Raw genomic sequence first — 115,343 nt, 5'->3', positions numbered from 1 at the left:
ACTTTCTTTTTGTATATAATGAAACAAAATAGACTATTTTATTTTGAAAAAGAATACAAATTTACTATATACAAGCATACGTTAAAGGAGGCTACTTTATGTTATCTACACCAATCGGACGATTAAGAGCAATTGGACTAGTTGAGGGTATTTCTTTCCTATTACTATTATTTGTAGCAATGCCATTGAAATATTTTGCAGGATTTGCAACAGCTGTTAAAATTACAGGCATGGCTCATGGTGTTCTATTTATTCTATTCATCTTTGCAGTAATTCAAGTAACAATCGTACACCGTAAATCAATTTTATGGGCACTTGGAGCATTCGTTTCATCAGTTATCCCATTTGGTACTTTTGTACTAGATGCAAAATTAAAGAACGAGCAACAATGATAATAAAAAGGTAGTTAACGACTGTTAACTACCTTTTCTATTTATAAATTTGGAATTTCCCAATCAATTTCTCTTTCGCCCATATTAGCTAAAATCGTATTTATTTTAGAATATGGCTTACTACCAAAGAAACCACGTCTTGCCGATAATGGGCTTGGATGTACAGATTCGATAATATGATGATTCGGATTCGTAATTAATTTCTTCTTCGCCTGCGCATGGCGCCCCCACAATATGAAAATAACTGGCTTTTCACGTTCGTTCAACAGTTCAATTACACGATCTGTGAAGTGCTCCCATCCTTTTCCCTTATGAGAATTTGCTTCGCCTTGACGAACTGTTAATACGGTATTTAGTAATAATACTCCTTGTTCCGCCCATTTTACTAAATAACCGTTATTCGGGATTTCATAACCATATTCATCTCGAAGTTCTTTATACATATTTAACAATGACGGTGGTGTTTTAACACCAGGTTGCACAGAAAAGCTTAAACCATGCGCTTGATTCGGTCCATGATATGGATCTTGCCCTAAAATGACAACCTTTGTATTTTCATAACTTGTATACTGAAGAGCGTTAAAAATATCTTCTACCTTCGGATAAACAACATGCGTGCTGTATTCTTCTGTCAAAAAACTGGATAGAGTAAGATAATACTCTTTCTCGAATTCTAGTGCCAATAGTGGCTCCCAATCATTCTTTAAAACATTTTCCATACTGTCACTTCCTGTCTAATTAATTCACCATATCCTGTCTTGTAAATACTACGAACGAAATAACAAGAGAAATAACTGCCCAAACAGTTAAATTCATCAAAGAAAATCCCATCGATAAACCTTGTAATGCAGGTAATTTTCCTGATAAATAATCCGTTAATGATAAATTCACACTAAAAATATATTTGGCGCCTTCCCAAGATGTTGCGAACGAGCTTAAAATACCGCCTGCAATTAATGCAGCTAGCATAACGCCCATACCAGCTGGTGTATTACGAATTAAAACAGAGATCATAAATGATATAGTTCCGACAACGATAGCAACAAACCAGGCTAGTCCATACGCCATTAAGATGTATTGCCACTGCGGAATAAGATGTACAAAGTTCGTATTTAACGTTTCCTTATCAATGACGAATCCTGTTAAAACAGGTAAATTCCATCCCGAGTACCCAAATACAAGCCCTGATAATATGTAAGCAAACAAACCTACAAGAAACAGTATGAGCGAAATGAAAAATAACATCGTCACGTATTTACTAAGGAGTATTTTCCAGCGCCGAATCGGCCGCGTAAGTAACATCTTCATCGTCCCATCACTTCGTTCTCCTGAAACGATATCAATGGCGACAATCATTACGAGAAGCGGAATAAATAATGTAATTCCTTGTTCAATAAATGCTCTGACAAAAGTCGGTGCACCCGGTGCCATCGGATTAATATTATGATCTAAATAATATTGTTGTTGCTCAACTCTTACCTTTAACCAATCACGCCATTCTTCTGGCAACCTAGAATTGTTCAACCGGTTCTGAGAATCAACAATTTGCTGTTGCAATGAAACCTTCCAATCAGTTGTACCGAGTCTTTTTTGTGTCGTTTCTATTTCACGATACTGCGCATACACAAAAAGCGGGATCAAGATTGCTAAAATAAGCATGACAACAAAAATACGTTTCTTGCGGTAAATCTTTTCTGATTCATTTAAAACTAGATTCGCAAATTCACGCATGCTGCTCACCCCTTGTGAGTTCAATAAATAAATCTTCTAGCGTAAATACAAGCTCCTTAACGCTATGTACATCTATTTCATTTGCGACAAAGTGTTTATTCCAACTACTTATAGATGCAATATCCATGCGGCATAGTAATCGATCGCCTTCTACACTCACTTCCCTTACTTCTTCGGCCGCTTCTAGCATATCTTTCGCCTTAGAAATCGGTGTAACAATCCATTCTACACGATCACTTGCTGTTTTAATTAATGCTTCAACCTTGGCAACTGTTATCATCTTTCCTTTATGAATAATAGCAACGCGATCGCATATCATTTGCACTTCACTTAGCAAGTGGCTTGAAATAAACACGCTCATATTTTCTTCTTTTACAAGCTTATGTATAAATTCCCTAAGTTCTCTAATCCCTGCTGGATCTAAACCATTCGTTGGCTCATCTAATATGAGCAATTTCGGATTCCCAAGGAGCGCCTGTGCAATTCCAAGGCGTTGTTTCATACCAAGTGAGTACGTTTTTACCTTGTCATGAATTCTTTCATCTAAATGAACCATTTCAGCAATTTCAATAATACGTTCATCTGATATATCACCTAACATACGAGCAAATTGCTTTAAATTTTCCCATCCCGTTAAATATGTATACAACTCTGGGTTTTCAACGATACTCCCAATTTGACGCATCGCTTCTCTGAAATTTTCCTTAATCGAATAACCACCGATAGAAATCGTACCTTCTGTCGCCTTAATCAATCCGACTAACATTCGAATGGTAGTCGTCTTTCCAGCACCATTTGGTCCTAAGAACCCGAACACTTCTCCTTGCTTTACATCAAAGGAAATATTCTCTACAAGAGTCTTCTTTCCAATTACCTTCTTCAAGTCTCGTACGGAAAGTATCGTCGTCATTTTACCCCTCCTTGTTCTAGTTTTAATTTACTTACAACATTTTGAACTAAACGTTCTGCCATATACGTATAACCTACTTCGTTCGGATGAAAATGATCAGAGTATAATAAATCTTTCCCGCGGTTTTGGAATAAATCAAATGTCGGTGTAATATACACATTTTTATCGTTTAGCGCTAATTTCTCTAAAGATGCATTCCAGTCCACAACAATGTTTGAAGACCCTTTTAAATCTTCTACATCTTCAAAAGGATTGTATAAACCAAGCCAAAAAATCGGACTATCTGTATTTAATTTACGAATTTCTTCTATAATTTTCTTTGCTTCATTTTGAAACGTCTCTGTGTCAGGACGATACGTCTCTAAATCTATTTTCCCAAGTGATTCCCAGCCTGGGAACAAATCATTTCCACCAATCGTTAACACAATTACATCTGCTTGCTTAATTGAATATTGAGCGCCATTACTTTCAATTTGTTTTAATAAATCGGGCATTTTTGCACCACTAACTGCTAAATTTGTTAATGCAATTTTTTGTTTATAATCTTTTTGTAAATCCTCTTTCATTCGCCCAACATAGCCAATTCCTTCTTTATCACCAACGCCACGCGTTAATGAATCACCTAAACTAACGATTTGTAACGTTCCCATTTTCTTTTTCTCTTTTGCCACTACATCGGTCTTTTTAATTAAATTTGAAGCTTTCGGATTTAATACATCATTTACACCTGAAACAAAGCCATATGCAAATAAACAGAAAGATGCAATTGTAATGAGTAGAATTACTTTTACTACTTTTGATCTCATATCAAAACCCCTTTTAGCCCTCATAGATTGTCCATAATTATACCAAACGAAATTTTGAAAAGCGATTTTCACACCTTCTCAATTATGTCGTTTCTCTATCTACTAACTCTGGTAATAACTCTATATGCTTCACATCTAATTTCTCTTCATTAATCTTTTCATATAATAATTCAAACGCTTTCACTCCAACGTTTTTACTAGAATGCGAAATCGTCGTTATACCCAATATATCTGCCACCTCTTGATCATCACACCCGATAATCGTAATATCCTCTGGAATACGAACTCCTTGTTTTTTTGCTTCTGTAACCATCCCCGCTGCAATATGGTTACAAGATACAAGGAACGCCGTCGGTTTTACTGACATATGAGCCCATTCTCTAATTACATTGCGTCCATCTTCCACTGTAAAACATCCCTCAAATTTCCAGGTCTCTAACGATGTTACGATACTCTGTTGAAGCGAATCTTCGTACGCCTTCTTTCGTCTTTGGCTATTAACGCTATTACTTCTTCCAATACAATATCCAATACGTGTATGACCGGCATCTATTAAGCTTTTCATCCCACGTGAAAATACTTTGTAGTAATCGATATGGACACTTGAAATATACTTCGAATCTATTTCTTCACACATAACAATCGGGCCGAATTTCGTATATTCTTCAAGCTTCTCCTTACTATTTGTCCGAGAACAAATAATAACCCCATCAAGCTTTTTCATTTTTAACATATTTAAAATTTCTAGTTCTCTTTCTTCACTATAATTCGTCTGGCAAAGCATCATATTATAATTATTCTTTGCTGTCTCTTTTGATATCCCCTCGATAATAGCGCTATAATATTGATCATTTACGTGTGGCAATAAAACGCCAATTACATTCGTTTTTCCTTTCACTAAATGAATTGCATTCACGTTTTGCGTGTAATTTAATTCTTCTATAATCGCTAAAATTTCTTTTCGTTTCTGTTCATTTACGTACGGATGATTATTTAGTACACGTGAAACAGTTGAAACAGATACTCCAGCAAGTTCAGCAATCTTTCTTATATTTGTCATCTCATTTTCCCCTTCTCACAAAAATTCTTCCTTGACCTGGTAAGCTTTCCACAATATATCCTTTCCTAGCAAATACATTTAGAAAGGATATACAACTATGCTTCGATTCAAATTAGAATATATATTTTTCATTGGCGGTTTACTCATTCTTGCCATCGGTATTAATATGATGACGACAATTACTTCCTTTGGACTTAGCCCTTATGATTCCTTCTTTATTGCACTATATCAAAATTTTGGGATAAGTATTGGTTTTTGGATTTTCATGATTAACTTTGCCTTTACACTTATCGTACTCTTTTGGAATAGAAAACAAATTACAATCGGTACAATTGTAACGATGGTTCTTATTTCTCTTTTTGTTGATTGGATTGGTTCCATTACAACTATTATGGACGCTATCCGCTCTCTTCCAAAATATATAACACTTATTTGCGGAAATCTATTCGTTGGAGCTGGAATTGGTCTTTACGTCTCTACAAACCTTTGTGCAGCGCCTCAAGAAGCTTTCGTTTTAACGGTTGCCGAGAAGAAAAAATGGACGTTTAGAAGAACAGAGATTTCATTAGCCTTTTTATTTTTAACGTTAAGCTTTTTATTAGATGGACCTATCTATTTTGGAACAATCATCTTATCCTTTACAACAGGCTGGATTATCCAAGCATTTATTCAAGTTGGTACGCAGATTTTAAATAGAAAAGAGCCTATTAAGCAAACTGCTTAATAGGCTCTTTCTGTTTTATGGTAAGAGATACTACTTAGCATCCCCTTCAATTCGATAGTTCGCTTTCAAACAATCTATTTCTTCATACCCTTGCAACGTATGTAGAATATAATCATAATCAGCAAGAGACGCACGATGCGTTACAATTACAATTTCAGCCTTTCCTTTCTCTTCAAGTGGCATTTGAATAATTTTCTCAAAGCTAACTCCGCGCTCAGAGAACAATGAAGTAATTTTTGCAAATACACCAATTTCGTCTTTTACATGCAGTCTTAAAAACTTTTTCACGACAATTTCGTCTGGCTCTTTTAATACTTTTTGATATTGTGGGACTACAGCACTATTTCCTGTTACCCCTAATCTAATATTTTGCATTACAGCAACTAAATCCGAAACAACAGCTGTCGCTGTCGGTAAACTTCCTGCGCCTGGTCCATAAAACATCGTTTCTCCAACTGCTTCACCGTACACATACACAGCGTTATATTCATTTTGTACTGCCGCAAGAGGATGTGTATTTGGAAGTAAAGTTGGTTCAACTGTAACCTCCAATTTTTCACCATCTCGTTTTGCAAGACCGATTAATTTAATTGTATAACCTAAGCTCTTACTGTATTCAATATCTTCCTCTGTAATAGAGGTAATCCCTTTTACTTTCACATCTCCAAGCTCTACATTTGTAGAGAAACCGAGGGTAGCTAAAATCGTCATTTTTCTTGCTGCATCTAAACCTTCTACATCTGATGTTGGATCTGCTTCTGCAAATCCAAGTTGTTGGGCTTCTTTTAACACGTCGTTATATGCTCTCCCTTCGTCTGACATTTTCGTCAAAATAAAATTTGTTGTTCCATTTACAATTCCCATTACTTTCGTAATAAGATCTGAAGAAAGTCCTTCTACGATACTGCGTAAAATTGGAATTCCCCCTGCCACACTCGCCTCATAGAATAAATCAGCCTTATTATCTTTTGCTGTCGCTAATAATTCAGCTCCATGTAATGCCATTAAGTCTTTATTTGCAGTTACAACATGCTTTCCGCTTTTTAAAGCTTGTAAAATATATGATTTTGCATCATCAATGCCACCCATCACTTCAATGACAACATCAATATTTGGATTATCTAAAATTTCATTTGCATCTTGTGTTAATAGAGTAGAAGGTACCTCTACCTCTCTCTCTTTCTCAATGTTTTGCACTAATACTTTCGTTACCTTCACTGGACAACCTACTTGGTGTATGAGTCGTTCTTGATGATCCGTAATAATACGAACCACACCACTGCCAACTGTCCCAAGACCTAATAACCCAACTTGAATTTCTTTCATAGTACTGTCCACCCCTCAAAAATTGTATTTAGATGAAATTATATGAGTAAAAAATCTGAAAAACAATGTATTTTGAACATTCGGAAAAATAAAGGTTAATCTTTACAAGGAAAACGTTACCACGTGTTACACAATCTTTCTTTACAATATATAAGGGGTTTCTTGATACACGTAATAATTCAACCAATTAGAAAACAATAAATTACCATGACTCCTCCACCTAACAAGCGGCTTTTCATCTGGATTATTATGTTTAAAATAGTTTTTTGGCACATCAATATTTAATCCCTTGTCACGATCTCGTTCGTATTCTTGTTTTAACGTCTCACAACTATATTCGCTATGTCCAAGGGCAAACACTTGCCTTCCTTCTGGCCCAATAACAAGGTGAACACCTGCTTCTTCAGAGTTTGCTAACAATGTTAATTCTTTCACTTCTCTAATATCATTCTCTCGTACTTCTGTATGACGAGAATGCGGAGCAAAAAACAATTCATCAAATCCTTGTAATAATTTCACATGTTGCTCGCAAACTTCATGTTCAAATACACCAAACATTTTTTCCTTAAGGGGATACTTTGGAACACCATAATGATAGTACAAGCCAGCCTGTGCCCCCCAGCAAATATGGAGCGTAGATGTTACATTCGTTTTTGAATACTCCATAATATGTTTAAGCTCTTCCCAATAATCTACCTCTTCAAAAGCAAGGGTCTCCACTGGCGCTCCTGTAATAATGAGCCCATCAAACTTTTCATTTTCAATATCACGAAACGTTTTATAAAAGCTTGTTAAATGTTCTTGCGTTACATTACGCGATAGATGTGATTCCATATGAAGCAAATGAACATCTAATTGTAACGGTGTGTTTCCAATTAAGCGAAGTAATTGCGCCTCTGTGTCTTGCTTCGTTGGCATTAAATTTAATATAGCAATTTTTAAAGCACGTATATCTTGTGTTTCTGCCCGCTCCTTCGTCATTACAAAAATATTTTCTTTTTGCAACACTTTGCGAGCCGGTAAATCTTTATCAATTATGATCGGCATGTGTTTTGCCTCCAACTAGAGCTGCTTCCAAATCTGCAATAATATCAGAAACATCTTCTATACCAACCGATAAACGAATTAAATCAGATGTAACACCCGCTAAACGCTGATCTTCAGCATTTAATTGTCTATGCGTCGTACTAGCAGGATGTATAACGCAAGTTCGTGCATCAGCTACGTGCGTTACAAGAGTTGCTAGTTTTACATTTGCGATAAATTCTTTTGCTGCTTCTAATCCGCCTTTAATACCGAAAGTTAAAACACCACTAGCACCTTTTTTCAAGTACTGTTGTGCTAATGAGTAATTTTCATTACTATCTAAGCCTGGATAATTCACCCATTCAATACGTTCATGATTAGCAAGCCACTTAGCAACTGCAAGAGCATTTTCACTATGACGTTCCATTCGTAAATGCAATGTTTCTAAGCCAATATTGCTAATATATGCATTGAATGGGCTCATACAATTTCCATAATCTCTTAATAGCTGAACACGTGCTTTCAAGATATACGCTGCTGCACCAAAGTTTTGAACGTAACTTACACCGTGATAACTTGGATCTGGTTCAACAAGCTCAGGATACTTTCCATTTGTCCAATCAAAGTTTCCACCGTCAATTACAATACCGCCTAAAGAGCTCGCATGCCCATCGATATACTTCGTCGTAGAATGAACAATAATATTTGCCCCATGTTCAAATGCCTGGCATAAATAAGGAGTTGCTAATGTATTATCAACGATAAAAGGTACCTCTAATTCTTTAGCGGCAGCTGAAAATTCTTTAAAATTTAAAACATTCATCGCTGGATTTCCTAATGATTCTGCATAGATAAGTTTCGTCTTGTCATTAGCAAGCGCCGTGATTTCATCTGCCGTTAAATTTGGATTAAAGAACGTAACATCAATGCCAAGCTTACGTAAACTCACCCCAAATAAATTAAACGTTCCCCCGTAAACAGTTGAAGAGCAAAGTAAATGGTCTCCACTACTACAAATATTTAAAACTGCGAGCATAATAGCTGCTTGCCCAGAAGCCGTTGCAACAGCTCCTACACCGCCTTCTAAATCTGATAATTTCTGCTCAAATGCTGCTAGAGTAGGGTTTCCAATACGTGTATAAATATATCCTTCTGCCTCTAAGTTAAATAGAGCTGCTAAATCATCTGAAGTATCGTATTTATACGTTGTGCTTTGATAAAGTGGTAAAACACGTGGTTCACCATTCTTTGGCGTATAGCCACCTTGCACACAAATTGTTCCTTTTCCCCATGATTCTCCCATCTCTCATTCTCCTTTCTTTTATACAAAATAAAAAACTGCCCCTTTCCTGAAAACAAGAAAGGAGCAGTTTGAAAACACGCTCTAAAGGCTCTTTCTTATCTCTCAGGATTACTACCTGCAGGATTTGGCACAATTCCGTTATACGGCTGTTGCCAAGGTTTCATCGGGCCTGTCCCTCCACCTTTTCTTGATAAGACTATGCAATTACCGTTGATTTTATAGCAATAATTTCCTAATGTCAAACAGTTTTTCTGAATGTTCTAAAATAAATGTTAACCGTTTCATATAAAGCAACAAAAGAAATATATTCTAGTCTATTTCAAAAAAGACCTTTAAAAACCTCAAATCAGTCTATAAAATTAAATAAGTAATTTAACCTATAAATTCAAATTCCCCAAAAGTTAGCCTATATGTTGAATAGGCCATCTTCTCAAAAAGATACTATATATATTCAATCCATTTTTCACTAGTATATTTCACTTTTTTCCCTACTAAGATTTACATAACGGAGGTATAACATGACAAATAAAAAAGATATGCATTACATACTTGCTCTATATGGCATTCTTCTAGGATCTATAGTAGGAGCTACAGTCTGGTTATTTTTAGTCACAATAAATATTGGAATCCACTTTATTTGGGGATACTTGCCTGAAGTTCTCTCTTTTCCCTCTTATTACACCCTTTGCGTAACAATAATTGGCGGGGTCCTTGTTGGTCTATCACAAAAACATTTCGGTACATACCCACGCCTTATGCCTGAAGTAATGGCTGAATATAAAAAAACTGGTCGAATCGAATATCGCTTTGTCCATCGGGCTACTTTAACAGCGATTATTGTTTTAATTTTCGGTGCTAGTCTTGGTCCAGAAGCCGCACTAGTTGGAATTATAGGCGGACTGTGCACATGGGTAGGGGATCGCTTTAAATTTGCCTTAAAGGGTATGAATGAGCTAACCGAGATCGGAATTGGCGCTACTTTAAGTGTCATTTTTAACGCACCATTATTCGGTTATTTAGCACCAAATGAAAATGAGGGGGAAGAAATTGCTGCTTTTTCTAAAGGAAAAAAAGCGATTGTATACTTAGCTACTACTTTCGCAGGTTTTTCTGTTTATTTACTACTGAGTAAACTTGATAATCGTGGATCCTTTATTGTTGATTTCGGGGAAGGTAGACTTTCTTTCAATGAATGGATTGCATTTCTTCCACTTGCTAGTATCGGTGCTATAGTTGGTTTCTTTTATTTCAAGTTAGAATTCACATTAGAAAAGTTAATTCACCCTTTTAGAGAATACAAGCTGACACTCGGAATTATCGGTGGTATTTTATTAGGAATTGCGGGAACCTTTCTTCCGTACACATTATTTTCAGGGGAACATCAATTAAAAGAATTAGTTGTTGAATGGAGCCATTTATCTTTTTGGATACTACTTCTTTCAGGGATTTTAAAGTTGTGCATTACTGCCGTTTGTTTGAACACAGGGTGGCGAGGTGGACATATCTTCCCAATTATATTTTCTGGGTCAAGTATCGGATACGCTGTAGCATCTATTCTTCCTATAGATCCAGTAGCATCTGTTGCCATCGTAACAACAGCAATTTCAAGCTATGCGTTACGAAAGCCAATAGCTATAACATTACTATTACTTATGTTTTTCCCGCTTAATTTACTATTGCCCATGCTTGGTGCAGCTGCTATCGGGAATGCCTTTCCACTCCCAAAACATAACGAAAATAAAAATTAATAAAAATAGGCAGTGGGGACGAAAGCTCCACTGCCTATTTTTTTATTACACATGCTGCTTCAATAACGCTTCTAACTCCTCAAAATTATGCACTTCATATGTCGGTATAATCCCACTATCATTTAATTTCCTTTCTGGATTAAACCAACAAGTATCAATTCCCGCTACATATCCACCTTTAATATCCGCGCTTAATGAATCCCCAATAATCAGCCCTTCTTCAGGTGCAAAGTTAGGAATCCGTTCAAAAACATAATCAAAATACTCTTTCATCGGCTTTTGAAAACCTGCATCTTCCGAAACAAAAACATCTTTAAACAATGAATGTAACCCTGCATTACGCAAACGTTTATCTTGCGTCTTAGAAACACCATTTGTCACTATATACAACTCATACTCCCCTTGAATTTGATTTATAAATTCAAACGCACCTTGCATGAGTTGATTTCCTTCTTCTAAGTAGTTACGGTAATTATTTTCGAATAATATTCCATCTACTTCTTCTCCATACTCTTTAAACAACAGAGAGAATCGTGTATTTACAACTTCATTGCGTGATAGTTCACCTTTTTCAAAAGCATCCCAAAGACCTTTATTTATTTTTTTATAACGAGCCTCTATCTCGTCTGTTAAAGGGATTCCCTTCTCTTCAAAAAGTACCCGTAAAGCCACTTTTTCAGCCTTTTGGAAGTCTAGTAATGTATCATCTACATCAAATAACAATGTTTTATATTTTTTCATAAATTCATCACACTCTCTTTTCTACAAAAACAAATTTACATAAATCGTATCATTCCTTCTTGTAAAGATAATAGGAGATATCTCATACTATACATAGGGGTGAAAATATGAAAATCAGCAAAAATGAGGAAGAAATTTATCAATACATGCGAATCCATCAATTCCATACCCTATTTTCATTTCATGTCTTGCCATATGTAGAGCTGCATTCTTTTCAAACGAAAGAGATGATATGTAGTGAAGGAAATGCTCTCCCTTATCTCTATTACTTAATTTCTGGGAAGGCAAAAATATATATGAGTCATAAAAACGGGAAGGTTTCATTAATTAATTTTATTCAAGCACCATCTTTTATCGGGGAATTAGGATTAATAGGGGTAGAAAATATTACTAAGTCCGTTGAAGTACTAGAAGATTGTGTGTGTTTGGCACTTCCTCTTAAAGATTGTCAGCAACTTTTATTACAAGATGCAACATTTTTACAGCACTTATGTAAATTTATTGGAGAAAAGACAATTACTCGCACTGAAAATTACGCAAAAAACTATAGTTATCCTTTTGAAAATCGATTAGCTGCTTTTATTTTATTAACAGAGCAAAATAATTGTTATATAGAAAAGCATACCGAGGCCTCGGAATATTTAAATGTCAGCTACCGTCATCTTTTATATGTATTAAATCAGTTTTGCCAACAAAATTATTTAAGAAAAGAAGGCCGAACATATTATATACAAGATCGAAATACATTAGAAAAGCTTGCTGATGAACTAAAAATATAAAAAAACAGCATTAACATATAAACGTTAATGCTGTTTTTTCGAGTGACGAGTATCATTTTAATTAAAATTTACTTGCTACTTTAGCTGCTTCTTCAAGACCTGCAGCGATGATTTCTTCTGCTTTATCTGGGAATTGGTTATGTCCTTCAATAACTACTGTTTCCATGTTTGTTGCGCCGAAGAAGCCCATCATACTTGCTACATATTTAACAGCCATTTCTACCTCAGCTGCTGGAGCTTCTGAATATACGCCGCCTCTTGCATTTAATAATGCAATCTTCTTATCTCCAATTAGGCCAACTGGACCCTCTGGCGTATATTTGAACGTTTTACCAGCACGGTTTAAATAATCAATATATGTGTGCAATACTGCTGGAATCGTTAAGTTCCATAATGGGAAGCCGAAAACAACTTTATCAGCTTCTAGGAATTGATTTAAATACTTATCAGCAACTGCTACTGCTTTTGCTTCTTCTTCTGTTAAATCAAATCCTTTACCTACCTTGAATGTACCATTGATCATGTCTACGCCTACGTATGGTAATTCTTCTTTATATAAATCAAGTTCTACTACTGTATCATTTGGGTTTGCTTCTTTATAGTTTGCTAAAAATGCCTCATATAATTTTACACTAACTGCTTGTTCCGCTGGACGGTTATTTGCTTTAACGAATAAAACTGTTGCCATTATTTATTCCTCCTAGTACTCACTCTTATGTTGTTATATGCTTTCAAAAAAGGTATCCCTTGTAATTGTTGTTTTGTTGCTTACAAACATATTTTATCTTTATATAAAGACAATTTCGTCCTCACATAGACGTATTTTTCCATAAAAAAAGTCCACCTTCTAAAGGCGAACTTGGTCTTACGACTTTCGTCTTATACAATTCCATTTTTAACTGCATATAATGCCGCTTGCGTACGATCAGATAAATTCAACTTACTCAAAATACTACTTACATGCGCCTTAACCGTCTTTTCTGTAATAACTAAAACAGATGCAATTTCCTTATTGCTCATCCCTTTCGCTAATAGCTGCAATACTTCATTTTCTCTCGCTGTTAGCACATCCACTTGAATAGAAGATTCTTCTTCCTTTTCTTCTACAGGTAATGTTTGAGAGAGAAGAGCATTTGCTATATCCGGATGTAATTGAATATTACCTTTATATGCGCTTCGAATAGCCTCAACAAGCTGATCTGGTTCTACATCTTTTAAAATATACCCACTTGCTCCAGCCCTTAATGCAGGTAACACATGCGCCTGATCAGAAAAGCTAGTTAATACAATTACTTTCACATTTGGATACTCTTTTTTTATATATGCCGTCGCCTCAACACCATCCATTTCAGGCATATATAAATCCATTAATATAACATCGGGATTTGTTTCTCCTACTTTCACTAACGCTTCTTTCCCATTATTCGCTTCTCCAACTAACTCTAAATCTTCCTGTGTACTTAAGAAAAATGCTAATCCTTTTAAAACGACTGTATGATCATCAACTAACAATACTTTTATTTTCACAAACTTCCCTCATTTTCACATCATAATGGTACATTTACTTTTACGCTCGTTCGTTTATTACTACTTACAATTTTAATTGTTCCACCAACTAATTCTACTCTTTCACGCATCGTAGTCATACCTAGTGATTTCTTTTCTTTTATATTCTTTTCCACAAAGCCCTTTCCTTGATCAACTATTTCTAATGATACATTTTTCTCATTCACTGTAAAATAAATCGTCGCTTCTTTTACACCTGCATGCTTACTTACATTGTTCAGTGCTTCTTGGCCTATGCGCCACAAAGCTTCTTCTACTACACGAGGTAAATCACGAACACCCGTAACTTGCTCCCTAATTTTCAGTCCCAAATTTTCACCGTACTGCTTTAGAGCTGGCAATAATCCTTTTTCTAATCCTGCCGGACGAAGCTGCCAAATTAATGTCCTCATTTCTTTCAAAGCTCCTTGCGCAAGTTCACGCATCTCATGCAAAGATTGATCTACCTTTTCATTTTTACCTTTTAAAACTGCCTCGGCGCCTTTTGTCATGAAGGTTAATGAAAATAATTTTTGCGAAACAGAATCATGTAAATCTCTTGCTAACCGATTTCTTTCTTCCATTCGTACAAGTTCACGGCGCTGCTCGTTTAACCTCAAATTCTCTATTATTAACGAAACATGGTTCGATAATGCTTGAATTACATCTATTGTATTAGCATCAAACTCTCCATTATTCAAACTAACACATAAAACACCAAATATATGGTTTTGAATATGTATTGGTGTAGCAATAACAGCTCGATTTAGATGTACGTTATGTCCTATTTGATGTTTTATTAGAACTGGTTCATCTTGTTCTAACGCCTTCTTGGCCGCCTCTTTTACATCCTCTTGTAACTCTTCCTGAACGTAAGACGCTCGCAGAGATAATTCTTTTTCCTCCCTAATAAAAAGCGCTACTTGATTCCATTGAAATACTTCACCTACGTGATTTACCACCTTTTCAGGTAGTACATTAAACTTATGAATCATTTTTAAATCTTGAATGAAACGCTCTAATTTCACATAATAATGTGCTCTTCTCTTTTCATTTTCATATAATTTTGTTCGCTTTAAAGCCGTACCAATTTGGAAGGCAACCGATTGGAGTAATACTAATTCTTCTTCTGAAAAATGTGTTTTACCCGGACTTGCAACATTTAACACCCCAAATTTTTCTCCCCCAGCTTTTAAAGGAACCGTAGCATGATGAAGAATGCCCTCCGTATCCCCCCAATTATATTCAATTGCATTATTAATTCTTTTACATTCAATAATATTAACGGCTCTCTCTAATTTTCCATCTACAAAACCTCGTAAACACCAACATTCACCTTCGCACATCGGGCGTTTATTTTCATATGTAAGTGCCTCTGGTAATTGATAATCAATTAACTTCGTATACTTCCCATTTTCATCCGCAAGAAAAATCCATCCTGTCGTTAAACCTGTTACACTTAGCAATTTCTCGAGGACAGCTTGCAATACATGATATGTATCATTTGATGTATTTAATGTTTCTGCAATTTCCTTTAATATAACTAATTCATTCGTACGATTATCTCGAAACATACTCATTCTCCTGCATACAAGATTTTAAATAGCTCTTAAAATAAATCATCTACTTTTCACTTTGTACTTATTCGTAACATTGATATAATGGTGAAAACATAGTTTTCATTATATCACTCGAGGGGGCTTTCATAATGACATTAAATAAAGCACTTACTATCGCTGGTTCTGACACAAGTGGCGGTGCTGGTATACAAGCAGATTTAAAAACATTCCAAGAACTGGGCGTATACGGAATGACATCTCTTACAACAATCGTAACGATGGATCCACATAACGGTTGGGCACATAACGTATTTCCAATCCCAGCTTCTACATTAAAACCACAATTAGAAACAACAATTGAAGGTGTTGGCGTAGACGCTTTAAAAACAGGTATGCTTGGATCAGTAGAAATTATTGAAATGGTTGCAGAAACAATCGAAAAGCACAATTTCAAAAATGTAGTAGTTGACCCTGTTATGGTATGTAAAGGTGCAGATGAAGCATTACACCCTGAAACGAACGATTGCTTACGTGACGTTCTTGTGCCAAAGGCATTAGTTGTAACGCCAAACTTATTTGAAGCTTACCAATTAAGCGGTGTGAAAATTAATTCTCTTGAGGACATGAAAGAAGCAGCGAAGAAAATCCACGCTTTAGGTGCCAAATACGTACTAATTAAAGGCGGAAGCAAACTTGGTACGGAAACTGCAATCGACGTCCTATATGATGGAGAAACATTCGATCTTTTAGAATCAGAAAAAATTGATACTACAAATACACACGGCGCAGGTTGCACATATTCTGCTGCAATTACAGCAGAACTTGCAAAAGGAAAACCTGTGAAAGAAGCAGTAAAAACTGCTAAAGAATTCATCACAGCTGCTATTCGTTACTCATTCAAAATTAACGAATACGTAGGTCCAACTCACCATGGTGCATATCGTAAATTCGTTGTATCAAAAGAACTTGTCTAATATATAAATAAAAACACTCACAAGGTTCATACATTGCCTCTGTGAGTGTTTTTTATAAGTTTTATGTCTTCCGGTCATCTTATCTTTAAGATGCAGAGCTGACCTTATTTCTACCATTTCGTTTCGAGTAGTATAACGCATCATCCGCCGCTTGAATAAATTGCTCTGATGCCCCTTCATACTCTGAAACCCCTACCGAAACTGTAATTTTTATTTTTGTTCCATCTAACAATTCAAATGAATGTTTTTCAACAGCTATACGAGTTTGTTCCCCAACATGAATTCCATAAGCCATTTCTTTCCTTGGTATCAAAAGCGCAAACTCCTCTCCACCCTTTCGAAAAACCAAATCCGGAAATGCTGACATTTCTCGCAAAATATGCCCTACTTGTTTTAACACTTCGTCTCCCGCTGGGTGCCCATACGTATCATTTACATGCTTAAAATGGTCAATATCTATAAGTAGTAAACAAAGTGAATCGTTTTTCAAGTGTTTATTACTAATATGACGATTCATCTCTAAATCAAACTGCCTTACGTTTCCTAGACCTGTCAATGCATCTATCGTTGCGTATTGCTTCATCGTTTGAAATAGCTCATTGGATTGTAAAACATAATTTGCACTTATGAATGTTATGTAACCTGTAATAATACTAGAAATTAAATATAATCCCACTATGTGGATCTCTTTAATTAACCATATATATAACGCTGGGATTAGAATAGATAAAATATATGCGTGTAACCATACCCACTTTTCCCCTAAAGAAAGCTTCATACGCGAAATAAAGATACTCCCTATTCCTATCGCAATGATTGTATAAAAGGCCACTTGAGAAGCTAATGAATAATCCATAAACAACAGTCTAGTTACTAAAATCATAATAATTGTTATGGTACTCGCTATCGGCCCTCCAATAATAACAGCTAGAATAACAGCTAAGTAGCGTAAATCCAATAGGATGGTACCAACACGAACACCGAAATACATTAGTAATATACCTAGTATCCCAGTAAAAATGCCTACTACACATTTCTGCCCAAAAGAGAATCCTTCTTTTAACGGCTTATCTCTTAAAAGCTGACCTCCAACAAAAATAAAGGAAAGAATAATTGTTGTATTTACAAATAAGTCCCTTAACATAAAATGATCTCCTTACTTTTCTATCTATCCCTTTCCTTACTTTATTGTATACGAAATCCCTATAATTCCCAAAGTTTTTATTTATTTTTTGCTGTTCCACGTGAAACAGCAAAAAATAAAAAGGGCGAAAACTCGCCCTTTTTCATTAACAACAGCGTGATATTTTTCCGCCCTTTGCGTTAAATCTTGCTTCTTGTGCCTCAGCAAAAAATTGCTTTTGACATAAAACCTCTTCTTCAGGATGATGCTTTTTCATATGCTCCACATATACTTCATAACTTGGTACCCCAACGAGCAAACTAATAAAGCGCTTCCTTTCCCCCCATACTTGCCACAGCTTTTTAAGCATAGTTCCTCGACTCACTTTCATCTCTAGGAATATATGGTGCCTCTTTTAACGGCATTGGCTTATTTCTTAATACTTGTATCCAAATTCGAAGTGCTGAAATTAACACAGCGATTACAACTATCATAAAAATCCCACAAAGCGCTGCATCAATATAATCATTGAAAATAATTTGCTTCATTTGAGCGACATTTTTAGCTGGCGCTAACACTTTTCCCTCATCTAATACTCTCTGAAATACCTTTGCATGCGATAGAAATCCAATTTTAGGATTTTCATGAAATAGCTTTTGATACCCCGCCGTCATTGTTACAATCAGCAACCCGACAGTTGGAATAAGTGTTACCCAAACGTACGCCTTTTTTCCCATTTTGAACAAAATTGTCGTTCCAAGTAATAATGCAATACCTGCTAGCATTTGATTTGCAATACCGAAAAGTGGCCATAATGTATTAATTCCACCGAGCGGATCTATTACCCCTTGGTATAAGAAATATCCCCACCCTAATACACATAATGTTGTAGCGATTACATTTGCTAATGTAGAATCCGTTTTCCCAAATGGCTTATATACATGCCCTAAAATATCTTGAATCATAAATCGGCCGACACGCGTTCCGGCATCAATCGTTGTTAAAATAAATAGAGCTTCAAAGAGAATCGCAAAATGATACCAAAATGCCATCATGGCCGTTCCACCTATTACTTGTGAGAAAATATATGCCATACCTATCGCTAATGTTGGCGCACCACCTGTACGTGATAAAATCGTTTGCTCTCCAACATTTACAGCAAGATCTTTTAGTTCATTTGGTGTAATAGCAAATCCCCATGAGGAAATAACTTGAGCTGCCTGCGAGACATCTGTACCGATAAGTGCTGCGGGACTATTAATTGCAAAATACGTTCCCGGTGTTAATACACAAGCTGCAATCATCGCCATTGCTGCTACAAACGACTCCATTAACATTGCTCCATAACCGATTGGCTGTGCGTGTCCCTCTTGCTCAATCATCTTCGGCGTCGTACCTGATGAAACAAGAGCATGGAATCCAGACACTGCACCACAAGCAATAGTAATAAATAAGAAAGGGAATAGGTTTCCAGAGAACACAGGACCAGTTCCATCAATAAATTTCGAAACTGCTGGCATTTGTAAATCTGGTGCTACAATTAAGATACCGATTGCTAACCCTACAATTGTTCCGACTTTTAAAAATGTACTTAAATAATCACGTGGTGCTAAAAGCATCCAAACTGGTAATGCAGATGCAATAAATCCATATACAATAAGCATAATAGCAATTGTTTCACCACTAAATGTGAACATACTTGCAAGTGTTGGATTTTCTGCTACATACTGTCCTCCAACAAGAGATAAAATAAGTAGGATAATACCAATTACTGATCCTTCTCCAACACGACCAGGCCTAATATAGCGCATATAAACTCCCATTAAAATAGCGATAGGAATCGTTGCTGCTATCGTAAACATTCCCCAAGGACTTCCGATTAGTGCCTTTACTACGACCAACGCTAATACTGCTAATAAAATAATCATAATTCCTAAAATACCTATCATTGCAATTAGTCCTGTAACAGGTCCAATCTCATCTTTAATCATTTCTCCTAACGATTTACCATTACGTCTCATTGAAGCAAATAAAATAACAAAATCTTGGACAGCCCCCGCAACAACTACCCCAACAATAATCCAAATGGTCCCTGGTAAATACCCCATTTGTGCCGCTAAAATCGGTCCTACTAAAGGTCCCGCTCCAGCAATCGCTGCAAAGTGATGTCCAAACAATACCCACTTATTTGTTGGAACATAGTCTTTCCCATCATTTAATGTATGGGCTGGTGTTTGCCGATTATCATCTAAATTAAAAACCTTTCTCGCTATAAATCTACTATAAAAGCGATAAGCAACTGCATATACACATACGGCAGCTACTAAGAGCCATACAGCATTAATGGTTTCACCTTGTGATAAAGCTATTACCCCAAAAGCACCTGCTCCTACTGCTGTAATAACGCCCCAAAGTAAGATCGATTTCAATGTCTTCACATACAATTCCCCCAATACTATTTCTTAGTGGAGATTGTACTAAATTTTCTGAATATTTAACTTGAATCCTCCCTATCATGAAGGATTTTCAGTTTATCATGTTAAAATACTCTCATTATCTACTATAATTCAATGTTATTTCGAAGGCGTTTTACATAATTACGACTGACTGGAATCGGTTGCTCATCATACCTATCTAAATACAAATTATACGTGCCATTATAATAAGGTTTCAGTTCTTTTACATATGACATATTAATTAAATAGCTTTTATGTACACGTAAAAAATCATATGCATTTAGCTTATTTTCTAATTCCTGAAGTGTATATGTTGAAATATACTGATTATTCGTTGTGTAAATTGAAACAGTTTTATTTTCTTTATTTTTACTTACATATACGATATCTTCTGGAAGAATATATCGTATGCCCTCTTGACTTTCTATCGGTAGTTTTCGCAAATAACTCTTTGCTTTCTCACCTTGTTCTTTACCTATTTTATATAAAAGAAATTGTAAATCTTCTTCACGAAATGGTCGCAATAAATAATAAAATGCTTGAAAACGAAAAGCTGTAATAGATTCTTCTATGTTTTCACCTACAAAAATAAATTTTGTATAGCAATTTATTTCTCGTAATAAACTTGCATATTCAAAACCAGTACCATCTAGTAATTTGGAACTTAAAAAAACAAAGTCTGGTATATGTTTTTTCATCATAAATAAAGATTCTGTTCCTGTCTTTGCTTCAAAACATTCTACATTTCTCATATTTTCAGTGAAATTTTCAGCTAACTCTCTTCTCTCTTCTGCCTCTTCCATAATCAGTAAAATTTTCATTTCTTCAACCACCTAATTCTTTGTCCATATGTCCTGTTGTATACATTCGCTTTTATAAGAAATAATCCCTTTTTCTTACTATACCATTATTTATCTAAAAAAACAGAAAAAAGGAAACCACTTCGGTTTCCTCTCCCCCTTTATCCCGTACTAACTGCCTATAAAGAGACAAGTAGTGTAGGATGATAAACGATCCAGGATACGTTTAAATTTTCACTTTATACTAATTCTCGTTGCTTCGTTTCCTGTCCAAGTATTATTACAGCGAATACACCAATTAAAATTGATCCACAGAAAATCGTAAATATTAATGATAGTGAAGCTTCTGAGGCAACTAAATATCCCACTAATAGTGGCCCAAGGATACCACCGATACGACCAAATGCTGCTGCCATCCCTGCACCTGTACCACGAATAACCGTTGGATACTGCTCAGGTGTATAGGCGTATAATGCTCCCCAAGCACCTAAGTTAAAGAAGGATAGTAGCATACCTGCCACAATTAATACTGTTAATGAATCCGCAACCCCAAACAAATAAGCACTGCAAGCTGTCCCAATTAAATACGTAACCAAAACAAATTTACGACCGAGACGTTCAATAAACCAAGCAGCGGTGAAATATCCTGGAAGTTGAGCTAATGTCATAATAAGTACGTATTGGAAACTTTTTATTAAACTAAATCCTTTTAGCACCATTACACTCGGTAACCAAAGGAACATTCCATAATAGGAAAAGACAACACAAAACCATAGAATCCATAGCATAATTGTTGCTTTACGATATTCCCCAGACCAAACTGATTTTATATTTTCAATAACAGATGGCCTTTTTTCAACTTTTTGGAACCTTGGGGAATCCGGTAAATTCCATCTTAAATATAAAGCATATAGTGCTGGAATTGCACTCAATACCATCGCAACTTCCCAACCATATTTCGGAATAACAAAATACGAGATAAGAGCTGCAATTAGCCATCCACCTGCCCAAAAACTTTCTAATAACACAACAATTTTCCCACGCTCATGCGCTTCAACACTCTCTGATACTAGTGTAGAGGCAACTGGAAGCTCTCCGCCAAGCCCCATACCAATTAAAAAGCGTAAAACGAGAAACATTGCAAGTGTTGTTGTTAATGCAGTTAAACCACTACCGATAGAAAATAACAATAATGTAATAATAAAAACTGATTTCCGCCCTATTTTATCTGATAGTATCCCAAAAATAAGCGCTCCTACTGCCATACCGATTGAGTTAATACTGCCTATCCAGCCCATTTCTTGCGTACTTAATCCCCAATCCTTTTGCAAGGCTACCATTACAAATGAAAGCATTCCAACATCCATTGCATCAAATAGCCATCCAAGCCCAGCTATACCAAGTAGTTTGCGCTTCGAAATTTCTTTTACCTTGCCCACTAGAAGTCCTCCTCACACAGGTGTCTTTACACATCATTTTACATGTGTGAATTGTATAAGTAAAATACTTTTGTGTAAAAAATTCTCCTTCATCATTCCCAAAAAGTAAAACGTCTATCCCGATTGGTGAGAGCTAATAATCAGTGGGGATGCCTCACTAATTAAAGTTTCAATTTATTAAAAATGAACAAATAAAAAAAGCAGCGATATTTCGCTACTTTTTCGAACGCATTACTTCTTTTAAAAATTCCGCTAATACTAACTGACGACGCCAGCGTGTTGGATTACTGCATAATCTATAAAACCACTCTAAATGAATCGCTTGAATCCATTTTGGTGCACGTTTTACCTCTCCAGCCCATACGTCTAAACTTCCACCCACTCCAACAGCCATTTTCGTTTCTAAACGATGCTTATTGTTTTGGATAAAGTTCTCTTGTCTCGGGAAACCAAGTGCAACAAGTAATAAATCTGGTTTTGCTTCTTGAATGCGAGAAATAATATTCTCTTCGTCTTCTTGTTTAAAATAACCATCTTGTATACCGGCGATGGATACAGCTGAATATGTCTTTGTTAAATGATCTGCTGCAGCTTGTACAACATGCGGCTTTGCACCTAATAAGAAAACAGATACCGGCTTACTATCTTCTGATAACTTCGCAAGTAAATTACACATTAAATCAAAACCTGCTACACGTTCTTTTAAAGGTGTACCAAGCATCCCGCTTGCCTTTACAACCCCAATACCATCAGGTGTAATTAAATCTGTATTCAATAATGTTTGATAGAACTTTTCATCCTTTTTTGCGCACATAACAATTTCAGGGTTTGCTGTTACTACCTGAAACGTATGAGTTCGCTCCGCTTCTAGTTGTTCTTTTAAATATTGGACCGTTTCATCCATTGTCATTGTAGAAAAAGGAACGCCTAGAATATCAACTGTTTGTACTGCCATAGTTAACTATCCTCTCTATCATTACAAGTTTTTCGCTATTAATTGCTTATATGTTTCCTTTGTATCTTCATATAGTTTTTGAAGTGAGAAGTTCATAGTAGCATGCTCATAAATATGTTTACCCATTGCTGCTAACTCTCCAGTTTTCCACTTATCATACGCTTCTTCTAAAGCTAATGCCAATGCCTTTCCATCACCTGTTGGCACAATCCATCCGTAAGTTTCATCTACGATTAATGGTTCAATTTCTCCAGCCCTAGTCACAATTGATGGTACGCGTTGATTTGCCGCTTCTAATAAAACTAGTGGGAACCCTTCACTATGAGAAGTTAATAAATTTACATGTGACGACGCAAATAATTGTTTTACATCTTGACGATGTCCTAAAAACTCTACTTTATCGTTTATCCCTTTTTCAGTAGCTAATGACTTTAGATTTTCTTCTAATGGGCCATCGCCAACTAATAATACTTTAATTTTCTCTAATTTTGTTTGTTGTAACGCATCGAATAAAACTTCATGTCCTTTGACAGGATGTAATCGTGCTACTTGGATTGCCGTAAATACATCTTCATCAATATTGAACATTTCTTTTTTATTATAGCCTTCTGCTTGTTCCTTATCGTATTCAATTCCATTATAAATAACATGCATTTTTTCATTTGAAATACCTAATGCTGCCAGGCTTTTTTTCAATCTATTTGTTACAACGAAAAATAAGTCTATATTTTTTAAGGCTTTCAAATTTAATTTCGTAAAAACCCAACCTTTTAAGCCCTGTTTAGTAAAGTCTTGAAATGGATCACTATGAATAGTCGTTACCCATTTTGCCTTTATTCTCTTTTTCATTAAAGAAACATAGAAATTAGCCCTAGGACCATGCGTATGAACTACATCAAATTTTTCTTTATTAATAAATTCACTTATATTCTTTAAAATGGATAAATCATAGCGCGATTTTTGTGAAAACACATGGACTTTTATCCCTAACTCCCTTGCTTCCTTCGCAACAATTCCATCTTCAAATACTGCTAATTCTACTTCACCAGTTGGAAACTGATCGAGAAGTGAAATAATATGTGTTTTCCCTCCCCCATCTTCTGCTCCTGCATTCATATGCAATATTCTCATATTTTTTCCTCCTTTAAATCCTCGCTACGTTTCCATCTATTTTTATTTTACTGTACTAAAAAATAAAAGCTAACAAAAGTTAGCTTTTATTTTTATCATTCAATTTCTAGGTCTACTATTAGATAAGCTAACACCACTACAAAGTAAATCCCAACTCCTGGTGCTGTTAAAATGTGCCCTGCAATATAAGCAATACCTAACGCTAACAATAAGCTTGCTGAAATCATTCCATATTTTATATTAAATATATCCTTAAATCTCGTAGCAAATGCTAGTAGAATTCTTAGCCCGTAATAAATAAATGGAATCATTAGTAATACAAAGCCAATAATCCCGAAATCATAAAACCAATCATGGAAGTCCATTTCGATTAGTTTTGGATCTGGCTGCTTTTGTTCATTGTATTTAAAGTTACCTGCATAACCCATTCCTAATAACTTTTGTGACATTGGCGCTTCTTTAAAGAACTGCTTATGTCTTTCTTCATATACTTGACGTCCACTGAAAATAAGGTTTTCTTGATTTTCTTTCTTTTGCTCTTTCTCAAGCTCTTTCTTAACTTCAACTTCTATCTTCGCTTTTTCTTCTGGTTTTTCAACCTTATGGTGCTTTTCTTCTTTTTCTTTAAGTTCTTGTTCTTTTTTCAGCTTCTCTTTAATTTCTTGTTCTTTTTGATCTTGTTGTGCTACATTTTGCTCTGTTAAATAGTTATTGTGAATACCCATATTTTGCGCTAATGGTGTTTGTTTAAACGTCCCAACTACACCGGCTAATAGGATAATAGCAATTACTGCGTTAAGTGCAAGAGATTTTTTGTTCGGATTTTTTCTATCAAATAATAATTGTAGTACAATGATCCCGATTGCTGCCGCTAACGTAACACCAATTGAGCCCATTCCTACTTTCGTACCAACTTGAATTAAAGAGTAAATCATTAAAAGTGATGGAATCCAATATAAAACGTGCTTCACGCTTTTTGTTTTTTGAATAGAATATAGTACCACAATAGGGAAAATAATAGCTAAGATTGAACCTAGTTCATTCCCTGCATAGAACCAACCTCGAGAACCAACCTTCATCCATTCATAACTACCAAAGTCAGTAGATGTTGAAATAGAAATAACCATAATTGCATTAATGATTAATGTAGAATATACAATACTATTTCGAACCTTATCGCTAATATTAACTGTCTTTTTCAATGATTTTAAAGCTAAAATGTATGACCCCAGCATAATATATATATATAATGCTTTCGCAACGAATTTAACTTCTTCACTAAGTACAATAGGATCCTTAACTAGTTTGTTATTAATAAATCCTACCCCTAAAACTCCGGCTAATAATATAAGATAAATTAAAAACTTTCTATTTTCCTTCTCTTTTGCCTGAATTAAAATGTAAATACCACCAACAGCCATAATAAGGAATCTTACTAAAATTCCAACAGTAGCATTTGACTTTAATAAAGTGATGCTAAGAGACGTTAATAAATCTAAAACAGGCTGTAAAATAATAAAAAAGAGCAAAAAATGCTCAAATCTAACCCTAGCTTGATTTGCTAACATTCCAAGACCTCCATACAAAATCTTAACATTATCTTTTAATCATAATTTATTATCGTTAAAACACACCTAGCAATTATAACATAACTCATATTTAAATTGAGAACTATTTTTATACCGAAACTAGCCAATCCACCTTAAGTAGTACTAGAAAATATTATCCTTTAGCTATCCTTCCCTATCTCTATAAAAACTATCTAACACTCTTTCACTTATTATCAGCATTATAGTAACATTCATTAATCCTTGTATTAGTATATAAAATTTAATAATTACAAAATGACATCTACTCTGCTATCCTACAACTAAAGATTAACCTTGCTTCATTTTCCCCTAAACATTTTCAAACGCTTTCTTTATGTATTTTATCCATTTTTCTACATGTAACGAAAAGTAATTGTTATTTCCAATACTTTAGTGTATATTTTTTCTCTGGAACATCTTTAAGAGAAAGGGATTAAGGCCATGTTATTAATCGATATATTTACGTTTCTTGGCATTATCGCCGCTGCCATTTCTGGTACATTAGTTGGTTTAAAAAAAGATTTAGATTTATTTGGTGTCCTTTGTTTAGCTGTAGCTACTGCGCTCGGCGGCGGTATTATTCGTGATATCATGATTGGTAACCTGCCCCCTGTCGCATTTGTAAAACCCATTTACTTTTTCGTAAGTGTATTATCAGCATTATTTACTTGTATGTTTTTTGAGCGCATCAATAAACTTCAAGTCGTTATTATGCTTTCTGATGCTGTTGGCTTAGGCGTTTTTACAGCTATTGGTGCAAATGCGGCAATGTCACATCATGTTGACGCCTCATTTCTAGTTGTTTCAATGGGAGTCATTACAGGTATTGGAGGCGGTATTTTACGTGACATTTGTGCTCAAGATATCCCTTACGTATTCCGAAAAGAAATTTACGCAATTGCTTCTATCTTAGGAGCAATTAGCTTCCTAATCACACACGCTATGGGCGCACACGTATTAGCTTTCTATGTTTGTTTATTAGTAACATTCGTTATTCGTGTCGTCACTGTAATATATAATGTGCATTTCCCTGTTTTCTTTAAAACACATGCTAAAATTAATAAAGGCCATTAAGAGAATTCTAAATAGAATTCTCTTAATTTATATACTATTCAACGAACTAATATAGAGTAATTATATATAAGCATATATAATTACTCTATATTAGTTTTAAAATTGAAAAGGTTTTATATACAGGGGGAAGAATGATGCTTGGGGTTTTCAAAAAAAATATTAATAAAACAAATGTCAGTATAATCGAATTAAGTAAGGACCAACAAATAACTTTTAATGTACCTACTAATTCTGAATTGAAAATTCAAATGGATATGCTACATATTTCAAAAGAAGATCTACAAGTCGTAAAAGTACTACAGCCTTTTATTTATGCAGAAATTGATTGGATTACTGAAAAATTCTATGCCAACATTACAAAACAACCTAATTTAATTACTATTATTGAACGTTACAGCTCTATTCCAAAACTAAAACAAACTTTAAAAACGCATATTAAAGAATTATTCAGCGGCAATATGCATGAAGATTTTATTGAACAGCGTGTTAGGATTGCCAAAAGGCATGTACAAATTGGTTTACATCGAAAATGGTATACTGCTGCTTATCAAGAATTATTCCGCTCTATCATAAAGATTTTGCAAACAAAAATAACAACAATCGATGATTTTTCCTATTCTATAAATGTTATAAATAAATTATTCACTCTTGAACAAGAACTTGTTCTTGCATCTTATGAATCTGAATATGAAAGAATACAAAAAGAGCATGAGAAAGAAAAAGAATTAACTGCTATGACAATTACGCATATCGCAACAGAACTAGCTGCTGTATCTGAAAAGACAAGCTCTTCTATTCAAAAACTAACCGCTAAGTCTGAAACTATTGTAGAGATTGCTAAAACAGGTACATCATTAGCTACAACATCTGAAGAAAAAGCGAATAAAGGGAAAGAACAATTAAACCAGCAAAACAAACGAATGGGATCTATTCAAATGAATATGGAAACAATTATTACAGATACTCATGAACTTCTTGATATTTCTAACAAAATTAACGAAATCATAGATATCGTTAAATCAATCGCGGAGCAAACAAATTTACTCGCACTAAATGCTGCTATCGAGTCTGCACGTGCTGGAGAATTTGGGAAGGGGTTTTCTGTTGTTGCTGGTGAAATACGAAAATTATCAGAGCAAACGAAAGAATCTATCTTTAACGTTACAAAGCTCGTCGAAAAAACAAATGAACAAATTATCCGTGTCTCGTCTTCCGTGAAACAAATTAGCTCTCTCGTATCAGAAGGAACGGATAGTATGTCGGCAACAGATCGATACTTCGAAGAAATTGTAAAAGATATGTCTAACTCAAAAGAACAGAATAAGAAAATTGAACATGAGCTACAAGCTATTTCACAAGTAATGAAAGGAATTCAAGATGATTCCTCACAAATGGCTCTAACAGCCGATAATTTACAACTAGAACTAAATCGATAAGATCAAGTGAAACTTTAATCAGCCCTCAACAATCGGGCTTTTACAGGCGGTCCGCCCCCACCTAACTTCTTTGCTTTCGCTGATTTTGAGGTGGGGGGCTTACTACCTGGAAAATAACGGGATAAAATTCAGGTCCGGCATACTTTCCATTTTGCACTGACTACTAAATTTCATCTTCCATCAAAAAAAAGAATCCAGAATGGATTCTTTTTATTTTCTGAAAAATATTTTTTGACAATACACATAACTCATATAAACACCAAAGCTCTGCAAAATAAACAATGCCGGCATAATTACATTGTAATATACCATATCTACTTGGAATAACTTTAACAATACGTAGCCACTAATTAAAAATAAGAACAACATATATCCCTCATTTTGTTGTTTCTTAATAAGGAAGTGTAATAGAGCTATAGTCATAAACAATGTTACGGCTATATATATCAGTTTTTCACATTTGAAAAGAATAGAATTTATCCCCTCATCTGAAAACTGATTTATCATCGGTTCTAAAAGTTTAAATCTTTCTCCCTCAATCTCTTTTAACTTTTGATCAATATGCTCTGTTATACTTTGATTTTTCGATATGTTTTCCTCATGTTTCGTTTTCCCAATTAAAACAGATTGAACATATGTCTCATTCTCAATCGTATATTGTGACAGTCCCATTGCCTTAATTCCATAATTCACACCAAAATGAGTACTATAAAATAGAATAAGTATCCCTACCATCTTTAGTAACACCTTTTGTTTCGTTGCTGATTGAGACACTTCAATTAATAATACATATACCGTGATAAAAATAGGAAGAAATAATCCCATTGGAAAAATCATATTACTAAATGCAAATAAAACCGCTGAAAACACCCACATATAAGGATGATCTAACCCTTTATATAAAAGTATGTAACAAGCAAAATAAAATAAAAATATTGCAAGTGACTCAGGAGTTAATACGGAACTCAGCAATATATTTGGAATATACAGAGCATAAAATATAGAAGCAATACGACCGCATTCTTCTCCAAAAACCATTGCCGCAATACGATAAATAAAAAATGCGGTTCCTGCGCAAAATAACACATTAAATAGTTGTAAAGCGAATAATGTATCACCAAATATACGAATAATTACTGACTCATATATAATAAAAGGCAAATGAGTGACAGTCCCTATATTATTACCAAGTGCAATCTGCTTTGCAGACTCATACATCACTTTCATATCACCAATTATTGGAGCATCTACAAATAACAGCATACTAAGCCTCACAACTATAGATATACTTATAAGAAAAATAAGAAATTGTTTATCTGTAAAACGATATTGTAGAATTGATGCCACTAACAAAATAAGTATGACGAAAATTGCCAATATGATTGTTACACTTGTTGTACTTCCTCCAAAGAATTGCTTACTTGTCTCAAATGCTGCCCAACAACTATAAACAAAAAATGCGAACATCGCACCGATCGTAATTTTATTGAAGAAAGATGAAAAATTTGTTTGTATATGATTCATATGTCCATTGCACCTCTATTTCCATTCATAACAAAACGATTCTATCATGAATGGGTACACGGCTGATAGAGAATTTCTATGACAAATACATAGTCATTACTTTTTACTTGCAATGTAAGCGAATCCTCTTTTACACTACATTTTAGATAAAATAAATTTTCTTTCAGTTACATGAATACAAATACAGAAGTTTAAATAATACTCTTTTGGACTACACTTTACTTCATTAAATATCTAATATGAGTACTAAGCTTACACATATTATTCTGATTGAAAACAGACTATAGGGGCTGAATATATGGAAAAGAAATTCATGCGAGAATCTAAAGCAATTAAGACAACACGTGTTTTTCCTAACGATTTAAATAATCACCAAACACTTTTTGGGGGGAAATTATTAGCAGAAATTGATAGTATTGCTTCAATTGCGGCTGCAAGACATAGTCGTAAACATTGCGTAACAGCATCTATTGATTCAGTTGATTTTTTAACTCCAATTCACCAAGCTGATTCTGTTTGTTATGAAGCATTCGTATGTTATACAGGGAAATCTTCAATGGAAGTTTTCGTAAAAGTAATTGCAGAAAATTTATTAGCAGGCGAGCGTAGAATTGCTGCTACTTGCTTTATTACATTTGTAGCAATAAAAGATGGAAAACCTTCGTCTGTACCACAAGTACTCCCTGAAACTCAGGAAGAACATTGGTTACACAAAACCGGTTTAGAACGCGCGGAAAACCGAAAAAAAGGACGTTTAAAAAGTAAAGAGATGGCTGAAGTTTTAACTTTAAGTAAGCCTTGGAATATTTAACATAATCTTCTCATCATACATGCATAGGCTCTTCCTTGCATGTATTTTTTATTATAAAAAATACTATCGCTTGCCTTTGTGTTCAGTGGCCTCCCCCTAAAATAACCCATCAGTTTTTCCTTTATTTTCTTATACTTTTAATGGTATATTAAGTAAAGTTGTTTATAAATAACCATAATATAGTTAAATATGTAAGGGGTGGTGCGGTAATGTCTATCGAGGTACCAATTTCAATACCAAAAACTTTGATTATTATTCCAGCCTATAATGAGGAAGAAGCAATTGCGGATACATTAACAAGATTACTAGAACTAAAACAACATTTTACAGCGTTAAGCATTTGCGTTATTAATGATGGTTCACAAGATAAAACAGCTCAAATCGTAAAAAATTTCCCAGTTCATCTTATTAATCTACCATATAATCTGGGCATCGGTTCAGCTGTACAAACTGGTTATAAATACGCATATGAGAATGGATATGATATTGCAATTCAGTTCGATGCTGATGGACAACATAATCCGGATGATTTATACAAAATTATACAGCCTATCGCTGAAGGCCAATGTGATATGGTGCTGGGTTCACGCTTTACAGAAAAAACAGCTTACAAAGGTAGTATTTCAAGAAGAATTGGTATTTTTTATTTTACTGCTCTACTGAAAGTGTTAACGAAACAAACATTTATGGATCCAACTTCTGGATATCGTGCTATCAATCGAGAAGTAATTACGATTTTTGCACACAATTATCCAAAAGATTATCCAGAGCCAGAAGTTCTTATTCATTTAAAAAAGAAAAAACTTCGCATTAATGAGATATCTGTAAATATGCAAGAGCGACAAGGTGGACAATCTTCCATCACACCTCTTAAATCTGCATATTACATGATTAAAGTAAGTCTTGCTATATTGATGCAAAAAATCGTGAAAGGTTGATAGTGAATGCATATAATTACCTTTTCATTCATCTTTATTTTGTTATTATTCTTCTTAATTATTAATTCTATTCGTCGCGGGGCTTTAGAAACAAAATATGCTATTTTGTGGATTTTTGTTTGTTTTGCAATGGCTATTTTAAGTTCTACTGATAAAATTATAAATTGGATTGGAAAACTATTAAAAGTAGAATATCCACCATCCATCTTATTCTTATTTGGATTATTATTCTGTTTCATTTTAATTTTTGACTTAACAAGAAAAATTTCTAAGCTACACCATCAACTTGTAACATTAACGCAAGATTATGCGTTATTAAAGCAAAAATTAAACGTAACACAAACAAAAAATGAAACTGATAACGAATAGTTTTTCATTTAAATATGAATATATATAAAAAAACATCTTAATTTCCTTGAAAAATTAAGATGTTTTTTATTTCAAACTATTTTTTGCTAATTAATAATTTACTAATTTTCATAACCGTTGCCACGGTTCCTACTCCAATTATAATAAATAAAAATGGGATTAACGGTAATGCATATCTTTCATATGCGGCATAAAAACAAGTTAAGGCTGTTTGCAGTAAAAGAATCGACCATAAAAATGTAGTCTCTCTCCACCTTTTTAAAAGGAAGATAAATGAAAGTATCGTACATATTAAAAACATCGTCTTAATAAAATTATGTATTTCATTCATATCCTTTGCAGAAACATTAAATACTTCAATATTATGCTCTATAGAATAATACGGTTTTTTCCACATAATTTCTGGCTTCAAGATTAAATAACTCTCTATCATGGAATTCCTATCTGTTTTCCACCATTCTTTCATTCTATCTTTCGCTATTTTTTCTTCTAATTCCATAAATTCATGTGCTTCCAGATTAGGGTACTTTGCGTGTAATTCTACTTCAAGTTCTGCCATATTCTTACCTTCTGGGTAACCTTTACCTTGATACGTTCCAAGTAATAACGGATTCCCTGCCCCAGCAGTTAGTGGAATAAATTTATCAAATTGAATGTAATTGCGGGCCCACCATGGTCCAAGTACAATAAGTCCTATTCCTATACTTATAATCGCTTGCTTCATCATAATGCGGAATGGATAGCGCTTCATTAAGAGATATATAAATAATGGTATTGGATATAAAGCAACTTGTACGCGTAAGTACAATGCTAAAAAGTAGAAAATTAATACAATTAGGAAATGTTTCGTTTTATGAGTATCAGCTAATTTTAAACTCCAATATAATAATCCCAATGAAAAGAATAGAAACGGCCCTTCTGTTAAAGTTAAATTTTCCACAACAATCTCTGGAGGATACACAGCTAATAAGAAAGCACCTATTAACCCTGCAGCGGGATTCAATAAATAAGTACCAATCTTATAAGTTAGTAAAATACTAAGTACCCCTAATAGGATAATAATTAATTTAGCTACAAAAAGGCCTTCATTGCCATTTCCAAAAAAGTAAAATACAGTAGCTAAAAATGCTGGAAAACCTGGCATAATATGAATAGTTGGTTTATCCGGCTCATGATATGTTAACATTCCTGTTTCCAATAAAATAGTTGCCGTTTTTTGATACCCTAGATCATCACTAGCTAGGGTCAAATCTGCACCATGTGTTTGTAAAGTTGCAAAACGAAGCGCAAAACCGACTATCATAATAATCCCTAAAAGGATTACATTAGATTTGCGAGTAAATCGCCTTAACATCTCATCTTCTCCCTTCAAATACATAATTTTCAAATTATATTTCTATATTTTTACAAGACAATATATTCTATAATAAATACTTTTTATACAAAGTACAATAATAGAAAGTTGATTTACAAAGTTTATATGCGTTAAACTGATACAGATGTTCTTGTAATCTTCTTCCTTTCAAAAGGCTTGTATATATGGTGCAAGACATAAAAAATTTGAGGAGATAAAAATTCTATGATGGAACAAAAACAACTTGTTTCTGTTGTCATACCCCTGTATAACACAGAAAGATATATTGAAGAAACGATGCAGTCAATACTGGATCAAACATATAAAAACATTGAAATTGTAATTGTAGATGATGGAAGTAAAGATCAATCACCTTCTATCGTAAAAAATCTTGCGGAAAAATATCCGGGTCAAGTAAAATACGTTCACCAAAAAAACCAAGGTGTTTCAGTAGCTCGTAATACAGGGATTGAAAATGCTAGCGGAGAATACGTGGCTTTCCTTGATAGTGACGACTTATGGCATCCAACTAAAATTGAGAAACAAATCGAGAGTATGCATAAAAACAACATGGACGCGTGCTATTGTGGTTATATGAATTTCTACGAAGAAACAGGCGAAAAGGTTGAGCATACAACAAACTTTATTAAAGGTGATATGGCAAAAGCATTCTTAACACACCAAGTTGTTGCTCAAACAAGTACTTGGATTTTCAAACGCTCTATCGCAATGAATCATAATATCCGTTTTACACCAGGATGTAGCTGGGGAGAAGATTTGGAGTTTTTATTTAAACTAATGAGTGTGACAAATGTATGCTATGTCGATGAATACTTAACATATTATAGAATCTTATCAGAAGGAAATCTTTCTTCTAAGTATAAAGATTATGAATTAAAAACGACAAAAGAGTTGGAAGTATTCAATCGTATGAAAGATTGGGTACATAACAAATCTCAAGACTTCATTACGAAAGACCCTCAGTCACTTATTGAGATTCTTGAGACTTATTTATTCCCTTATACTGTTATCAATAATGCTTGTATATACATTAAAGAAAACTCTCAATTAAATAATGCCCAAGTTCAATTAATCAAAAAAGATATAAAGAAATATTGCCATAAAATCTATTCAAAAAACGGAAAGCGTAGTAAAAAACTATATGCAATGCTTTGGTTTGTACGAATTAAATTTCTGTTTTCTTAAACTGAAAATATAGTACTCACCTCTCTTTCCGTAAACAAATCAAATTTACAAATAGGACAAACGAAAAAGGTCCTAAAGAATAGAAAGGTTTTTTCTCATGAAAACAAATAAGATTCTTAAAAATGCCTCCTACCTATTTGTAGGAAATATTACTGTTCGATTTGTACTTGCTATCGCGACGATTCTCTTCGCAAGATACGTTTCTCCCGGTGAGTATGGGATGTTCACAACTGCATTAGCAGTTTCCGCTGTTATTTGTTATTTCACAGATGCTGGTTTGACACATACGTTTATGCGTGAAGGAACGAGAAAGGATGCAAATATTAGCGTACTAATCAGTAGTTATTTACGTATTCGTTTCGTATTAGCTGTCGTAATTTCTGTACTCTTCGCTATTTTTGCTCAGTTCTTCTATACTGATGCCTACCTACGCGCCATGGTATATTGGGTTGTACTACCAACAATGTTTGGAGCAACTTTACAAGGCGTTGGAATGGCTTATTTCCAAGTAACAGAACGTATGCAATTTACAGCGATTATTTCTGTACTACAAGGTGTAACAGCCGCAGCTGCGCTTCTACTCGGAATGTCGTTGAAATGGTCACTTATGACGGTCGCTGCTATGTATGGGATATCTAGTCTTGTAACAGGAGTCATCGCCTTCATAATGGTACTCCGCCATACGACAGTTCATAAGGGCTGGGACAAAGGGATTTTAGATCAACTGCTGATTTTCACAATCAATGGCATTATCATTATGCTTTTACCGCAGTTAGGCCCTATTATATTAGAAAAAGTTTCGACGTACGAGCAAGTTGGATTCTTTGGAGCTGCATCAAAAATACCTGCAGTCCTTTATCAAATACCTGGTGTAATTGCAGCAGCCTTTTATCCAAAATTATTTGCGTTTGGAAATGAAAAGAATATTGATGAACATAGAAAACTATCTCAGTTTGAATTAAAACTGATGTCTTTTTTAGGAATGGGAATCTCCATTCCATTTATCGCTGATCCAAGCTTTTGGATTGTTACTTTATTAGGCAAAGAATATGCGCCAGCTGGTGATGCTCTTGCCATTTTAGCCTTTATGGTCATTTTACAATCTATTAACTATCCACTTGCTGATAATTTAACGACAATTGGTCAACAATGGAAACGCGCAACAACAATGGGAATCGGACTAGCTGTTGCCGTTATAAGTTACATCGTCTTAGGTAGTCAGTTCGGAATGATGGGAGCAGCTATTGCCGCTATCCTTACCGAGATTACGTTATTAATCGGATTCACTCTATTTGTTCGTAAAGGCTTCTCGTTACTATTTAAAGGGATTATATTCAATACCTTAGCCTTTATCATCAGCTATATTCTATACCGTACAATATTAATTACCTTACCGCCATTAGTTGCTTTAACAATTACTGGTATATTATACGGTATTATCGGTCTTGCAATCGATCCACAAATACGCGGATTGATTTTAGGATTTATAAATAAAAAGCTGGCTCGAAAATAAATAAAAATAAAAACTTCAAATCAAATTTGAAGTTTTTATTTTTATCTTCTTCACTTAGAAAATGAGCCCTTTTTCAATCTATATCTTAAATTGACTTGCCTTTCTGGAATGATTATACTTGGAAACGAACAGCACTAGATGTACAACGCCTATTATTAAGGTAATTCATAGTTAATTCTTCATGTAAATATTAACTATTTACACCCTAAATTTACCACACATTGCACCAATAAACACTTTATTAATACTATTAAAAATCGCCGATTCATACACAGTTTTTCTTCATCCTAAAACGATATCCAGAGATGAAGAATGTGGCAATTGCATTTAAGGAGGCTTATTTATTTAATGACTTCAGAAGTAAATAAAAGAACATTTTTCACTAAAAGCACACTTATTATTATTCCATTATTAATAATATGTGCATTTGCTTTTCATTACTTTTTCCTAAAATCAGACAATGTATTTTCTAGTACAGGAGATGCATTATCACAATTTAGTTTCTTTACATTCCTTTTACAACACGCATTTAAAGATGGAAATTTATTTTGGTCTTGGGATTATGGCTTAGGTGGAGATTTATTCGGAGAATTTAGTTATTACTATAGTACAGCACCATTTTTCTGGCTTACGCTTCTACTTCCTAAACTAAATTTTGACCAAATCTTTGAGATGAAACTATATATGAGTATTTTAAAGAGTACATTAGCTATGTTATTCATGTATGGTTCTTTACGTTATCACAATAAAACTATTTTTTCTTCTTTCATTTCTGCCATTATATATGGAGGATGTGTAACTTTCATTCGCCATTCTTTATTATGGGATTTCATGGCAGATGCTATAGTGTTTTTACCTTTAGTAATATGGGGATTAGATAAATATATTTTAGAGCGAAAAAAAGGGTTATTCCTGTTTGCAACAGCACTTATGCTTGCATCAAATTTCTATTTCGCTTTCATTACTAGTATTTTTATCTATATTTATGCCTTTTTCCAATATTTCGCTACACAGCAGAACAAAACAATTAAAACATTTATAATTTATTATATTAGAATTGCTTTTCTATATGCTTTATCACTAGGTTTATCTGCTGTTTGCTTTATACCATCTGTAAATGGTGTATTTAGTTCCGATCGACTCGCTACAAAATTTACTATACCGTTATTGTTTGAAGGTACGTTTTATAAAAACTTAATGGAAAGTATCTTTTTCATTAATAATACAGAGGATTATCAGCTTGCATTCCCTGTTTTCATCCTCTTCCTTATTACTAGCGCGCTTCTAATACGCAATAAACTTGTCACAAATAAATTAATCTTTACTGGGTTTATGTTAGTGCTATATATGCTTCCATATACGTATTCCGTATTTAATGGCTTTTCTGCCATGCAATACAGATGGTTTTACTTATTTGCATTTGTGGTTGCACAAACTGTCGCCTACATTTTAGATTGGATGCTACTCAACAAACAAAAGGTCAATTCTTTAATAGGTCCTTTGCTAGCAACAACATTATTTATTTACGCATTCTATAGAAAAGTAAATATAAATGCACAGCCGCTACAAACAATTGATAAAATTTTAATTTGCACTACTGTATTATCTATTATTACAATATTACTATGGCGCTATTTATCAAAAGTAGCCTTACAATGTTTCATAGTATTAAATGTACTCGTCAATGTAATATTTATTAATTACTTCTATTCAGATTTTGCTCTTAGTAAACACTTTAATCAAGCAGGCGTGACAAAAGAATCATTACACGGGCCAGGTCTTGATAATAAGGATGAAATTGACGCAATTCGTTATATACAAAATCAAGATAAAGATTTTTATCGAATTATCAATCCAAACAATAATTATAAAAATACGCCGATGTTGCAAGGTTATCATGGTACAAGTACTTATCAAAGCTTAGTTAATTATCATGTTCATGACTTTATGAAAAATAAGTACAATGTTTTCCAAGGATACGATAGTCCATCTATGTTCTTCCAGTTAGATAAACGATTATTCCTTGAGAACATGCTAGGGGTAAAATATTATGTACTAAGTGAAGGTGCTAATAAAACCGAAATTCCTTATGGTTATAAGCATTTACAACAAGTAGGTCCTTACAACATTTATAAAAATGAATTTGCACTACCATTAGGCTATGTATACGAAGCTGGAATAAGTGATGAAGAATTTTCAAAACTTAATTTTGCCGAGAAAGATCAACTTTTATTAGATGCTGTAGTTGTAAATGATGTTGGAAGTCTCCCACTAAAACAATTTAATACAAAACAGCTAGATTCAAAACAAATTAAGATTAATCCAAATAAAATGAAGTGGGAAAATATAGAGAAAGAGAAAGATATACTCACTGTTCATGAAAATGGGCGTATAATAGTACCTATTGATAATAACGATATGTTAGGTGATCTTCTTGTTGAAATTAAAATTAGAAATATAAACAAGGAATCATTTGGGGTTACCGTGAATGACAAATCTATGATAAAAGGTAATGAAGATGGAGCTTATGCTTATCCGCTAGAAAGATTTGTTTACAACTTAGGAAAAGATGCAAAGCCAACCGAGCTAATCATTTCTATTCCTACTCCTGGTCAATATGAGTTGAAAGATTTACAAATCAACAGTACTAACTATCAGACTGTCCCGAAAAAAGTAAATACTTTAAAAGAAAATAGCCTACAAAACATTTACTATGAAGGTAACTCCTTAAAAGGTGATATTAATTCCACTAAAGATGGATTACTATATTTATCGGTACCATATAGTAAAGGATGGTCAATAAAAGTTGACGGTAAAGAAACGGAATTTACGAAGGCTAATTCCGCCTTTATTGGCGTTCCTATTTCCAAAGGGCAACATGTAGTTGAAATGAAATACGTCACACCTTATTTCAAAATGGGTCTCGTTATTTCTATCATTTCATTTATCATTTGCATCTCGCTTCTAGTTCTTGGAGATACGAAAAGATATTCAAAATTAAAAAATCGTTTTAAAAAAAGGTATTAAAATGAAGTGAAGTAAAAGTTGAAGATGATTGCTTCACTTTTACTTCATGCCCACTTTAAAATTACACCTAAGGAGGTCCTAACATGACCCTTTCAATAGTAGTACCATGCTACAATGAAGAAAAGGTGCTTCGTGCCTTTTATTCAGAGACTTCTCTTGAAATTCATAAATTAACTACCGATTATGAATTTGTTTTTGTTAATGATGGTAGTAAAGATGATACATTAAATATTTTACGTGATTTAGCTAGTGCAGATTCATCGGTACACTATATATCATTTAGTCGAAACTTCGGAAAAGAAGCTGCAATGTTAGCTGGTTTAAAATATGCTACAGGCGATGCAATTGTTATTATGGATGCTGACTTACAACACCCTCCTACGTTAATAAAAGAATTGTTAGAAGGATATAACGAAGGCTACGACCAAGTCATTGCAAAAAGAACAAGAACTGGTGATTCACCTGTTCGCTCTTTCGTCTCTCGTCTTTACTATAAGGTGATGAATAAGTTTGTAGATATTGAATTAGTAGATGGTATTGGTGACTTTAGACTTTTAAGTCGAAGAGCAGTGGATTCTTTAGTGTCTTTAAGTGAATACAACCGATTTTCAAAGGGTTTATTCTCTTGGATTGGTTATAACGAATTAATCATTGAATATGAAAATGTATTACGTTCTGATGGAGAAAGTAAATGGACCTTCTCGAAATTATTAAATTACGGAATTGATGGTGTAATTTCATTCAATAATAAACCGTTACGTCTATCTATATATCTCGGATTACTAACAACCATTTTAGGACTTTTATACGTAATCACTACGTTCGTTCAAATCATCCTTGGTGGTGTGGAAGTTCCTGGTTACTTTACTCTCATTTCCGCTATACTATTTATTGGCGGTATTCAACTCATATTCCTAGGTGTGATTGGTGAATATATCGGTCGTATTTATTATGAAACAAAACGTAGACCGCATTTTATTGTAGCTGAAAAGAAAGTTAGTGAAGTTAAACAAAAGGCATAACCAAAAAGTTACTTCTGTAGGTAGAAGTAACTTTTTTATATACTAACATTTACAAACACTTCTTTTGAAAAAATATACATTTTGAAATGATGGCATTATATGAAAGAATTTAGTATCATGATTCAAGGTACTATTTCAAGTTGGACGGAGGATACTATGAGCTTATTAACAGTTGAAAAATTAGGACATACATTTGGCGATCGTACATTATTTAAAGATGTATCTATGCGATTATTAGCAGGTGAACACGTTGGATTAGTTGGTGCAAACGGTGTTGGTAAATCAACATTCATGAATATCATTACTGGTCAGCTTATTCATGACCAAGGTCGCGTAGAATGGACACCGGGCACACATTATGGCTACTTAGATCAGCATACTGTTTTAACGCCTGGGCGTACAATCCGTGACGTACTAGCGGATGCATTTTTACCGTTATTCGAAAAGGAAAAAGCTTTAAATGAAGTTACAGAAAAAATGGGAACTGCTACACCAGAAGAACTAGAAGAACTTCTTGAGCAAATGGCAGAAATACAAGATGCACTTGAAGCAGGTGGTTTCTATTTACTAGATATGAAAATTGAAGAGGCTGCACGTGGTCTTGGAATTGATGCAATTGGTTTAGATCGTGATGTTTCAGCACTAAGTGGTGGACAACGTACAAAAGTATTGCTTGCAAAGCTATTACTTGAACAGCCAGAAGTGTTATTGCTTGATGAACCTACTAACTATTTAGACGTTGAACATATTCATTGGTTAACAAATTATTTGAAAGAATACCCACATGCATTCTTATTGATTTCTCATGATACGGAATTTATGAATAAATGTGTTGATGTTATTTTCCATCTAGAATTCACAAAAATGACACGCTATACAGCGACATATGAAAAATTCCTAGAACTAGCAGAAATCAATAAAAATCAACATATAAACGCTTATGAAAAGCAGCGCGAGTTTATCAAAAAGCAAGAAGACTTCATTGCAAAGAACAAGGCTCGTTATTCAACGACAGGTCGTGCAAAGAGTCGTCAAAAACAACTTGATCGCATGGAACTTATTGATCGCCCAGAAACAGCGATTAAACCTGAATTCTCATTTAAAGAAAGTCGCGCAAGTAGTCGCTTCGTCTTTGAAGGTGAAAATGTAGAAATCGGATATACGCATCCTCTACTACCAAAGCTATCAATGACGATTGAACGTGGTGAAAAAATTGCTATTGTTGGATGTAACGGTGTTGGTAAATCAACGTTGCTAAAAACAATCTTAGGTAAAATTAAACCTTTAAGCGGTAAAACAAGTCTTGGTGACTTCTTAGAGCCTGCATACTTTGAACAAGAAGTTAAAGCTGATAATATAACACCAATTGATGATGTATGGAATACATTCCCTGGCCTAGACCAGCATCAAATTCGTGCGATGTTAGCAAAATGCGGATTAAAAAATGAACATATTTCTCGCCCATTAAGTCAATTAAGTGGTGGAGAACAAGCAAAAGTTCGTTTATGTAAGCTAATGGGTGAGGAAAGTAACTGGCTATTATTTGATGAGCCGACAAACCATCTTGATGTTACAGCAAAAGCGGAACTTAAGAAGGCTATGAAAGCATATAAAGGAACAATTCTCCTTGTATGTCACGAACCGGACTTCTATGAAGATTGGATCACAAAAGTTTGGGATGTTGAAGAATGGTCTCAAAATAGTAAGTAGTCTTTAAGAAAAAACTCCTTGTGTAGACAAGGAGTTTTTTACTTATTTTTATTAAGAATTTTTTATATTGTAGTATCCTATAAGGCGTAATCGAAATTCTTTTAATTCCGGATACGCCTCTAAATTTGCTAACATACCTCTAATTACCGGAATTCTTGGATTAAGCAATCGTATTTCCGCCTCTAAAACATCTAATGTAACCAACAGCTCATCATCCTCTAATTGATCAGCTAAAGTGCGCTTAAATACAATAATCTCTTTTAAAAAATGTTCTTTAACTTGTTCCTTAATAAGCTCTGATTTACAAAGGAATTCTCCAAGCTTTTCTTCATGTAAAATAGGTTCTTCCGAAGATTCTACTAAGCCATCTACTAAATTATCTACTCTTTTTAAAATAAAAGCAGCTACATACGATAAATCAATTTCTGGTGCTTGTAAAATAATTAATTCTAAATACCCACGGCATATGCCTTCTACCATAATTACTAAATCCAATAAATATGGCATAACCTTTTCACCATAAATGGACAATAAACTATTCCGATAAAATGCATGAGACTCTAACTTCATCCGCATCATAAATTCTTCTACTTCTTTATTAAACGGAATCGCATTTTCTCTCGCATGCATAATAATAAATTCTTTATGCTTTTGTATATCATTAAACTGACAATGTAATTGTTTTGCAAATTTTTCACGTGGTAATAAAGACTCTTGTTCAATATCCAGCATTTTCTTTTGGATTTTGTCATAATAATATCGAAGTGTCGCTAATAAAAGCTCATCTTTCGATTTAAAATATAAGTAAAAAGCTCCCTTAGATATACCACTAGCTGTCACAATTTCCTGCACTGATGTCGCATTTACACCCTTAGTAGCAAATAACTTCATAGCCGATTCTATAATTAAACGCTCTTTTTCTTTCATATCTTCTCTCCTAAATTTAATCTCGCATCTTATTATAAATGTATTATACCATCTCTTTTTATTGACGATTGACCGAACGGTCAGTTATATTATGTATTAGACTGACCAGTTGGTCAATATAATAAAAAGGGAGCGCAAACATGAACAAAATCATCAATTTCTCGTTAAAAAATAAGTTCGCAGTTTGGCTACTAACCATTATTGTTACTATTGCGGGGATCTACTCTGGACTCAATATGAAGCTGGAAACAATCCCTGATATTACAACACCGATTGTGACAGTAACTACGGTCTATCCTGGTGCTACACCAGAAGAAGTAGCTGATAAAGTTTCAAAGCCGATGGAAGAACAACTACAAAATTTAAGCGGTGTTAACGTTGTGAGTTCATCATCTTTTCAAAACGCATCTTCTATTCAAGTAGAATACGATTTTGATAAAAATATGGAAAAAGCAGAAACAGAAATTAAAGAAGCTCTCACAAATGTAAAACTCCCAGAAGGTGTTAAAGATCCTAAAGTTTCACGAGTAAACTTCAATGCCTTTCCAGTTATTTCGTTAAGCGTGGCAAGTAAGAATGAATCTTTAGCTACCTTAACTGAAAATGTAGAAAAAAATGTTGTACCAGGATTAAAAGGACTTGATGGTGTTGCATCTGTTCAAATTGCTGGCCAACAAGTAGATGAAGTACAGCTTGTCTTCAAGAAAGATAAAATGAAAGAACTAGGACTAAGTGAAGATACCGTAAAAAATGTGATTAAGGGATCGGATGTATCTTTACCACTTGGCTTATACACATTTAAAGACACGGAAAAATCAGTTGTTGTAGATGGCAATATTACAACGATTAAAGCGTTAAAAGAACTTAAAATCCCAGCTATACCTTCCTCACCTAACGGTCAAGGTAGTCAAAATGCTGGCGCTGGTGCACAAACGCCGCAAATGAATCCAGCTGCTATGAACGGGATTCCAACAGTTACATTAGACGAAATTGCTGACATTAAAGAAGTTGGGAAAGCAGAATCTATTTCTCGAACAAATGGAAAAGAAGCAATTGGAATTCAAATTGTGAAGGCCTCTGATGCAAATACAGTTGATGTTGTAAATGCAGTAAAAGATAAAGTAAAAGATCTTGAGAAAAAATATAAAGATTTAGAGATCATTTCAACATTCGACCAAGGTGCACCTATTGAAAAATCAGTTGAAACAATGCTGAGCAAAGCAATTTTCGGTGCTATCTTTGCGATTGTTATTATTATGCTGTTCCTACGAAATATTCGAACAACGTTAATTTCTGTCGTTTCAATACCACTTTCTTTATTAATTGCTGTTTTAGTCATAAAGCAAATGGATATTACGCTTAACATTATGACACTTGGAGCAATGACCGTTGCTATAGGCCGTGTTGTCGATGACTCAATTGTTGTTATTGAAAATATTTACCGACGTATGTCGTTATCAGAAGAGAAATTACGTGGAAAAGATTTAATTCGTGAAGCTACGAAAGAAATGTTTATCCCAATTATGTCTTCCACCATTGTAACAATTGCTGTATTTTTACCGCTTGGACTAGTAAAAGGTATGATTGGTGAAATGTTCTTACCATTCGCCTTAACTATCGTCTTCGCTTTATTAGCATCATTACTAGTAGCAGTTACAATCGTACCGATGCTAGCTCATTCCTTATTTAAGAAAGAGAGCATGAGGGAAAAAGAAGTACATCATGAAGAAAAACCAAGTAAATTAGCAAATGGGTATAAACGCATACTTGCATGGGCTTTAAATCACAAAATTATTACATCAAGTATCGCTGTCCTTCTATTAGTTGGTAGTCTTGCACTTGTACCAGTTATCGGTGTAAGTTTCTTACCTTCTGAAGAAGAAAAAATGATTATTGCAACATATAATCCTGAACCAGGTCAAACGTTAGAAGACGTTGAAAAAATTGCAACAAAAGCTGAGAAGCACTTCCAAGATAATAAAGACGTCAAAACAATTCAGTTCTCATTAGGTGGAGAGAATCCAATGAGTCCTGGTCAATCAAACCAAGCAATGTTCTTCGTGCAATATGATAACGACACGAAAAACTTTGAAAAAGAGAAAGAACAAGTCGTTAAAGATTTACAGAAGATGTCTGGCAAAGGCGAATGGAAAAACCAAGACTTCGGAGCAAGTGGCGGTAGTAACGAAATTAAACTATACGTTTATGGAGATAGCTCAGAAGACATTAAGCCTGTCGTAAAAGATATTCAAAATATCATGAAGAAAAATAAAGACTTAAAAGATATAGATTCTAGTATTGCAAAAACATATGCAGAGTACACTTTAGTCGCAGATCAAGAAAAGCTGAGTAAAATTGGCTTAACGGCTGCTCAAATTGGAATGGGACTTTCTAATCAACATGATCGCCCTGTTCTGACAACAATTAAAAAAGACGGTAAAGATATCAATGTATATGTAGAAGCTGAAAAACAAAATTATGAAACAATCGATGACTTAACAAATCGCAAAATTACAACACCACTTGGTAATGAAGTAGCTGTGAAAGATGTTATGACTGTAAAAGAAGGTGAAACATCGAATACAGTAACACACCGAGATGGACGTGTTTATGCAGAGGTTAGTGCCAAATTAACATCTGATGACGTTTCAAAAGCATCTGCTGCAGTACAAAAAGAAGTAGATAAAATGGATCTTCCTTCTGGTGTAGATGTTTCTATGGGCGGTGTTACTAAAGATATTGAAGAATCATTCAAGCAACTTGGCTTAGCGATGTTAGCTGCGATTGCCATTGTATACTTCGTTCTTGTCGTTACATTTGGTGGTGCCCTAGCACCATTCGCAATTTTATTCTCGCTACCATTTACAATTATTGGGGCTCTTGTTGCCTTATTAATCTCTGGTGAAACATTAAGTGTATCTGCAATGATTGGTGCGCTTATGTTAATCGGTATCGTTGTAACAAACGCAATCGTGCTTATCGACCGCGTTATTCATAAAGAAAATGAAGGACTATCAACACGTGAAGCTTTATTAGAAGCTGGTGCAACACGCCTTCGTCCAATTTTAATGACTGCAATTGCAACAATCGGTGCTCTTATCCCGCTTGCATTAGGATTTGAAGGTAGTGGCTTAATTTCTAAAGGACTTGGCGTAACGGTAATTGGTGGATTAACAAGTTCAACGTTATTAACACTTCTTATTGTTCCAATCGTTTATGAAGTATTAAGCAAATTTAAAAAGAAAAAAACAAAATAACAAAAAAATAACCTCGCTAACTGCGAGGTTATTTTTTATTTCCAAACAAGATTAGGAAATCGCCATAGCCTTCTTTCTCTAATTCCTCTTTTGGAATAAATCGAAGAGCTGCGGAATTAATACAGTAACGAAGGCCATTTGGTCCTGGACCATCTGGAAATACGTGCCCAAGATGTGAATCTCCTTCTTTACTTCTCACTTCTGTACGTGTCATATTATGACTCACATCCATCTTTTCTTTCACACTTGCTGACATCACTGGTTTTGTAAAACTAGGCCATCCACATCCACTATCAAATTTATCTAGAGAAGTAAACAACGGCTCACCTGAAACGATGTCTACATAAAGACCTTCCTCTTTATGGTTCCAATACTCATTTCGAAATGGTGGTTCTGTACCATTTTCCTGTGTTACATAATACTGCATCTCATTGAGTTTTTCTTTTAAATGAGCATTATCCTTTGGCCAATGTTGCTTAATAAAAGCATCTCGTCCTGAGCCTTTACGATATAACTCATAGCGGAATGTGTTTTTCTTATGGTATCCTTGGTGATATTCTTCAGCTGGATAAAATGTAGCTGCTGGTAGTATTTTTGTCGCAATTGGTTTTGAAAAGCGTCCACTCTGCTCAAGCTCTTCTTTTGAGGCCTCTGCTTTTTTATGTTGTTCTTCATTATGATAAAAAATCACCGTTTCATAAGACTGTCCGCGGTCGTGGAATTGTCCACCAATATCGGTCGGATCAATTTGTCTCCAATATATATTTAACAATTCCTCATACGGCATTTTATTTGCATCAAATGTAATTTGTACTGCCTCATAATGTCCCGTCGTTTCTGAACATACTTCTTTATACGTTGGATTCTCTTTATGACCACCTGTATAGCCAGAAACAACCTTTATAATCCCTTCCATTTCTTCAAATGGCGAAACCATACACCAGAAGCACCCTCCAGCAAATGTAGCCAATTCTACCTTTTCATTTACAGCCATTACTTCACCCCTATTCTATGTTCTGCTTACAGTATGGCATAAGAAACATCATATTATAAAAGAAAAAGCACCGAACATCGATGCTTTTTCTTTACTTCACTTTATTTTTTCCAACATCCTTCTCCATTTCATCACTTGTCACGTCTAAAACATCTAATAAGAAGATGAAGATTGGAATACCGATAATTAATCCCCATACACCTAAGAAGTGTTCTGAGAAGATTAATACCATAAATGTATAGAAAATCGGTAAATTTGTTTTTTGCGACATAAACTTCGGGTTTAATACGTAACTTTCAAGCGCATGAATCACTGTTACGATAACCAAAATATAAACAACGTACATGATACCGCCAATATTGTAAGCAATCATACAAAGTGGGAATAACGAAATGATAACCCCCGCTACTGGAATTAAGCCAAGCAAGAAAATCATTAACGCTAAACCTAATAATTGCGGGAATCCTAATATCCATAATGCGATAACTGAAAGAACACAGTTAACAACAGCAATTAAAAATTGCGCTTCGATTACCTTTCCAAATGAACGTGCAAATTTCTTTCCGAAGTACTCAATTTCAGTATAGAAAATTGCAAGCCTGCTTTCTTTAAACTTTGCAGTAAAACCGACAATACGAGATTTTTCTAATAAGAAAAACAAACTCAAAATTAAAGAAAGTAAAACTTGAAGGCCAAATTTACCAACATTCGTAATCGATTTATACAAAATGTCTACGCCTTGTCCTACATATTTAGAAAGCTCCATATGATTGACAGCATTAACTGCATACTTAATTAGTTCACTATCTGGTGGGTTTCTTAAAAATACATTGAATTGGTAAATCAGTTGTGAAATTTGTATCGTCAATACTGGTAAATATTTAAATAGCGTAATAGCAATTCCACCAATTAACATTACATATAGAAATGCTATAATAATTTTTCGATTAATAGGCATGAAATGATCTAATTTGCGTGAAATAAACTTTTGGAATCGATCCATTAAATACGTGAGAATAAACGTAATTAATATTAAATTCAACATACTTTGCAGCCCGTATAACACGAGAGCAAGTATTACTAATACGAGTAACCTCTGAAATCCTTTGCTTTGAAACAGGTTTTTTATTTGCATAATCGACGAATACTCTCTCCTGTCCTATAAACTAAAACGTTAATAAGTAGATTTCTCTCTCTTTTCTACTTTTAATTATTCATTCATATTAAGATTTTTATAAACTCATTATATGCCTACCTTACCAGGTATATAGTAGCCTACTTCTTATTTTACAATACAATGACCTAATTCAAAACGTATTCTACATAGTATTAATGAAGATTTAAGGAAACTTACATTTTTTAATAGGTCTTACCACTACTGTAACATAAAAAGCAAGCTATCAGTAGAAATCTGTTCTACAAATAGCTTGCTTTTCTTATTTTTTAAGTAAGTTTTACTATCCAATGAATGGCATGAACATTGGGATGACAACTACTGTTACAACCCCAACTACCGTTACAGCAATACTTGCCATCGCTGCCTCTACCTCACCCATTTCAATTCCTACTGCAACTCCTAATGCATGACCCGCTGTTCCAAGTGCTAAACCTTTTGCAATCGGATGTTTCACTCTAAATGTTTTTAAGAATAATGCTCCTAATGCGTATACGATAACTGCGTTGAAAATAACTGCAAACGATGTAATTGCTGGAATACCACCAATACTTTCTGAAATTGGTAACGCAATTGCTGTTGTTGCTGCTTGTGGTAGCATTGAATTCATTACTGCTGTATCTAAACCGATTGCTTTTGCAACAATGAACACGACAATTACTGAGCAAATAGATCCAACCACGATAGCCGATAAAATTTGCCACCAATATTTTTTCAACTTATCAACTTGTTTATATAGTGGGATAGCGAATGCAATTGTTGCTGGCTCTAAGAAGAAACTAATCATTTTTCCGCCAGTATTATATTCTTCAAAAGTAAAGTTACCTACCTTTAGAAATACAATCCCTAATACCATCGCTACGAATAATGGTGTAAATAGGAAGAACCCTTTTGAATGCTTGAATAATAATGTTCCGATTCCGTATGCGATTAATGAAACGACGATTCCGAAATATGGAGTCATTGTGCTTGCCATTTTCATTACCTCCCAACAATATATAAATACAATGGTTACGCAACCTTTCCGTGCTTGCGTCCTTTATTTACTACTTTCAATTCTTTTGTATCTTCTGTTTCTTTTTCATCTTTTCCTAAAATAAATTGTGCAAATAATCCTGTTACAGCGAGTAAAATAACTGTCGCTACAACAATTACAGTTAAAATTTGTACAAAGTATTGCCCCATTACACCAAGAGAATTAATAACTGAAATACCTGATGGGACGAATAAGAATCCAATAATACCTGTTAAAGCTGTTCCGAGTGATTCAACTTGCTCCAATTTAATAACTTTTAAACATAATAGACTAAATAAAATAACTAACCCGATTACCGATGAAGGCATTGGAATTGGTAAATGTGTTGCAATAATATTAGAAATTAACATAATAGCTGAAAATATGAATGCTTGTGATAAGAAACTATATACTTTTTTCGTACTCATTTTGGCCACCTCTTTCGATTTGGTACCTTTATTGTATAGAATATAACCGCCTAAGTAAGCGTTTACATAACGGAACGTCAAATATACAGAATCAGTTACAAATATAAAAGGATGAAATACAAAAGCTGCTCCTTAAATACGAAGCAGCTTCTTGAGTTCTTTTGCATATGTACGACTAACAGGTACTTTTGATCCTTCTTTCATAATTAAATTATAAGTAGAGTTAAACCATGGCTGAATTTCAGTAATATGATTAATATTTGCAATAAAGCTACGATGAACACGCATGAAACTTACTTGCGGCAACTTCTTTTCCAAAATCACAAGTGTATCGTGTGTTACATATGTTTCCCTCATTGTTTTTACTGTCACTTTTCCGTCCACAAGTCCTACATATACAATATCTTCAATATTAACAAGTACGATTGATTCTTCAATTGGTAATGCTAATTTATGCATCTCTACTGTTACATCTGTCCCCTTTATTTCGTGCTTCGTTTCTATTTGCGATTGTTTTTGTTTTTTATACTTCTTTAATGTCTGCACAATACGCTCTTCATCAAATGGTTTTAAAATGTAGTCTAACGCATCTACTTCAAATGCTTGCAGTGCATATTGATCATAGGCAGTAGCAAATACAATTGCAGGTGGATTTTTCATCTTCTTTAATATATTGGCGATTTCAAATCCGTTATCATCGGATAATTGAATATCTAAAAACACAATATCTGGTCTACTTTGCATTAGTTCTTCTAATGCGTCTTCCACACAATCAGCCTCACCAATTATCTCAACTTCTTTCGTTCTCTCTAATAAATACTTTAGTTCATCACGTGCTAACATTTCATCGTCAACTACTAATACTTTTAACAATCTGTTCTTCCTCCCCTACTTTTTTTGGAATAACAAAAGTAATCTCTGTCCCCTCATTTAATTCACTTTCGATATGAAGCATCGTTTCTTTTCCAAATAATCCAATAAGACGTTCATTAATATTATATAAAGCTGTTCCAGTCCCTTTCTTTGACGAAACTACCATCTTTCCTAATTGTTCTAAACGTTCTTCCTCAATTCCCTGTCCATTATCTTTTACTTCAAAATGAACCATACCTTCTTTTTCAAAAACATGCACTTCTACTTCACATACTGGTTGCTTCTTCGGAAAAGCGTGTCGCAATGCATTTTCAACCAATAGTTGAAGAACAAATGGTGGTACTAAAGTTGTCTTTAGCTCGTCCTCAATATACATCTTTACCTCATACTTATTTGGGAACCTTGCTTGTTCTAAGGATAGATATGCCTGTACATGGTTTAATTCTTGTTCTAGTGGAATCAATAACTGACGTGCCCCTTGCAAATTACATCGGAAATATACGCTAAGCTGTAATAATAACTTCCTTGCTTTTTCTACATCTGTTCGGCATAAAGCTGATACTGTATTAATCGCATTAAATAAAAAGTGCGGGTTAATTTGCGCTTGTAATGCTTTTATCTCTGCATCTTGCAATAATTTACTTTGCAACTCAGCTTCTCCTAACTCTAACTGCGTGGAGAATATTTTTGCTAACCCTTCTGCTAATTCTTCTTCAACGCGACTTAACTGGTTAGGATTTTTAAAATACAGTTTTAATGTCCCTATCGTATTTCCATGCGAAGTTAGTGGAATAACAATCGCCGCTTGCAAAGGGCATCCTTCATGTTGACAATTAATGACCTCACGTGATTTTGCTTTCATTATTTGCCCTGTATGTAAAACTTCTTTCGACAAACCAGTTATTAAACTATGTGAAGGAATATGGTGATCTGATGCTAATCCAACATGAGCTAATATTTTCTCTGTATCTGTTAAGGATACCGCATCTGTTCCTGTAAAACGGTGAATAATTTGTGCCACATGCTTACATGATTCTTCTGTTAAGCCTTGGCGAAAATATGGTAACGTTTTATCTGCAATACGTAATACCTTATGAGTCTGAAGTGCCTTTGCGTTCTCTTCCTGACGCAAAATAGCTTGTATCATAGAAAGTAAAATAAAACTTCCAAAACTATTTACAAGGATCATTGGTATCGCAATTGTTTTCACAATGCTCATTCCATCCTCTACAATTAATAGGATCATAATCATTTCTAAAGAAACGATAAAAACACTTAAAATCGCTGAAAACTTAGGAGTAATTGTACGATTATACTTTTTGAAAATGTATCCAATATACCCCGTTATAACACCTGCTAAAATTGACGAGATTGCACAACTTAGAGCTGTCGTCCCTCCAAGCATATAACGGTGAATACCAGCAATTGATCCTACCCCAATTCCGACGATAGGACCACCAAGCAATCCACTAATTCCAACACCCATAATACGTGTATTCGCAATGGTACTCGATGATGAAACACCTTGTAACCAATTTTCATTCATAATCGTATTTCCTGCTATTTCAATCCCAGTGTAATTGCTTACAATTGTAAATACCGAAAAAATACAAATAAGCTTAAGCTTATCTACATAGCCATCCTGTTTATGAAGGAGGCGTCTGAAAGTTTTAATATGAGAGAGTAAAAATCCTAAAATAACTATAAGTCCGACTCGTTCAATCATCATGAGTACTAAATTTAGCATCTTTGATTCATTCCTTTTTATTTAGTTAGTTTTATTATGGGAAAATAATGAAGTCGGCGTCAAGAAGAACGAAATGTTTTTTGAAATATTTTACACATAATAACTTCCTCTTTATTTGACAATACATATAGAAGAGTGCTAAAAATAAAGTAATATAATACAGTCCTTTAACCCAACCCCGTGAGGTTGAGAAGGAAGTCGGAATACAATATACGTATGTTCTTTTCTTGGGGATACGTATGCTTTTTTGGCCTTCTCATCATATCAGGTGAGAAGGCCTTTTGTTATTCTTCCATAGCGACTGTAGAAAATAAGGAGGAGTAATAATGAACGTCACTACTGATGTACAACAAACAACAGAGGAGACAAAAGCGAAAAGATATAAAACATTATTTGGTTCTGCGCTAGGATATGCAGCAGAAGGTTTAGATATGTTGCTATTATCGTTCGTACTTGTCTATATTTTAAAAGAGTTTCACTTAAGTCCTGTTGAAGGCGGAAACTTAACTTTAGCTACCACAATAGGAATGTTAATTGGTTCTTATTTATTTGGATTTATTGCTGATTTATTTGGCCGTATTCGTACAATGGCCTTCACAATCTTACTGTTTTCACTAGCAACCGCACTCATTTATTTCGCAACAGACTACTGGCAATTATTAATTCTGCGCTTTTTAGTTGGAATGGGAGTTGGTGGTGAATTCGGAATCGGAATGGCCATCGTAACAGAAACATGGTCTAAAGAAATGCGCGCTAAAGCGACATCTGTTGTTGCACTTGGATGGCAATTTGGTGTACTGATTGCTTCACTCCTTCCAGCATTTATTGTCCCACACTTTGGATGGAGAGCCGTTTTCTTATTTGGATTAATTCCAGCTTTACTAGCTGTCTATGTCCGTAAAAGTTTAAGTGAACCGAAAATATGGGAGCAAAAACAACGCTACAAAAAGGAGCTATTGCAAAAAGAAGCTGCAGGTAAATTAACAACTACTGAAGCAGAACAACTAAAACATATAAAAAAATTTCCACTTCGAAAGTTATTTGCCAATAAAAAAGTAACAATTACAACAATTGGTCTTATTATTATGTCGTTCATCCAAAACTTCGGATATTACGGAATCTTCACATGGATGCCCACTATTTTAGCAAATAAATATAACTATACATTAGCAAAAGCAAGTGGCTGGATGTTCATTTCTACCATCGGTATGCTAATTGGAATTGCAATCTTTGGTATTCTAGCTGATAAAATTGGTCGACGTAAAACCTTTGCAATCTATTATATTGGCGGTACAGTATACTGTCTCATTTACTTCTTCTTATTCACAGATTCAACATTATTATTATGGGGAAGTGCATTGCTTGGATTCTTTGCAAATGGAATGATGGGAGGATTTGGAGCAATTTTAGCTGAAAACTATCCTGCTGAAGCTCGCTCTACCGCCGAAAACTTTATTTTCGGTACAGGACGTGGACTAGCTGGATTTGGGCCTGTTATTATTGGCTTACTTGCTACAGGTGGCAACCTACTTGGAGCATTGTCCTTGATTTTTATCATCTACCCAATCGGGTTAATTACAATGCTACTATGTGTACCAGAAACAAAGGGAAAAGTATTAGATTAAACGTAAAAGAGGAAGCATCTCATTTAAGATGCTTCCTCTTTTACGTTTTTATTTATTTTGATTTACTAGCCTTCTGAAATAAGAATGCAGTTTTATCTTCTTCTTTTACAATACCTTGTTTTAATGCTAATTCTCCCGCAACTTTAGGCGCTAACCATAGCATTGGGAATAACAAAATTGATACCGGAACTGCCGTCACCACGATAAACGATTGTAGCGCATTAATACTTCCTTCACCCATATATAAAAGAATTGCTGCAACTGCGCCCATAATAAGCGACCAAAAAATTCGCAAACTAATTCTAGGATCTCCGTCTCCAGTCACTGCCATTGAAATGGAATACGCCATTGAATCTCCTGTTGTCACTACAAATAAAATTGTTAATAAAAGAAATGCTGGTCCAATAATATTAGAAAGTGGCAATTGCCCTGTAATTGCAATCATAGCTGCCGGCATACCAGATTCACTTAATGCGTCCGAGATAGACCCAGGATTCATCAACTCATAAAACACGCCTGATCCACCTAATATAGTAAACCAAAATGTTGTAATAATAGGTGCGATAATTCCAATTGCAACGATGATTTCTCGAATCGTTCTCCCTCTTGAAATTCGACTCACTAAAATTGCCATCATTGGTCCGTATCCAATAAACCATCCCCAGAAAAAGATTGTCCAAGATCCTAACCAACTTGTATCACCACGGTATGTGCTCATCGGTATAAACTCATTTACATAAAATCCAAACGAAGAAACAAACGAATCAATAATAAATCCACCTGGCCCAAATAGTAATATGAATGCCATTAACACAATTGCTAATCTAACATTTAAATTACTTATAATTTGAATCCCTTTATCAATACCTGTTACTGCCGATATGGTAGACACGGCCACCACACAAACAATAATTGCTAATTGAGTAGTAAACACATCAGAAATTCCAAATAATTCTTGTAATCCATAACTTGCTTGTAAACCTAAAAATCCAATTGGGCCAATTGTACCTGCAGCTACTGCAATAATTGCAGCTGCATCAATTATCGTTCCAAGCAGGCTCTTTCTTAATTTTTCCCCAAAAATAGGATATAAAAGTGTTCGAGGTTTTAGCGGCATATCTTTATGATAATGTCCATACATCATAACTACCGCACTAATTGTACCTAAAATCGTCCATGCTAAAAATCCCCAATGCATATAACTTTGTGCTAAAGCAGGCATGACTGCTTCTTTCGTTCCAGCAGATATACCATCATGTATTGGTGGCACCGTCATCAAATGATACATTGGCTCTGCTGCTGCCCAAAAAACGCCACCTCCAGCAAGTAATGTAGACATAATAATAGCAAGCCATTTTGCCGTACTAATCTCAGGTTTTTCTAATCCCCCAAGCTTAACTCTCCCATATTTGGAGAAAGCCATACACATCGCAACAATAAATGTACCTAATAATAAAACTTGCCAGAAGGCACCGAAATATTTAATTGAAAAAGCGAAACTTTTATTAATCGCACTCTCTACATAATCCTTGTTCAAAAAAACTGCAATTACAAATAATAAAAGTGAACCACCACTAATAATAAATACAGGCCAATCAGTTTTTCGACTCTTCATCCTCATTTATACTTCCTCCTTCCTCAGCAATCTAAAAAAACAACTTTATTATGTTTTATTGTTTAAACCTAAAACATAATAATTATATATGCATAACATTTTATCGACTTCCCACATACTTATGTTGTCCCTAAAAATATGCCAAATCCCTTATTAAAAAGAAAAATTCTCTTCCTCTTACATAAAAAAGCAAAACAAAAGACCTTATATTTCTATAAGGTCTTCGAAACAGAAATTTGATTATAACATAAGGTACTCCTTGGTTCAAAAAGCCTCTTCCAAAAATAACCGAGAGTAAAGGCTTCCATTTGCTACATAACAGTAATTAAAAAAAATATATTTTGCAGAAAAAAACTGCACTAAATATTATTTATGAAAGAAATTTGGCTTCAAAATTTCATTCGGATACGGTTTATGATAAATGTGAGTGGTAGCTGGAGATAATGGCGGAATAAGCCATACCCAATTACCTGTTACAACACGACCACAAGCAGCTTCTTGCTTCTCAAATTGCTGAAATTGTTGTGCAGCAGTATGGTGATCAACAATACTAACTCCTTGTTTTTTAAAGGAGTGTAGTACGGCAATATTCAACTCAATTAGCGCCTTATCTTTCCATAAGGTACCGTTTCTCGATGTATCTAAATCCATCATCTCCGCAACAGCCGGAAGTAAATTATAACGATCATGATCTGCTAAGTTGCGCGCCCCAATTTCTGTTCCCATATACCATCCATTGAACGGAGCGGCTGTATAAGAAATACCGCCAATTTCTAAACGCATATCTGAAATCATTGGAACACCATACCATTTTACTCCAAGTGATGAAATAGGGTATTCTGGGTGTTCAATTGGCACTTCTTTTACTTCTTCTCTCGGAATTTCTTTATATGTAGGCGCCTTCCCGTTTATAGAGAACACAAGTGGCAATACATCGAAATTCGTACCTTCTCCTTGCCAACCAAGCCCCTGACAAAAGTCCGTAAATGTAGCGGAATGAGAATCACCAATCACTCCCGTTTCTGTTTTATATCCTGCATATCGAATCAATTGGTGATTATAAATTCTTATATTATTTTCTTCACCTTGATATTGCTTAAAAATCGTAATGGTTGGTTTAACTTTCCCGTCGTTCGTTGCATATTTAATATGATGAATTAATGCATTATATACACCCTCTTCATCATTTACTTCGCGCGCATCTAATATGTGCATCTTACTCCAAAATAGTCTTCCAATACATCTATTACTGTTACGCCATGCCATTCGTGAACCATGAACAAGTTCTTCAAATGTATGCTCATATGTCCCTGTCTTCTCTATCTCAATTTGAATTTCTTTTATACGTTCTTCTATCAATTGTTCTTTATGAAGCTCCTTATAACAAATCGTAATAAAATTACTTGCTTCTTCTATTAATTGTTTCGTTTTACTCATAAACAATCTCCTTCTATTTCAACAAAACCCTGCTACTTTACAGTATAAGCAAAAAGGATAGGAGTCACAAATGAAAGTGAGAGTGTTACTTTTATTGTAATATTTTTCAGAAAATTAATGGACTTACTATTGACTTATATGGAAAATGGGTGTATTTTTGACTCAGGTAAAGTATTTTTACCTAGACCAACTTTTTAAATAGAAAGGAGGTAATGTTATGTCTTCATTTCAATTGCCAAAGCTTTCATATGACTATGATGAACTAGAGCCACATATTGATAGCAATACACTTTCCATTCATCATGGAAAGCACCATGCGACATACGTAAACAATTTAAATGCTACTTTAGAAAATTATACTGAATTACATAATAAATCTTTAGAAGAATTGCTATGTAATTTAGATACTTTACCGAAGGAAATTGTTACAGCTGTACGAAATAACGGTGGTGGTCACTATTGTCATAGTCTTTTTTGGGAAGTGATGAGCCCACGAGGTGACGGTGAGCCTAATGGAGACGTTGCAAAAGTAATTGATTATTATTTCAATACCTTTGACAACTTAAAAGATCAACTTTCCAAAGCAGCTATTAGTCGTTTTGGAAGTGGCTATGGATGGCTTGTTCTTGACGGTGAGGAACTCTCTGTTATGAGTACACCAAATCAAGATACGCCTTTGCAAGAAGGGAAAATCCCCTTACTCGTAATTGATGTATGGGAACATGCTTATTATTTAAAGTATCAAAATAGGCGCCCAGAGTTTGTTACCAACTGGTGGCATACAGTAAACTGGGACCAAGTAAACGAGAAGTATTTACAAGCAATTCAATCACAAAAACATTAGTCGTACGTATAAGGTAAATTTGGTAATGTAAAATCAGTATTGTCGAAATCCTCCAGAATCCCCCGGATTGCCACCGGGGGATTTATGATTACTTCATTGTATTTATATAATGTTTTAAAACATTTTTCATTTCTAGTTTCAGCTCTCGGAACAAAAATCCGAATTCACGAGCCTTTCCATTATGTAATGTACAGTTAGTTACCTCATTATAAGGAGCTATATTTTCCCCAGCTTTCTGAATGAGTGCTTTTATTCCTGTCTTCTCTTCTATGAAATGAATAATTTCTTCCGTAGAAACTACCCCGTTACTACAGGCGTTAATTGGCCCTTTCACATTTTCCATTCCGCACCAAGCTAGAAACTCTCCTGCCTCTTTTTCATGTATAAATGACAAAGTTCCATCTACATGATCCACAACGATAGGTTTTTGGTTCACAATACATTCAACGTAAAATTGTAACCTTTTCGTATAATCGTTTTCTCCAATAACAACTGGAAAACGAACTGCAACAACTGGGAATGTTGCTTGTTGAAATACAACGGCTTCAGCTAATCTCTTTCCTTCACCATAATTGAAGTCATTCCTATCTCCATACGCGATTGCATAATCGTACGGATTAAATTCTTCTTCTGATAAGCTTAGGGCAGGTTCATAGACGGCCATTGAAGATGTCATAACATATTTCTTCGTTTTCCCTCGTAACACTTCACATATTATCTTCGCTGCATTCGAGCTATAGCATAAATTATCGTATACAATATCATAACTTTTTCCTTCTAGACGCTTTTCTAGTAGCTTTCCATCTTCTCTATCAATAATTATTCTTTTTACTGCGCTACCAAAAGAATCTTCAGTAACTCCCCTCGTCGCAATCGTTACATCGTGCTCCTCTTGCAAAAGTGCTTCTACTAAATGTTTACCAAAAAATCTTGTTCCCCCTAGCACCAATACTTTTTTCAACTTCATCATCCCCATTTTAGCAAATTGTAAAATACTACCTCTCTATTATAAGTGCCAACATATAAAAAGCATGGAATTCGTTTAACGATTCCATGCTTTTCTACAGAAAATATATTAACGTACTCGATATTTATAAATACAATAACAGAAGTACAAAATAGAAATTACTGATACATAAACCCATAGTTCATATACAAATCCCTCTCCCCACACTCCCATAAAATAAAAGAGTGAAGGTAAAGTCAATGTTACCCATGATTGTACGAAGGCAATCCTTCCAAGATATTGATTAATGTTCTTCTTTTGTGTATTTAATACAAAGAATAAATACCAAAGTAATGCCCACATAAACCACGTTAACGCATTAACAACATCATGGAATTGAACAAATGAAACAACCATATAGAATAAGGCTATAATTGCTACCCAAATACAAAACCATCCTAGACCACTACTATCCATTCCTTTTATAAAAGTAACACCTACATATAAATAAGTTAATCCAAATAAGAAAGTAGCCGCATATGAATACACTGTCCAATTGCTTTGGTCAGAAATCATGATCAAATAAAACGGAATAATAATTTGTAGTGCACCCACAAATAAATTAAAAACACCCGTACTTTTCATCTCTGCTTTCCCTAATATAACAAGACTATTTAAAAATAAAGCTGCCCCTGAAAGTAATAATCCTACATAACCCATATATATTCGTGTGAAAATCTTTACCTTTCACACTTTTAACCTCCCCACACTATAAAGTGATACTTATATTATTTTTCTTCCCATTTAAAACTACATACATAATTTTTCATTCAAATAAGTCAGACCTCCTACCTCAAAAAGGAGCGAACTTAAAACGCTTTCAATAATAAATAATCCTATTAAAACATGAACTAGGATTCCTTGATTATAAACGGACTCTATCAATGATACAAGTGTTGGAATACTTTTCAATAATACGCTTTCAATTTCTATAAAAAATTAATAAAATAATACATTCCTCTATCTCATTCTACTACCTTCTAGCATAAGATATTGTAAAATCACATCATTTAAAACAGCGAACGTTCTTTTCTAGGTTCGCTAATAAAATTAATAAAAAATGACCTCTTGCTTTTATGCAAAGGTCATTTTTTTATATTCATCATTAAACTTTTAAATAGCCATTTTTATTATTTGATTGCCATTTCCAAGAATCTGCACACATTTCTTCTAATCCGCGTGTTGCCTCCCAGCCTAATTCACGCTTTGCTTTCGATGCATCAGCAAAACATACTGCCACATCACCTGGGCGACGCTCTGTAATTTTATAAGGAACTTTCTTACCCGAAACTTTTTCAAACGCTTCAACCATCTCTAGTACACTATAGCCCATACCTGTTCCCAGGTTATAAGCATCTACTCCCGTTGTACTCAGTACTTTTTCAAGCGCCTTTACGTGACCATTTGCTAAGTCCACAACATGGATGTAATCACGGACTCCTGTTCCATCTTTCGTTGGATAGTCATTTCCGAATACGCTTAATTCTTTTAACTTACCTACCGCTACTTGCGTTACATATGGCATTAAGTTATTTGGGATTCCATTTGGATCTTCTCCGATACGCCCACTTTCGTGTGCACCAAATGGATTGAAATAGCGAAGTAATGCGATACTCCATTCTGCATCTGCAAATGCTACATCACGCATAATTTGCTCAATCATTAATTTCGTTTGACCATATGGATTTGTTGCACTTAATGGAAACTCCTCCGTAATCGGTGACGTTTCCGGGATACCATATACAGTTGCAGATGAACTAAAGATTATCTTCTTTACATTATGTTTCTGCATTACTTCACATAGCACTAACGTGCTTGTAATGTTGTTATGATAATATGTTAATGGAATCGCTACTGACTCCCCTACAGCTTTAAATCCTGCAAAGTGAATAACTGCTTCAATTGCATTTTCTTCAAAAATTGCGTCAAGCGCTTCGCGATTTAAAACATCTTCTTTATAAAACTTAAATTGTTTTCCTGTTATTTCTTTCACTCGATTTATAGATTCTACCGAGCTATTCGAAAGATTATCCACTACTATAACTTCGTAACCGCTATTTAGTAATTCTACACATGTATGACTACCAATATATCCTGCTCCACCTGTTACAAGTATTGCCATAATTATAGTCCTCCATATTTCATTCATTATAAACTTCTCAAAGTATATCACATATTTCTTATCCTATGTTTAACATGCGAACACAGAAACTTACATTTTATCCCATAATAAATTTATAACATATACGATTCTAATCAGGTAATAAAAAAACGCCACATAATTTTTATTATGTGGCGTTTTTTTATTAAATTACATAACAATATACACTTAGAAAATGCGCAAGACTACCTAATAATACAAAAACATGAAAAATTTCATGATGCCCCATATATTTAAACTCTAACCATTTTGGCTTTGTTCCATAAATAAATCCACCAATTGTATAAAAAATGCCCCCAAGTACTAAGAAAATAATGCCTCCTGTACTTAAATTCTCAGCTAACGGTGCAAAGAATAACACAATTAACCAACCCATCGTAATATAAATTGCTGTCGATAACCATCTTGGACAATTAAACCAAAACATTTTAAATACAATGCCACAAATCGCAGTTGCATAGACTAAACAAAATAATAGTAAACCACTTGCTGAATTTAATGTAATTAAGCAAAAGGGTGCATATGTACCTGCAATTAATATAAAAATCATAGAATGATCTAGCTTCCTAAAGAAGTAAATAACACGTTCATTGGCCACAACACTATGATACACAGCTGACGCCGTATAAAGGACCATCATTCCAATACCAAACAAAATAACAGCTGTAATTGCAGCAAATGATGGCATCTTGATAGAAACTTTCACAAGCATAGCTAATAAGGCAATAAATGATAATATTGCTCCACCTAAGTGAGTAAATGCATTAACCGGTTCCCTTACATAAGCATTCATAATAACACCCCTCATATAATTACATGTAGTTTTGATAACTACATGTAATTATATACACATTTCTTTTTAAGGTCAACATTTACAATTCATTTGTTTCGTAATACCATATTTAAAGATATATTAAACATTAAGTTCCACTAAGTTATAAAAGTGAGGGATTCTACGTGGAAAATATAAATGAATTACTTGAGACATTGCATTTAGAAAAAAACATTAAACTTGAGGATATTCCAAATGTTGACTTATATGTAGATCAAGTTGTTCAACTATTTGAGAATACTTATGCAGATACAACGAGAACTGATGATGAAAAAGTATTAACCAAAACCATGATTAATAATTACGCAAAAGGAAAACTATTCATCCCCATCAAAAATAAAAAGTATTCAAAAGAGCATATGATTTTAATTAGCCTAATTTATCAATTAAAGGGAGCTCTCTCCATTAACGACATAAAAAGTTCATTAGAAACTATAAATGACTCCTTATTAAATGATGATTCATTCGAATTAAATACGTTATACAAAAATTATCTTGCTCTTACTGAAAGCAATGTCGAAAGCTTTAAACAAGACGTAAATAACCGTGTTACAGAAGTAAATGAGATTTCTTCCTTAGAAGATACACAGCTAGAAAAATTTCTACTACTAACATCCTTCGTGACTATGAGTAATATGTATAGACGTTTAGCGGAGCAACTAGTGGATGATTTAAAAGAATCATAAATAAAAAACTATCCACCTATTAAAGTGGATAGTTTTTTATTTACTTAATTGCTTCATGAACTTTTAGTTGTTTCCCTTTAATCGTTGTAGTCTTCATGACTTTCAAGACGAGTAGGCCTTTTCCATTTAATATTTCAACATAAGAAACATTATCTTGTATCGTAATAATACCTATATCTTCTGCTGTAACACCTTTAATTTTAGCAATTGTACCGACGAAATCTACCGCCCTAATTTTCTTTTTCTTCCCGCCATTAAAGTACAGCTTCATAATGCCTTTGTTGATGTCTGCATTTTTATCTTTCTTTATAATTGGTTTAGCATGTATCTTTTCTTCAAATGCAGCTTTCTCTTTCATAACTTCTTCTTTTGAAGGTCCAATTGCCTTTGGAATTTCAAATCCAATATACTCCTCAATCTCTTCTAAAAATCTATTTTCATATGGTGTTATAAATGTAATAGCTTTTCCACTATTTCCAGCTCGTCCCGTTCTTCCAGTACGATGTACATAGCTTTCTTTTTCAAGTGGAATATCATAATTAATAACATGTGTAATATTATCAATATCAATTCCTCTCGCAGCTACATCTGTTGCTACTAAATAACGGAATTTTCCTTTTCTAAAATCATCCATGACTTCAAAACGATCTTCTTGTACCATACCACCATGTATTTTGTCACAGGGATAGTTAGCTCGTTTTAATTGTCTATATACATGATCTACATTTTCTTGTGTACGGCAGAAAATAATACAGCTATCAGGATTCTCAATCGTTGTTACATCTTTAAGTAGTGAAAGCTTCTCGTCTTCTATCACCTCAAAAAGAGTATGTTCAATTTTATCCGTCGTAATCCCAGCCGCTTTAATTTCAATATGAGTTGGTGAATTCATATATGTACGAGACAATTTCTCAACATCTTCTGGAAGTGTTGCTGAAAATAACATCGTCATTCTTTTTGTAGGTAATTCATCAATAATTGCCTCTACTTGATCGATAAAGCCCATATTTAGCATCTCATCTGCTTCATCAATAACTAAATACTTCAAACACTCTAAAGAAAGGGTACCCTTCTCAATATGATCCAACACACGACCAGGAGTCCCAACTACAATATGTGTCTTTTGCTTTAATTCTAATTTTTGACGTGCAAATGGAGATTTCCCATAAACTGCCGCAGCCTTAATCCTTTTGAATCGACCTATATTTGTAATATCTTCTTTTACCTGTACCGCAAGCTCTCTCGTTGGTGTTAAAACTAATGCTTGTGGTTTATTCTCTTCCCACTCCACCATTTCACAAAGTGGAATACCAAATGAAGCTGTTTTTCCACTTCCAGTCTGGGACTTCACAACAAGATCCTTCTTTTGTAATGCAACTGGAATAACCTCACCTTGTACTTCTGTTGGATGATCATACCCTAACCCAGTAAGTGCCCTTACAATTTCCTTACTTAATTTATAATCAGAAAAACTTTTTTTACTCATATATTAACCTCATTTTATTCTGTATTATTTTCTTTTTTATCTTTTGTATACGTTACTATCACCCTACTTATTATACTTGAAACCTCACATAAAAGGTGAATCATGCCAGATTCATCTTTTTATATAGAAATAAACCTTTTCATTTCATATATTGTTCAACTACTTGATAACATCTTTTGCTCGTATTGTTAGCATTAACCTTTTTATAGTATCCTACATCCAATCAAAAAAATAAAAAGAATACATACAACCTTGTATAATTATCTTAATTTTTCAACCCTTCCCATAAACGAACAATAAAAACAAAAAAATGTTTTAAATTCGTTTTTAACGTTTTTTTTCAGATGTAAAATCTACTTTTTTAAAAAATGTTAAGAAATCCTTTGACTTCTTAATAAAAATAATGTAAATTATCCTATGGACGAACATTTTTGATTAATAAAAATAAAATATTCGTATTTTAGGGGTGTAAATGATGGAAAACGTATTTGACTATGAAGATATTCAATTAATTCCTGCAAAATGTATTGTAAATAGCCGCTCTGAATGTGATACAACTGTCACTTTAGGAAAACATAAATTTAAATTACCTGTCGTGCCTGCAAATATGCAAACGATTATTGATGAAAGAATTGCAACTTATTTAGCTGAGAACAACTACTTTTATATCATGCATCGTTTCCAACCAGAGAAACGAATCTCATTCATTAGAGATATGCAATCACGTGGATTAATCGCTTCTATCAGCGTTGGTGTAAAAGAGGACGAATATGAATTCGTACAACAATTAGCTGCTGAGCAACTTACACCTGAATATATCACGATTGATATCGCACACGGTCATTCTAATGCTGTGATCAACATGATTCAACATATTAAAAAACATTTACCAGAGAGCTTCGTTATCGCTGGAAACGTTGGAACTCCAGAAGCGGTAAGAGAATTAGAAAATGCTGGTGCCGATGCAACAAAAGTTGGTATTGGACCTGGTAAAGTTTGTATTACTAAAATTAAAACGGGCTTCGGAACTGGTGGTTGGCAGCTAGCTGCACTTCGCTGGTGTGCAAAAGCTGCAAGTAAGCCAATTATCGCTGATGGTGGTATTCGTACACACGGCGACGTAGCTAAATCTATTCGCTTTGGGGCAACTATGGTCATGATCGGTTCTCTATTCGCTGGTCACGAAGAGTCTCCAGGGGAAACAATTGAAAGAGATGGAAAACTTTATAAAGAATACTTCGGTTCTGCTTCTGAATTCCAAAAGGGTGAGAAGAAAAACGTTGAAGGTAAGAAAATGTTCGTTGAGCATAAAGGTTCTTTAGAAGATACGTTAATCGAAATGGAACAAGATCTTCAATCTTCTATCTCTTACGCTGGCGGAACAAAATTAGACGCTATTCGTACTGTAGATTATGTTGTCGTGAAAAACTCGATTTTCAATGGTGACAAAGTATATTAATTCTTAAATTAACTCGAAGGACAAGCATTTTCATGCTTGTCCTTCTTTTTTGTATATGAAAATGTAAAATATTTTAATTTAACTGAATTTTCTAGTATTATGTGTTTAGATAGTCTTAATAAGGGGGAGATACGACTTGAAAAATGTAATAGAAAATCGCCTTAATCGCGCAGAGGTACCCGCTGAACTAACATGGGATTTATCCGATTTGTATAATTCTGATGCCGAATGGCATACTGCATTAAACGCATTGGAAAATGATATACAGAAACTTGATTCATTTAAAGGGCATTTACATACTAGCTCCCACACTTTATTAAATTGCCTACTTTTAGAAGAAGAGCTTTTAATGACGTTAACAAAACTGTACTCATATGCAAATTTAAAAGAAGCTACTGATCGTACAAATCCAAGTATTCAAGCAAACTCTTCCAAAATTTCTGCTTTATGGACGAAAGTACATACTGCACTATCCTTTATTCATAATGAAATCCTCTCATTCGACGAAGGAACAATTGAAAGATGTTTAACTGAAGAAACAAAACTCGAACCTTTCCGTCAATCTTTACTAGAAATACTACAAAAAAGACAGCATACACTCTCTCCTGAAACAGAAGAAGCACTTGCTGCACTTGGCGAAGTTCATAGTTCTCCATACAAAATTTACGGCATGACTAAATTGGCCGATATGGATTTCACTTCTATACAAGACGAACAAGGAAACGAACTTCCTGTTTCATTCTCATTATTTGAAAGCAAATATGAATTTTCTCCAAGCACATATATACGTCGAAAAGCATATTCATCATTTGTTTCCACACTGAAACGATATAAAAATACAATTGCCACAACATATGCTACTGAAGTAAAAAAACAAGTAACACTTTCTCGTTTACGTAAATATGAATCCGTTACTCATATGCTATTAGAACCACAAAAGGTTCCACTTGAAATGTATAACAACCAACTTGATATTATTTATAAAGAACTAGCACCTCATATGCGCCGTTTTGCAGATTTAAAAAAGAGAGTATTAGGACTCGATCAAATGCTTTTCTGTGACTTACATGCACCTTTAGATCCCGAATTTAATCCGGCGATTACTTATGAAGAAGCAGGCACGCTCATTCAAGATTCTTTAAAAGTATTAGGCGATGAATATAGTTCCATAATCCAAAAAGGATTCAAAGAAAGATGGGTAGATCTTGCAGATAACGTAGGCAAATCAACAGGGGCATTTTGCTCAAGTCCATACGGCTCTCATCCCTATATTTTAATTACATGGCAAAATACGATGCGTGGATGCTTTACATTAGCACATGAATTTGGACATGCTGGTCATTTCTATTTAGCAAATAAAAACCAACGTATCATGAACGTACGCCCATCTATGTACTTTGTTGAAGCACCATCAACCATGAATGAATTACTATTAGCTCAGCATTTACTAGCGACTACTGACGATAAGAGAATGCGCAGATGGGTCATTCTACAACTACTTGGCACATATTATCACAACTTTGTTACTCATTTACTTGAGGGTGAATATCAACGTAGAGTATATGCTCTAGCAGAAAAAGGACAGGCCCTTACAGCTACAACTTTAACTGAAATTAAAACAAATGTCCTTTCGACATTCTGGGGAGATTCTGTAGAAATCGATGAAAGTGCGGGCTTAACTTGGATGCGTCAGCCTCATTATTATATGGGTCTATATGCTTATACATATTCCGCAGGCCTCACTGCATCCACTGCAGTAGCTCAAATGATTAAAGAGGAAGGACAACCTGCTATTGATCGCTGGTTAGATGTGCTTCGTGCTGGTGGTACAATGAAACCACTTGAACTAATGAAACATGCCGGAGTAGATATGTCAAAACCAGATGCAATCCGTAAAGCTGTTTCTTACGTTGGTTCATTAATTGATGAATTAGAGCATTCTTATCAAGAATAAAAAAATAAGCCCTCGCTTTAATGAGGGCTTATTTCATATTTACTTCCCAAAACGTTTGCGATATCCACATTTCCTGCAAAGTTCTTCAACCGCAACTCTTTTCGAAAATCCATCGACAATGTTTGTTGCCCTTTCACCTTCAATAATGTTAGAAAATGAATCATTATTAATATTCCCAAGGTTAATAATCCCTTCACCATCTAAACAACAAGGAATAACTGTTCCATTCGCTAAAATACCCGCTTGATTACGAAGTCCATGACAGAATCCTTTCCCATCATCCTCTTCCTCATGTAATGCTGGCCACTGGAATTCATAGTCTTGATTAATAAAGACACGTTCTGCAATTTTTATACCTTTTCCTGGTGTAAGCTTCTCTTCAATTTGATAAGCTAGATCAAATTCATTTTCAATTATAGATAATAACTCTCTATTTTTCTGGATTTCAGCATTTGTTTTATTATCCTGAGTTAAATTCCATAACCTTAACGATACAATTAAATCTGATTGACTTGTCGCTTCCCTAATGAAGGAAAGTATACTCCTTACATAGCCCTCTTTATCTTGCGAACCTGGATGTCCATCAAAACTATGCAGTGAAAAATTCATTTGTCTTAAAGCAGGCTTATTTAACAATCTATGCCTTCTCTTATTAATTAACGTTCCGTTCGTTGTAATATTAACTTTAAACCCTTTTTCATGGCTTAAATCTAACAATTGATCTATTTTTGGATGCAGCAACGGCTCACCCTTCACGTGCAAATAAATGTAGTCTGTGTGTGGTTTAATTTGGTCTAATCTTTTAGCAAAATCCTCCACAGAAATGAATTGCTTCTGTCTTTCCGTCGGCGGACAAAAGCTGCACGCAAGATTACATACACTCGTAATCTCCAAGTAAAATTTCTTAAACTTCTTCACCTTTAACTCCTCACTTCTATGACTACTTGTACTTTTTTCCTCTTCATATTACATCACACTTTTTTAGAAATAGAAACATACTTATTTTAGGAAATCTATATAACCCCTATTAATGTGAAAAAGACCATCGGTAATTTTTGTCCAATGGTCTTTTTATCCTTTTATATACGAAGAATAAATTTATTTATGATACGGCTCACCAGATAAAAATAAGAAAATTGTACATTTAAACATAGTTCGGGCATATTTTGAAACGTATACTGTATGTTAAGGCTATAAATTTATGTTATTTTAAATACTATATGCTCGAGTTTATCGGGTTAATAATTTTATACATTTTGATAGTATTTACAATAAAATGTATTTACTTTTAAAACAGCTTGTAATACTTCTTCTGGATCATCTTTTTCAAGCATCTGTGTAATTGATAAGTAATATTGCTTATCATTCAATTGGTTTGATTTTATGGTCATTCTTAATCCTTTAAGTTCGTCTAACATTAAGTGATACCTTTTAACATCATCAGGATTACTAGGAATATTTTGTGTTATAATACGCTCACAATCTAGAGCAAGATTTATAAATTCATGATTATGTATCATGTCTTCCTCCTAATAATTTTTTTATTGTAACCAACTGTTATCTATCTTATTAATCCAGTATTGTATAGCCCCACCTTCTCTATATTCTTGTACTATACTTGTCCCTTTAAGATATTGGGTTTGAGAAGCTGTCAATCCTTTAAGTATTCTTGTTCCTTTAGGTACCTTGATTTTATACTGTGTATTGAGCGGATTCCCCCAAGCTTCTAATACAGCTAACTCATTTCTAGTTTCTTCAATATTTCTTTCTTTATCTCCCCACCAATAACCGAGACCATATTTAGATTCCAGTTCACCGGACTTGCTTCTTCTGTATAAAATAAGTGGCTTCTCAGTCTCTATAATTTCTATTTTTAATTCCTTAAATGCTAATACATCTGAACTTGTGCCTTTAAAATCAAAATTAGAGAATCCTGAAGAACGTATTACCTCTCTCTTTAAGCCCGCTCGTTCCATTATACTTAGATTTAAATCATCTATTTTATCTAGGGTTTGATTTATTTCTTCAACTGACCAATTATCCCAATTACCATTTCTAATGGCACTGATTTTCCCTCCTAAATTAGTATCATTATTAAAGACATTAGTCATTTTCTCAATGTTACTTAAAGTAATGTTTTTTTCCTTTGCATATGTAACGGAGAAAGGAAAAAATCCCAATAATAAAATCAACGTGATTATAATAGAAATATACTTTTTCATACTTAATTCTGTCCCTTTATATTAATTTGTTTTTTACTATTTTAATTAGAAATAAAATCTAATTTTCTTAAAATAAATTTCCATACCGTTTCTTCTCCTGTAACGACAGAAGCTCTACCAATCATCCCTGTATGTAGTTCTTGTAAATCTTTTGTATCAATTGTCGCTTCTAGCTCATACATATACCCTTTCGTTTCTTTATCAAAAGTAGGATATACTGATACATATGTTACTTTCCCCATTTGTTTATCCATTCTCTGCAGATTAAATGAATATTGTACTTTATCTCCTTTTTTTATGCCTTTTATCTCTTGGGCTGGTAATAAGATTCTTACTTTTTTTTGTTCTTCTTTTGGGATAATTGAAACAATTTCTTGACCAGGATTTAATAAATCCCCTTGTTGCAAGATGGAGGTAAATTGTACAATCCCATCTTTTTGTGCCTTTATGATTGTTGTGTCATTTTGATGATGCAATCCATCTAACTCTTGCTTTTTAATAAATAGTTCTTGTTCTAGAGAGTGAATACGTTGATTCACTGAAATTATAGTCTCTTCTTTATATTGCTTTAAAGCATCCTTCTTTTGTTCTTGCTTTCCTTCTTTAGTAATATCAACTTTTTCTCTTTCATGCTCTAACGTTTCTTTTCGTTGTTGAATACGCTTTTCCACATTATTTTTTTGAGATTCTAAATTTCCTATTTTATCATCCATTACTTGTTTTTGTTCTTCTAATATATTTTCTTTTATTTTTTGTTTTTCAATTATGTCTATTTCTCTTTGGATGTTTTCTTTTTCTGCAATTAGCCCCTGTAAAACTTCATCTTGTTCGTTTGAAGTTTTACTATTTGCTATCGCTTTTATTTCATTTTCTTTTTCATTTTGTATAGATTGATACCTTTGATCATAAGCTTGATATTCTTCTCTTATTTTCTTATCCACATCATTAGGAAAAGACGGTTTATGCGACTCTATACTCCTTTTCAGCTGCTCTAACATCCCTATTTGTTTCTCTAAATGTTGCACAATTTTATCACCCTGATTTTGTTTATCTGTTAATTCCCAATTCTTTAATTGAAGTAAAATATCTCCTTTTTTCACTTCACTACCAGATTTCACATTAACTGTATCCACCACACCTGGAATTTGATTACGAGACACACTTACGTCTGATTTTCCTTGTATCATTGCCGTTCCTTTACTTACGATATCTATCTTACTGATATAAGCCCAAATTAAAAAAGTAAATATACTTATTAAAAGAAAAACAATTACCCCAGCAATAAAACGCGGTGGTTTTCTTTCTAATAATTCCTTACTATCTGTTAACTGATCAAACGAATATATCTTACTCATCCTGAACACCTCGCATTGCATAAGATTGAGATTCTGTATGTTCTACATGAATGGTTTGATTTTTCCACAAACGATAATATTCTTCTTTATTTGATAATAACTCCATATGAGAGCCCCGCTCTATGATATCTCCTTGTCCCATCACGAAAATTTGATTTGCATGTTGAACTGTACTTAAACGATGGGCAATCATGATTACTGTAACTCCTTGTGAACTTAAATCTTTTAGCATATTGGTAATATACTTTTCAGTTGTGGAATCTAAATTACTAGTTGCTTCATCCAACATTAAAATATCTGGTTTTTTTAATAACGCTCGTGCAATTGCTAAACGCTGCCTTTGCCCACCAGATAAATTTGAAGCATTTTCTTCTAAAAGCGTTCCATAACGTAATGGTAATTCACTAATAAAGTCATGTACATAAGCTTGTTTACATACTTGTATAACTTCCTCTAAAGTGACTGGACGTTCTAAACCAAAGCACAAATTCTCATAAATTGTAGCACTAAAAAAGAAGGATTCTTGTGAAACAAATGCAATCCTATCACGTAATGCTGTACGATTTATTTCTTTGATATGATAATCATCATAATATATATCACCTTGTTGGGATTCATAATAATGCATCAATAGTTTTGAAATTGTTGTTTTACCTGATCCACTCTCTCCTACAAATGCTACTTGACTACCTGGTTCAATCGAAAAGCTGATGTTATTTAATACATTCTTACGTGTTCCATAACGGAATGTAACATTGAAACATTGGATCTTACCTGATAATTGTTTAGGACATACTTTATTCTCCTCTTCTCCACTTTTCTCTTGATCTAAATCAAAAATTTCATTTAATCGTTCTCCAGCGACAAGTGCTGATTGCATGGTGGGCTGTATACCAATCAAATTTTCAATTGGATTTAAGAAATATGCTAACAAAGCATTATAAGTAATTAATTCTCCTATCGTCATATTTCCTTTTAATACCTGTACAGCCCCAATCCAAAGAATTAAAGTACCACCAATTAACTCGAGTCCTACTTTAATGGAACCTTGGAGATTAGATAACATCCCTCTTTTAAACACATGCTTTAATAAATTGATAAATCGATTTTCTGTTTGAAAAAACACTTCTTTTTCCGCATTATATGATTTTACTGTCGAAATACCATTTAATGACTCTACTAAGTAGGAATTTAATTTTGCATTACTCTCCATTTCTTTATGATTAATAGATTGGTAAGGCTTATGAAAAGCAAAAATAATACCAATATAAAAGGGTACTAGTAATAAAGTCACACCAAATAATAGTGGACTATGTATATATAATAAAATGGCTCCTAATGTGACCATTAATGTATCTATCATTAAGGTCACCGTTACAGTTGATAAAGCATCTCGAATCTTACTTGCATCCATAAATCGCGAAATAATTTCTCCTACTTTTCTTGTTTCGAAAAAATTCATTGGTAAACCTACAACGTGTCGATAATATCCCAGCATTAATTGAATATCTATTCGTCTACTTAAATATAAAATTAAATGCGTACGAAAATAAGAAAGTATCACTTTGAAAATATATAATATAATAATTCCAATTGATACTATATGAAGTGTCTGTAATAATTGGTTCGTCACAATATCATCGATTAAGAATTTAAAATAAAACGCACCTAATAATCCAAACAAATTAAAGAAAATTGAGGCGAAAAATAAGGGCACTAGTAAATTTGTTTGCTGCTTTAATAACAAGGCAAAACGAGAAAATGTTCCTTGAGATTCTTTACCCTTTTGAAATTTTTCCGTAGGATTCATTAATACAAGAATACCTGTCCACATTGGACAAAATTCCTCAATTAGATACGTAACTAATCCCTTCTCTGGATCAGCAATATAAATCTTATTATCCTTAACCTTATGAATAACTACATAATGTAGTAAGCCACCATTGACTATTACATGAGCAATTGCAGGTAATGGTATTTCTTTTAAATCATCTGGTTTTGTTGCCTTTGCAGCTTTAACTTCAAATCCCAATTTTTCTCCTGCTTCTATTAGCCCCTTTATATTAGTTCCCTCTAAATCTGTGCCAGCAATTTCCCTAATTTTAGAAATAGACATCTTAAATCCATGATAACGAGAAATCATTGCTAGACATGCCGGACCACAATCCTTTAAATCTTGTTGCTTAATATAAGAAAACTTTTTTTTAAACAAAATCACAGCCTCATTTCTTAATATTAAAATATTACACTTAAATATTATATCTAAATATTCCCTTAAAAGGGGGTATATGCAATTTTGCATATTGCTTAATTTTTACTTATTTTCATGATATTGTATATATATCGATTGATATATTAGATTTTATTGAATTTACAATCGTAAAAAATTTATTTTAAAGGAGAATTTTATTATGAAACTTGAAACACTTACAGAAAAAGAACTTTTAGAAATCTCAGCTGGTGGTGGAAACGTTTGTGATTGGGGCGTTTTAGGTGTAGGTACTGCTGCATCTGCAGGCTATGGTGCTGCTTTCGGAACAGCATTCGGACCTGGTGTAGGTACTGCGGTAGGTGCTGCAGTAGGTGCTGGTATTGGTGCTTTAGGCGTAATTTACTGCTAATAGTAAATTAAAATAGATTAAACATATAGAGGGTCCTAATTATTTAGGGCTCTTTTGTTTATTTAGATAATAAACAACAAAATTAATAGTAATTATTTTGTTGTTTTACCCTTCGATACAGATTTCTCCCCTTCTTCCATTCCCCTTGGTATTACTTTCGACTAAATTCACACCAGATATTTGTTTTGTAGAGACCAACAACATGAATCTATGATCATTAAAATATACTGCTAAGCACGCTGAGCTACGCTCTTTCAAATCTTTCTATTTAATAAAATTAGACCTTTTTCAAAAAACATATTTGCTTTTTTTAAATATTATATCTAATTTCTGAAAAAATGGATATAATATGCAATTTTACATATTCCTTAAATTTTACTTATTTTCATGATATTGTATATATATCGATTGATATATTATATTTTATTGAATTTGCAATCGTAAAAAATTTATTTTAAAGGAGAATTTTATTATGAAACTTGAAACACTTACAGAAAAAGAACTTTTAGAAATCTCAGCTGGTGCTAACAATGTTTGTAGTTGGGGCATTTTAGGTGTAGGTACTGCTGCATCTGCAGGCTATGGTGCTGCTTTCGGAACAGCATTCGGACCTGGTGTAGGTACTGCGGTAGGTGCTGCGGTAGGTGCTGGTATTGGTGCTTTAGGCGTAGTTTACTGCTAATAGCAAATTAAAATATTCTTATGCAAATCAATTATTTCATAAAAGCCTCTCCAGTTTGTGGAGAGGCTTTTCTATAGCTAATTGACATGTTAATTTTTATATACCTTAGCCATCTTGATCCTTTACATGGATAGAATAATCATATATACAATGTAAAAATCAATGTGTTTAACTGGTAGATACTCTATAAAACAAAATTAAAAATCAGTACGTTTATAAATTTTTACAGTTAAAAAGTACGAAGCAATGAATAGAAGAATAACAACTATTGAAACAAGTGTAACCATTTGATTAACAGTAAGTTGTGTAGTCGCCTTTTGCATAGCATCAATAATATTTACATATTCCCCTATGCTTTTCCATAAAATAATAAGAACAGGAGACACCGCGCTAACTGCAATTAATAAATATTTATTGGCAAAACGATAGCAAAATGGGAAGTAAATAGATGTCAGCAACATGACAGTCAGAATACTAATTATAATTTCTTGTAGACTTGCTACTTTCCCACCATGAATTGGAGAAATAAATTGAATTATTTCTTGAATTAATAAAGAAAATAGGACTACTGTTAGCGTAAATATTATTACACCTATATATTTTGACATAATAATTGTATTTCTACTATAAGGAAGACTGTTAATAAATTTGTGACTATTATTCTTATCATCGTAATAATGTAAATTCATCATATAAGAACAAGCAATTAAAACAACTGTTAATCCAAAACTCCCAAAGGTTCCAATAAAAAGGCATGCAACCACAAGATAGAGTAACATAATTACTTTTTGTAACCGAAAGTCCTTTAATATTAAATTAAGCATTTTAAACATTCCCCTTTTTTGTATAGTACATTATGTCTTCTAGCGTTGCTGCTTCAATTAATACTTCATCACCTAACTGCGTGCGTACTTGTTTTACGTTATTTGTAAGTGCTTCAAACCCTACATTTGTTTCACGAATCCCAATTAAGTTTTGTTTCATATCTAATGTAAGTAAGTCTGTATCCCCCTTTATAATTGCATATTCTTCAGAAATACTATGTATATCCTTCTCGAACTCAATTTCACCATTATGGATAAATACAATATAATCTGCAATACGATCTAAATCTGTTGTAATATGTGTAGAGAAGAAAATTGTCTTATCTTGATCAACCATTAAGTCATAGAGTATATCTAAAATTTCTCGACGAAATACTGGATCTAATCCAGATGTTGGTTCATCCATAATAATAAATTCTGCATGATGTGAAAGTGCGAACGCTAGAGATGCCTTCATTTTCATACCTTTAGACATCTTTTTTATTTTTACATTAATCGGTAGTTCAAAACGTTTTATATATAATTGAAATTGATTTTCATCCCATTTTGTATATGCAGGTGCAATGAATTTTTTGAGTTCATTAATTGTCATATCTTCATAAAAAATATTGTCATCGTATACAAAACCAATACGTTCTTTGATAGAAATTTGGTTCTTTTGATAATCTTCATCAAAAACTGTAATTTCCCCACTATCTTTACCAATAAGGTCCATAATGAGTTTTATTGTTGTGCTTTTCCCAGCTCCATTTGCACCAATAAACCCTGTAACTAACCCTTTTTTAATGTTAAAAGAAACATTTTTTAAAGAAAACTCTTTATAAGTTTTCGATACATTTTTCAACTCTACAACATTCTCCATTTCTATTCCTCCCCATAGATAGAATCAATAATCTTTATTAAATCACCTCGTAATACATGACTACTCTTACTTTCACGAACAACTCTAATAAACTCTCGACGTATTAGATAATTTGATTTATCAATCCTTGTTTTTTCAATTTGTTTTGCAACAAAAGATCCTTTTCCTACTATAGAATAAATATAACCAGCTTTCTCAAGTTCCTCGTATGCTCTTTTTGAAGTAATCACACTTACCTTTAAGTCTCTAGCCAATGAACGCATAGAAGGTAAAGCATCATCTTCTTTTAATGTCCCATTCAATATTTGTAATATAATTTGATCAATGATTTGTTGGTAAATAGGCTCCTTGGAACTATTAGATAGTAAAACTTTCATTTTTCACCCCCTTCACTCACATCACCTTACATTAACATTATATACAATATATACATTATACTCAATAGATACACATTATATTTCTGTAACACATACACAATAAACGGTCCTATTTTATAGGATGTGTTTACATTTATAACAAAGGGATAATACGGATAAATACGTATTAAATGAAAGTGGTTCAAGTCGGAGAGAGGCTCCTTAGGGTGTCTTTTCTTGATTGAGGATCCCTTGGCGTAGTAAATTCCAAAATGCTGGTGGAATCCCAAAACCAAAAAAGAGTTTTCCTTAATTAGGAAAACTCTCTTTTTTATTCTATTACTATGAGATACTATATCCGCAATATTTTGGATTATATATCAAAAATCAAGTTGTTAAATACCTATATATTTTTTATCTCATTATTAATAATTGAACAATGCTCACTTGGATCTATCTCCATTGCAGGTTCATGCTGCACTTTAAAAATAAACTCTGCAAAATTTTTATCCCTATTATCTGGAAGATAAAACAAATAAAACGGATAGTACCCTTTTTTGTATATGCGAAACTTAGACGGTGCCTGAAAAAATAATTTATCCTTTATTACATCTTCCAACGCAATCTCAAACCAACAATGAAATTGCATCTTGCATTAGGCAGACTAACCCCAATACAATTACTATCCAACTATTCCTTTATATACTTCCCTGATAACTTCGTCCAAATGTTTAATAAGTTATTATTGATTACACCATCACTATTAACCTATTTTATAAAATATATACCTAATTTATTATTTATTTTTGGCTTGGTTTACCGTTACTTATGATACGGTTCCCCACGATTAATCCGAAACGCTCTATACACTTGCTCAAGCAACACTAATCGCATTAATTGGTGTGGTAATGTCATCTTTGAAAAAGAAAGTGATTCATTTGAACGCTTCATCACTTCTGAGCTTAGTCCAAGTGATCCACCAATTACAAATGCGACTTTACTCTTTCCGTATGTAGCAAGGCGATCTAGACTTATCGCGAATTCTTCTGATGACTTTTGCTTTCCTTCTATAGCTAATGCAATCACATGTGTGTCATCAGAAATTTTATCCAGTATACGTATACCTTCTTTTTCCTTTACAATTAACATTTCTGCTTCACTTAAATTTTCTGGCGCCTTTTCATCAGGCAATTCAATTACTTCTACTTTTGCGTATGCAGATAATCGTTTTAAGTATTCTGCTATACCTTGTTTCAAATATTTTTCTTTTAATTTCCCAATTGAAATAATCGAGATATTCACACGTATCCTCCACCTTACAAACATGTTATCCACAAAACTTATCCACATATCCACAAATACTACCCACATATTGTGTGAGAATCTGTGTTCGATACAACATATGTCGCCTCATTTTGACAAAATTCACATGTTTTTTTCTCTTTTTCTGAGTTATCCACATTGTTGATAACTGGCGCAACTTCACACTCATCCACAATAATATCTAACGCTAATTCAACATGCTCTAAACAACAAGGTAAATTCATTTTCTTCACCTCACTTTTCTACAATAGAAAACAGGAGGTAGGCCCTCCTGTTTTTAATACTTTTGAATGCCTAATTTCACTGTTGTTGTTACTCTTTTTGTGCCACGATAAAACGTAAGAGTCATTTTATCATTAATTTCCTTATCATATAAGGCCGTACGGAATCCAATAATATCGCGAATCGGTTTTCCATCTACCGCCACAATAACATCATGTTCTCTTAAACCAGCATCCGCACCTGGCGAAGGACTTTTCACATCCAAAATACAAACTCCCTCTGTTACAGTACCTGGTAAATGTAATGTTTTTGACCAATAATAGTTTGGAATTTCATTTAATGACCTAAGTTCAATCCCAACATATGGTCTTCTTACTTTTCCATACTTCTCAAGTTCATTCATAATCGGAACAGCTCTAGTCACCGGAATAGCAAGGCCGATTCCTTCTACTTCTTTTGCAGCAATTTTCATTGAATTAATACCAATTAATTGTCCTGCTGCATTTACAAGCGCACCGCCACTATTCCCCGGATTAATCGCTGCATCTGTTTGTAACACTTCTACTTGCCAATCATAATGTCCATCTTGATCTAAATCTACAGGGACAATACGTTCATTAGCTGAAATAATACCTTGTGTAACTGTTCCAGAAAATTGCAGTCCAAGCGGGTTTCCAATCGCAATAACTGGCTCTCCTCTGCGAACAGTATTAGAATCGCCAATTTCAATTATTTTTTTCACATGCTTTGCATCTATTTCTAATACAGCTAAGTCTGTGACTACATCGGTTCCTAATACTTTTCCAGGAACCTTCTTACCGTCACTTAGACTTACTTCAATACGATTCGCTCCAGCTACAACATGATTATTCGTTACAATATAAGCTTGACCATCTGTCTTTTTATAAATTACTCCTGATCCTGTACCGGCCTCTGAATCTGCCTCTGAAAAGTTATCTCGTTGAATGTTAATAACACCCACAACAGCTTCAGATGCACGATCAACAGCATCTACAAAGCTAATCTGTTTAATCCCTTGAGCTTCGGCCATATTACTTCCGCTTGCTTCAGCTTGCGGAAGCGTATCAGCAGAATTTGAAAATAAAGGCGCTCCAAACGCGAATAAAGAAGCTCCTACAATTGTTCCCGCTATACTAGAAAGAACTATACCTTTGTGCTTCTTTTTTCCTGCACGTTTCATACGATAATTTTCTTCATCAATAAAGGACATATTTGTTCACCTATCTTCCTGAAAACAACTATATTCACCTTTATTGTTTACTAAAATGAAGAATTATACGTATTGAATTTTTGTAGGCATTTTTGGATCTGTATCGTGAATTTCAAAGGATTCACCCACTCCAAATCCTTTTTCCTCTAGTACTTGTGATACTGACATACGCGCTAGTTCTTTCATGTTATTATCTAAGCTTAAATGGGCTAAATAAATATGCTTTGTCTCATCTGTAATTACATCTGCCATCGCTAATGCAGCATCCTCATTACAAACATGCCCAACGTCACTTAAAATACGTCGTTTAATGCTCCATGGATAACGTCCCATACGAAGCATTTCTACATCATGATTACTTTCAAATACGAAAGCATTAGCTCCCTTAATAACGCCTTTCATACGGTCACTTACGTATCCCGTATCTGTAATAAGCGCTAACTTCCTATTATTGTTATGGAAAGCATAAAACATCGGTTCTGCCGCATCATGAGAAACTCCAAATGACTCGACTTCAATATCACCAAAGGTTTTCACATCACCAACTGAGAAAATAAACTTTTGTTCAGTTGGGATATTTCCTATTAAATGTTCCATTGCATTCCATGTTTTCTCATTCGCATAAACAGGTAAATCATATTTACGTGCCAGTACACCTAAACCTTTAATATGATCACTATGCTCATGCGTTACAAGAATACCTGATACATCATTTATATTCAGTTCTGCTTGTTTAAATAAAGCCTCTGTTGCTTTACCACTTAAACCTGCGTCGACTAGTAATTTTTTTTCATCGGTTCCTACGTATAGCATATTTCCTGTACTTCCACTTGCAAGTACGCTAAAATGCAACCCCATTCTTTCTCACTCCAGTATGTTCATCAACCACTTGATTTTCCTTTTCTCCTAATTCCATAACTTGTCCTTCAATTGCATTCACAAAGAAGTCCTGCTTCTGCTCCGTTTTCAAATTCCACGTTGGAGCCAGTACTTGGTTATTAGAAGTAGATGCGGTAAGAGTGGCATAACCAATTTGCGCTTCTTTAACATGCGTATTTCCATGAATTTTATTTTTTAAATACAAATTTTCTAAAGCTGTTTGAGCCGTAATAATTTCTTGCTCTTTCGTTTTTTCACCTTCGCCCATTTCTTTTAAATCAGTTAGCATTGTCTGCGTATATGAAACAAGTTCATTTTTTTCATTTAATTCCACAACAATCATCGCCTGATTATTATAGAAAATAGGCTTATCTTTATATTTTTGGAAGAAATAAATTTTAGAGTCTTTCACCGCTCCAAATTCATACTTTTGTCCATCCAATACATAGTTCTTCAAAAATTCATTATACTTATCTTTTGATAATGATTTCGTATTTAAAAAAGGCTCTTTTAGCTTACTTTCTATCTTGTACATATTTTGTATATGCACCGTTTGATTTTTCAAAGACTGTATATCTTCTTCTTTAAAAGCTTTATTTTCTGCTCTAATAAATGACTCTTTTTTCGGTTCTTTAGGGATATTTCCCATCGTAATTTTGTTTGCTTTTAATTCTTGATCTATCTTTGTTTCTGCAATAAGCTCCAATTGATTACTATCTTGCTTTTGAATGAATTGGAAAATGAGAAAGAGGTCCAAAACAAAAAAGGTCACAATAAATATGGTTTTAATCCGATCCCAATCCATTTAGTCCTCCCTCACTCCACTCATAGATTTTCTGTTTACCTGTTTCATCTTCAACAAGCTTTACATACCAAATTGGTTGTAATCGAACTACTTGTCCATCTAGTGATAACTTGTATCCAATACCAATATCCTTAATTACTTGTTTCTTTATCTCTGGATTATTTTCTAGGGATGCTATTACAACATGCCCTGACGGAAGAGTAACCTTCTGTTCTATACCTTTAGTATTTAAAGACAGCAACGGTCTTTCATATTCCATTACTTCTTCTGATCCCCATATTTGTCTCAATTCAGCTAATCCATCTTCATTGAATACTGAATATCCATCTTCATTTAAACGAAATACTGTCTCTCCTTTATTCATATAGTCCAAACGATATGAATCCAAACTTCCACTGTGACCACTTACGAATTCAAAGCTTTTTTGTAAAAGCATTAAATTATCTATCGTTTTCTCAGTTAAGACAGAAGAGTTTTTATACTTTAGCATGTGACGATCGTTTTCAATTTCCATGGATCTAATACCATCTGTAAATGTTTCTTTCGACATCTCGGTAATCGGACTTAAATAACGAGGATCACTAAACAGAGCATTCTTAAACGTATCAACTGCTAAATTAGATGAAATATATGTTATATTGTTTAACTCTGTCGTTCCATCTGGTAAAAATAACTTTTTCATATCATTAAGTTGATAATCAAAATAAGGCTTTGCTGATACTATAAATTGATTTTGGGCATTTACAATATCTTTTAAATACACGCCACTTAATTTTGCCTCGTATATTTTAAAGTTATCACCATCAGAAACAAAGTTAATTTTAATTTCTTGATCCTTACTTCGAGAAGGATCGAGGAGAATACGATTAAAATGTTTAGGCTTATCTGTACTCTTCTCTTTCATGTTAAACATGGATTTTACTGCATCAAATGGGATATCGGTAGGGAAAACAAGTTCAACTTTCCCTTCACCATGCACATATGAAAGGAAATCACCCTTAGCGATTGATATCTCTTTAAAATCATGTAGTTCCCCTACTTCCAGAGGCTTATAGATTGATTCTATATCTGCCTCTCTTCTGCTCCCATAATGATTTTTATCTTTATGCACGATGATAGAAGTAGGACGGACAACATCGGAAATTTTAGTTTGGTTCATTCCTTCATTTCCCTGCACAAATTTCGCGTTTTGCATGGATGTAGAATCTGGCACATACGTCCATAGGTTAAAAGTAAGAAATAGGCTAATTACAACTAGGTTAATTAAAACTATTGTTTTAAAGTTTTCCATACTCATTCCCAATCGTCCTCTTCATCTGCTGCCATTGGTAACGTGAAATAAATAGTTGTCCCTTTTCCTTCTTCACTCTTCGCCCAAATAGAGCCACCATGCGCCTCAATCATTTCTTTTGCAATTGCTAATCCAAGCCCAGTACCACCCATTTGTCTTGAACGAGCTTTATCTACGCGATAAAAACGCTCAAAGATTTTATCAACGTTTTCTTTTGGAATACCCATTCCTTGGTCACTTACACTAATTTCTAATAAATCACCGCGATCACGTAAACGATATGTTACTGTTCCACCTTCTGGTGAATACTTTAATGCATTAGAAATAATGTTATACAGCACTTGAGTAATTTTGTCAGTATCCATATCAATAAATCTAGATTTCTTAGAGAAAGATCGTTTGAAACTTACATTTTGCTCTTTAGACATTTCAAAGCGATCAATAATATTATTAAAGAAATCAGTAAAGTCGACCCATTCTTTCATTAAACGATGCTCTGTACTATCAAGTTTAGATAGCTGTAACAACGCATTTACAAGTCTAATCATTCTTTCTGTTTCTTCTTGTGTAACCGTTAAAAATTGTGGTGCAATATTTGGATCCTGCCATGCTCCATCTGTAAGTGCCTCTAAATAACTGCGCATCGTCGTTAATGGCGTCCTTAATTCATGAGAGACATTCGCCACAAACTCACGGCGTTCCCGTTCTATACGCTCCTGCTCTGTTACATCATATAGTACAGCAATTAAGCCGTTTGCCTTCCCTGTTTCTTTTTGAATAACAGAGAAACTAGCACGTAAAATATATGGTTCGTTTCTCGTACTAAAATCTAATAAAACAGAATCTGGCTCTTCATATAAATGATCGAGCGTAAATTCTTCCTGTATCCCTAATACCTCTAAAACAGATTGATCGAGCGCTGTTTCACGAGAAACATTTAACATCTTTTCCGCAGGGTCATTTAGTAAAATAATATCCCCTTTTCGGTCAGTAGCAATTACTCCATCTGTCATATGTGATAAAACAGATGATAATTTACGCCTTTCACTTTCTGTAGAAGAACGAGCTTGTTGTAATTTTTTTGATAAATTATTGAAGGATAATGCCAGTTGTCCAATTTCATCATGACTATGCACTTTTACTTTTCTTGAATAATTTCCTTTTGCCATTTCGATTGCTTGTCTCCGCATATCTGAAATTGGTCTTGTAATTGTTTGAGCCAATAAAATTCCAAGTACGGCCGTTACTAATAAAGCAATTACTGTTCCCGTAGCAAAAATTTGATTTATATCCTTCATTTGTTTATATACATCTTCCATAGATGCCACAATGTAAATAACACCAAGCGCATCCTTACCGTTATCATCTAGAATCGGAGTAAGCATAACTTGAACACGATGACCTGTATTACCATCCTTCTCAATTTTCACTTCCGGCTTTTTCTGTACTAATACTCGCTGAACAGCTATATCAGTTGATGTTCGATTCACCTTATTCTGCTTTGATTCATCTGAAATAGCCAGTAACTTTCTATGCGAATCAAATACGCTTACCTCTTGTATAACTTTCTTCTGATCAGAGGCAAATTTTCGAATTGAAGTTTTAATCGTTTCATCTGTTGACTCTGTTTCTGCTTTTGTATAACTTTTTTTAAACTCTTGCTTCAAATTATATGATAATAAGTTTGTTTGCTGCGTTAAAGAATCCCTAAAACCTTGTACTAAGCTCTTCTCTAATTCCCTTACGAAATATACTCCAATAACTTGCATCGCTATTAATATTAATAGCATATATATAAGCACAAATTTTAAATGAATAGATTGAAAAAAACCAACTTTCTTCATATACTATTCCTGCTCTGGGTCACGCAAGTAATACCCTACTCCACGTCTAGTTACAATTAAAGTAGGATGGCTTGGATTATCTTCAATTTTTTCACGCAAACGACGTACTGTAACGTCTACTGTGCGCACATCTCCAAAATAGTCATAACCCCAAACTGTTTGTAATAAATGTTCGCGTGTCATAACTTGTCCTAAATGTTTCGCTAAATAATGTAGCAACTCAAATTCACGATGTGTAAGCTCGATATTTTCCTCACGCTTCGTTACACTATATGCATTTGGATTAATCACAATTGGTCCAATAACCATTTCTGTATTTTCTTCTTTTTCCGCAGCACCACCTTGTTGATGGCGGCGTAAATTCGCCTTCACACGAGCAAGTAATTCCCTCGTACTAAATGGCTTCGTTACATAATCATCTGCCCCAAGCTCGAGCCCTAATACTTTATCAATCTCAGAGTCCTTTGCTGTAAGCATAATAATCGGCATTTCTGAGCTTTTACGTATTTCACGGCAAACCTCTAAGCCATCTTTACCTGGTAGCATAATATCTAATAAAACCATATCTGGTTGCTCTTCATTAGCCTTTTCAATTGCTTCATCACCATCATGCGCCATTACTATTTCAAAACCTTCTTTTTCTAGGTTAAACTTCAAAATATCTGCAATCGGCTTTTCATCATCAACTACTAAAATTTTCTTTCCCATCATCGTCTATTTCCTCCTTATAAAAATATGGTCAATAATCCCTAAACATATTGATGTTTACATAGTATGTCCTATATGACCGCATCCTTTGTTTAAGTATTTTCTCCTCTATTCTCATAGACTCATGTATGATCCACTTTTACACGGCATCCTATACGATCTATAGAAAAACCTCTAGCTTCAACTGCTAGAGGCTCCTCGTTCTATTTTAAAATAACTACTCAGTTTTGTAAAATTACATAAATAAAAAGGATATTAAGTGGGCCCACTTAATATCCTGAGAGTGGCTCGGGACGGAATCGAACCGCCGACACGAGGATTTTCAGTCCTCTGCTCTACCGACTGAGCTACCGAGCCAAAACTATATATAAAACCACTAATGGTGGTATAAACAAAAGTGGCGGTCCCGACCGGGGTCGAACCGGCGATCTCCTGCGTGACAGGCAGGCATGTTAACCACTACACCACGGGACCAAAAATAAGCAAAAAAAAACATGACCCGTACGGGATTCGAACCCGTGTTACCGCCGTGAAAGGGCGGTGTCTTAACCACTTGACCAACGGGCCACGAAAAATAAAATGGTGAGCCATGAAGGACTCGAACCTTCGACCCTCTGATTAAAAGTCAGATGCTCTACCAACTGAGCTAATGGCTCATACTCACCAACGTCATATTTTCGTGACGACAAGATGTATCATAACATGTATTCTGTATTTATTGCAATACTTTTTTTGTTTTTTTATAAAAGAATAAGAAAAAAACTCATGCAGACATGAGTTTTTTTCAACAAATGTTAATTAAGCTTCGTATACGTTACGTACAATATTTGTTTGGTTACGATCTGGTCCAACTGAGAACATAGATATTTGAATTCCTGTTAACTCAGAAACACGTTCTACGTATTTTCGTGCATTTTCAGGAAGTTCATCTAATGATTTTACACCAGTAATATCTTCTTCCCAACCTGGAAGCTCTTCATATACAGGCTCACATTTCGCTAAAATGTTTAAGTTAGCTGGAACTTCATCAATAACTTCGCCATTGTATTTGTAAGCTACACAAATTTTAAGAGTTGGAATACCTGTTAAAACGTCGATAGAATTTAATGATAGATCCGTTAAACCACTAACACGACGTGCATGTCTTACAACAACGCTATCGAACCAACCTACGCGGCGTGGACGACCAGTTGTCGTTCCATACTCGCGACCAACTTCACGAATTTGATGACCAATTTCATCATGAAGCTCAGTAGGGAATGGACCATCACCAACGCGGCTTGTATATGCTTTACATACACCTACAACGCGAGTAACTTTCGCAGGACCAACTCCAGTTCCAACTGTTACACCACCAGCAATTGGGTTAGAAGATGTAACGAACGGGTACGTACCGTGGTCAATATCAAGCATAACACCTTGCGCACCTTCAAATAATACACGGTGATTATTATCTAATGCATCATTTAATACAACAGACGTATCACATACATATTGCGCGATTTGTTGCCCGTACTCGAAGTACTCTTCGAAAATTTCTTCTACAGTGAAACCTTCTGTATCGTACATTTTTTCAAATAAACGATTTTTTTCTACTAAATTGCGCTCAAGCTTCTCTTTAAATGCTTCACGGTCTAAGAGATCAGCCATACGAATACCAATACGAGCAGCTTTATCCATATATGCAGGACCGATACCTTTTTTCGTTGTACCGATTTTGTTATCACCTTTACTTGCTTCTTCTAACTCATCTTGTTTTAAGTGGTAAGGTAAAATAACATGTGCACGGTTACTTACACGTAAATTATCAGTACTTACACCACGATCGTGTAAGTATTTCAACTCTTCAAGTAATGCTTTTGGATCTACTACTAATCCGTTTCCGATTACACAAATTTTCTCTTTATAGAAAATACCAGATGGAATTAAGTGTAATTTATATTTAACTCCGCCGAAAACAATTGTATGTCCCGCGTTATTTCCACCTTGATATCTTGCAACTACTTCCGCATGCTCAGAAAGAAAATCAGTGATTTTACCTTTTCCTTCGTCGCCCCATTGTGTTCCTACAACTACTACTGAAGACATTATTAAAGCACCTCCGCAATTTTCAAACGATCTATTCAAACAATATAATTGTACCAAAACCGAAAGAGAAGTCAACCGAAAAGCGAACATTTTTTCACAAAAAAACATTTTCGTTCGTAAGAATTATATATTTAACTTATGAAAGCCTTATCTTTCTTATAAAAAAAAAGAAACACATCTTATTATAAGAAATGTGTTTCTTTTTTATACTGCCTTTATGCCGGTGGAGCATGTCCATCCTCAAAACGACGTTCTAAGTTAACGAACTTATTGAACTCTTTGACGAATGCAAGTTCCACTGAACCTACTGGACCGTTACGTTGTTTTGCAATAATAATTTCAATTGTATTTTTGTTTTCCGTTTCTCGATCATAGTAGTCTTCACGATATAGGAAAGCTACAATATCAGCATCCTGCTCAATACTTCCAGATTCACGAATATCAGACATCATCGGGCGTTTATCTTGACGAGATTCTACACCACGAGATAACTGTGATAAAGCAATAACAGGCACTTGCAATTCACGCGCAATCCCTTTTAAGGTACGAGAAATCTCAGATACTTCCTGCTGACGGTTTTCTCCTGATTTCCCACTTCCTTGAATAAGCTGCAAATAGTCAATCAAAATCATACCAAGACCTTGTTCTTGCTTTAATCTACGGCATTTTGCTCGAATCTCATTTACTTTAATACCTGGCGTATCATCAATATATATACCAGCATTTGAGAGACTCCCCATTGCCATTGTTAATTTTGCCCAATCATCGGAAGTTAATGAACCAGTACGAAGTCTTTGTGCATCAATATTCCCTTCTGCACAAAGCATACGCATAACAAGCTGATCAGCACCCATCTCCAAACTAAAAATCGCTACATTTTCATCCGTTTTCGTCGCTACGTTTTGTGCAATATTTAATGAAAATGCCGTTTTCCCTACTGATGGACGTGCTGCCACGATAATTAAATCATTTCGTTGGAAACCTGCTGTCATCTTATCTAATTCAGTAAACCCAGTTGGTATCCCAGTAACTTCACCCTTTTGATTATGCAAAAGTTCAATTTTGTCATAAGCATCTACAAGAACATCTTTAATGTTTTGGAATGCTTTTGCATTCGTTTGATGGGATACTTCTAATATTTTTTTCTCAGCCTCGTTTAAAAGACCATCCACATCATCTTCTCTCTCGTATCCATCCGATACAATATGAGTCGCCGTGCGAATTAAACGACGTAAAAGCGCCTTTTCAGCGATGATGCGTGCGTAATATTCTACGTTAGCTGCAGTTGGCACAACTTCTGCTAACTCTGCTAAGTAAGAAACCCCACCAACCTCTTCTAGTAACCCTTGATCAGCCATTGCTGATGTCATCATTACTAAGTCGATCGGCTCTCCCTTATCAGATAGCCCAAGCATGACTTCAAAAATCTTTTGATGTTTCGTTCGATAGAACGAATCAGGTACCAATAACTCTGATGCTGAAGTTAACGCATCTTGATCAATCAATATGGCCCCTAAAACCGCCTGCTCAGCCTCTATATTATGCGGAGGGGTACGATCAGCAAGTACATCACTCATACGCAATCCTCCTTGCTTAATTTATTTTTATTGTTCACTAACATGAACTTTTACTGTTGCTGTTACTTGTGGATGCAATTTCACAGTAACGTTTGTATAACCTAGCGCACGGATTGCATCGTCCATTTCAAATTTACGTTTATCAAGTTTAATCTTGTGTGATTTTTGCATTGCATCTACGATTTGTTTGCTTGTGATAGAACCAAATAAACGGCCACCTTCTCCAGATTTCGCCTTTAATTCTACAGTTAATTTCTCTAAAGTCTCTTTTAACTCTTTTGCATTTTCAAGCTCTGCTGCTGCATCTTTTTCTTCTTTACGCTTTTGAGCTTCTAAAGTTTTCATACTGCTATTTGTTGCTTCAGCAGCTAATCCTTGTTTTAGTAAGAAGTTATTTGCATAGCCATCTGGTACGTTTTTTACTTCTCCTTTTTTACCTTTACCTTTTACGTCTTTTAGAAAAATTACTTTCATGATTGTGTGCCTCCCTGTAAATAGTCATCAATAACAAATCGAAGCTTCTCCTCAGCTTCATCTACTGTAACATTTTTCATCTGTGTGGCTGCATTCGTCAAATGCCCGCCACCGCCTAAGTTTTCCATAATTAGCTGCACATTCACTTCACCTAAAGACCTGCTGCTAATTCCAATGAGATTCTCGCCACGTTTCGCAACAACAAATGATGCAATAATCCCTGTCATCGTTAATAACGTGTCTGCCGATTGCGCAATAAGCACTTGATCGTAGTAATCATCACTATCAACTTTAGCAATCGCAATTCCATTTTTATAAATGTACGCATTTTTTATAGCTTTTGCAACCCGTAAATACTGATCCATATCTTCCTTTAAAAGTTCTTGTACAAGTACAGTATCTGCACCATGTGAGCGTAAATAAGAAGCAGCATCAAATGTACGAGCCCCTGTCCGGAATGTGAAACTTTTCGTGTCGACAATAATACCCGCTAACAATGCCGTCGCTTCTAACATTGTCATCTTTAAATTTTTAGGTTGATACTCAAGTAATTCTGTAACCAATTCTGCCGTTGAAGAAGCATATGGTTCCATATAAACTAGCAATGGGTCTTCAATAAAATCTTCTCCACGGCGATGATGATCAATAACTACTACATTTTCAATTTTATGTAACAGTTTTTGCTCCATCACCATAGAAGGTTTATGCGTATCGACAACAACAAGTAACGACTCATCATTTGCAAATTCCATCGCTTGCTCTGGAGTAATAAAATGAGACCATAACTCCTCATTTTGTTTCACTTTGTCCATCAAACGCTTAATTCCTTTATCGGAATCATTTTCATCTAACACAATATATCCTTTACGCTCATTTAATTGAGCCACTTTTAAAATACCAATCGCAGCACCAATTGCGTCCATATCGGGAGCCCTATGCCCCATAATAATGACATTACTACTTTCTAATACTAAATCCTTTAACGCATGCGAAATGACCCTGGCGCGTACACGGGTACGTTTTTCAACCGGATTTGTCTTACCTCCATAGAACTTAACTTTACCTGTCGCTTGTTTAATAGCTACTTGGTCTCCCCCACGCCCAAGCGCAAGATCTAAACCAGATTGAGCCATTGCTCCAAGCTCTGATAAAGGTAAATCACCTGATCCGACACCCACACTTAATGTAAGTGGTATATTCCTTTTAGATGTTTCTTCACGCACCTGATCTAAAATGCTAAATTTCCCTTTCTCCATCTGCGTCAAAATACTTTCATTTAGCACAACGAAGAATCTTTCTGAAGATGCACGTTTTAAATAAGCACCATACTTAAGTGCCCATTCATTTAGTCGCGATGTCACAAGACTTGTTATATTCGTACGTAATTGATCATCTAATCCTTGTGTAACTTCATCATAATTATCCAAATAGATGACAGCTAAAACAGTCCTTTGATCCTCGTACATCTTTTCGATTTCTGTTTGTTCCGTTACATCAAAGAAATAAATTAACTTTTCTTCTTTCCTTACAAAAACGCGAAACTTTCGATTATTTAAAGAGACTATATCATCAGAAGTTTCTCCTTTAATGAAAAGAAGTAATGTTTCTGATACATCGTAAAGGTGCCATCCAGCTAATGCGTGCTGTCCCAGACATGAAGATAAATAAGGATTTGCCCAATCAATCCCATAATCCTTATTGTATAACAAAATACCAATCGGCATTTGGTTAAATGCTTCATTACTTACTTTCTTTACTCTTGTAATCATATCTGTCGTATGCTTTTCGAAATTCCTTTGAAAATTAAGTTCAAATCGTATAACGATAAAGAATACGATACAAAAAATGACAAAAGCAGCTATACCCATAATTAAATGAAAATAACAGAGAATTGAAATGAGCACAAACACAAAAAATGCCAATACATAAACAGGATATAAAAACCACTGTTTCTTATCAAATTCAGGCATGTATACAACTCCTATAAAGTAAAACTAACTTACCTTCCAGTTAGTTAAACAGATTAAAATAGTATAAGGAATATTATTTTATCCCCCTATTTTAGAACGCAATGAAATCCCTAAGTCAATTATACCTAAGATTGTCACAAGAGGAAACAGCATCGGAATAAACATGCATGCAATAAAACTAATAATAGGAACCCCTTTAGTAAAACCTTTTCTATACGCTAAAAAGGCGATAAATGTCAGACCTTGCAGTACAAGCAATAGCGCAAATATGACATTTAGGTTAGAAAATACCATATGTAAATATGATGTTGGTTCTACTTTTATAAAAGTTGCTAACAAAATAAATATAACGTAATACCAAATGATACTCTTTGGTAATTGTATATCTTTAAATTTAGGCCAAGATATAACTTCATGTTTTAACTTTTTCAAAACACTACCTGATATTATCACTGTAATCCAAGAAAAACATACTGAAACTAGCACAAGTATACTTGGAAGTAACGATTGTAATATATCATTCATTTGTGCAAGTAGCTCTTTTTGTTCCTTACTAATCGGCATACCTGTAGCACTTACTATCTTTTCGCTTTTCGCCATACTTTCACTAAACATACTTTGCATTTGCTTCATTATATCTATGTTGAAAAACTTTATACTCGCAACATAAATAAGTACAAAACCAATTAAGTATGCAAGCGTCCCCGCTATTAAGATTTCAACTGGCTTTTTTCTTGTTTTATACATATATCCTAAAACAATCCCTATCAATCCAAACATAATTGTCTTCACTAAATTCAGCGGTTGACTCACAATAATAGTAACAAAAAGTGCTGCTACAAAAACCACGAGCACATTAGATAGTTTATGTCTTATCATTAATAGTATAAATGGTAACGGCAACGCAAAAGTTACAACTGTACCCAAAATCGGAACATACATAGATATAAGCAATAAAATTGCATATATAGCTAATAATGCTGCACCTTCTGTAATAAACTTTGTTTGTTTCACATTTTAACCTCTCTTTCAAAAAGAAAAGCATAGCAAAATGCACAGTAGAGTCCGACTCTACTGTGCATTTCATACGCTATTATTCACCAACATATGGTAAAAGTGCCATTTGACGAGCACGTTTAATTGCAACTGTAAGTTTGCGTTGGTATTTTGCGCTTGTTCCTGTTACACGACGAGGTAAAATTTTACCACGCTCAGAAACGAAACGTTTTAATAAATCAACATCTTTATAGTCAATGCGAGTGATGCCGTTAGCTGTGAAGAAACACACCTTACGACGTTTCGCACGTCCACCTTTGCGTCCTGCCATGTCTATTTCCCTCCATTCTTTGTTAAAACTAACAAATTTACTGTATTAGAACGGTAAATCGTCGTCGGAAATGTCGATCGGTTGACCTACATTTGAAAATGGATCGTCATTCTTCGTAAATCCAGAGTTACCTTGGTTACCTGAATTACTAGATTGACCAAATGGGTTAGAGCCTTGGTTACCGAAACCAGCTCCTGATGGTTGCTGATTAAATGAACCACGTTGCTCCCCACCGCCATTACGCGGCTCTAAAAATTGCACGCTTTCCGCAAGAACTTCTGTTACGTATACACGTTTACCATCTTGTCCCTCGTAATTACGAGTTTGAAGACGCCCATCTACGCCTGCTAAGCTACCTTTTTTCAAATAATTTGCTACGTTTTCTGCTTGTTTACGCCATATTACACAATTAATAAAGTCAGCTTCACGCTCACCTTGCTGATTGGCAAATGCGCGATTCACAGCTAACGTAAAAGTAGCTACTGCGACACCATTGGGCGTGTAACGTAAGTCAGGGTCCTTAGTTAAACGACCAACGAGGATAACACGATTCATCAATCGAACCACTCTCCCTTATATATCAATTATTTTTCTTCTTCTTTAACAACGATATGACGAAGGATGTCTTCGTTGATCTTAGCTAAACGGTCGAATTCGTTAATCGCTTCTGCGTTAGATTTCACGTTTAAGATCATGTAGAAACCTTCACGTAAGTCGTTGATTTCGTAAGCTAAACGACGCTTACCCCACTCTTTCGTGTTAATGATTTCTGCACCATTGTTTGTTAAAACACCTGCAAAACGTTCAACTAAAGCTTTTTGAGCTTCTTCTTCAACGCCAGGACGAATGATGTACATAATTTCGTACTTTCTCATTACACTTTCACCTCCTTTTGGTCTAAACGGCCCGTAATGGGCAAGGAGCAATTAATTTATAGTAATTACTCACGAGTTTAGATTATATCATAGTAAGTTATATGAATCAACTCACCAATACATAAAAAACTTGGCAAACATATAATATATTTGCCAAGTTCATATCTTTATTTTTCCTAGGAAATATTAAATTAAACGTTAAAACGGAAGTGCATAACATCTCCGTCTTTTACGATATATTCTTTTCCTTCTAAACGTACTTTTCCAGCTTCTTTTGCAGCTGTCATAGAACCGTTTGTCATTAAATCATCGTAAGAAACTGTTTCTGCACGAATAAATCCACGCTCAAAGTCTGTATGAATAACACCAGCACATTGTGGTGCCTTCATTCCTTGTTTAAATGTCCAAGCACGTACTTCTTGAACGCCAGCTGTAAAGTACGTAGCAAGTCCTAATAGGTCATATGCTGCACGAATTAATTGATCTAAACCAGACTCTTCAATTCCTAATTCTTCAAGGAATACTTTTTTCTCTTCTTCGTCTAATTCAGCGATTTCTGATTCAATTTTTGCACATACAACGATTACTTGAGAATTTTCATTTGCTGCAAATTCTTTTACCATTTGTACGTATTTATTTTCCGAAGGATCGATAATATCGTCTTCACTTACATTCGCTACGTATAACATTTCTTTTGTTGTAAGTAAATGAAGACCTTTAACAATCTTCATCTGCTCTTCTGTAAATTCAACAGTACGAGCTGGTTTTCCCTCTTCAAAAGCTTCTTTTAAACGAACTAAAATTTCATGCTCATATACCGCTTCTTTATCTTTTTGTCTTGCTAATTTCGCAACACGCTCGATACGCTTATCAACAGACTCTAAATCCGCTAAAATTAGCTCTAAATTGATTGTTTCAATATCATCAATTGGATCTACTTTCCCTGAAACGTGCGTAATATTTTCGTCTTCAAAACAACGAACAACTTGGCAAATTGCATCTACTTGACGAATGTGAGATAAGAATTTATTTCCTAAACCTTCACCTTTACTAGCACCTTTTACGATACCTGCAATATCAGTAAACTCGAATACAGTCGGAACAGTCTTTTTCGGTTCTACTAATTCCGTTAATTTATTTAAACGCTCATCTGGTACTTCTACAATCCCTACGTTTGGATCAATTGTACAGAATGGATAGTTCGCAGATTCTGCTCCTGCTTGTGTAATTGCATTAAATAAAGTGGACTTCCCTACGTTAGGTAATCCAACAATCCCAGCCGTTAATCCCATATTTTTCACTCCTATGTCTCAATCTTTCATCATTATAGATAGTAACGAAAAAAATGACAAGTTTCCGCCAAACGAAAAAAAGTAACAGTTACCTACTGTAACTGTTACTCTTCCTCTATTCTTCGTGCTTCACAAGTATTTTTTTCACCTTACGATCAAACTCTCTTCGAGGAATCATTACTGAATGGTCACACCCCTCGCACTTAATGCGGATATCCATTCCCATACGAATAATTTTCCAACGATTCTCGCCACATGGATGGGCTTTCTTCATTTCCACAACATCATACAAGTTATATTCCTTTTGCTCCATTCTCCAAACTCCTCTCCATACTAAATTGCTTTTCCACTAACTAATTCTTCACGATTATATAAAACCATACGTGGATATGGAATTTCAATTCCATGTAAATCAAGACGATTTTTAATCTCTTTACGAAGTGCCCTTGCAATAACTGCATGTTGCATCGGTTCTACTTCAGCAATAACACGTAATATAACTTCTGATGCAGCTAATGTTTGCACACCTAATAATTGAGGTGTTGTTACCATTTTTTCGTACTTTGAAGGTAATTCTACTAATAAATCTTCAATAACTTGCTCTGCTTTCGCAATATCAGCCTCATATGAAATAGATACATCAACAAACGCTACACTATTACTAACTGAGTAGTTAGTAACTTGAATAATACTTCCATTTGGTAAAGTATGAATTTCACCTGTCCAACTCTTTACTTTCGTTGTACGAAGTCCAATTTCTAAAACGACTCCTTCAAATTGACCGATTTTAACATAATCGCCAACTGAAAACTGATCTTCTAACAAAATAAATAAACCTGTAATAACGTCTTTCACTAAACTTTGAGCACCAAATCCGACTGCTAAACCAATTACCCCAGCACCCGCTAATAAACCTGATGCATTAATATCAAACACACCTAAAATCGCAATTAGCATAATGAACATAACAACGTACGCTACAATATTTTCAAGTAATTTCGCTACTGTAACTGTACGACGTTCTGAAATTTGAATTGGAGAACGACTCCCCATACGAAACGCATTTCGTACAACCGCCCTTGCAATTCGCACAACAACTGCACCAATTGTTAAAATAATACATATTTTTAATGTCGCAACTCCAATATGAGCCCAACGATCAGCATCTAATAAATACTGTTTCATAGAATTAAACCACTTCGCTAATAAATCCATGTACCTCTACCTCTCTAGCTAAAATTTCTTTTTAGTTACCCTTATTATTGTATCAGAAGTCCCCTAATTGCTGAAAAAATTTTATGATTTTAATCCTATTTTATCCCCGACATCCAGGTATAAAATGGAACGAATATATATATACTAGTACTATTATTTCCGTTTTCATTCACATTTTGCAAAAATTACGCACTTATAACTTTCCATTTTCCTCACCATATAACATATATTGAAAATTTATTAAAAGGATGGGTGCTTCATGAATATTGGAAGTTTTCGCTTACCATTTTTTGAGAAAGAAACTCAAAACGTTATGCACCAAGATCTAGAAGCCTCTGAGATAATCAGTAATTTCTTACTTACCCATATTCCTATTAAAACTAATATACCACTCATTCTCGTTTGTATCGGCACAGATCGCTCTACAGGTGACGCACTCGGCCCATTAGTTGGTACAAAACTTGAACAAATAGACATCCAAAACCTCCAAGTATTCGGTACACTAGATGAGCCAGTACATGCGCTAAATTTAGAAGAGAAAATTCAGAATATACAGAAAGAATATCCTACTGCATTTATAATTGCTGTTGATGCATGTTTAGGAAAGTCCCAAAATATCGGATCAATCACTACTGGAAAGGGACCTAGTAAACCTGGGGCTGCTATGAATAAGAAATTACCTGCAGTTGGTGATTTGCACATACACGGTATTGTCAATCTAAATGGGTTTATGGAGTTTTTCGTTCTTCAAAATACAAGATTAAGTTTAGTCATGAAAATGGCTGATGTAATCGCAAAAAGTATAAAAGAGACGGATCAAAAATTATCCGCATTAAAAAAAGCAAACCATCTATAAATAATAAGATGGTTTGCTTTTTAATTTTTCTGTGCTAATAGTTCTAAAATACGATTTAAATCTTCTTTATTAAAAAATTCAATTTCGATTTTACCTTTTTCTTTTTTCGTCTCTTTAATTTTCACATCTGTGCCAAACTTTTCTCTTAAGAACGTTTCACGTTCTACGAAAAATATATTTCGCTCTTTTTTCACTTTTTTTGTTTCACGTGAAACGTGTTGATTAATCTCTTGGACGATTTTCTCTAATTGACGAACATTTAATCCTTCTTTTTCAATGCGTTTCAATAAGGACTTCAATTGTTCTTCATCTTTTATCGTAAGTAAAGTTCTCCCATGAGCCATTGAAAGTTGACCATTTGCAATCATATCTTGTACGAAAGAAGGTAGGCTTAATAACCGAGTATAATTTGCAATGTAAGGTCTGCTTTTACCAAGACGTTTCGCTAATTGTTCTTGCGTTACATTCAGCTCATTCATTAATATCTGGTATGCCATTGCCTCTTCCATAGGATTTAAATCTTCTCGTTGTAAGTTTTCTAACAAAGCAAATTCCATCATTTGCTGTTCAGTTAATTGTCTTACAACCGCAGGTACTTTTTCTAAACCAGCCTCTTTTGCAGCACGAAATCGTCTTTCGCCTGCAACAATTTCATATCCTTTAATACTCTTCCTAGCAATTAATGGTTGTAGAATACCGTGTTCCTTAATCGAAATTGCTAATTCCTGAATCGCCTCTTTATTAAAGTGTTTACGCGGTTGATATGGATTCGGCCTTAATTCAGTTACAAGAATCTCCTGAATTGTTTCCTCTTCTTTCACATCTAAATCAGGAAAAAACACATTAATTCCTCTTCCTAATCCTTTAGCCACCTGCAATCACTTCCTCTGCTAAATCTATATACACTTCTGCTCCTCTTGATTTAGCGTCATACTGCATAATAGGTTTCCCATGACTTGGAGCCTCGCTCAAGCGTACATTACGCGGAATAATCGAGCGATATACTTTATCCCTAAAATACTTTTTCACTTCATCTATAACTTGAATCCCTAAATTTGTACGGGCATCCAACATTGTTAACAATACACCTTGAATTGCTAAATTTTTATTTAAATGTTTTTGTACAAGTCGAACTGTATTTAATAGCTGACTTAACCCTTCTAGTGCGTAATATTCACACTGTACAGGAATAATAACAGAATCTGCTGCTGTTAATGCATTAATCGTTAATAACCCTAAAGATGGGGGACAGTCGATAATAATATAGTCATATTCATCACGAACTGGCTGTAATGCTCTTTGCAAACGTACTTCCCGGGAAATAGTCGGTACCAATTCAATTTCAGCACCAGCCAATTGAATTGTAGCGGGTAGAACATCTAAGTTTTCAGTTGCGGTTTTCTGTATAACCCCTTGAACATCTGCATCTTCCACAAGAACGTTGTAAATACATTGATCTAATTCAGATTTTTCAATTCCCACACCAGTCGTTGCATTTCCTTGAGCATCAATATCTACAAGAAGGACTTTTTTACCTACTTGCGCCAATCCAGCCCCTAAATTAACAGATGTTGTTGTTTTTCCAACACCGCCTTTTTGATTAGCAATAGCAATGATTTTTCCCATGATGTCACCTACTTTCAACCTTTCTATCTTATTCTAGTAACAATTACGTTTATTGTAACATGAAATAAAACTTTTTCTTTTACGTCCTTTATTAAACTTCAAAATTTATTTCTAAACTCCTTCTTCATTTAACAAGAAAATATAGTAAAAGAGACCTCTCCAATAGGATAAGGTCTCTAGCACGTCATTATTATTTTTTCTTTGGAATTTTAATTGTAATTTGATAGTACTCATCAAATTCTTCTTCCTCAGAATTAACATTCAAACCACTTTCAGTAACCATTTGTAAAGATTGTCTAATTGTATTCATAGCAATCCTCGTATCTCTACTTACTGCTTTTTGCTTTGCCTTACGCTTCGGTTTTGCTTCCTCTAGTAACTTCGCAATTCGTTCTTCTGTTTGCTTTACATTTAGTTGTTTCTCAACAATTTCCTGTAAAACCTTCAGTTGTAATTCCTCATTTTTTAAAGGAATGAGAGCGCGGGCATGACGTTCTGTAATGCTTTTTTCTAATAATGCACTTTTTATTTCTTCAGGCAACTTTAACAAGCGCAACTTATTTGCGATTGTAGATTGTCCTTTTCCAAGTCGTTGTGCCAATGCTTCTTGTGTTAAATTATGTAACTCAATCAGCTTTTGATATGCCACAGCTTCCTCGATTGCCGTTAGTTCCTCACGTTGCAAGTTTTCAATTAAAGCTACAGAAGCTGTCTCTGTATCATTTAAATTCTTTATAATTGCAGGAACCTTTTCCCAACCTAACTTTGTTGCCGCGCGAAAACGTCTTTCTCCAGCAATAATCTCGTACTTATCATCCTCATATTGCCTTACAACAATCGGTTGAATAAGTCCATGTGTACGAATTGTTAATGCTAGCTCATCAATACGCGCATCATCAAAAACTGTTCTTGGTTGATAACGGTTAGGGGTAATATTTACTATCGGAATTTCTTGTATTTCTTCATATACCTTTTTATCTATCTCTTCATGGCTTTCGTCTTGTAATTCGAATTCGCTCTCTTTATCTCCAAAGCCAAATAAACGAGAAAACGTATTTTTCATACATATTCCACCACCTTTTAGGCCTATTGACTATTCTCCATAAAATGTTTCCTATGAAACATTTACGTTTTCATTTATATAATTTAATCTTACGTCTAATAAGATTTATTTTTCAATAGGTAATTTATTGGGTGTTCCCGGTTTGCGTGGATATTTCTTTGGTGTCTTGCGCTTTTTCTCGATTAATAAAATATTACGTTCACTCTCTTCAAATGGTAATTGGAAAGTAGACATCTCTTTCAACTCTCCGCCTAGCACCTCTAAAGCATACTTGCCATTTTCAATTTCTTCGTTTGCTGCTGCACCTTTCATTGCAATGAATGTTCCTCCAACTTTTACAAGTGGTAAACATAGCTCACTTAATACAGAAAGACGCGCAACTGCACGTGCCATTACAATATCGTATGATTCACGTACACCTTCTTTTTTCCCAAATGTTTCTGCACGATCATGACAAAATGCAACATCACTTAATTCTAACTTTTGGGCTAAGTGATTTAAGAAATTAATACGTTTTTGCAATGAATCTACAATTGTTACTTTTAAGTGCGGGAAACAGATTTTTAAAGGAATACTTGGGAATCCAGCCCCTGCACCAACATCACAAATTGAGAATGGTTTTGAAAAATCATAATAAAAAGCAGCTGTAATGGAATCAAAAAAGTGTTTTAAATATACTTCTTCTTTTTCTGTAATAGCCGTTAAGTTCATTTTTTCATTCCACTCTACTAATGTTTCAAAGTAGATTTTGAACTGCTCTAACTGTCTAGAAGAGAGGGTGATTCCCTTCTCTTCTAGCATAGATTGAAATTGTTCTATGTTCATCTAGCAATATCTCCTTACTATTTATTGGTTCGATACGCGTGCAATTTTTCCTTGTTCTATATACACAAGTAAAATGGAAATATCCGCTGGATTTACGCCAGAAATACGTGAAGCCTGCCCCATTGAAAGTGGACGAACATCTTTCAATTTCTGTCTAGCTTCTGAAGCAAGGCTAGAAATCGCATCATAATCAATATCTACAGGGATTTTTTTACTCTCCATTTTCTTCATACGCTCTACTTGCTGTAAAGATTTTTCAATATACCCTTCATACTTAATCTGAATTTCAACTTGTTCTTTAACTTCATCACTTAATTCTACTTCACTTGGTACTAAAAGATGAATATGCTCATATGTCATCTCTGGACGACGTAATAAGTCACTTGCACGTATTCCATCTTTCAATTCACTTCCGCCAATATTGCGAATTAATTCTTGAACTTCAGGACGTGGTTTAATAATAATGCTGCTTAACCGTTCCTTTTCCTGTTCAATTTGTAATTTTTTATTTGTAAATCGCTCATAGCGCTCTTCTTTAATTAATCCAATTTCACGACCAACTTCAGTTAAACGAAGATCAGCATTATCGTGGCGTAATAATAGACGGTATTCTGCACGAGACGTTAATAAACGATATGGTTCATTTGTACCTTTCGTTACAAGATCATCAATTAAGACGCCAATATAAGCATCCTCGCGACCTAAAACAACTTCTTTTTTACCTAAAGAACGGCATGCTGCATTAATTCCAGCCATAAGCCCTTGTCCGGCCGCCTCTTCGTAACCAGAAGTTCCATTAATTTGTCCTGCTGTATATAAATTTTTAATCTTTTTCGTTTCAAGTGTTGGCCATAGTTGTGTTGGCACAATTGCATCATATTCAATTGCATAACCTGTACGCATCATTTCAACATTTTCTAGGCCTGGAATTGTTCTAAGCATGTCACGTTGTACATCTTCTGGTAAGCTTGTGGATAAACCTTGTACATATACTTCTTGTGTATTACGCCCTTCTGGCTCTAAGAAAATTTGATGACGTGGTTTATCATTAAATCTTACTACTTTGTCTTCAATAGAAGGACAGTATCTAGGGCCTGTTCCTTTAATCATACCAGAATACATAGCTGAACGATGTAAATTTTCATCTATTAAACGGTGTGTTTCTGTACTTGTATATGTCAACCAACATGGAATTTGATCCATAATAAATTTCGTTGTTTCAAAAGAGAACGCACGTGGCTTATCATCACCTGGTTGAATTTCTGTTTTACTGTAGTCAATTGTATTACTGTTTACACGCGGAGGTGTTCCTGTTTTAAATCTAACAAGATCAAATCCAAGTTCCTCTAAATGCTCAGATAATGTAATAGACGGTTGCTGATTATTTGGACCGCTTGAATATTTTAAGTCGCCCATGATAATCTCGCCGCGTAAAAATGTTCCAGTTGTAATTACAACGGTTTTTGCTGTATATTCTGCACCAGCTTGTGTAACTACCCCTTTACATACACCTTCTTCAACGATTAAACGCTCTACCATTCCTTGGAACAACGTTAAGTTTGGTGTTTCTTCAATTGTTTTCTTTAATTCATGTTGGTAAGCGAATTTATCAGCTTGCGCTCGAAGTGCACGTACGGCTGGTCCCTTACCTGTATTTAGCATACGCATTTGAATATGAGTTTTATCAATATTACGTCCCATTTCTCCGCCTAATGCATCAATTTCACGAACAACAATCCCTTTTGCTGGTCCACCAACAGAAGGGTTACATGGCATGAATGCTACCATATCCAAGTTAATTGTTAACATTAATGTTTTTGAGCCCATTCGTGCTGCCGCAAGACCAGCTTCACATCCTGCATGACCTGCACCGATTACTATGACATCGTATGAACCGGCATTGTATCCCATTGTTTATTCCTCCTAATAATCTCTATCTTTCTACAACTTCACTATATTATTTTCCTAAACAAAATTGAGAGAACAACTGGTCAATTAAGCTTTCATGCACTGTGTCCCCAGTAATTTCACCAAGTATTTCCCACGTTCTTGTTAAATCAATTTGTACCATATCAATTGGTACACCATTTTCAATCGCCTCAACTGCATCACCGATTGTTTTTCCTGCTTGTGTTAATAATCCAATATGTCTCGCATTAGAAACATATGTCATATCTGCAGAATCGATTGTTCCTTCAAAGAATAAATCAGCTATTGCCTTTTCGAGTTCATCTATTCCTTGTTCCTCAATTAAGGATGTTGTAATAACACGATTCCCCGCGGCTAACTCTGTAACACGTTCCATATCAATCGCTTGCGGTAAATCAGTCTTATTCACAATAACAATAAAGTCTTTTCCTTGTACCGCACGGAATAGATCTTCATCCTCATTTGTTAAAGCCTCGCTATAGTTGACAACAACTAATACTAAATCCGCTTGGCTCATCATTTCTTTTGAACGTTCCACACCAATTCGTTCAACAACATCTTCTGTCTCCCGAATACCGGCTGTATCTATAAGTTTAAGAGGTACACCACGCACGTTAACGTACTCTTCAATAACATCACGAGTTGTTCCTGCAATATCAGTTACAATTGCCTTTTTCTCCTGAACAAGACTATTTAATAACGATGATTTCCCAACGTTAGGTCTACCGATAATTGCTGTAGCAATACCTTCACGTAAAATTTTCCCCTGTTTTGATGTTTCTAATATTTTTTCGATTTCCGAACGAACATGCGTCGCTTTCTCAATTAAAATATTATGTGTCATCTCTTCTACATCATCGTATTCTGGATAATCTATATTTACCTCAACATGAGCTAATGTTTCTAATATTTCTTGACGCAAAAGACCAATTAATTTAGATAATCGCCCTTCCATTTGATTAATTGCTACATTCATCGCACGATCTGTTTTTGCTCGAATCAAATCCATAACAGCTTCTGCTTGTGATAAGTCGATACGTCCATTTAAAAAAGCACGTTTTGTAAATTCGCCCGGTTCTGCCAATCGTACTCCTTGTGCTAGAATAAGTTGCAATACTTTATTTACTGAAACAAGTCCACCGTGACAGTTAATTTCCACTATATTTTCACGTGTAAAAGTCCTTGGTGCGCGCATAATAGACACCATGACTTCTTCAATAACTTGATTTGTATCTAAATCAACAATATGACCATAATGAATAGTGTGAGAAGGAACCTCTGTTAAATCCTTCCCCTTAAAAATACGATCAACTTTCTCAACCGCATCATCCCCACTTACTCGAACAATGGCAATTGCACCCTCTCCAAGCGCTGTGGAAATCGCAGCAATTGTATCAAATTCCATGTCCTTTCACCTCACTTGCTTATTTATCTCTATTTCAACATGATTATTTCTTTCACTAAATTATTAGGATACCATAACGAACCTATCTACAAAAGAAGAATAACTCATTTTATTATATCCCCATGTAAAAAACACTAAACTTATTCACAGTGGATAAGTTTAGTGTTTTTTAGTTATCCACATCTATTTTCCGCTCAAAAAAACCGGCACTCATTTGAGCAACCGGTCATTTAGGAGATATTACAACATGCCGATGTGGTTCATTTCCTTCAGAAGTTGTATTGATACCTTGATGATTTGATAATGCCTGATGAATAATTTTTCGTTCAAAAGATGGCATCGGTTCTAAAATAACTCTTTTTTTCGTATTAAATACTTGTTTCGCTAATCGATAAGAAAGTGATTCTAACGTACTTTTTCTTTTACTACGATAATTTTCAGCATCTAGTGTAATACCGATATACTGCTTCGTGTTACGATTCGCGACAAGTTTTGTTAAATACTGTAAAGAGTTCAATGTATTACCTCTTTTCCCAATTAAAATACCTACATTATCACCAGAAATTGTAAATTCGATTTCGCGTCCTTTTACAATTTTACTAATCTCGACTTCCACACCCATATCGTGAATAACATTTCTTAAATATTCTTCACATTCTTGAATTGGATCTTTCTTCAATACAACTTCTACTACTGCAGGGCGATTCCCAAATAAACCTAAGAATCCCCTTTTACCCTCATCGACAATATTTATATCTACTCGATCTTTTGATGTATTTAATTGCCTTAAAGCATCCTCTACTGCCAGCTCGACTGTTTGTCCTTTAGCAGTAATTACACTCACTTGCTTGAGCCTCCAGCTTTACCAGCCTTACTAGCCTTAATCTCTGGCCCTTTAATAAAGTACATTTGAGCAATACCAAAGATATTACCAACAACCCAGTAAAGTGATAATGCAGCTGGGAAGTTAATTGCAAAGATTAAAATCATAATCGGCATAAGCCAAAGCATCATTGCCATTTGTGGATTTTGACCAGCTGTTCCTGCCATTGCAAGCTTTTGCTGAATAAATGTCGTAATTGCTGCAACGACTGGTAAGATATAGAACGGGTCTGCATGTCCTAAATCGAACCATAAGAAACTATGTTGTTTAATTTCAGCTGTTCTCATAATTGCATGATAAAAAGCGAACAGAATTGGCATTTGAATAAAGATTGGTAAACAACCAGCTAATGGATTTACACCATTTTTTTGGTATAACTGCATCATTTCTTGCTGCAGTTTTTGCTGTGTCGCTTGATCTTTAGAGCTATATTTCTCTTTTAACTTCACCATTTCCGGTTGTAACGCTTGCATCGCTTTCGTACTCTTCGTTTGTTTAATCATTAATGGTAATAACGCAAAACGAATGATAAGAGTCGTAACAACAATTGCTAAACCATAATTACTGTTAAATAAGTTTGCAAAATACGTGATTAACTGAGAAAGCGGGTATACGAAGTATTCATTCCAAATTCCAGTGCTTTTTGGTGTAATTGGCTGATTTACTTCACTACAGCCAGCAGTAATCGCCATTAATGCAATAAGCATGGCTAGTAAACCTAATTTCTTTTTCAAAGCCTACTCCTCCTTGTATCGGTATGTATATAGTGTAATTCATTTCCTTACGCTACTTTTTTATTCTTTTCATACCAGAGCGTTTAAAGACATGAATTAAGCTTTTCTTTACTTCTTCATATGTCATCTCTGCACAAGGCTTCCTTGCTATTATAACAAAATCTTTTCCAGAAGCTATCTCATCTTTTAACTCTGTAATAGCCTGACGGACCATGCGCTTAATTCGATTACGAACTACTGCATTTCCTATTTTCTTGCTAACAGAAAGGCCGATGCGAAAGTTTGGCTGTTCTTCTTTATCTAATTGGTATACAACAAACTGACGATTTGCATTTGATTTTCCGTTTTGAAAAACCGCCTGGAATTCATCATTCTTCTTTATACGATGTTTTTTCTTCATATCAATTGACACTCCTGTATTTCATCAGCGGAAATTCACTATTATTAGAAAAAAAGACCACTGAACGATCAGTGGTCTACGCAGATAATACTTTTCTTCCTTTACGACGACGAGCTGCTAGCACTTTACGTCCGTTCGCTGTGCTCATACGGCTGCGGAAACCATGTACTTTGCTGCGCTTACGTTTATTTGGTTGGTAAGTTCTTTTCATTATATGACACCTCCCTGAGGAATATCTGTTAAAGACAGTCCTATAAATTATAGTTAATTAACTAGGAAAATGTCAATGGTTCTAGAAATTTTCATCAAATATTCATTTTGAACCTATTCACATACTTTTTCACAGCACCTATATTTCCTTGTGGATAAATATTTTTTCGCGCTTTTTATATCCACAAACTTTTTTCACACTTTTACACAGTATATCGTGTTGTGGACAAGTTTATTCCACAAGGTATTGATTTTGTGGATAACTTTCTTAAATTCATTGCTATAGCCACTTTTTTTTGATATTATAGTTGTGTTTTCACTTTGAATAAGTTTTCCACATCTTTATCTTATCCACAATTTGTGTATAACATGTGGACAGTTTTAATCACATGTGGGTAAATAGTTGTCCACATTTGCTTTTTTTGTCGAAAACCCTATCTCATATACAAACGACGTTTTTAGGTTTTAAAATACGTTTCGTATAAATATACATTTTATATTTATTAGGTTGTACATTTGTTGCGCAACCTTATTCTTTTACCAACTTAGTAAAGGAGGGACACCTTTGGAAAATATTTCTGATTTATGGAATAGTGCCTTAAAAGAATTAGAAAAAAAGGTAAGCAAGCCTAGTTATGAGACATGGTTAAAATCCACAACGGCTCATAACTTGAAGAAAGACGTATTAACGATTACAGCTCCGAATGAATTTGCTCGTGACTGGCTAGAATCTCATTACTCCGAACTAATTTCAGAAACACTATACGATTTAACAGGGGCAAAATTAGCAATTCGCTTTATTATTCCCCAAAGTCAAGCTGAAGAGGACATTGATTTGCCTCCAGTTAAGCCGAATCCAGCACAAGATGATTCAGCTCATTTACCACAGAGCATGTTAAATCCAAAATATACATTCGATACATTTGTTATTGGCTCTGGTAACCGTTTTGCCCATGCAGCTTCATTAGCTGTAGCTGAGGCGCCAGCTAAAGCGTATAATCCACTCTTTATTTACGGGGGAGTTGGACTTGGAAAGACACATTTAATGCACGCAATTGGTCATTATGTAATTGAACATAATCCAAATGCAAAAGTTGTATATTTATCATCAGAAAAATTTACAAATGAATTTATTAACTCTATTCGTGATAATAAAGCTGTTGATTTTCGTAATAAATATCGTAACGTAGATGTTTTATTGATAGATGATATTCAATTTCTTGCTGGAAAAGAACAGACTCAAGAAGAGTTTTTCCATACATTTAATGCATTACACGAAGAAAGTAAACAAATTGTAATTTCTAGTGACCGACCACCAAAAGAAATTCCAACTTTAGAAGATCGTCTTCGTTCCCGCTTTGAATGGGGACTTATTACAGACATTACGCCGCCAGATTTAGAGACACGAATTGCGATTTTACGCAAAAAAGCAAAAGCTGAAGGGCTTGATATACCAAATGAAGTTATGCTTTATATCGCAAATCAAATTGATTCAAATATTCGTGAATTAGAAGGTGCACTTATCCGAGTTGTAGCTTATTCATCTTTAATTAATAAAGATATTAATGCTGATTTAGCAGCTGAAGCACTTAAAGATATTATTCCAAATTCTAAGCCGAAAATTATCTCTATTTATGATATTCAAAAAGCTGTCGGGGACGTTTATCAAGTGAAATTAGAAGATTTTAAAGCGAAAAAACGTACAAAATCAGTTGCGTTTCCTCGCCAAATTGCAATGTATTTATCGCGCGAACTTACAGATTCCTCTTTACCAAAAATAGGTGAAGAATTTGGTGGACGTGATCATACAACAGTTATCCATGCCCATGAAAAAATCTCTAAACTACTAAAAACCGATACGCAATTACAAAAGCAAGTTGAAGAAATTAATGGTATTTTAAAGTAGTAGCTGAATAGTGTGAATAACTTACCTTGTTTTACGCACAGTCTATCCACATGTAGATAGACTGTTTTTACATCCTTTAGCGGGGTTATCCACATATCCACAAGCCCTATTACTATTACTACTATTTTTTATCTTTATTAATTAAATAAAATCTTATACTTACCGGAGGTTTTTCTTTATGCGTTTTACAATACAAAAAGACTATCTTGTAAGAGGTGTACAAGATGTAATGAAGGCAGTTTCTTCTCGTACAACAATCCCAATTCTTACGGGAATTAAAGTTGTAGCAACTGAAGAAGGAGTTACATTAACAGGAAGCGATGCTGATATTTCGATTGAATCGTTTATTCCAGTCGAAGAAGATGGAAAAGAAATCGTAGAAATAGCTCAATCAGGAAGCATTGTTTTACAGGCAAAATATTTTAGTGAGATTGTAAAAAAACTACCTAAAGACACTGTCGAAATTTCTGTAGAAAATCATTTTATGACAAAAATAAAATCTGGAAAATCAGAGTTTAACTTAAATGGTTTAGATTCTGCAGAATATCCGTTATTGCCACAGATTGAAGAACATCATGTATTTAAGATACCAACAGATTTACTTAAACATATGATCAGACAAACTGTATTTGCAGTTTCTACTTCTGAAACAAGACCAATCTTGACAGGTGTAAACTGGAAGGTATATAACAGCGAGTTAACTTGTATTGCAACAGATAGTCATAGGCTGGCACTTCGAAAAGCAAAAATTGAAGGACATAATATTGCAGATGAATTCCAAGCTAATGTTGTTATCCCAGGTAAGAGCTTAAATGAATTAAGTAAAATTTTAGATGAGTCTGAAGAAATGGTAGATATCGTTATTACGGAGTATCAAGTATTATTCCGTACAAAACATTTATTATTCTTCTCAAGATTGTTAGAAGGGAATTATCCTGATACGACACGTTTAATTCCGGCAGAGAGTAAAACGGATATTTTTGTGAATACAAAAGAATTCCTACAAGCAATTGATCGAGCTTCACTATTAGCAAGAGATGGCCGCAATAACGTTGTTAAATTATCAACTTTAGAGCAAGAAATGCTAGAGATTTCTTCGAATTCACCAGAAATCGGAAAAGTTGTCGAAGAAGTACAATGCGAAAAAGTAGATGGAGAAGAGTTAAAAATATCTTTTAGTGCAAAATATATGATGGATGCATTGAAAGCTTTGGATAGTACAGAGATTAAAGTTAGCTTTACTGGGGCGATGAGACCGTTCTTAATTCGTACAGTAAATGATGATTCAATTATTCAATTAATTTTACCGGTTCGTACTTACTAGGTAAGGAATAAGGGTTGCTAGTTTAAAGATGCTAGTGGCCCTTATTTGATTTTTGGGTATTACTTTCCTAATGCTAGTTTATTTAGTACAATGAAAGAATGAACACTTTCAGAAAGTGAGCGATTTTATGAAACGTATTAAAATTTCAACAGAGTATATTACACTAGGACAATTTTTAAAGTTAGCTGATGTAATTGATACAGGTGGCGCTGTAAAATGGTTTTTACAAGAATATGAAGTGTACGTGAACAACGAACTTGAAAATAGAAGAGGTCGCAAACTATATGCGAATGATGTTATTGAAATTCCAGGAAGCGGAACTTTCCAAGTTCAGGCATAAAGGGGGAGCCCTTTGTTTATTTCAGAAATACAATTAAAAAACTATCGCAATTATGAAAAATTAGAGCTTTCCTTTGAAGATAAGGTAAATGTAATTATCGGCGAAAATGCGCAAGGGAAAACAAATTTGATGGAAGCTATTTATGTTTTAGCGATGGCGAAATCTCATAGAACCTCTAATGATCGCGAACTTATCCGCTGGGATGAAGATTTTGGTCAAATAAAAGGGAAATTACAAAAAAGAAACAGTTCTTTGTCTTTGGAATTAAATATTTCGAAAAAAGGTAAAAAGGCAAAATTAAATCAACTTGAACAGCAAAAGTTAAGTCAATATATTGGCGTGATGAACGTTGTCATGTTTGCCCCAGAAGATTTAAATCTTGTAAAAGGAAGCCCTCAAGTAAGAAGACGCTTTTTAGATATGGAATTAGGACAAATAGCTCCTGTATATTTGTATGAATTAAGTCAATATCAAAAGGTGCTCACGCAACGAAATCACTTGTTGAAAAAAATGCAAGGGAATAGTAAGAATGAGGAAACGATGTTGGATGTATTTACACTTCAACTAATTGAGCATGGTGCGAAAATACTGCAAAAACGTTTTGAATTTTTGCATTTGCTACAGGAATGGGCAGCTCCAATTCATCGAGGTATAAGCCGTGGATTAGAAGAGTTAGAAATTGTCTATAAACCAAGTGTAGATGTATCAGAATCAATGGATTTGTCGAAAATAAAAGAAGTATACTATGAAAGTTTTCAATCTGTGAAACAACGTGAAATTTTCCGTGGTACGACTTTAATTGGTCCTCATCGTGACGATTTACAATTCTTCGTTAATAGTAAAAATGTTCAAGTCTTTGGTTCGCAAGGACAACAACGAACGACCGCACTATCCCTAAAATTAGCTGAAATTGAATTGATTTATTCAGAGGTTAAAGAATATCCAATCCTTTTGTTGGATGATGTTTTATCAGAATTAGATGATTATCGTCAATCACATCTTTTAAATACAATTCAAGGAAAAGTGCAAACATTTGTTACAACGACGAGTGTCGACGGAATTGAACACGAAACATTAAAAGAAGCGAAAACAATTCATGTAACGAACGGCACTGTAGATTGTGAAATAGATAGGGAATAACCCCTGTTTAAATGGAAAAGTAGGTGATCTTTGTGTCAATGGAACAAAAGCAAATGCAAGAAAATGCATATGATGAAAGTCAGATACAGGTGCTTGAAGGACTAGAGGCAGTTCGGAAACGCCCTGGTATGTATATTGGATCTACAAGTGGAAAAGGGCTTCACCATCTTGTTTGGGAAATCGTAGATAATAGTATTGATGAAGCACTTGCAGGTTATTGTGATGAAATTAATGTTAGTATCGAAGAAGATAATAGTATTCGTGTAACGGATAATGGGCGTGGTATTCCGGTTGGTATACAAGAAAAAATGGGACGTCCAGCTGTAGAAGTTATTATGACTGTTCTCCACGCCGGTGGTAAATTTGGCGGTGGCGGTTATAAAGTTTCTGGTGGTTTACATGGTGTTGGGGCATCGGTTGTAAATGCTCTATCAACAGAATTAGAAGTATTTGTACATCGTGAAGGTAAAATCCATTACCAAAAATACGAAAGAGGTATTCCGGTTGCGGATTTAAAAGTCATTGGTGACACCGATCAAACAGGAACAATAACTCGATTTAAACCAGATCCGGAAATTTTCCAAGAAACAACAGTATACGATTTTGATACGCTAGCAACTCGTATGCGTGAATTAGCGTTTTTAAATCGTAATATTAAATTAACAATTGAAGATAAACGTGAACATAAGCAAAAGAAAGAATTCCATTACGAAGGTGGAATTAAATCATACGTTGAGCATTTAAATCGCTCAAAACAACCGATTCATGAAGATCCTGTGTACGTAGAAGGTTCAAAAGATGGTATTCAGGTTGAGGTTTCTCTTCAATATAACGAAGGATACACAAATAATATTTACTCATTTACGAATAACATCCATACGTATGAAGGTGGTACACATGAGGTAGGTTTTAAAACAGCTTTAACTCGTGTAATCAACGACTATGGTCGTAAAAATAGCATTTTAAAAGATGCGGACAGTAATTTAACTGGTGAGGATGTTCGTGAAGGTTTAACAGCAATTGTATCAATTAAGCATCCAAATCCACAATTTGAAGGACAAACGAAGACAAAACTTGGGAATAGTGAAGCGAGAACAATTACAGAGTCTGTATTCTCAGAGGCATTTGAAAAGTTCTTACTAGAAAATCCTAATGTAGCGCGAAAAATTGTAGAAAAAGGTACGATGGCTGCACGTGCACGTGTAGCTGCGAAAAAAGCGCGTGAATTGACACGTCGAAAGAGTGCGTTAGAAGTTTCAAGTTTACCTGGTAAATTAGCTGATTGCTCTTCGAAAGATCCAGCAATTAGTGAAATTTACATCGTAGAGGGTGACTCTGCGGGTGGATCTGCAAAACAAGGACGCGATCGTCATTTCCAAGCAATTTTACCGCTGAAGGGTAAAATTATTAATGTGGAAAAGGCGCGCTTAGATAAGATTTTATCAAATGATGAAGTTCGTACAATTATTACGGCAATCGGTACAAATATTGGTGGAGACTTCGATATTGAAAAAGCACGCTATCATAAAGTTATTATTATGACCGATGCCGATGTTGATGGTGCACATATTCGTACCCTATTATTAACGTTCTTCTATCGTTATATGCGTCAAATAATTGAGTGTGGTTATATCTATATTGCACAGCCGCCATTGTTTAAAATACAACAAGGTAAAAAAATTCAATATGCTTACAACGATAAGGAACTTGAAAAAATCTTAGCTGAGCTACCAGCCCAGCCGAAACCAGGAATTCAACGTTATAAAGGTCTTGGGGAGATGAATCCAACTCAGCTATGGGAGACGACAATGGATCCAGAAGTACGTTCGTTACTTCAAGTTTCTCTTCAAGATGCAATAGAAGCAGACGAAACGTTTGAAATTTTAATGGGTGATAAAGTAGAACCGCGTCGTAACTTTATCCAAGAGAATGCAAAATACGTGAAGAACCTTGATATTTAAATGAGTAATGACAGGAATCTAAGTATTCCTGTCTTCTACATATAAATCAATGTATGTGTAACGGAAATGTAAGAGGAGGTGCTCGTTGATGTCAGACAATCAACAACAAGCACGAATTCGAGAAATTAATATTAGTCATGAAATGCGTACCTCATTTTTAGATTACGCAATGAGTGTTATCGTATCTCGTGCATTACCAGATGTTCGTGATGGATTAAAACCTGTGCATCGTAGGGTTTTATATGCGATGAATGATTTAGGAATTACAGCTGATAAAGCGTATAAGAAATCAGCACGTATTGTCGGTGAAGTAATCGGTAAGTATCACCCTCATGGTGATTCAGCCGTTTATGAAACAATGGTACGTATGGCGCAAGATTTTAGTCAACGTTATATGCTTGTAGATGGGCATGGTAACTTCGGTTCTGTAGATGGAGATTCAGCAGCAGCAATGCGTTATACAGAGGCAAGAATGTCTAAGATTTCTATGGAATTAATACGTGATATTTCAAAAAATACAATTGATTATCAAGATAACTATGATGGTTCCGAAAGAGAACCGATAGTACTACCAGCGCGTTTCCCTAATTTATTAGTAAACGGTACAACAGGTATTGCTGTTGGTATGGCAACAAATATACCGCCGCATCAGCTTGGCGAAGTAATTGATGGTGTGCTGGCATTAAGTCATAATCCTGATATTACTATCGCAGAATTGATGGAATATATTCCTGGTCCAGACTTTCCGACGGCAGGTTTAATTTTAGGAAGAAGTGGAATTCGAAGAGCTTATGAAACAGGTCGCGGTTCCATTATGCTTCGTGCTAAGGTTGAAATTGAAGAGAAGTCAAACGGTAAACAATCTATTATCGTAACTGAACTACCTTATCAAGTTAATAAGGCGCGATTAATTGAAAAAATCGCAGAATTAGTTCGCGATAAGAAAATTGAAGGTATTACAGATTTACGTGATGAATCAGATCGTAATGGTATGCGTATTGTCATGGAAGTACGTCGTGATGCTAATGCAAACGTACTATTAAACAATCTATATAAACATACAGCGCTTCAAACAAGTTTCGGTATTAATATGTTGTCTCTTGTAAATGGGGAGCCACAAGTACTAAATTTAAAACAAAATCTATATCATTATTTAGAGCATCAGAAGGTAGTAATTCGTAGACGTACTGCTTATGAATTAGAAAAAGCAGAAGCACGTGCTCATATTTTAGAAGGATTACGAATTGCTTTAGATCATCTTGATGAAGTTATTACGTTAATTCGTAGTTCAAAAACGGCAGATATTGCAAAGCAAGGCTTAATGGAACGTTTTGGTTTAAGTGAGAAACAAGCGCAAGCGATTTTAGATATGCGTCTGCAACGCTTAACTGGATTAGAACGTGAAAAAATTGAGCAAGAATATCAAGACTTAATGAAGTTAATTGCTGAATTAAAAGCGATTTTAGCAGATGAAGAAAAAGTTCTTGAGATTATTCGTGAAGAATTAACAGAAGTAAAAGAGCGTTTCAATGATAAGAGACGAACAGAGATTACAATTGGCGGTATGGAATTTATTGAAGATGAAGATTTAATTCCTGAACAAAACATTGCGATTACGTTAACTCATAACGGTTATATTAAGAGGTTACCAGCTTCTACGTACAAAACACAGAACCGTGGGGGACGTGGTGTGCAAGGAATGGGTACGAATGATGATGACTTTGTTGAACATTTATTAACAACGTCTACTCATGATCATATTTTATTCTTTACAAACAAGGGTAAAGTATACCGTACGAAAGGATATGAAATTCCAGAGTATAGTCGTACTGCAAAAGGACTACCAATTATTAACCTATTAGGGGTAGATAAGGGTGAGTGGATTAACGCTATTATTCCGATTCGTGAATTTGGTGACGATCAGTTCTTATTCTTTACGACAAAACAAGGGGTTTCTAAGAGAACGCCACTTTCATCATTTGCAAATATACGTACAAATGGTTTAATTGCAATTTCTCTTCGTGAAGAGGATGAAGTAATATCTGTACGTTTAACATCGGGTGATAAGGATATTATTGTCGGGACAAGTAACGGTATGCTAATTCGTTTCAATGAACAAGATGTTCGTTCTATGGGACGTAATGCTGCAGGTGTTAAAGCTATTACGTTGGGCGATGAAGACCAAGTTGTAGGTATGGAAATTGTCGAAGAGGATGTAAATGTTCTAATTGTAACGAAAAATGGTTACGGAAAGCGTACACCGATTGATGAATACCGTCTGCAAAGTCGCGGTGGTAAAGGTCTGAAAACTTGTAACATTACAGATAAGAACGGTAAATTAGTAGCTGTTAAGTCTGTTACAGGTGAAGAAGATATTATGTTAATTACAGCGGCAGGCGTTATTATTCGTATGCCAGTTGATCAAATCTCTCAAATGGGACGTAATACACAAGGTGTTCGTCTAATTCGATTAGAGGAAGACCAAGAGGTAGCGACGGTAGCAAAAGCACAAAAAGATGAAGAGGAAGAAACGAGTGAAGAGGTTTCTTCAGAAGAATAAGAGAGGGGATTTTCCCTCTCTTTATTTTTTTATAATAATACTTGCATAGGGAAGAGAAAGCCTATATAATAGGCAGAGTCAGCAAATGAGAGATACAACTTATCAAAAAAACTTGTTGACCAAAATAATATAGTATGATATATTATAAAAGTCGCTGAAACGCGATGTTGAACTTTGAAAACTAAACGAAACAAACAACGTGAAACGTCAATTTTTATTTTAGATGCTAGACAAACTAACTTTATTGGAGAGTTTGATCCTGGCTCAGGATGAACGCTGGCGGCGTGCCTAATACATGCAAGTCGAGCGAATGGATTAAGAGCTTGCTCTTATGAAGTTAGCGGCGGACGGGTGAGTAACACGTGGGTAACCTGCCCATAAGACTGGGATAACTCCGGGAAACCGGGGCTAATACCGGATAACATTTTGAACCGCATGGTTCGAAATTGAAAGGCGGCTTCGGCTGTCACTTATGGATGGACCCGCGTCGCATTAGCTAGTTGGTGAGGTAACGGCT

Annotated in this window: 103 protein-coding genes, 4 tRNA genes, 1 rRNA gene, 2 pseudogenes and 1 riboswitch; of the genes and pseudogenes, 32 read left to right on the top strand and 78 right to left on the bottom strand. The window is 34.6% G+C overall.

Features of this window, described 5'->3' with window-relative positions:
* Positions 1 to 98 precede the first annotated feature (98 nt).
* Positions 99 to 392 (top strand): DUF3817 domain-containing protein, encoded by a 294-nt coding sequence (locus BLT20_RS18305; RefSeq protein WP_000953396.1) that lies wholly within the window; start codon positions 99 to 101, stop codon positions 390 to 392.
* A 41-nt stretch (positions 393 to 433) separates the two neighbouring features.
* Here BLT20_RS18305 and BLT20_RS18300 read toward each other — a convergent pair whose 3' ends face one another.
* Genes BLT20_RS18300 through BLT20_RS18280 form a run of 5 tightly spaced genes read right to left on the bottom strand, consistent with a single transcriptional unit; the run spans position 434 to position 4,899 of the window.
* Complete coding sequence (locus BLT20_RS18300) at positions 434 to 1,111, bottom strand: uracil-DNA glycosylase (protein ID WP_000432515.1); 678 nt, start codon at positions 1,109 to 1,111, stop codon at positions 434 to 436.
* A 19-nt stretch (positions 1,112 to 1,130) separates the two neighbouring features.
* Complete coding sequence (locus tag BLT20_RS18295) at positions 1,131 to 2,123, bottom strand: ABC transporter permease subunit (RefSeq protein ID WP_001206498.1); 993 nt, start codon at positions 2,121 to 2,123, stop codon at positions 1,131 to 1,133.
* A complete protein-coding gene (locus tag BLT20_RS18290) occupies positions 2,116 to 3,033 on the bottom strand; it encodes an ABC transporter ATP-binding protein (RefSeq protein ID WP_000207714.1) in 918 nt (305 codons plus the stop codon). Before BLT20_RS18290 ends, BLT20_RS18295 begins: the two co-directional genes overlap by 8 nt.
* Positions 3,030 to 3,911 (bottom strand): SGNH/GDSL hydrolase family protein, encoded by an 882-nt coding sequence (locus tag BLT20_RS18285; protein WP_002180592.1) that lies wholly within the window; start codon positions 3,909 to 3,911, stop codon positions 3,030 to 3,032. Before BLT20_RS18285 ends, BLT20_RS18290 begins: the two co-directional genes overlap by 4 nt.
* 10 nt (positions 3,912 to 3,921) lie before the next feature.
* On the bottom strand, positions 3,922 to 4,899 hold the full coding sequence (locus tag BLT20_RS18280; protein ID WP_000181979.1) for a LacI family DNA-binding transcriptional regulator: 978 nt from the start codon (positions 4,897 to 4,899) through the stop codon (positions 3,922 to 3,924).
* A 97-nt stretch (positions 4,900 to 4,996) separates the two neighbouring features.
* Here BLT20_RS18280 and BLT20_RS18275 point away from each other — a divergent pair, with 97 nt between their 5' ends.
* A complete protein-coding gene (locus BLT20_RS18275) occupies positions 4,997 to 5,623 on the top strand; it encodes a YczE/YyaS/YitT family protein (protein ID WP_000943417.1) in 627 nt (208 codons plus the stop codon).
* A gap of 30 nt (positions 5,624 to 5,653) precedes the next feature.
* On the opposite strand, the gene BLT20_RS18270 is transcribed toward BLT20_RS18275, so the two are convergent.
* From BLT20_RS18270 to BLT20_RS18260, 3 genes are all read right to left on the bottom strand, one after another.
* Positions 5,654 to 6,949: a homoserine dehydrogenase gene (locus tag BLT20_RS18270; protein WP_000659109.1), complete on the bottom strand. Its 1,296-nt coding sequence runs from the start codon at positions 6,947 to 6,949 to the stop codon at positions 5,654 to 5,656.
* 141 nt (positions 6,950 to 7,090) lie between these two features.
* Complete coding sequence (metA, locus tag BLT20_RS18265) at positions 7,091 to 7,996, bottom strand: homoserine O-acetyltransferase MetA (protein WP_001121536.1); 906 nt, start codon at positions 7,994 to 7,996, stop codon at positions 7,091 to 7,093.
* Positions 7,980 to 9,278: a bifunctional O-acetylhomoserine aminocarboxypropyltransferase/cysteine synthase gene (locus BLT20_RS18260; RefSeq protein ID WP_000504778.1), complete on the bottom strand. Its 1,299-nt coding sequence runs from the start codon at positions 9,276 to 9,278 to the stop codon at positions 7,980 to 7,982. The genes metA and BLT20_RS18260 overlap by 17 nt, the downstream gene beginning before the upstream one ends.
* Positions 9,279 to 9,370: 92 nt before the next feature.
* Positions 9,371 to 9,475, bottom strand: a riboswitch (SAM riboswitch).
* Between the two features lie 321 nt (positions 9,476 to 9,796).
* On the opposite strand from BLT20_RS18260, the gene BLT20_RS18255 reads away from it, so the two are divergent.
* Entirely contained in the window at positions 9,797 to 11,026 is a 1,230-nt protein-coding gene (locus BLT20_RS18255) for a chloride channel protein (protein ID WP_000182455.1), read from the top strand.
* Positions 11,027 to 11,071: 45 nt separating this feature from the next.
* On the opposite strand, the gene BLT20_RS18250 is transcribed toward BLT20_RS18255, so the two are convergent.
* Positions 11,072 to 11,767 carry a YjjG family noncanonical pyrimidine nucleotidase gene (locus BLT20_RS18250; RefSeq protein WP_000760186.1) on the bottom strand — a complete coding sequence of 232 codons (696 nt, stop codon included), beginning with the start codon at positions 11,765 to 11,767 and terminating at the stop codon, positions 11,072 to 11,074.
* Positions 11,768 to 11,874: 107 nt separating this feature from the next.
* Here BLT20_RS18250 and BLT20_RS18245 point away from each other — a divergent pair, with 107 nt between their 5' ends.
* Complete coding sequence (locus tag BLT20_RS18245) at positions 11,875 to 12,546, top strand: transcriptional regulator YeiL (RefSeq protein WP_000703322.1); 672 nt, start codon at positions 11,875 to 11,877, stop codon at positions 12,544 to 12,546.
* Positions 12,547 to 12,607: 61 nt separating this feature from the next.
* Here BLT20_RS18245 and BLT20_RS18240 read toward each other — a convergent pair whose 3' ends face one another.
* From BLT20_RS18240 to BLT20_RS18230, 3 genes are all read right to left on the bottom strand, one after another.
* The gene (locus tag BLT20_RS18240; protein ID WP_000246740.1) at positions 12,608 to 13,234 is read right to left on the bottom strand and encodes an FMN-dependent NADH-azoreductase; all 627 of its coding nucleotides are present in this window, start codon (positions 13,232 to 13,234) and stop codon (positions 12,608 to 12,610) included.
* A 191-nt stretch (positions 13,235 to 13,425) separates the two neighbouring features.
* Positions 13,426 to 14,073, bottom strand: a complete 648-nt coding sequence (locus BLT20_RS18235) for a response regulator (RefSeq protein ID WP_000695801.1) — start codon at positions 14,071 to 14,073, stop codon at positions 13,426 to 13,428.
* Between the two features lie 20 nt (positions 14,074 to 14,093).
* On the bottom strand, positions 14,094 to 15,665 hold the full coding sequence (locus tag BLT20_RS18230; RefSeq protein WP_000488138.1) for a GAF domain-containing sensor histidine kinase: 1,572 nt from the start codon (positions 15,663 to 15,665) through the stop codon (positions 14,094 to 14,096).
* A 134-nt stretch (positions 15,666 to 15,799) separates the two neighbouring features.
* Here BLT20_RS18230 and pdxK point away from each other — a divergent pair, with 134 nt between their 5' ends.
* Positions 15,800 to 16,624, top strand: a complete 825-nt coding sequence (gene pdxK / locus BLT20_RS18225) for a pyridoxine/pyridoxal/pyridoxamine kinase (protein WP_000174252.1) — start codon at positions 15,800 to 15,802, stop codon at positions 16,622 to 16,624.
* Between the two features lie 85 nt (positions 16,625 to 16,709).
* On the opposite strand, the gene BLT20_RS18220 is transcribed toward pdxK, so the two are convergent.
* From BLT20_RS18220 to BLT20_RS18180, 8 genes are all read right to left on the bottom strand, one after another.
* The gene (locus BLT20_RS18220; RefSeq protein WP_000942916.1) at positions 16,710 to 17,768 is read right to left on the bottom strand and encodes a GGDEF domain-containing protein; all 1,059 of its coding nucleotides are present in this window, start codon (positions 17,766 to 17,768) and stop codon (positions 16,710 to 16,712) included.
* Positions 17,769 to 17,913: 145 nt separating this feature from the next.
* A complete protein-coding gene (locus BLT20_RS18215; protein WP_000914503.1) occupies positions 17,914 to 18,117 on the bottom strand; it encodes a YbdD/YjiX family protein in 204 nt (67 codons plus the stop codon).
* On the bottom strand, positions 18,110 to 20,185 hold the full coding sequence (cstA, locus tag BLT20_RS18210; RefSeq protein ID WP_000854315.1) for a carbon starvation protein CstA: 2,076 nt from the start codon (positions 20,183 to 20,185) through the stop codon (positions 18,110 to 18,112). Before cstA ends, BLT20_RS18215 begins: the two co-directional genes overlap by 8 nt.
* Positions 20,186 to 20,307: 122 nt before the next feature.
* A complete protein-coding gene (locus tag BLT20_RS18205) occupies positions 20,308 to 21,024 on the bottom strand; it encodes a LytR/AlgR family response regulator transcription factor (protein WP_000698256.1) in 717 nt (238 codons plus the stop codon).
* Positions 21,025 to 21,242: 218 nt separating this feature from the next.
* The gene (locus BLT20_RS18200) at positions 21,243 to 22,442 is read right to left on the bottom strand and encodes an MFS transporter (RefSeq protein WP_000521075.1); all 1,200 of its coding nucleotides are present in this window, start codon (positions 22,440 to 22,442) and stop codon (positions 21,243 to 21,245) included.
* Positions 22,443 to 22,656: 214 nt separating this feature from the next.
* On the bottom strand, positions 22,657 to 23,397 hold the full coding sequence (locus BLT20_RS18190) for a WecB/TagA/CpsF family glycosyltransferase (protein WP_000290748.1): 741 nt from the start codon (positions 23,395 to 23,397) through the stop codon (positions 22,657 to 22,659).
* 21 nt (positions 23,398 to 23,418) lie between these two features.
* Positions 23,419 to 24,528, bottom strand: coding sequence for a glycosyltransferase family 4 protein (locus BLT20_RS18185; protein WP_001221231.1), 1,110 nt, complete (start codon positions 24,526 to 24,528; stop codon positions 23,419 to 23,421).
* 95 nt (positions 24,529 to 24,623) lie between these two features.
* The gene (locus BLT20_RS18180) at positions 24,624 to 26,096 is read right to left on the bottom strand and encodes an O-antigen ligase family protein (protein WP_000880760.1); all 1,473 of its coding nucleotides are present in this window, start codon (positions 26,094 to 26,096) and stop codon (positions 24,624 to 24,626) included.
* 462 nt (positions 26,097 to 26,558) lie between these two features.
* Between BLT20_RS18180 and BLT20_RS18175 the strand changes: the two genes are divergently transcribed.
* The 3 genes and pseudogenes from BLT20_RS18175 (at position 26,559) to BLT20_RS31350 (ending at position 28,627) form a co-directional block, all read left to right on the top strand.
* Positions 26,559 to 27,191: a trimeric intracellular cation channel family protein gene (locus tag BLT20_RS18175; RefSeq protein ID WP_000924371.1), complete on the top strand. Its 633-nt coding sequence runs from the start codon at positions 26,559 to 26,561 to the stop codon at positions 27,189 to 27,191.
* Positions 27,192 to 27,322: 131 nt separating this feature from the next.
* Positions 27,323 to 27,871: pseudogene (locus tag BLT20_RS31355) on the top strand (protoglobin family protein); the annotation flags it as partial.
* A 54-nt stretch (positions 27,872 to 27,925) separates the two neighbouring features.
* The gene (locus tag BLT20_RS31350) at positions 27,926 to 28,627 is read left to right on the top strand and encodes a methyl-accepting chemotaxis protein (RefSeq protein ID WP_370445139.1); all 702 of its coding nucleotides are present in this window, start codon (positions 27,926 to 27,928) and stop codon (positions 28,625 to 28,627) included.
* Positions 28,628 to 28,837: 210 nt separating this feature from the next.
* Here the strand turns inward: BLT20_RS31350 and BLT20_RS18165 are convergent, their stop codons facing one another.
* The gene (locus BLT20_RS18165; protein ID WP_001015625.1) at positions 28,838 to 30,151 is read right to left on the bottom strand and encodes an ArnT family glycosyltransferase; all 1,314 of its coding nucleotides are present in this window, start codon (positions 30,149 to 30,151) and stop codon (positions 28,838 to 28,840) included.
* 298 nt (positions 30,152 to 30,449) lie between these two features.
* Between BLT20_RS18165 and BLT20_RS18160 the strand changes: the two genes are divergently transcribed.
* The 3 genes from BLT20_RS18160 to BLT20_RS18150 all read left to right on the top strand — a co-directional run bounded on the left by BLT20_RS18160 (position 30,450) and on the right by BLT20_RS18150 (position 32,269).
* Entirely contained in the window at positions 30,450 to 30,962 is a 513-nt protein-coding gene (locus BLT20_RS18160) for an acyl-CoA thioesterase (RefSeq protein WP_000412124.1), read from the top strand.
* 209 nt (positions 30,963 to 31,171) lie between these two features.
* Positions 31,172 to 31,900 carry a glycosyltransferase family 2 protein gene (locus BLT20_RS18155; RefSeq protein ID WP_000021473.1) on the top strand — a complete coding sequence of 243 codons (729 nt, stop codon included), beginning with the start codon at positions 31,172 to 31,174 and terminating at the stop codon, positions 31,898 to 31,900.
* A 6-nt stretch (positions 31,901 to 31,906) separates the two neighbouring features.
* Positions 31,907 to 32,269, top strand: coding sequence for a DUF2304 domain-containing protein (locus tag BLT20_RS18150; RefSeq protein WP_000547568.1), 363 nt, complete (start codon positions 31,907 to 31,909; stop codon positions 32,267 to 32,269).
* Between the two features lie 76 nt (positions 32,270 to 32,345).
* On the opposite strand, the gene BLT20_RS18145 is transcribed toward BLT20_RS18150, so the two are convergent.
* The gene (locus tag BLT20_RS18145) at positions 32,346 to 33,623 is read right to left on the bottom strand and encodes a glycosyltransferase family 39 protein (RefSeq protein ID WP_000946116.1); all 1,278 of its coding nucleotides are present in this window, start codon (positions 33,621 to 33,623) and stop codon (positions 32,346 to 32,348) included.
* 225 nt (positions 33,624 to 33,848) lie between these two features.
* Between BLT20_RS18145 and BLT20_RS18140 the strand changes: the two genes are divergently transcribed.
* The 5 genes from BLT20_RS18140 (at position 33,849) to BLT20_RS18120 (ending at position 42,101) form a co-directional block, all read left to right on the top strand.
* Positions 33,849 to 34,829, top strand: coding sequence for a glycosyltransferase family 2 protein (locus tag BLT20_RS18140; protein ID WP_000970536.1), 981 nt, complete (start codon positions 33,849 to 33,851; stop codon positions 34,827 to 34,829).
* A 97-nt stretch (positions 34,830 to 34,926) separates the two neighbouring features.
* A complete protein-coding gene (locus BLT20_RS18135; protein WP_000856149.1) occupies positions 34,927 to 36,342 on the top strand; it encodes an oligosaccharide flippase family protein in 1,416 nt (471 codons plus the stop codon).
* 348 nt (positions 36,343 to 36,690) lie between these two features.
* Complete coding sequence (locus BLT20_RS18130) at positions 36,691 to 39,369, top strand: YfhO family protein (RefSeq protein WP_000200227.1); 2,679 nt, start codon at positions 36,691 to 36,693, stop codon at positions 39,367 to 39,369.
* 83 nt (positions 39,370 to 39,452) lie between these two features.
* Positions 39,453 to 40,391 carry a glycosyltransferase family 2 protein gene (locus BLT20_RS18125; protein ID WP_000175826.1) on the top strand — a complete coding sequence of 313 codons (939 nt, stop codon included), beginning with the start codon at positions 39,453 to 39,455 and terminating at the stop codon, positions 40,389 to 40,391.
* 156 nt (positions 40,392 to 40,547) lie between these two features.
* The gene (locus tag BLT20_RS18120) at positions 40,548 to 42,101 is read left to right on the top strand and encodes an ABC-F family ATP-binding cassette domain-containing protein (RefSeq protein ID WP_000055410.1); all 1,554 of its coding nucleotides are present in this window, start codon (positions 40,548 to 40,550) and stop codon (positions 42,099 to 42,101) included.
* Between the two features lie 51 nt (positions 42,102 to 42,152).
* On the opposite strand, the gene BLT20_RS18115 is transcribed toward BLT20_RS18120, so the two are convergent.
* Complete coding sequence (locus tag BLT20_RS18115) at positions 42,153 to 43,028, bottom strand: TetR/AcrR family transcriptional regulator (protein ID WP_000659648.1); 876 nt, start codon at positions 43,026 to 43,028, stop codon at positions 42,153 to 42,155.
* Between the two features lie 140 nt (positions 43,029 to 43,168).
* Between BLT20_RS18115 and BLT20_RS18110 the strand changes: the two genes are divergently transcribed.
* On the top strand, positions 43,169 to 46,285 hold the full coding sequence (locus BLT20_RS18110; RefSeq protein ID WP_001033490.1) for an efflux RND transporter permease subunit: 3,117 nt from the start codon (positions 43,169 to 43,171) through the stop codon (positions 46,283 to 46,285).
* Between the two features lie 28 nt (positions 46,286 to 46,313).
* Here the strand turns inward: BLT20_RS18110 and msrB are convergent, their stop codons facing one another.
* From msrB to lytS, 7 genes and pseudogenes are all read right to left on the bottom strand, one after another.
* Entirely contained in the window at positions 46,314 to 46,766 is a 453-nt protein-coding gene (gene msrB / locus BLT20_RS31100; RefSeq protein ID WP_224201069.1) for a peptide-methionine (R)-S-oxide reductase MsrB, read from the bottom strand.
* Positions 46,767 to 46,811: 45 nt separating this feature from the next.
* Positions 46,812 to 47,279, bottom strand: a pseudogene (gene msrA, locus BLT20_RS31095) (peptide-methionine (S)-S-oxide reductase MsrA); the annotation flags it as partial.
* 91 nt (positions 47,280 to 47,370) lie between these two features.
* On the bottom strand, positions 47,371 to 48,414 hold the full coding sequence (locus BLT20_RS18100; RefSeq protein ID WP_001166010.1) for an AI-2E family transporter: 1,044 nt from the start codon (positions 48,412 to 48,414) through the stop codon (positions 47,371 to 47,373).
* A 322-nt stretch (positions 48,415 to 48,736) separates the two neighbouring features.
* The gene (gene lrgB / locus BLT20_RS18095; protein ID WP_000168869.1) at positions 48,737 to 49,429 is read right to left on the bottom strand and encodes an antiholin-like protein LrgB; all 693 of its coding nucleotides are present in this window, start codon (positions 49,427 to 49,429) and stop codon (positions 48,737 to 48,739) included.
* 35 nt (positions 49,430 to 49,464) lie between these two features.
* The gene (gene lrgA / locus BLT20_RS18090; RefSeq protein WP_000104901.1) at positions 49,465 to 49,896 is read right to left on the bottom strand and encodes an antiholin-like murein hydrolase modulator LrgA; all 432 of its coding nucleotides are present in this window, start codon (positions 49,894 to 49,896) and stop codon (positions 49,465 to 49,467) included.
* Between the two features lie 132 nt (positions 49,897 to 50,028).
* Positions 50,029 to 50,769, bottom strand: coding sequence for a LytR/AlgR family response regulator transcription factor (locus BLT20_RS18085; protein ID WP_000921843.1), 741 nt, complete (start codon positions 50,767 to 50,769; stop codon positions 50,029 to 50,031).
* On the bottom strand, positions 50,747 to 52,516 hold the full coding sequence (gene lytS / locus BLT20_RS18080; protein WP_000933565.1) for a two-component system sensor histidine kinase LytS: 1,770 nt from the start codon (positions 52,514 to 52,516) through the stop codon (positions 50,747 to 50,749). Before lytS ends, BLT20_RS18085 begins: the two co-directional genes overlap by 23 nt.
* A 326-nt stretch (positions 52,517 to 52,842) precedes the next feature.
* Here lytS and BLT20_RS18075 point away from each other — a divergent pair, with 326 nt between their 5' ends.
* Positions 52,843 to 54,141: an MFS transporter gene (locus BLT20_RS18075; protein ID WP_001103412.1), complete on the top strand. Its 1,299-nt coding sequence runs from the start codon at positions 52,843 to 52,845 to the stop codon at positions 54,139 to 54,141.
* Positions 54,142 to 54,193: 52 nt separating this feature from the next.
* Here BLT20_RS18075 and BLT20_RS18070 read toward each other — a convergent pair whose 3' ends face one another.
* Together BLT20_RS18070 and BLT20_RS18065 are read right to left on the bottom strand one after the other, a co-directional pair.
* Positions 54,194 to 55,762 carry a BCCT family transporter gene (locus BLT20_RS18070; RefSeq protein WP_001242442.1) on the bottom strand — a complete coding sequence of 523 codons (1,569 nt, stop codon included), beginning with the start codon at positions 55,760 to 55,762 and terminating at the stop codon, positions 54,194 to 54,196.
* Positions 55,763 to 56,122: 360 nt separating this feature from the next.
* Positions 56,123 to 57,193: a nitric oxide synthase oxygenase gene (locus BLT20_RS18065; protein ID WP_000047627.1), complete on the bottom strand. Its 1,071-nt coding sequence runs from the start codon at positions 57,191 to 57,193 to the stop codon at positions 56,123 to 56,125.
* 217 nt (positions 57,194 to 57,410) lie between these two features.
* Here BLT20_RS18065 and sodA point away from each other — a divergent pair, with 217 nt between their 5' ends.
* A complete protein-coding gene (gene sodA / locus BLT20_RS18055) occupies positions 57,411 to 58,037 on the top strand; it encodes a superoxide dismutase [Mn] (protein ID WP_073339271.1) in 627 nt (208 codons plus the stop codon).
* An 88-nt stretch (positions 58,038 to 58,125) separates the two neighbouring features.
* Here the strand turns inward: sodA and BLT20_RS18050 are convergent, their stop codons facing one another.
* From BLT20_RS18050 to BLT20_RS18030, 4 genes are all read right to left on the bottom strand, one after another.
* On the bottom strand, positions 58,126 to 59,013 hold the full coding sequence (locus tag BLT20_RS18050; RefSeq protein ID WP_002026638.1) for an NAD-dependent epimerase/dehydratase family protein: 888 nt from the start codon (positions 59,011 to 59,013) through the stop codon (positions 58,126 to 58,128).
* 99 nt (positions 59,014 to 59,112) lie between these two features.
* Entirely contained in the window at positions 59,113 to 59,703 is a 591-nt protein-coding gene (locus tag BLT20_RS18045) for an AmiS/UreI family transporter (RefSeq protein WP_000542578.1), read from the bottom strand.
* Positions 59,704 to 60,148: 445 nt separating this feature from the next.
* Positions 60,149 to 61,165, bottom strand: coding sequence for a UDP-glucose 4-epimerase GalE (galE, locus tag BLT20_RS18035; protein WP_000996541.1), 1,017 nt, complete (start codon positions 61,163 to 61,165; stop codon positions 60,149 to 60,151).
* Positions 61,166 to 61,349: 184 nt separating this feature from the next.
* Positions 61,350 to 61,997, bottom strand: a complete 648-nt coding sequence (locus BLT20_RS18030; RefSeq protein ID WP_000995363.1) for a PAQR family membrane homeostasis protein TrhA — start codon at positions 61,995 to 61,997, stop codon at positions 61,350 to 61,352.
* 164 nt (positions 61,998 to 62,161) lie between these two features.
* On the opposite strand from BLT20_RS18030, the gene BLT20_RS18025 reads away from it, so the two are divergent.
* Entirely contained in the window at positions 62,162 to 62,722 is a 561-nt protein-coding gene (locus BLT20_RS18025) for a DUF1836 domain-containing protein (protein ID WP_000427882.1), read from the top strand.
* A 40-nt stretch (positions 62,723 to 62,762) separates the two neighbouring features.
* On the opposite strand, the gene BLT20_RS18020 is transcribed toward BLT20_RS18025, so the two are convergent.
* Positions 62,763 to 64,208, bottom strand: a complete 1,446-nt coding sequence (locus BLT20_RS18020; RefSeq protein ID WP_000039348.1) for a DEAD/DEAH box helicase — start codon at positions 64,206 to 64,208, stop codon at positions 62,763 to 62,765.
* Between the two features lie 475 nt (positions 64,209 to 64,683).
* Here BLT20_RS18020 and guaC point away from each other — a divergent pair, with 475 nt between their 5' ends.
* Together guaC and pepF are read left to right on the top strand one after the other, a co-directional pair.
* A complete protein-coding gene (guaC, locus tag BLT20_RS18015; RefSeq protein WP_000432447.1) occupies positions 64,684 to 65,667 on the top strand; it encodes a GMP reductase in 984 nt (327 codons plus the stop codon).
* Between the two features lie 136 nt (positions 65,668 to 65,803).
* Positions 65,804 to 67,621, top strand: coding sequence for an oligoendopeptidase F (pepF, locus tag BLT20_RS18010; RefSeq protein ID WP_000800005.1), 1,818 nt, complete (start codon positions 65,804 to 65,806; stop codon positions 67,619 to 67,621).
* Between the two features lie 39 nt (positions 67,622 to 67,660).
* On the opposite strand, the gene BLT20_RS18005 is transcribed toward pepF, so the two are convergent.
* From BLT20_RS18005 to BLT20_RS17985, 5 genes are all read right to left on the bottom strand, one after another.
* On the bottom strand, positions 67,661 to 68,539 hold the full coding sequence (locus BLT20_RS18005; protein WP_000713630.1) for a radical SAM/SPASM domain-containing protein: 879 nt from the start codon (positions 68,537 to 68,539) through the stop codon (positions 67,661 to 67,663).
* Between the two features lie 329 nt (positions 68,540 to 68,868).
* Positions 68,869 to 69,141: a hypothetical protein gene (locus tag BLT20_RS18000; protein WP_000581651.1), complete on the bottom strand. Its 273-nt coding sequence runs from the start codon at positions 69,139 to 69,141 to the stop codon at positions 68,869 to 68,871.
* A gap of 21 nt (positions 69,142 to 69,162) precedes the next feature.
* Complete coding sequence (locus BLT20_RS17995) at positions 69,163 to 69,843, bottom strand: hypothetical protein (protein WP_000760090.1); 681 nt, start codon at positions 69,841 to 69,843, stop codon at positions 69,163 to 69,165.
* A gap of 41 nt (positions 69,844 to 69,884) precedes the next feature.
* The gene (locus BLT20_RS17990) at positions 69,885 to 71,198 is read right to left on the bottom strand and encodes a putative HlyD family type I secretion protein (RefSeq protein ID WP_000036960.1); all 1,314 of its coding nucleotides are present in this window, start codon (positions 71,196 to 71,198) and stop codon (positions 69,885 to 69,887) included.
* A complete protein-coding gene (locus tag BLT20_RS17985; protein WP_000473576.1) occupies positions 71,191 to 73,410 on the bottom strand; it encodes a peptidase domain-containing ABC transporter in 2,220 nt (739 codons plus the stop codon). Before BLT20_RS17985 ends, BLT20_RS17990 begins: the two co-directional genes overlap by 8 nt.
* Positions 73,411 to 73,609: 199 nt before the next feature.
* On the opposite strand from BLT20_RS17985, the gene BLT20_RS17980 reads away from it, so the two are divergent.
* The gene (locus BLT20_RS17980) at positions 73,610 to 73,819 is read left to right on the top strand and encodes a hypothetical protein (protein ID WP_000764647.1); all 210 of its coding nucleotides are present in this window, start codon (positions 73,610 to 73,612) and stop codon (positions 73,817 to 73,819) included.
* Between the two features lie 472 nt (positions 73,820 to 74,291).
* A complete protein-coding gene (locus tag BLT20_RS17975; protein WP_000764646.1) occupies positions 74,292 to 74,501 on the top strand; it encodes a hypothetical protein in 210 nt (69 codons plus the stop codon).
* Between the two features lie 197 nt (positions 74,502 to 74,698).
* Here the strand turns inward: BLT20_RS17975 and BLT20_RS17970 are convergent, their stop codons facing one another.
* From BLT20_RS17970 to BLT20_RS17840, 26 genes are all read right to left on the bottom strand, one after another.
* Positions 74,699 to 75,325 carry an ABC-2 transporter permease gene (locus tag BLT20_RS17970; protein ID WP_000933351.1) on the bottom strand — a complete coding sequence of 209 codons (627 nt, stop codon included), beginning with the start codon at positions 75,323 to 75,325 and terminating at the stop codon, positions 74,699 to 74,701.
* A 1-nt stretch (position 75,326) separates the two neighbouring features.
* On the bottom strand, positions 75,327 to 76,187 hold the full coding sequence (locus tag BLT20_RS17965) for an ABC transporter ATP-binding protein (protein ID WP_000432710.1): 861 nt from the start codon (positions 76,185 to 76,187) through the stop codon (positions 75,327 to 75,329).
* Between the two features lie 2 nt (positions 76,188 to 76,189).
* Positions 76,190 to 76,564, bottom strand: coding sequence for a GntR family transcriptional regulator (locus tag BLT20_RS17960; protein WP_000866328.1), 375 nt, complete (start codon positions 76,562 to 76,564; stop codon positions 76,190 to 76,192).
* A gap of 801 nt (positions 76,565 to 77,365) precedes the next feature.
* Entirely contained in the window at positions 77,366 to 77,845 is a 480-nt protein-coding gene (rlmH, locus tag BLT20_RS17950) for a 23S rRNA (pseudouridine(1915)-N(3))-methyltransferase RlmH (protein WP_001027000.1), read from the bottom strand.
* Between the two features lie 59 nt (positions 77,846 to 77,904).
* On the bottom strand, positions 77,905 to 78,090 hold the full coding sequence (locus BLT20_RS17945; RefSeq protein ID WP_001052827.1) for a CxxH/CxxC protein: 186 nt from the start codon (positions 78,088 to 78,090) through the stop codon (positions 77,905 to 77,907).
* A 53-nt stretch (positions 78,091 to 78,143) separates the two neighbouring features.
* The gene (locus BLT20_RS17940; protein ID WP_000008031.1) at positions 78,144 to 79,319 is read right to left on the bottom strand and encodes a S1C family serine protease; all 1,176 of its coding nucleotides are present in this window, start codon (positions 79,317 to 79,319) and stop codon (positions 78,144 to 78,146) included.
* Between the two features lie 63 nt (positions 79,320 to 79,382).
* Positions 79,383 to 80,177, bottom strand: a complete 795-nt coding sequence (locus tag BLT20_RS17935) for an MBL fold metallo-hydrolase (RefSeq protein WP_000522837.1) — start codon at positions 80,175 to 80,177, stop codon at positions 79,383 to 79,385.
* Positions 80,161 to 81,003, bottom strand: a complete 843-nt coding sequence (locus BLT20_RS17930) for a two-component system regulatory protein YycI (protein WP_000383740.1) — start codon at positions 81,001 to 81,003, stop codon at positions 80,161 to 80,163. The genes BLT20_RS17935 and BLT20_RS17930 overlap by 17 nt, the downstream gene beginning before the upstream one ends.
* Entirely contained in the window at positions 80,984 to 82,300 is a 1,317-nt protein-coding gene (locus BLT20_RS17925) for a YycH family regulatory protein (RefSeq protein WP_000061557.1), read from the bottom strand. Before BLT20_RS17925 ends, BLT20_RS17930 begins: the two co-directional genes overlap by 20 nt.
* Positions 82,297 to 84,138, bottom strand: coding sequence for a cell wall metabolism sensor histidine kinase WalK (walK, locus tag BLT20_RS17920; protein ID WP_000755365.1), 1,842 nt, complete (start codon positions 84,136 to 84,138; stop codon positions 82,297 to 82,299). The genes BLT20_RS17925 and walK overlap by 4 nt, the downstream gene beginning before the upstream one ends.
* Before the next feature lie 3 nt (positions 84,139 to 84,141).
* Positions 84,142 to 84,849 (bottom strand): cell wall metabolism DNA-binding response regulator WalR, encoded by a 708-nt coding sequence (gene walR / locus BLT20_RS17915; protein ID WP_000971865.1) that lies wholly within the window; start codon positions 84,847 to 84,849, stop codon positions 84,142 to 84,144.
* Positions 84,850 to 85,130: 281 nt separating this feature from the next.
* Positions 85,131 to 85,203, bottom strand: a tRNA-Phe gene (locus BLT20_RS17910).
* Between the two features lie 41 nt (positions 85,204 to 85,244).
* Positions 85,245 to 85,320, bottom strand: a tRNA-Asp gene (locus BLT20_RS17905).
* Positions 85,321 to 85,341: 21 nt separating this feature from the next.
* A tRNA-Glu gene (locus tag BLT20_RS17900) sits at positions 85,342 to 85,413 on the bottom strand.
* A 13-nt stretch (positions 85,414 to 85,426) separates the two neighbouring features.
* A tRNA-Lys gene (locus BLT20_RS17895) sits at positions 85,427 to 85,502 on the bottom strand.
* Positions 85,503 to 85,644: 142 nt separating this feature from the next.
* Positions 85,645 to 86,934, bottom strand: a complete 1,290-nt coding sequence (locus tag BLT20_RS17890) for an adenylosuccinate synthase (protein WP_000100238.1) — start codon at positions 86,932 to 86,934, stop codon at positions 85,645 to 85,647.
* A gap of 215 nt (positions 86,935 to 87,149) precedes the next feature.
* Positions 87,150 to 88,511, bottom strand: coding sequence for a replicative DNA helicase (gene dnaB / locus BLT20_RS17885; RefSeq protein ID WP_001286148.1), 1,362 nt, complete (start codon positions 88,509 to 88,511; stop codon positions 87,150 to 87,152).
* A gap of 27 nt (positions 88,512 to 88,538) precedes the next feature.
* Entirely contained in the window at positions 88,539 to 88,985 is a 447-nt protein-coding gene (rplI, locus tag BLT20_RS17880) for a 50S ribosomal protein L9 (RefSeq protein ID WP_000864228.1), read from the bottom strand.
* Positions 88,982 to 90,955 carry a DHH family phosphoesterase gene (locus BLT20_RS17875; protein ID WP_001113785.1) on the bottom strand — a complete coding sequence of 658 codons (1,974 nt, stop codon included), beginning with the start codon at positions 90,953 to 90,955 and terminating at the stop codon, positions 88,982 to 88,984. The genes rplI and BLT20_RS17875 overlap by 4 nt, the downstream gene beginning before the upstream one ends.
* A gap of 78 nt (positions 90,956 to 91,033) precedes the next feature.
* On the bottom strand, positions 91,034 to 91,969 hold the full coding sequence (locus tag BLT20_RS17870; protein ID WP_000814840.1) for a YybS family protein: 936 nt from the start codon (positions 91,967 to 91,969) through the stop codon (positions 91,034 to 91,036).
* 79 nt (positions 91,970 to 92,048) lie between these two features.
* Positions 92,049 to 92,282 (bottom strand): 30S ribosomal protein S18, encoded by a 234-nt coding sequence (gene rpsR, locus BLT20_RS17865; protein ID WP_000918873.1) that lies wholly within the window; start codon positions 92,280 to 92,282, stop codon positions 92,049 to 92,051.
* A 45-nt stretch (positions 92,283 to 92,327) separates the two neighbouring features.
* A complete protein-coding gene (ssb, locus tag BLT20_RS17860) occupies positions 92,328 to 92,840 on the bottom strand; it encodes a single-stranded DNA-binding protein (RefSeq protein WP_000981966.1) in 513 nt (170 codons plus the stop codon).
* Between the two features lie 26 nt (positions 92,841 to 92,866).
* On the bottom strand, positions 92,867 to 93,157 hold the full coding sequence (rpsF, locus tag BLT20_RS17855) for a 30S ribosomal protein S6 (protein ID WP_001233778.1): 291 nt from the start codon (positions 93,155 to 93,157) through the stop codon (positions 92,867 to 92,869).
* A gap of 191 nt (positions 93,158 to 93,348) precedes the next feature.
* Positions 93,349 to 94,449 (bottom strand): redox-regulated ATPase YchF, encoded by a 1,101-nt coding sequence (gene ychF, locus BLT20_RS17850; protein ID WP_000524657.1) that lies wholly within the window; start codon positions 94,447 to 94,449, stop codon positions 93,349 to 93,351.
* A gap of 115 nt (positions 94,450 to 94,564) precedes the next feature.
* The gene (locus tag BLT20_RS17845) at positions 94,565 to 94,762 is read right to left on the bottom strand and encodes a DUF951 domain-containing protein (RefSeq protein WP_000435485.1); all 198 of its coding nucleotides are present in this window, start codon (positions 94,760 to 94,762) and stop codon (positions 94,565 to 94,567) included.
* A gap of 20 nt (positions 94,763 to 94,782) precedes the next feature.
* The gene (locus BLT20_RS17840) at positions 94,783 to 95,664 is read right to left on the bottom strand and encodes a mechanosensitive ion channel family protein (protein ID WP_000364814.1); all 882 of its coding nucleotides are present in this window, start codon (positions 95,662 to 95,664) and stop codon (positions 94,783 to 94,785) included.
* Between the two features lie 259 nt (positions 95,665 to 95,923).
* Here BLT20_RS17840 and yyaC point away from each other — a divergent pair, with 259 nt between their 5' ends.
* Positions 95,924 to 96,520 (top strand): spore protease YyaC, encoded by a 597-nt coding sequence (yyaC, locus tag BLT20_RS17835; protein ID WP_001020714.1) that lies wholly within the window; start codon positions 95,924 to 95,926, stop codon positions 96,518 to 96,520.
* A gap of 20 nt (positions 96,521 to 96,540) precedes the next feature.
* Here the strand turns inward: yyaC and spo0J are convergent, their stop codons facing one another.
* The 10 genes from spo0J to rpmH form a co-directional block, all read right to left on the bottom strand.
* The gene (gene spo0J, locus BLT20_RS17830) at positions 96,541 to 97,392 is read right to left on the bottom strand and encodes a stage 0 sporulation protein Spo0J (RefSeq protein WP_001051831.1); all 852 of its coding nucleotides are present in this window, start codon (positions 97,390 to 97,392) and stop codon (positions 96,541 to 96,543) included.
* Positions 97,385 to 98,146, bottom strand: coding sequence for a sporulation initiation inhibitor protein Soj (gene soj, locus BLT20_RS17825; RefSeq protein ID WP_000516114.1), 762 nt, complete (start codon positions 98,144 to 98,146; stop codon positions 97,385 to 97,387). Before soj ends, spo0J begins: the two co-directional genes overlap by 8 nt.
* Before the next feature lie 190 nt (positions 98,147 to 98,336).
* On the bottom strand, positions 98,337 to 99,209 hold the full coding sequence (noc, locus tag BLT20_RS17820; protein WP_000799016.1) for a nucleoid occlusion protein: 873 nt from the start codon (positions 99,207 to 99,209) through the stop codon (positions 98,337 to 98,339).
* Between the two features lie 105 nt (positions 99,210 to 99,314).
* Entirely contained in the window at positions 99,315 to 100,034 is a 720-nt protein-coding gene (gene rsmG, locus BLT20_RS17815) for a 16S rRNA (guanine(527)-N(7))-methyltransferase RsmG (protein WP_001019628.1), read from the bottom strand.
* 21 nt (positions 100,035 to 100,055) lie between these two features.
* Positions 100,056 to 101,945 carry a tRNA uridine-5-carboxymethylaminomethyl(34) synthesis enzyme MnmG gene (gene mnmG / locus BLT20_RS17810; protein WP_000541031.1) on the bottom strand — a complete coding sequence of 630 codons (1,890 nt, stop codon included), beginning with the start codon at positions 101,943 to 101,945 and terminating at the stop codon, positions 100,056 to 100,058.
* 46 nt (positions 101,946 to 101,991) lie between these two features.
* Positions 101,992 to 103,368 (bottom strand): tRNA uridine-5-carboxymethylaminomethyl(34) synthesis GTPase MnmE, encoded by a 1,377-nt coding sequence (gene mnmE, locus BLT20_RS17805; RefSeq protein WP_000393757.1) that lies wholly within the window; start codon positions 103,366 to 103,368, stop codon positions 101,992 to 101,994.
* A gap of 226 nt (positions 103,369 to 103,594) precedes the next feature.
* Entirely contained in the window at positions 103,595 to 104,212 is a 618-nt protein-coding gene (jag, locus tag BLT20_RS17800) for an RNA-binding cell elongation regulator Jag/EloR (RefSeq protein ID WP_073339273.1), read from the bottom strand.
* Positions 104,209 to 104,985 carry a YidC family membrane integrase SpoIIIJ gene (gene spoIIIJ / locus BLT20_RS17795; protein WP_000727734.1) on the bottom strand — a complete coding sequence of 259 codons (777 nt, stop codon included), beginning with the start codon at positions 104,983 to 104,985 and terminating at the stop codon, positions 104,209 to 104,211. Before spoIIIJ ends, jag begins: the two co-directional genes overlap by 4 nt.
* Before the next feature lie 52 nt (positions 104,986 to 105,037).
* Positions 105,038 to 105,385, bottom strand: a complete 348-nt coding sequence (gene rnpA, locus BLT20_RS17790) for a ribonuclease P protein component (RefSeq protein WP_000726624.1) — start codon at positions 105,383 to 105,385, stop codon at positions 105,038 to 105,040.
* Positions 105,386 to 105,461: 76 nt separating this feature from the next.
* Entirely contained in the window at positions 105,462 to 105,596 is a 135-nt protein-coding gene (gene rpmH / locus BLT20_RS17785; RefSeq protein WP_000831901.1) for a 50S ribosomal protein L34, read from the bottom strand.
* 564 nt (positions 105,597 to 106,160) lie between these two features.
* Between rpmH and dnaA the strand changes: the two genes are divergently transcribed.
* From dnaA to BLT20_RS17750, 7 genes are all read left to right on the top strand, one after another.
* On the top strand, positions 106,161 to 107,501 hold the full coding sequence (dnaA, locus tag BLT20_RS17780; protein WP_000428017.1) for a chromosomal replication initiator protein DnaA: 1,341 nt from the start codon (positions 106,161 to 106,163) through the stop codon (positions 107,499 to 107,501).
* Between the two features lie 178 nt (positions 107,502 to 107,679).
* Positions 107,680 to 108,825, top strand: a complete 1,146-nt coding sequence (dnaN, locus tag BLT20_RS17775; RefSeq protein WP_001212884.1) for a DNA polymerase III subunit beta — start codon at positions 107,680 to 107,682, stop codon at positions 108,823 to 108,825.
* 127 nt (positions 108,826 to 108,952) lie between these two features.
* Positions 108,953 to 109,165 carry a S4 domain-containing protein YaaA gene (yaaA, locus tag BLT20_RS17770; RefSeq protein WP_000821364.1) on the top strand — a complete coding sequence of 71 codons (213 nt, stop codon included), beginning with the start codon at positions 108,953 to 108,955 and terminating at the stop codon, positions 109,163 to 109,165.
* Positions 109,166 to 109,177: 12 nt separating this feature from the next.
* Positions 109,178 to 110,305 carry a DNA replication/repair protein RecF gene (recF, locus tag BLT20_RS17765; protein WP_000470745.1) on the top strand — a complete coding sequence of 376 codons (1,128 nt, stop codon included), beginning with the start codon at positions 109,178 to 109,180 and terminating at the stop codon, positions 110,303 to 110,305.
* A 38-nt stretch (positions 110,306 to 110,343) separates the two neighbouring features.
* Positions 110,344 to 112,266: a DNA topoisomerase (ATP-hydrolyzing) subunit B gene (gene gyrB, locus BLT20_RS17760; protein ID WP_000435981.1), complete on the top strand. Its 1,923-nt coding sequence runs from the start codon at positions 110,344 to 110,346 to the stop codon at positions 112,264 to 112,266.
* Positions 112,267 to 112,354: 88 nt separating this feature from the next.
* The gene (gene gyrA, locus BLT20_RS17755) at positions 112,355 to 114,826 is read left to right on the top strand and encodes a DNA gyrase subunit A (protein ID WP_001282864.1); all 2,472 of its coding nucleotides are present in this window, start codon (positions 112,355 to 112,357) and stop codon (positions 114,824 to 114,826) included.
* 241 nt (positions 114,827 to 115,067) lie between these two features.
* Positions 115,068 to 115,343, top strand: a 16S ribosomal RNA gene (locus BLT20_RS17750); the annotation flags it as partial.

This window comes from Bacillus sp. cl96 (assembly GCF_900100505.1).
Classification (GTDB): domain Bacteria; phylum Bacillota; class Bacilli; order Bacillales; family Bacillaceae_G; genus Bacillus_A; species Bacillus_A cereus.
Note: the sequence above shows the minus strand (reverse complement) of the source record. Positions and strands in the feature narration are given on the sequence as shown.

Bases quoted from the DNA above. Each gene is read 5' to 3' on its own strand.
- BLT20_RS18305 (WP_000953396.1), top strand. From the start codon at position 99: ATGTTATCTACACCAATCGGACGATTAAGAGCAATTGGACTAGTTGAG.
- BLT20_RS18250 (WP_000760186.1), bottom strand. From the start codon at position 11,767: ATGAAAAAATATAAAACATTGTTATTTGATGTAGATGATACATTACTA.
- BLT20_RS18300 (WP_000432515.1), bottom strand. From the start codon at position 1,111: ATGGAAAATGTTTTAAAGAATGATTGGGAGCCACTATTGGCACTAGAA.
- BLT20_RS18275 (WP_000943417.1), top strand. From the start codon at position 4,997: ATGCTTCGATTCAAATTAGAATATATATTTTTCATTGGCGGTTTACTC.
- BLT20_RS17840 (WP_000364814.1), bottom strand. From the start codon at position 95,664: ATGGATTTATTAGCGAAGTGGTTTAATTCTATGAAACAGTATTTATTA.
- BLT20_RS18245 (WP_000703322.1), top strand. From the start codon at position 11,875: ATGAAAATCAGCAAAAATGAGGAAGAAATTTATCAATACATGCGAATC.
- rplI (WP_000864228.1), bottom strand. From the start codon at position 88,985: ATGAAAGTAATTTTTCTAAAAGACGTAAAAGGTAAAGGTAAAAAAGGA.
- BLT20_RS17845 (WP_000435485.1), bottom strand. From the start codon at position 94,762: ATGGAGCAAAAGGAATATAACTTGTATGATGTTGTGGAAATGAAGAAA.
- BLT20_RS18280 (WP_000181979.1), bottom strand. From the start codon at position 4,899: ATGACAAATATAAGAAAGATTGCTGAACTTGCTGGAGTATCTGTTTCA.
- BLT20_RS18190 (WP_000290748.1), bottom strand. From the start codon at position 23,397: ATGGCAGTACAAACAGTTGATATTCTAGGCGTTCCTTTTTCTACAATG.
- BLT20_RS18145 (WP_000946116.1), bottom strand. From the start codon at position 33,623: ATGTTAAGGCGATTTACTCGCAAATCTAATGTAATCCTTTTAGGGATT.
- BLT20_RS18140 (WP_000970536.1), top strand. From the start codon at position 33,849: ATGATGGAACAAAAACAACTTGTTTCTGTTGTCATACCCCTGTATAAC.
- BLT20_RS18270 (WP_000659109.1), bottom strand. From the start codon at position 6,949: ATGAAAGAAATTCAAGTTGGGTTATTAGGTCTTGGGACAGTTGGCAGT.
- BLT20_RS18230 (WP_000488138.1), bottom strand. From the start codon at position 15,665: ATGTTTCGAGATAATCGTACGAATGAATTAGTTATATTAAAGGAAATT.
- pdxK (WP_000174252.1), top strand. From the start codon at position 15,800: ATGACATTAAATAAAGCACTTACTATCGCTGGTTCTGACACAAGTGGC.
- gyrB (WP_000435981.1), top strand. From the start codon at position 110,344: ATGGAACAAAAGCAAATGCAAGAAAATGCATATGATGAAAGTCAGATA.
- BLT20_RS18115 (WP_000659648.1), bottom strand. From the start codon at position 43,028: ATGAAAGAAAAAGAGCGTTTAATTATAGAATCGGCTATGAAGTTATTT.
- rpsF (WP_001233778.1), bottom strand. From the start codon at position 93,157: ATGAGAAAGTACGAAATTATGTACATCATTCGTCCTGGCGTTGAAGAA.
- BLT20_RS18020 (WP_000039348.1), bottom strand. From the start codon at position 64,208: ATGAGTAAAAAAAGTTTTTCTGATTATAAATTAAGTAAGGAAATTGTA.
- BLT20_RS17925 (WP_000061557.1), bottom strand. From the start codon at position 82,300: ATGAGTATGGAAAACTTTAAAACAATAGTTTTAATTAACCTAGTTGTA.
- BLT20_RS18215 (WP_000914503.1), bottom strand. From the start codon at position 18,117: ATGCTTAAAAAGCTGTGGCAAGTATGGGGGGAAAGGAAGCGCTTTATT.
- BLT20_RS18220 (WP_000942916.1), bottom strand. From the start codon at position 17,768: ATGTTAAGGGACTTATTTGTAAATACAACAATTATTCTTTCCTTTATT.
- yyaC (WP_001020714.1), top strand. From the start codon at position 95,924: ATGAATATTGGAAGTTTTCGCTTACCATTTTTTGAGAAAGAAACTCAA.
- BLT20_RS18030 (WP_000995363.1), bottom strand. From the start codon at position 61,997: ATGAATGCTTATGTAAGGGAACCGGTTAATGCATTTACTCACTTAGGT.
- BLT20_RS17935 (WP_000522837.1), bottom strand. From the start codon at position 80,177: ATGGGGTTGCATTTTAGCGTACTTGCAAGTGGAAGTACAGGAAATATG.
- BLT20_RS18100 (WP_001166010.1), bottom strand. From the start codon at position 48,414: ATGCAAATAAAAAACCTGTTTCAAAGCAAAGGATTTCAGAGGTTACTC.
- gyrA (WP_001282864.1), top strand. From the start codon at position 112,355: ATGTCAGACAATCAACAACAAGCACGAATTCGAGAAATTAATATTAGT.
- BLT20_RS18260 (WP_000504778.1), bottom strand. From the start codon at position 9,278: ATGGGAGAATCATGGGGAAAAGGAACAATTTGTGTGCAAGGTGGCTAT.
- BLT20_RS18125 (WP_000175826.1), top strand. From the start codon at position 39,453: ATGACCCTTTCAATAGTAGTACCATGCTACAATGAAGAAAAGGTGCTT.
- lytS (WP_000933565.1), bottom strand. From the start codon at position 52,516: ATGCTAAATTTAGTACTCATGATGATTGAACGAGTCGGACTTATAGTT.
- BLT20_RS18165 (WP_001015625.1), bottom strand. From the start codon at position 30,151: ATGAATCATATACAAACAAATTTTTCATCTTTCTTCAATAAAATTACG.
- BLT20_RS17960 (WP_000866328.1), bottom strand. From the start codon at position 76,564: ATGAAAGTTTTACTATCTAATAGTTCCAAGGAGCCTATTTACCAACAA.
- BLT20_RS18160 (WP_000412124.1), top strand. From the start codon at position 30,450: ATGGAAAAGAAATTCATGCGAGAATCTAAAGCAATTAAGACAACACGT.
- BLT20_RS18150 (WP_000547568.1), top strand. From the start codon at position 31,907: ATGCATATAATTACCTTTTCATTCATCTTTATTTTGTTATTATTCTTC.
- dnaN (WP_001212884.1), top strand. From the start codon at position 107,680: ATGCGTTTTACAATACAAAAAGACTATCTTGTAAGAGGTGTACAAGAT.
- BLT20_RS18120 (WP_000055410.1), top strand. From the start codon at position 40,548: ATGAGCTTATTAACAGTTGAAAAATTAGGACATACATTTGGCGATCGT.
- rnpA (WP_000726624.1), bottom strand. From the start codon at position 105,385: ATGAAGAAAAAACATCGTATAAAGAAGAATGATGAATTCCAGGCGGTT.
- BLT20_RS17995 (WP_000760090.1), bottom strand. From the start codon at position 69,843: ATGAAAAAGTATATTTCTATTATAATCACGTTGATTTTATTATTGGGA.
- guaC (WP_000432447.1), top strand. From the start codon at position 64,684: ATGGAAAACGTATTTGACTATGAAGATATTCAATTAATTCCTGCAAAA.
- BLT20_RS18180 (WP_000880760.1), bottom strand. From the start codon at position 26,096: ATGTTAGCAAATCAAGCTAGGGTTAGATTTGAGCATTTTTTGCTCTTT.
- BLT20_RS18000 (WP_000581651.1), bottom strand. From the start codon at position 69,141: ATGATACATAATCATGAATTTATAAATCTTGCTCTAGATTGTGAGCGT.
- soj (WP_000516114.1), bottom strand. From the start codon at position 98,146: ATGGGAAAAATCATTGCTATTGCTAATCAAAAAGGCGGTGTTGGAAAA.
- BLT20_RS18110 (WP_001033490.1), top strand. From the start codon at position 43,169: ATGAACAAAATCATCAATTTCTCGTTAAAAAATAAGTTCGCAGTTTGG.
- BLT20_RS17970 (WP_000933351.1), bottom strand. From the start codon at position 75,325: ATGCTTAATTTAATATTAAAGGACTTTCGGTTACAAAAAGTAATTATG.
- BLT20_RS18240 (WP_000246740.1), bottom strand. From the start codon at position 13,234: ATGGCAACAGTTTTATTCGTTAAAGCAAATAACCGTCCAGCGGAACAA.
- BLT20_RS17890 (WP_000100238.1), bottom strand. From the start codon at position 86,934: ATGTCTTCAGTAGTAGTTGTAGGAACACAATGGGGCGACGAAGGAAAA.
- BLT20_RS17930 (WP_000383740.1), bottom strand. From the start codon at position 81,003: ATGGATTGGGATCGGATTAAAACCATATTTATTGTGACCTTTTTTGTT.
- mnmE (WP_000393757.1), bottom strand. From the start codon at position 103,368: ATGGAATTTGATACAATTGCTGCGATTTCCACAGCGCTTGGAGAGGGT.
- mnmG (WP_000541031.1), bottom strand. From the start codon at position 101,945: ATGGGATACAATGCCGGTTCATACGATGTCATAGTAATCGGTGCAGGT.
- BLT20_RS18045 (WP_000542578.1), bottom strand. From the start codon at position 59,703: ATGGGTTATGTAGGATTATTACTTTCAGGGGCAGCTTTATTTTTAAAT.
- yaaA (WP_000821364.1), top strand. From the start codon at position 108,953: ATGAAACGTATTAAAATTTCAACAGAGTATATTACACTAGGACAATTT.
- noc (WP_000799016.1), bottom strand. From the start codon at position 99,209: ATGAAAAATACGTTTTCTCGTTTATTTGGCTTTGGAGATAAAGAGAGC.
- rpmH (WP_000831901.1), bottom strand. From the start codon at position 105,596: ATGAAAAGAACTTACCAACCAAATAAACGTAAGCGCAGCAAAGTACAT.
- BLT20_RS18135 (WP_000856149.1), top strand. From the start codon at position 34,927: ATGAAAACAAATAAGATTCTTAAAAATGCCTCCTACCTATTTGTAGGA.
- dnaB (WP_001286148.1), bottom strand. From the start codon at position 88,511: ATGAGTGATGTACTTGCTGATCGTACCCCTCCGCATAATATAGAGGCT.
- BLT20_RS18255 (WP_000182455.1), top strand. From the start codon at position 9,797: ATGACAAATAAAAAAGATATGCATTACATACTTGCTCTATATGGCATT.
- BLT20_RS18175 (WP_000924371.1), top strand. From the start codon at position 26,559: ATGTTATTAATCGATATATTTACGTTTCTTGGCATTATCGCCGCTGCC.
- BLT20_RS17945 (WP_001052827.1), bottom strand. From the start codon at position 78,090: ATGAATTTACCTTGTTGTTTAGAGCATGTTGAATTAGCGTTAGATATT.
- BLT20_RS17980 (WP_000764647.1), top strand. From the start codon at position 73,610: ATGAAACTTGAAACACTTACAGAAAAAGAACTTTTAGAAATCTCAGCT.
- ychF (WP_000524657.1), bottom strand. From the start codon at position 94,449: ATGGGATTAACGGCTGGGATTGTTGGATTACCTAACGTAGGGAAGTCC.
- BLT20_RS18205 (WP_000698256.1), bottom strand. From the start codon at position 21,024: ATGAAAATTTTACTGATTATGGAAGAGGCAGAAGAGAGAAGAGAGTTA.
- metA (WP_001121536.1), bottom strand. From the start codon at position 7,996: ATGCCGATCATAATTGATAAAGATTTACCGGCTCGCAAAGTGTTGCAA.
- BLT20_RS18065 (WP_000047627.1), bottom strand. From the start codon at position 57,193: ATGAGTAAAACGAAACAATTAATAGAAGAAGCAAGTAATTTTATTACG.
- BLT20_RS18070 (WP_001242442.1), bottom strand. From the start codon at position 55,762: ATGAGGATGAAGAGTCGAAAAACTGATTGGCCTGTATTTATTATTAGT.
- sodA (WP_073339271.1), top strand. From the start codon at position 57,411: ATGTCTTCATTTCAATTGCCAAAGCTTTCATATGACTATGATGAACTA.
- BLT20_RS17875 (WP_001113785.1), bottom strand. From the start codon at position 90,955: ATGCCTGAATTTGATAAGAAACAGTGGTTTTTATATCCTGTTTATGTA.
- rsmG (WP_001019628.1), bottom strand. From the start codon at position 100,034: ATGAACATAGAACAATTTCAATCTATGCTAGAAGAGAAGGGAATCACC.
- BLT20_RS18185 (WP_001221231.1), bottom strand. From the start codon at position 24,528: ATGAGAATATTGCATATGAATGCAGGAGCAGAAGATGGGGGAGGGAAA.
- BLT20_RS18295 (WP_001206498.1), bottom strand. From the start codon at position 2,123: ATGCGTGAATTTGCGAATCTAGTTTTAAATGAATCAGAAAAGATTTAC.
- walK (WP_000755365.1), bottom strand. From the start codon at position 84,138: ATGAAGAAAGTTGGTTTTTTTCAATCTATTCATTTAAAATTTGTGCTT.
- BLT20_RS17940 (WP_000008031.1), bottom strand. From the start codon at position 79,319: ATGTCCTTTATTGATGAAGAAAATTATCGTATGAAACGTGCAGGAAAA.
- rpsR (WP_000918873.1), bottom strand. From the start codon at position 92,282: ATGGCAGGACGCAAAGGTGGACGTGCGAAACGTCGTAAGGTGTGTTTC.
- BLT20_RS17975 (WP_000764646.1), top strand. From the start codon at position 74,292: ATGAAACTTGAAACACTTACAGAAAAAGAACTTTTAGAAATCTCAGCT.
- BLT20_RS17965 (WP_000432710.1), bottom strand. From the start codon at position 76,187: ATGGAGAATGTTGTAGAGTTGAAAAATGTATCGAAAACTTATAAAGAG.
- BLT20_RS31350 (WP_370445139.1), top strand. From the start codon at position 27,926: ATGACAATTACGCATATCGCAACAGAACTAGCTGCTGTATCTGAAAAG.
- BLT20_RS18155 (WP_000021473.1), top strand. From the start codon at position 31,172: ATGTCTATCGAGGTACCAATTTCAATACCAAAAACTTTGATTATTATT.
- lrgA (WP_000104901.1), bottom strand. From the start codon at position 49,896: ATGAGTACGAAAAAAGTATATAGTTTCTTATCACAAGCATTCATATTT.
- BLT20_RS18290 (WP_000207714.1), bottom strand. From the start codon at position 3,033: ATGACGACGATACTTTCCGTACGAGACTTGAAGAAGGTAATTGGAAAG.
- BLT20_RS18130 (WP_000200227.1), top strand. From the start codon at position 36,691: ATGACTTCAGAAGTAAATAAAAGAACATTTTTCACTAAAAGCACACTT.
- BLT20_RS18075 (WP_001103412.1), top strand. From the start codon at position 52,843: ATGAACGTCACTACTGATGTACAACAAACAACAGAGGAGACAAAAGCG.
- walR (WP_000971865.1), bottom strand. From the start codon at position 84,849: ATGATGGGAAAGAAAATTTTAGTAGTTGATGATGAAAAGCCGATTGCA.
- BLT20_RS18050 (WP_002026638.1), bottom strand. From the start codon at position 59,013: ATGGGGATGATGAAGTTGAAAAAAGTATTGGTGCTAGGGGGAACAAGA.
- galE (WP_000996541.1), bottom strand. From the start codon at position 61,165: ATGGCAATACTTGTAACAGGTGGAGCAGGATATATTGGTAGTCATACA.
- lrgB (WP_000168869.1), bottom strand. From the start codon at position 49,429: ATGGCAAGCACAATGACTCCATATTTCGGAATCGTCGTTTCATTAATC.
- BLT20_RS17990 (WP_000036960.1), bottom strand. From the start codon at position 71,198: ATGAGTAAGATATATTCGTTTGATCAGTTAACAGATAGTAAGGAATTA.